We start from the raw sequence: 98,041 nt of genomic DNA on the forward strand, positions 1-98,041 counted from the left end.
CGAACGCGATGTTCCGCGTCGAGCTGAGCAACGGTCACAAGGTCCTGGCCACGATCTCCGGAAAGATGCGGCAGAACTACATCCGCATCATCCCCGAAGACCGTGTCGTCGTGGAGCTCTCGCCTTACGACCTCACGCGCGGTCGCATCGTCTACCGCTACCGCTGAGACCGGTCGAGAAGTAACGCCCCGCACACCCGTGTGCGTCGGCGAAGACAGCGAATCAGGAAAATCATGAAGGTCAACCCCTCCGTCAAGCCCATCTGCGACCACTGCAAGGTCATCCGCCGCCACGGTCGCGTCATGGTCATCTGCAAGTCGAACCCGCGTCACAAGCAGCGCCAGGGCTGATGGGATGCCGCGCCCCGGCGCGGCCTCGCAGGCTCACAACTGAACACATCTCGGCAGGATCAGAACCCGCTCAGCGGGGGACACCTCGGGTCGGAGGCCCGGGCACCGATCCTGCTCCACACCTCCACTTACTCCTAGGAGACATCGCATGGCACGTCTTGCCGGCGTTGACATCCCGCGCGACAAGCGCGTGGTGATCGCCCTCACCTACATCTACGGCATCGGCCGTACCCGCTCCGTCGAGATCCTCAGCTCGACCGGCATCGACGAGTCGATCCGCGTCAAGGACCTCACCGACGACCAGCTGGTCGCTCTCCGCGACCACATCGGAGGCACTTACAAGGTGGAGGGTGACCTGCGCCGCGAGGTCGCCGCAGACATCCGCCGCAAGGTCGAGATCGGCTCGTACGAGGGTATCCGCCACCGTCGCGGCCTGCCCGTGCGCGGCCAGCGCACGAAGACCAACGCGCGTACCCGCAAGGGTCCCAAGCGCACCGTCGCCGGCAAGAAGAAGGCGCGCTAAAGCGCGGCCGCCACAGGTTTAGGAGAACACTCACATGGCACAGGCCAAGTCCGCTGCGCGCAAGCCGCGCCGCAAGGAGAAGAAGAACATCGCGCTGGGCCAGGCCCACATCAAGTCGACGTTCAACAACACGATCGTTTCGATCACCGACCCCTCGGGTGCGGTCATCAGCTGGGCCTCCTCGGGTGGCGTCGGCTTCAAGGGCTCGCGCAAGTCGACCCCGTACGCCGCCGGCATGGCCGCCGAGTCCGCTGCGCGTCAGGCGCAGGAGCACGGCGTCAAGAAGGTCGACGTCTTCGTCAAGGGCCCCGGCTCGGGCCGCGAGACCGCGATCCGTTCGCTGACCGCCGCCGGCCTCGAGGTCGGTTCGATCCAGGACGTCACGCCTCAGGCCCACAACGGCTGCCGCCCCCCGAAGCGCCGCCGCGTCTGATCCTCGACGGATGCCGGGGGTGCGACGTGCGTCGCGCCCCGGCATCCCGGTCACAACTCAACACTTCACCAACTGCACGTGTCATATAGCGGTCACGTGACTGAAAGGAACACATAGTGCTCATTGCACAGCGTCCCACTCTGACCGAGGAGAAGGTCGGCGACTTCCGCAGCCGATTCGTCATCGAGCCCCTCGAGCCGGGCTTCGGCTACACGATCGGCAACGCGCTGCGTCGCAGCCTGCTGTCGTCGATCCCGGGTGCCGCGGTCACCAGCATCCGCATCGACGGCGTGCTGCACGAGTTCAGCACCGTCCCGGGTGTCAAGGAGGATGTCACCGAGATCATCCTCAACATCAAGCAGCTGGTGGTCTCCAGCGAGCGCGACGAGCCCATCACCGCGTACCTGCGCAAGACGGGCGCCGGCGAGGTCACGGCCGCCGACATCTCCGCTCCGGCGGGTGTCGAGGTCCACAACCCCGACCTGGTCATCGCGACGCTCAACGACTCGGCGAAGTTCGAGCTCGAGCTGACGATCGAGCGCGGCCGCGGCTACGTCTCGGCCACGCAGAACCGCAACGAGTACGCCGAGGCCGGTCAGATCCCGATCGACTCGATCTACTCGCCCGTCCTCAAGGTCAGCTACCGCGTCGACGCCACCCGTGCCGGTGAGCGCACCGACTTCGACAAGCTCGTCCTGGACGTCGAGACCAAGTCGTCGATCAGCCCCCGCGACGCCGTCGCGTCGGCCGGTCGCACGCTGGTCGAGCTGTTCGGTCTCGCCCGCGAGCTGAACGTCGAGGCCGAGGGCATCGAGATCGGCCCCGCGCCGGTCGCCGAGGTCCTGACCAACGAGCTCTCGATGCCGATCGAGGACCTCGACCTGTCGGTCCGCTCGTACAACTGCCTCAAGCGCGAGGGCATCAACACGGTGTCCGAGCTCGTCGCCCTCTCGGAGACGCAGCTCATGAACATCCGCAACTTCGGTCAGAAGTCGGTCGACGAGGTCAAGGACAAGCTTGTCTCGCTCGGCCTGTCGCTGAAGGACTCGGTGCCCGGGTTCGACGGTGCGCACTTCTACGGCGGCTACGACGACGAGACCGTCTGAGCGGACTCCGGTTCGCCCCGGTCCACTGACTGAATTTCTTTCCAGGAGTAATTGACATGCCCAAGCCCACGAAGGGTGCCCGCCTCGGTGGCGGCCCCGCCCACGAGCGTCTTCTGCTTGCGAACCTCGCTGCCGCGCTGTTCACGCACAAGTCGATCACCACGACCGAGACCAAGGCCAAGCGCCTGCGTCCGTTCGCCGAGCGCCTGGTGACGTTCGCCAAGCGCGGCGACCTGCACGCTCGCCGTCGCGTCCTGTCGGTCATCGGCGACAAGTCCGTCGTGCACGAGCTCTTCGCCGAGATCGCGCCGCTGGTCGCCGAGCGTGAGGGTGGCTACACCCGCATCACGAAGGTCGGCAACCGCAAGGGCGACAACGCGCCCATGGCCGTGATCGAGCTCGTCCTCGAGCCCGTCACCCCGAAGGCGAAGTCGTCGAAGAAGGCTGCTCCGGCCGCCGCTGCGCCGGCTGCCGAGGAGCCCGCTGCCGAGGAGACCGAGGCCGAGACGCCCGCTGAGGACGCCGCCGACGCCGGTGCCGAGTCGCCCGAGGAGGGCGCTGCTGCCGAAGCCACCGCCGAGGACGCCGTCGCGTCCGACGACGAGAAGGCCGACGAGGCCAAGTAAGGCTCCCTCCCCGGAGGGAATCCGAGGGCCCGCCCCCGTTTCGGGGCGGGCCCTTTCTCGTACCCGCGCGGGGGCGTGGGGCCGCTGCTTCCTGGCCACATCATGTGCTCGCAACGACATCACACCCTGTGCACGGTCCAGAACGTGTGCCCTCGTCCGGAGCACATGATGTGGATGCAGAGGGGGCGTCGCTCGGCGGGCGCGGTGGCGGGGGAGCGGTCCTGAGAGGGTCAGCGCGCGGCGTCGAAGGTCTGGGCGACGGCCCACTGGGCGAGCTCGACGCGGTAGCGCAGCTGCGCGCGGCTGTTCTCGACGCCGTCGATCGCGTCGGCTACGGCGTCGGCGTAGCGCTGTCCGCCGCGGGCGCCGGGGTGGATGCCGTCGCCCGCCAGCAGGTCTTCGTGACCGCTGATCGCCGCCGACCAGTCCGCGATCGCGACGCCGGGGGTGCGCTGCGCGAAGGACTCGAGCTCCTCGTTGACGCCTGGGATCCAGTCGCGGGGCGCGTGGGCGGTCACGAGCACGAGCGTGCGGTGAGGGCCGACATCCTTCTCCAGGCGCGCGAGGTCGTCGGGGTCCACCGGTCCGTTCGTGCCGAGACCCACGACGACGTAGTCGCGCAGCTGTCCGCGGGCGGCGAGGCGGTCGACGATCGCGACGCCGGCCCCCATCGAGCGCGACACCTTCGCGTCGACCTGGGCGCCCGGCATCCGGTCGAGGAGGCCGCCGGCGGACGCGAGCATCACCGAGTCGCCGACGAGGGTCACGCGCGCTCCGGCGACACGGACGGAGGCGGGCGGAGCGGGGCGCCCGTCCGGCGGGGTGCAGAGTCCCTCGTCGTCGCTGAGGTGCGCGGACGGGCACTCCGGGCGCAGCACGGCGTCGTCGCTGCGGAGGGCGGCGCCGGGCAGCGTCGCGTGATGCGAGCGGAAGGATGCCGCGTCGAGCGCCGCGCGTCCGTCGCGGACGGCCGCTTCGCTCGAGGCCATCGTCGGCGCGTCGGCGACCGCCGCGGTCGTGCCGGCGACGACGAGGAGCCCTGCGGCCATCGCGGCCGTGGCGGCGAGGCGTCGCACGGGGCCGCCGCGGAACGCGCGCCCGACGGACCGGAGCGACGCGCGGAACCCGAGCCGGCGTACCGGCTGCTCGATGAAGCGGAACGACACCTCGGCGGCGACCAGCGTGAGCGCCAGGGTGAGGAGCGCGACCTCGAACGGGACGGCGACGTCGGGGGAGGAGCGCGTGGTCGCGACCGTCAGGATGACGACGAGAGGCCAGTGCCAGAGGTAGATCCCGAAGGACCGCTCGCCGATCCAGCGCAGCGGCGCGACGTCCAGCGCCCGTCCGAGGCGCGAACCCGCGCGCACGGCTGCCGCGATCGCCACGACGGTCAGGACGGATGCCGCGACGAGAAGCCCGGGGAAGGTCTCGATCCCGTCGCCCGGCGTCACGAACGCGAGCCCGACGACCCCGGCGATCGCCGCGCCGCCGACCACGGCAGGCACGCCGCCGCGGCGCTCCGCCGGGCGCAGGAAAGCGAGGGCGACGCCGAGCAGCAGACCGAAGGCGTGGGTGTCGGTCCCGTAGTACACGCGGGTCGCGCCGCTGCCGGCGAGGAGCACCGCGGCCAGGACGGATGCCGCCGCCAACCCGACGGCGACGGGAACCCGCCCGCGTCGCAGCCGAAGGACGAGCGGCAGCAGCAGCGGCCAGAGCAGGTAGAACTGCTCCTCGACGGCGAGGGACCAGAGGTTCCGCAGCAGTTCGGGGGCGGAGGAGTCGAGCCCGCCGCCGAAATAGGACGACCCGTTCGCGACGGCGACCCAGTTGTACGAGAACGTCGTCGCCCCGAGCAGCTGACCGCCGAGGCCCACGAGGATGTCGCCGCCCACCATCCAGGCGAGCGACGCGGTCACGAGGACGACGACTCCGATCGCGGGCAGCAGCCGGCGGGCCCGCCGCCGCCAGAAGTCCAGCAGGCCGATCCGACCGTGCTCGTCGCGCTCGCGGAGGAGCAGGGTCGTGATGAGGAACCCGGAGATCACGAAGAAGACGTCGACACCGAGGAACCCGGCGGGCAGCGCCGGGAACAGGTGGTACACGACGACCAGCAGGACCGCGACGGCGCGGAGTCCGTCGAGGCCTGGCAGGCGCGCGGAAGAAGGTCGAGTCATGTCGAAGCGGGGGAGGGGTCTCGAGGCGAGCGGGCGATTCGCGGCATCCAGTCTAGGTCGGCATCCTGAACGGGCCCGCCCCTTCCCGCCTCGCCCGTGGCCGGGATAGGTTGGCATCACCGAGACACGGACGAGCGCCCGCAGACGTCACCGCGATCCGGCAGGCGCGTCGCCCCCAGAAGGGACGTGCAGCATGGCCGGAAAGATCATCGTCGGAGTCACGGGTGCCCCGGTGTCGCGCCGGGCCGTGGACTGGGCCGTGACTCGTGCCGCCCAGCGCCGGCAGGCGGTCGAGCTGGTCTCGGTCGTCGGCGGCGCGGTCGGGGCCGTCGGCGAGGCCGAGGTGCTCGGTGCGGCGCAGACCGCGACGCAGCGTCTGCTCGACGGCGAGGCGGCGCGGGTGACGGATGCCGGGGTCCCGGTCACGACCCGCGTCGAATCCGGCAACCCCGTCACCAAGCTCATCGAAGCCGCCGCGGACGCCACGCTCCTCGTCATCGGCAGCGACTACCGGGGACCGGGGACCGGCCCGGCACGCGGGGTGCACGGCATCCGGATCGCGGCGGGCGCGAAGTGCCCCGTCGTCGTCGTCCCCGACCGCGATCTCGGGGAGGGGATGGGGATCGTCGTCGGCATCGACGGGTCCGAGGTGTCCGAGCACGCGATCGAGTTCGCCGCCGCCGAGGCGGACCGGCTCGGCGAGCCGCTCATCGCGGTGAACGTCTGGACGCCGGTGCACACGCCGCGGAACGCGATGGAGGTCTACCCCGACCTCTACCTCGCGAACATGCAGTCGACGGCCGAGGAGGTGCTGGCGCTGTCCGTCGCCGGCCTGTCGTCGCGCTACCCCGACCTGCGCATCGTCCGCCGCGTCGAGCGCGGTCATCCGTCGCAGGTGCTGGCCGGGATCGCCGCCGACGCCCGCATGGTCGTCGTCGGCACCCATGGCCGGGGTGCGCTCGCCCGCTTCCTGCTCGGGTCGATCAGTCAGGAGCTCCTCTCGCACCTGCCGACCATCACCGCCGTCGTCCGCTGACATCGACGTGCGCGCCCGCGGGCGACGTGCGAAAGTGAGGGCATGACCTCTCGGCACGCCGTCCTCGTCCTCGGCGAAGCGCTCATCGACATCGTGGAACGGGACGGCGGTGACGCCGAGTTCGTCGGCGGCAGTCCCGCGAACGTGGCCGTCGGCATCGCGCGGCAGGACGTGCCGGCAACCCTGCTGACGCGCCTCGGCCGCGATGACCGCGGCCGCCGGATCGCCGAGCAGGTGACCGCGTCGGGTGCGGTCGTCCACGAGGCGTCCTGGACGGATGCCGCGACCTCCACCGCCCGTGCCCGGCTGCGCGCCGACGGCTCGGCCGAGTACGACTTCGACATCGTCTGGGCGCTCGAGGCGGACGCCGCGGCCGACGCGGCAGCGGCGGCATCCGTCGTCCACTCCGGATCGATCGCGCTGTTCCTGCAGCCCGGGGGAGAGGTCGCGCTCGCGACCCTCGAACGCGCACGGCAGGCGGGCCGTGTCGTGACGGTCGACCCGAACGTGCGGCCGGCGCTCGTCGGACCCGACCCGCGGCCGGTCGCCGAGCGGGCATTCGCGGCGGCGACGCTGGTGAAGCTGAGCGATGAGGATGCCGAGGCGCTCTACCCGGGTGTGCCCGCCGCGCGCGTGCTCGAGACCATCGCCGCCCGGGGGCCGCAGATCGTCGTGATGACGCGCGGCGGCGAGGGTGCCCTCGCGCTCGGGCCGTCGGGTCTCGTCGAGGTCGCGCCGCTCGTCGTCGACGTCGCCGACACGATCGGCGCGGGCGACGCGTTCATGGCGAGCCTCATCACGAGCCTCGTCGACGACCCCGGACTGCTCTCGGGCGACGCCGACGCTTTGCCGCGCGCGCTCCGCCGCGCCGTCGTGACGGCGGGGATCACGGTGTCGCGGCCCGGCGCCAACCCGCCCACGCGCGCGGAGGTCGACGCGGCAGTCTGACCGGCGCGGATAGGCTGACACCGTGCGCCTGCGGATCGATCTCGCCTACGACGGCACCGACTTCCGAGGCTGGGCGCGGCAGCCGGGCCTGCGGACCGTGCAGGGGACGCTCGAGGCGGCGATCGCCCGCATCCTGGGCGGGGATCCGCGGCTGGTCGTCGCCGGGCGGACGGATGCCGGGGTGCACGCGTCGGCGCAGGTGGCTCACCTCGACCTGACCGACGGGCAGGAGCGCCGGCTGCTGTCGGGACGGCGACCGGAGCCCGAGGCGCTCGCCGCGCGCATCAACGGTGTGCTCGGTCCGTACCCGGATGTGGCGGTGCACCGCGTGAGCGTGGCGCCCGAGGGTTTCGACGCGCGCTTCTCCGCCGTGTGGCGGCGGTACGCCTACCGCGTCGCCGACCGGGCGACCGGCTACGACCCGCTCGAGCGCGGACGCACGACCTGGGTCGCGGCGCACCTCGATGTGGCGTCGATGGATGCCGCAGCCCGCAGCCTGCGCGGACTGCACGACTTCGCGGCCTACTGCAAACCGCGCGAGGAGGCGACGACGATCCGCACGCTGCTCGAGTACGGGTGGCGCCGGGACGAGTCCGGTGCGCTGATCGCGTCGGTCAAGGCGGACGCGTTCTGCCACAGCATGGTGCGGGCGCTCGTGGGCGCGTGCGTCGCGGTCGGGGAGGGGCGGATCGGAATCGATCGGGTCGCGGAGATCCGCGACGAGCTCGTCCGCACGAACGAGGTGAAGGTGCTCGCCGCCCGCGGGCTGACGCTCACCGAGGTGGGCTACCCGGCCGACGATCTGCTCGCAGCGCGAGCCGAGCAGACGCGCGCCCGCCGGGAACTGGGCGCCGCCGACGACTGAGCGGGGATGACGCGAGAACAGGAGAACCCCCGGGCCATGGCCCGGGGGTTCTCCTGTTGCGATGGTTCGCGAGTGCCTTATGCCCGACGCGTGCGGCGGACCGAGGTCGCGACCGCGATGCTCGCACCGGCGAGGACGAGAACGCCGCCGCCGACCCAGAGGCCGAGGAGTGCGTCACCGTCGAAACCGGTGTTGCCGAGGGCCGGACCGCCGGCGCCGCCGTCGTCCGTGCCGCCGCCGTCGCCACCCGCGGCAGCGGCAACGCCGACTGCCGGGAACGCGAAGGATGCGCCGCTCTCGCTGACGGCCGTCAGCGCGTAGCTGCCGGTGGCGTCCTCGGGGAGGGTGACCGTGGCGACCGCGCCGCCGTCAGCCGTGGCCGTCTTGTCGACCGAAGCGGACGAGACGGCGAAGGCGACGAATGCGAGGTTGTCGGGGCCGACGCCCTCACCGGTGAGCGTGAACGTGACCGTCTCGCCGGGGACGAACGTGCCTGCCGGCACGGGGAACGGAGCCGGCACGCCGGGAACCAGGGCCGACGGAACCGGTGTGTCGGGAGTGTAGGCGCTCGCGACGGCCGGAGCCGCGAAGACCGCCGCGATGGCGACGGCGAGAGCCGCCGCAGCCTTGCTGATCTTGTGCTTCATGGTGCTTCTTTCGGTCGTCGTGAGTTCAGGGCGCAGACGGCAAAAGAAGATCCAACCGGCCGCCCCCCGTTGGTTGGACATTGCCAGTATTCAGGAATCGCTCAGGAACAGCAACTAGAGCGGGTTTCGAACAGGTAAACACTGTCGCACTCCGACACATGCGCGTCGGGCGGGCCGCGGCATCCGCACTTGTAGACTGACGGCACCGCAGGGAGGGGTCATGATGCGGATGAGAAGCATGCGTCTGGCCGCTGCGGCGGCGCTCGTCGGCAGCGCGGTCGTGCTGTCGGGATGCGGCCCGTCCCCGTGGGCCCTGCAGAGCCCGACCCCGACGGCCCCGGCCGCGGTGTCGAGCCCGCCGGTCGTGGTCGCGCCGCCCGTCGAGAACGACCTCTCGAGCGGGTCCACGCAGCGGGACCTCAAGGCGGGCGCCGTGAGCGTCGCCGTCAACTACTGGTCCGACCTGCGGATGGACCGATGGACGGCGAACGCGGTCAAGCCCGTCAGTCTGTCGCTCGTGACCACCATCACGCCCAACGACGGGCAGAAGGTGTACCTGCAGAAGGCCACGATGCTCGCGGTCCCCGCGAACGCCGAGGAGACCTTCCCCGCCCTCGATCCGCAGGTCGACGAGGCGAGCGTGAAGAACGGCTACCTCGTCCTGAAGCCCTACAGCTACTCGCAGACCTTCAACGTCGGGCAGGTTCCCGAGGGCGCGACGTACGTGACTCTGCAGTTCACCTACGACTTCCTCGTGCAGACCAAGCCCAAGGCCGACGAGTACGCGAAGCAGACCGCGACCGACACGGTGACCGTCGCCATCGCGCAGCAACCGGCATCCGGCTGAACCTCAAGAACCTCAAGGTCCGGTAAAGACCAGCGCGAGGCTTCGCGAAGTCACCGGTGAGCGAGGGTTTCCGCCCCTACGGTGAAGACGTGGCACTGGCGGCGGCGACCCGAACCCCGCCGCCGGTGCCCTCCATCCTTCACACCGAACGAGGTTCGCGCATGTCCATCCGTCCCATCGCCCGTCGCCGGCTCGGCGTCGTCGCCCTGGCCGCCGCGGCTGCGCTGTCGCTCTCGGGGTGCGCTCAGGTCGTCGAAGCCTTCAACTCCATCTCGGGGACGAGCGAGAACGTCGCCGCCACCCCCGCTCCGAACGCGACGCCCGCGACCGGGACGGTGGAGATGCCGTTCGACTCGCAGTTCACGTACGACGGCTCGGTGCAGATGACGTACGAGATCGCCGACGGTCTCGACATCATCCTCGACTTCTGGGCCGTCGACTCCAAGCGCACCCGCGAGTGGTACCCCGACAACGCGAAGACCTTCGGCTTCGCGGTCAACGTCAAGGACACCCGCGTCGACGAGAAGGCGGTGCTCAAGCAGAAGCGTCGCGTGTTCCTCTCGAACGTGTCGATCTCGTCGCAGACCGCGCAGTCCTCGAACCAGGTGAGCTCGCCGTTCCAGTTCAGCGCCGACCCCCGCACGCTCGTGCCCACCGACACGATCCGCTCGAGCAAGGGCCTGCTGATCAACAGCTACCAGGGCGGTCTGCTCGTCCCCGAGACGACGATCAACCAGCTGCCGCCGGACACCTACGGGATCACGCTGCAGTTCGCGCTCGACGTGTGGGTCGAGGGGGCGGCCAACGACGACAAGTCGTTCGTGCAGCAGACGGTCTACCCCGTCATCCCGATTGCGATCTATCCTCGTGAGACAGAGACCGACGGGTCCACGGGCGGCGCGACCGACGGCACGTCGAATGACGGCTCCCAGGGAACCACCGGCACCGACGGGTGGACCACCACCCCCGGTACCGGCGGTCCCACCACTCCGTGATCCAGTTCGAGGAACCGACGTGACGAGTCCGTACATCCCCGGCCCGCAGGGCTGGCAGCCCGCGCAGCCCCCGGTGGGCGCGCAGCCGGCGGCCGGCGCCTGGCCGGGCCAGGAGCCGCAGTGGGGCCAGCAGCCCGCGTGGCAGCCTCCGCAGGCGCAGCAGCAGCCGCAGTGGCAGCAGCCCGCCGCGCAGTGGCAGGAGCCGCAGGCGCAGTGGCAGGGCGTCGCCCCGCAGGGTTCCTGGCAGGCGGCCCCCGAAGCGGCCGGTTATGCCGCGTCGCCCGGCGGTCCCGGCGAGATCGTCCCGGTGGACGAGTTCGCCGACGACTTCGCCTCGGTGCTCGAGAACCACTCGGTGCACCGGTCGACGATCGGATGCATCATCCCGGCCTATAACGAGGCGGAGTCGATCGCCGACGTCATCCGGTCGCTCCTCGAGCAGAGCCGCGTGCCCGACGTCATCCACGTGGTCGTCAACAACACCTCGGATGACACGGTAAAGATCGCGTCGGAGTTTTCGGGACCGCACGAGGTCGAGACCGAGCTCGGACTGCAGTTCACCGAGGTGTTCGTCCACGACATCGGCAAGAACCCCGACAAGAAGGTCGGCGCGCTCAACTACGGCTACGCCCTCGTCGAGGGGTACGACTACCTGCTCGGTGTCGACGGCGACACGACCGCCGACCGCCGCGCCGTGGAGTACCTCGAGAACGAGGCCGTGTCGGACTCGCGTATCGGCGGCATCTCGGCGATCTACACGATCGACGACCGCCCCATCAAGGGCTTCATCGCCAAGTGGCTGATCGCCGGTCAGCGTACCCAGTTCGCGGCCTTCAACATGCAGAACCTGCTGCGAGGCCGCAACATGGCGGTGCTCGGCGGGCAGTTCTCGATCTTCTCGACGACCGCGCTCCGCGACATCATGAAGGAGAACCACCAGAACTCGCCGTGGGTCAAGGACTCAGAGGTCGAGGACTCGCTGCTCTCCCTGCAGATCAAATCGGCCGGGTACCTGACGAAGATCAGCCCGTTCGCCCGGGCGGATGTCGGTGGCATGACAACCCTCAAGGGGTACGACGCGCAGCAGGTGAAGTGGACCTACGGCGCCATCGAGCTCATGTGGCCCGGTCAGCGTGGAGACACGAAGGGGCAGCCGTTCCACCCGAACCTGCGTCTGCGCTGGTTCGAGCAGTTCTCGATGCTCACGAACTTCTTCGTCCGTGTCGCGTTCCTGACGCTGCTCGTCGCGTCGCTGTCGATCAACGCGTTCGTGTTCTCGCCGTGGTGGCTCATCCCGCCGCTCGTCGCCGCGGGGCTGAACCTGCGCATGGCGCGGGCGATGGAGAAGTCGAACTCGCGCGACATCGCGTTCGCCGTGCTGCTGTTCCCGGCCGAGATCTTCATGTGGATCCGCATCAGTCACTTCATCCGGTCGTGGACCCGCTTCCTCTCCAAGAAGAAGGTCGACAACTGGGCCCTGCAGGCGCGGGCCGAGAAGGGCGGCGTGAGCTTCGGACACTGGACGCCCTTCATCATCCTCGCCATCGTCGCCGTCGCGATCGCCGTCATCTGGAACCTGCTCGACCCGATCACCCAGTCCGCGATCCTGTGGGTCGGCTGGCCGATCGTCGGTGTCGTCACGGTCCTGCAGACCCTCACGATGGCCATCAAGCTGTTCCAGCGCCATCAGGGCTACAAGGTCTGACCTCGCCCGTCCCGAACGAAGCCCCCGGAGCCTGTCTCCGGGGGCTTCTTCCGTGCGCCCGGGACGTTCACGGATGAGGTCGACACGCCGGTGGGTGGGGATGGGATGCGGGGTGTCGTGCGGCATCCGTTGCATCGGTGAAACGGGTGCCCGGTGCGGTGGGCGGGGTGCCGGTGCGGTTGGCGGGGTGCGCGGGTGTTGGCGGCGTGCCGGGTGTTCACGGATGCAATGGATCTGAAGCGACACGCCGGTGAGTGGGGGTGGGATGCGGGGTGTCGCGCGGCATCCATTGCATCGGTGAACGGGCGCACGAGCGACGCACGCGCACGCGCGCGGCGGGGCGAGGGTCAGGCGCCGGCGACGGTTTCGGAGGTGAGGCGGTAGCCGACACCCCGGACGGTCTCGATGTACCGGGGGTTGTTCGGGTTGTCGCCGAGCTTGCGGCGCAGGTTCGTCATGTGCGCCTCGATTGCGCGCTTGTCGGCCTCGCCGACGAAGTAGCTCGTCACGTACGACTCGCCGCGCAGCACGAGCGTCAGGTCGGCCTTGCTGCGCACACGACGCTTGGATTCCATGAGGGTCGACAGCAGGTCGAACTCCGTGCGGGTGAGCGTCAGCTCGCGCCCCGCGACGAGGACGACCCGGTGCTCGGCGTGCACGGCGAGGTCGCGGTGCACGGTCCAACCGGGGCCGCCCACGGGCGGGACAGCGGATGCCGGGGCCACCGCGTTGCCGGGATGCGCGACCGGCGGCTGGCCGCCGAGATGCGGCATGCCCGGGTGGGGTGCGCCCTGCTGCGGCGCACCCTGCTGCGGGGCGCCCTGCGGCGGCAGGACCACCGCACCGCCCTGCGGCGGCTGCTCGCTGTAGACGGGCGTCATGATGCGCTCGTCGAAGACGGGGGAGGTGGGCACGGCGTCGTACTGCGGGACGGCGGGTCGCGCGCCCGGGAACGACGGACCGGTCGCCTCCTGCCGCGGCGCGGCGGCGACGGCCGTGCCGGTGGCGCGCGGGCGGCGCAGCAGCGACTCGACGCGCGCACGCAGTTCGCGCGGGCGGAACGGCTTCACGACGTACTCGTCGGCGCCGGCACCGAGGCCGAGGACGACGTCCGCCTCTTCTTCGAGGCCGGTGATCATGATGATGTAGGTGTCGCTCTGCGCACGGATGCGGCGCGCCGCCTCGAACCCGTCGATGCCGGGCATGTTCACGTCGAGGGTCGTGATGAGCGGCTGGTACGAGAGTACGGCGCGGACGCCGTCGATGCCGTTGCCGACCGAGACGGTCGAGAAGCCGGCGGCCTCAAGGACCTCGACGATGAGATGACGGATGTCGGGATCGTCCTCGACGATGACCGCCGTCTTATGCATCGACATCGAATCACTCATCGATGTAGCCCCCGATTCCGGTGTGAAAGTCGGTCCTCATGCTACACAGGCGGCAGGCACCGCCTCGCGCGGTCGCAGCCGCGCTCACCGGACGTCCCGCGTCAGCTCGACGCCGGCTTCGGGCCAGTAGACACCGGCCGCCGGTCCGCCGTTGCACTCGCCGTCGCTCTCGCCCGGCGGTTTGATCCAGAGGTTCGTGTCGACGACGGTGTCGTGGAAGGTGCCGCCCGGGTCTCCGACGAGCTGTCCCGGCGGGTTGCACCATTCGCCGCCCGAGGTCGCCGCGCCGCTGCGGGAGGTGTCGACGATGGCGTGCGCACCGTCGAGGAGCGACGACAGGGATGCCGCGTAGGTGAACTCGTCGGCGGGGGACTGGTAGTTCGAGACGTTCGTTACGAAGCCGCGCACCCGGTCGATGACACCGGTCTGCCGGATGAGGTCGGCCATCTTCTGCGGCGGCAGCCAGTTGCTGTGCCCGCCGTCGATGTAGATCCAGGTGTTCGGCGACGTGATCAGGTCGACCGCCGTGCTGAGCTGGCGCGCGCGATCGGAGATGTTGCCGCACTCCTCCGACAGGGCGATGCTGTCGGGCTCGAGCGCGACGATCTTCTGCACGTCGGGCGCGGTCTCGAGGGCCGAGCCGATCTCGCGCAGCCAGACCGGGTAGTCCTGCTCGGACAGGCCCCCGGCGGAGTGGTTGCCGCAGTCGCGCCCGGGCAGGCCGTAGACCACCAGTGCGACGGAGCGTCCCTGGTCACGCGCCTGGGAGATGAGGTCGAGCACGGTCCCGCCGGCGGTGCCGATGGGGTCCTGCTCGGGAGTCAGCCAGTAGGCGGTGGGCTGCGCGGCGAGGTAGTCGGCGGCATCCTTCTGCTCACCGGAGAGCTCGCGCGCGGCTGCGGCGGCCTTCGCCTGGGTCGGCGCGATGACCGTCGTCCCCATCTCGGGGGCACGCGCCGTGAGGGCGTGGAATCCGCGGGTCACGGCACCTCCGATGACGCCGACGAGAACGAGGACCACGACGAGTCCCAGCACGATGCCCAGGGGGACGAGTACGCGGGCCGGGGGCATCCGCAGCTTCTTCCTGGGAGCCACTCTTGAACTCTAGTCATAGGCTGATACCCCGATGATCACTGTCGTCTCGTACAACCTGCGCAAGCACGCCGCAGCGGGCGAACTCACCGAACTGGCGAGCCGCTACGACGTCGATGTGCTGTGTCTGCAAGAGGTGGACACGACCGACATGCCCGAGCGCATCGGCGGTCTCGTGCTCGCCGACGCGACCCGCTCGAACCGGCTGGGTCTGGCGATCTACTACCGCGAGAACGGGTTCCGCCCCGGTGCGAGCCGCACCTTCTCGCTCAAGAAGTCGTTGCACGACATCGTCCTCAAGCCGGCCGACGAGCGGATGCTGGGACTCCACCTGCGTGACATCGACAACGGCACCGACTTCATCGTCGCGTCCTTCCACGCAGCGCCCCTCACCGCGCTGAACTCGCTGCGGCGCCACCAGATCCGGGCGGCGCTGCGCGAGCTGTCGAGCCTCGGCAAGGGCGCGCCGATCCTCATGGTCGGCGACTTCAACTACCCGGTGTTCAAGGAGAACCTCGGGCAGGTCATCCGCGAGAGCGGATACGAGCTGAGTCTCAGCGATGCGCGCACGTACACGCGGTACAAGTTCTTCAAGGGTTACTACGACTTCGCGACCTCGAGCGGGTTCGAGATCCAGCAGGTGCGGACGCTGCCGCAGGGCGCGAGCGACCACCTGCCGATCCTGGTGACGGCTGAGCCGATCGCGCGGGCGAAGCCCGACGTCGCCTGACGTCAGTCGTCGATCCGGTCGCGTCGGCGACGCAGGCCCGCGGCGACGAGGATGACGGCACCCGCCGCGACGAGCGCGCCGGCGCCGATCCACAGGCCCGTGAGCTGGCTGCCGTCGAAGCCCGCGCGCACGAGCGGGTCGGTGCTCTGGCTGGTGTCGATCACGGCGCTGGCGGTGCCGCCTGCCGAGGTCGCCGAGACGGCGGCGATGTTGTACACCCCGCGGGCGTCGGAGGGCAGGGTGATGCGGACGGTGGGCAGCGCCCCGCTCGCGTCGGACTCGTACACGGCGCTCGCCGTCGAGACGGCCATGCGCACCATCGCGAAGGTCGCGCCGGCGCCGTTCTCGCCCGTGACGGTGACCGTGACGGTCTCGTTCGGGCCGAAGGTGGTGTCGTCGCACGAGAAGCTGACCGTGTCGCCCGGGCCGGCACCGGCGGCATCCGACTGGCAGGCGTCGACCGGCGGGTAGATCGTCGAGGCGTGAGCGGCGACGGGCGCGCCGACGGCCAGTGTCGCGAAGACGGTGGTCGTGAGGAGGGCGCGGGGGAGACGGCGCATGGATGCTGCTTTCAGGCCGGGTACTCACCTGAGTGTAACCGAGGCCGCCCGACCTGGGGTTTCCGTCGCGTGACGATTCGGGGTGCCGGCCGGGTCAGTCGAGGACCGCGCCGTCGGCGGGGTCGCACGATGTGCGCACGACCGGCGGGAGGTCGGCGTCGGCGGTGGGGGTGACCCATGCCTCGGCGTCGCGGATGTCGGTGTCGGCGGTGACCTCGATCGTCACCGTCTGCGTGTCGCCGGGTTTCAGGTCGACCGAGTACGACAGCACCTGGCGGCCGCCGACCATGCCGCCGCCGAACCCGCGCTCCGTCGTGATCTCGGAGGAGGCGACCTCGAAGCCCTCGGGCAGGTAGACCTCGCCGACGACGCGGGCGGTGCCGCCGGGAACGCCGAAGAAGTCATCTGCCACGACGTAGGCGGGGAGGGAGGTCGCTGCGTCTGCGGGCGCCGTGTTCGCGAGTGTCACGGATAGCTGCAACGTTCGGGGGCTGCGTCCAGCAGCACATCCGGTCCACTGCAGCTGGACGTCCGGTCGAACGTAGTAGTCCATCTTCGAGCCGCCGCCGTCGTTGAAGTAGACGCCCAGCCGTGCGGTGTCCGTCGAGTTGCGGGGTGGAGCGCCCGCGAGGGTGGTGCCGGCGAGGATCTTCTGTTCGGCGTCGTCAGCGCTCCATAGCGAGAGGCGGTGTTCGCTCCCCGCCCGTCCGAGTGCCGCGACGAGCTTCGCCGGATCCACGTCGCCTGCGGTGAGAGCCTCGAAGACGGAAGCCGCGGCGGCCGCGAAGAAGGCGTCTTGCTGGCGCGTGTCGTCGTAGCGGGCGTAGACGTCCGAGAGGAGGAGTTTCACCACATTCGTGCTGGTGAGCTCGTCGCCGGTGGGCAGGCGCACGGGGCCCGTGGCCTCCAGCAGGTAGGACAGCGCAACCGGATCGATGGCGATGACGCTCGAGACCTCGCGCCCTTCGCGGGCGGCGAACTCCTGCGCGAGACGAGCGCTGAGCGAGAAGTCCGGCACCTGGGTGACGTTCTGCAGATACCGACCGGGCTTGTCCTGGTAGATCGTCGCGTACTCGCCGAGGTCGAGCACCGACGTCCGGTAGTTGTCCGCGTCGCCCGAACTCAGCTGCCCTGTCAGCGTGATCCGACCATCGTCCGTCCGCAAGAAGGTGGTCGCACCGACGATCCCGCCGAGCGAGCGCCACTCGGCATTGTTCTGGACCAGCACCATGTGGTTGCGCGCACCCTCCGCGCCGAGCATCGACGGCAGGAGAGTGCTGGCACGCGCGAGGGCGTCGGTCCCCGCGGCGACCTGCGAGAGGGCGTCGCCCAGCTGGTCGACGGCGTCGGCGATGGGGGCGACGAGGGGGGTGCGGTCGATCGCGGCCACGTCGTCACGAGCGGATGCCGCGACCCCCGCGGCATCCGTGGCCGGATCCGCGAGCGCCGCGAACGCCGACGTGTCGATGCGTCCGTCGACGGGGACGAACGCCTCGGCACCGAACCCGACGGCGACGGAGGCGATGGGGCGGGCGGTGCCGGTGACGACGTCGTCGACCGCCGCGGCGACGTCGGCGACTGCGGCGAGCTGCGGGCCGATCCAGGCCACGCCCTCGGCGCCCTGCCAGAGGGGGTCGGAGGTCAACTCGCGCGCGGCGGAGGTGTGGCGCGCGATCTCGTCGATCGCCTCACCCGCGGCGCTCAGGTCGCCGAGGTCCGACGCGATCTCGGGCGCCCGCTTCTGCGCGCTCGAGAGGTGGTCGTAGGCGAGGTACCCGCGCACCGCGATCCACCCCAGGGCGAAGAGGACGAACAGGAGCGCGAGCCCGAGGACCCACACGACGACGCGCCCCGCGGTGCGGGCGGCAGGGGGCAGGAAGGTCTCGGGCATCGGCATGATCCTACGGGGGTCGGCCGACCGCGCCGGATCAGGGGGCGAAGACCGCGCGCTCCCAGCGGTCGCCGCCCGAGACCTGTGCGTGCGCGGCGGCGTCGCTTGCCGCCGCGCGCAGGCGGTCGAGGTCCCAGTCCGCGAGGGGCGCGGCAGCCACGCCGATGCTCGCCGACAGCCGGACGGGCACGGCCTGCTGGTCCGTAAACGTGCCGATCCGCTCGAGCAGCTGCGACATGAGTCCCCTCACGGCGGTGTCGGGACGCGGCAGCAGGACGAGGACCTGCGTTCGTGACACGGCGTGCAGGTCGGCCTCGGGCGGCATCACGTCGCGGATGTCGTTCGCGAAGCGAGTGGTCACGCGCTGGAAGGCCCGGCCGCTCGATGCCTCGAGCAGCTCACCCGGATCGTCGAGGCGGATGTCGAGAAGGGACCACCAGCGGTCGTCGGCGGCTCTCGCGCGGGCGAGGCGGTCGCGCGCGATCGTCGAGAAGTCCGGTGTCTGCTGCGGATCCGCGCTCTGCGAGCCGCGACGCGCGAGATAGAGAAGCGTGACCAGCGCGCACACGAGATACAGCAGGGCGACGAGCTCGTTGAGCGCGTAGAGCCCGGACATGTCCGCCTCGGTCTGTCCACCCTGTCTGTTCACCCACCGGATGATGCCGTCGATGCCCACGAGGAGCGCGAGCCCGACGAATCCGACCGACGCGACGAGCAGCGGAAGAGACATCTCCAGCTCCGGCCGGCGCAGGCGGACGAGTTCCGACACGGCCAGTCCCGATACGACGGCCCCCACAGCGAAGGCGACGCGGAAGACCAACCCGTAGACATCCGTCTCCGCGGTGAGGCCCAGCGCCACGGTCAACACGCTGAAGACGGTGATCGTGGGGATCAGCATGATCGGCTCGCGTCCACGGCGCGCGCGCAGGCCCACCCAGATGAAGCCGGATGCGCACAGGATCGGGCCGTGCGCCGCGGCCCGCACCAGACTCGAATCGATCTGGTCCGCGGCGACGAGCAGGTAGCAGCTCAGCATGGCGACCGCGAACCCGGAGGACCAGATGGCGGCCGCTCGTCCCGGAAAGGCCAGGAAGCCAAGGCCGATCATCATGATCGTGCACGCTGTCGAGAAGGCGACCAGCACGATGGTCACATCGACGTGAGTCATCGTTCACCCCCCTCCTCACGACCTGCGGCGGGGAGACGGACCGTGACGGTCGTCCCGCGTCCGAGAGCGCTCTCCACCGCGATGCTACCCCCGTGGGCCTCGACGATGTCGCGGGTGATCCCCATGCCGAGGCCCGTGCCCTGGGCGGACCCCTCCTGCGCGTTCTGGGCGCGGAAGTACGGCGTGAACACCCGCTCGACGTCCTCGGGGGTCATACCGATGCCCTCGTCGGCGACCGAGATCACCACGCACCCGTCATCGTCGAGCCCCGCGGTGACCCGCAGCGTGCCGCGATCGCTGTACTTGATGGCGTTGCTCATGATGTTGTCGACGACCTGCCGCAGGCGGAACTCGTCTCCGTCGACGGGGAGGGGGCCGGCGACGACCGGATCGATCGCGAGTGCCGAAGCGGATGCCGCCGGCTCGAATGCCGCGATGGAAGCCTCGACCAGGTGCGCGGCGTCGAACGTGGCGCGGTGGTCCTCGGCATCCGTCGACTGGGCGAGCAGCCCCTGGATCAGGGTGAGCATCCGCTCGCTCGCCGACTCGATGACGTCGAGGTGGTCGCGCTGGCCGGGCGTCAGGTTCGAACCTTCGAGCAGCAGATCGGCGTGGCCGAGGATCACGGTCAGCGGGTTGCGCAGCTCGTGCGCCACCACGCGCGTGACGTGCGGTCGTTCCCGCTGGGCTTCGGCGACGGCGGTGAGATCCGCCAGCTCGATCACGGCCGTGGGCTGGCCCAGCGAGTTCGGTGCCGCATCGCGGATGGACAGCCCGAGGGCGCGCCACGTGCCGGTGCGGTCGAAGAGCCAGAGGCGTTCGTTCTCGACCACCTCACCGCGGCCTGCGCGCGCGATGGCCGTCTCGCTGGGACTGAGCGCGCGGCCGCGGTAGTCGGAGTATTCGACGGCGCCGCCGAGCGGGAACCGCAGATCCTGCGTGTCGAGGGAGTAGAGCGCGCGGTACGCCGCGTTGGCGGAGACGATCTCGCCGCCGCGCGTGACACGCGCCAGAGCGACCGAGATCGAGTCGAAGAGGGAGTTGACCCGCTGCTCGGCCGACTGCACCCGGTCGACGGTCGCCGTCAGTCGTTGGGCCTGGTTTCGGGCGAGGATTCGGAAGGCCCGGGTGCGTCGTGCGCCGACGGCGATCGTGATGGCGAGGAACGTGAGGGCGAGCAGGATGATCAGGAGCTCGACGATGACCTCGGGGGAGAAGCCCCAGCGCGAGGGGTCGGCCAGGCTCATGACCCCGACGGCACTGATGGACAGCACGATCTCGGCCGTGCCGAAGTATGTCGCGACCCACGCGATCGGGAACAGCCACAGGTACCCGAGGCTGGGTTGTTCGAGGGTCAGGAAGCCGATGGCGACGATGTCGACGAGGGGGAGGACGAAAGCCGCGTGACGCGGCACCCTCGCCCACGGCGTGACCAGGGTCGCGATCGAACAGATGATGATGACGAAGACGCCGATGAGATAGCCGGTGCTCGCCAGCAGCGTCACATCGAGGATGCCGACGACCAGCGTGATCACGACGACGCTGAAGGTGAAGATGAGCTGCCACTGCCACACGGATCTCACACGCGTGCCGATGAGCTGACTGTCCGCCCAGCGGCTTTCGGTTGTCGGCATCAGTTGGCTCCGTCGCCAGTGTAACCACGCGCAGAGCGCGCGACGTCAGAAGGCGGTGTCGCCGGGAGCGAGCGCGGCTCGTGCGGTCTTGAAGAGGATGACGACGTCGCCGACGAGCGTCCAGTTCTCGACGTACGACAGGTCGAGCCGCACCGACTCCTCCCACGACAGCGAGGAACGGCCGCTGACCTGCCACAGTCCGGTGATGCCGGGCTTGACGAGGAATCGCCGGTGGACGTGATCGGCGTAGAGCTCCACCTCGCGCGGCAGCGGCGGGCGGGGGCCGACGAGCGACATCGATCCGCCGATGACGTTGAACAGCTGGGGCAGTTCGTCGAGGCTGAGCCGCCGCATGATGCGACCGATGGGGGTGACCCGGGGGTCGTTCCTCATCTTGAAGAGGACGGTGTTGCCGGCATCCCGCTCCTGCTCGAGGAGGGCGTCGAGGCGCTGCTCGGCGTCGACCACCATCGAGCGGAACTTCAGCATCGTGAACTCGCGGCCGCCGTGACCGACGCGCGTCTGGCGGAAGAGGATCGGGCCGGGGCTGGACAGCCGGATCGATGCGGCGAGGAACAACAGGACCGGGCTGATGAGCGCCACGCCGAGCGACGCCGCGCTCACGTCGAGGATGCGCTTGGCGACACGCTGACCGCCGCTGAAACGCGGCGTCTCGACGTGCAGCAGGGGCAGGCCGGCGACGGGGCGGCTGCTGATGCGGGGGCCGGCGATGTCGGCGATGCCGGGGGCGATCACGAGGTGCTGCCTGCCCGCCTCGAGGCTCCACGAGATCTGCTTCACCTTGTCGGCGGGCAGTTCGTCGGTGCTGGTCACGACGACGGTGTCGGCGTTCGTGACCTCCATCGCGCTGCGGAGGCCCGAGATCGACCCGATGATCGGGATGTCGGTGCCCTCGACCGTGTCGGCGACCGCCGCACCCGGGATGCAGGCGCCGACGACGAGGTACCCCGCGCTCGGGGTGCGGACGAGCTCGTTCGCGATGTCGACGACCGACTGTCGCGACCCGACCAGCAGGACGCGCGCCGAGAAGTCGCCCGTGCGGCGCTGGGCGATGAGCCACTGCCGCCAGAGCCACCGTTCGAAGAGAAGGACGAGGATGCCGAGGGGCAGGCTGATGAGCAGGAAGCCGCGCGCGACCTCGATCTGCGTCAGGAACGCGACGATCGCGATGACTCCGAAGAGGGTGACGCTCGACCGGGCGATCCGCGCGTACTCGGCCGAGCCGGCGCCGATCACCCGGTAATCGCGGGTGTCGGCGAGGCTGAGGGTCAGCATCCACACCAGGATGAGCCCGGTCGAGAAGGTCCAGTACGAGATCTCGCCCGCCACCCTGCCGTCGCGGATGGCGATCTCTGCGGCGCCGAGGCCGAACCAGGCGATCTGGGTGCCGTAGACCACCCAGATCAGAGCGAGGAGGTCGCTGACCCACAGGCGCCGGGCGTAGACGCGACGCCACGAGACCGAACGAGTTGCAGGCGCGGCGGCGTGCGGCATCCGCTCGGCCTGCTCACCCCCGGTGTCGGCGGTCATCGTGCTCGCCATCTTTCCCCCCACACGAGAGTGCTCTCACGCGCTCTCGGATGCACCGTACCAGGGGCCTGTAACACCCGTGTGTCGGAGATGTCATCGGTCTACGCCGACGGTAGCCGGAGTGTGGCGACGACACCCTCGCCCGGTGTCGAGGTCAGGGTGATGTCGCCGTCGTTGCGGCGGGCCAGGTCGCGGGCGGTCGCGAGGCCGAGACCGATCCCGCTCGCCGTGCGCCCCTCGGCTTCGGGGCCGCGGAAGAAGCGTTGGAAGGCGTTCGCGAGCGTGGTGGGGGACATCCCGGGACCGTCGTCGGACACGGCGATCGTGACGTCGTCGCCGGCGCGTCGGGCGGAGACCTCGACGGTTCCAGCTTCGGCGAAGGTGACGGCGTTGGCGACCAGGCTCCACAGCGCTCGCCGGGCGTCGGATTCGACCGCGGTCACGTGCAGGCCGGATCGCGTCGTCACGAGGTCCGTGCGGCGCGCGACGGCCTCGGCGTGGTGCGCCGCGCAGACGTCACCGATGAGGTCGTCGACGGACAGGCGGACCCGCTCGCCCCCGGCGGCTGCCTGCGTCAGTCCGTCCAGCAGGCCGGCAAGTCGCGCGGCACCTCGTCGCGTGGAGTCGACCCACGAGCGCTGCTCGGCCGTGAGCGGCGACTCGCCCAGCAGGTCGGCGTACCCGAGCACGGTGGTGACGGGGGTGCGCAACTCGTGACTGGCGGCCGTGACGAAGTCCTCGCGTTGACGCTCGAGATCGAGCTGGGTGGCCATGGCGGATGCGCGTGCGCGCTCTGCGGCGGCGATCTCCTCCGCGGCCTGCACCGCTACGGCGGCGTTGCGGCGCCCCTCGAACCGTGCGACGGAGACGAGGACGGTGAACAGGCCGATGGCGCTCATGAACACCACGAGGGTAACGGCGGCCTCGGGGGACCCGACGGTGCCGAGCTTCGCGGTTCCTCCGGAGGTGAGGGTGAGCAGGAGGACGGCGACTGAGGTGATGAGGGAGGACCAGATCGCGACGCGGAGCGGGAAGCGCAGGCATCCGGCTGCCAGAGCGGCGAAGGTCAGGAACGACAGCTGGGTGTACCCGAGCGGGCCGAAGGCGAGGACGACGGCGCCGCCGACGACCAGGACATGCGCGACGAGTTCGGCCAGGTGGGCGCGCGGGCCGCCGTCGCGGGGCAGGATCGCGAGGCTTCCGATCAGCATCATCGCCGAACTGTGCGAGGCGAAGATGACGACCGACGTGGGGAAGAAGCCGCCGCCGTCGACGACGACGTTCGCGGTGGTGATGCCGACGGCCGCGACGGCGGCGGAGGCGAGCACCGCGCCCACGAACCGCGTGGCGGCATTCAAGGAGTCGAGCCGGAACGTGCTGTCGCGTCGGCTCAGGAGGCCGACGACGAGCACGATCTCGACCGCGTTGAAGGCGCCGTACAGCAGACAGAGCTGCCAGGGGCGCCCGCCGATCGCGTTGGCGACGGCAGTGAGTCCGAAGATCAGGACGATCACGACCCATCGGCGCTCGCGTGCGACCCGCAGCGCGAAAGCGAGCGAGACACCGGCGGCGGGCCACCAGATCGCGATGGGCAGTCCACTCGCCTGCAAGCGGACGCCGATGAGCGCGAGGAGCAGGATGGAGAGCGCGGTGAGCGTCCACAGCGCGATCCGGCGAGACGCCGGCACACGGCCGGCGCGCTCACTCTGGATCCCGCTCACGCTCACACCGTATATGCGGTGTCTCTTCTGCGGTGACGAAGTGTAATCTCAGCACCATCGCCGATGTCCGGGTTCGGCGGGATGACGCGAGGTGACCGCGTGGCGCATGTGCTGGTCGTGGAGGACGACGTCGATGTCGCGTCGTTGCTGCAGCAGGTGCTCTCGCGCGTCGGTCACGAGGTGGACGTCGTCCACGACGGTGGTGCCGGGTTGGACGCCGCGCACGCCCGGCATCCGGACCTCGTCATCCTGGACTGGATGATGCCGATCAAGTCGGGCATCGAAGTGTGCTCGGAACTGCGGTCGGACCCGGGCTTCGCCGACACGCGCATCATGATGCTGACGGCCCGCTCGTCGCCGCAGGACGTCTCGCGCGCGAAGGCGGCGGGAGTCGACGACTACGTCACGAAGCCGTTCACGCCGCGGCAGCTGCGCGAGCGGATCGAGCTGCTTCTCGCCGGCTGAGCGGGCGGATCACTGCGGCGGGAGCTCGAACTCGCGCTCGAGTACGACGTGCTCTCCGACCTGACGGAGGGTCGTGCCGGCGGCGCGTGTCCCGATTCCCTGCGGCGCGGCGTTCGCGGATGCCCGTGGGGAGAGGATGCCGGGGCTCGAGACGCGCAGCCGCAGCCGGTCGCCGGTGCGTTCCAGCTCGACGGCTGCCTCGCGTGCGGCGGAGTGCTTCACGGCGTTGACGAGCGCCTCATTGATCAGCCGGCTCGCCTGCTCTCCGATGGCGGGGTCGTCGAAGGCCGCGCGTGCCTCGGGCTCGGCGCCGACGCGCACGTCCATCACGACGGACCATGCCTCGACGAGATCTTCGATCGTCTCCTCGATGACGAGGTTTGCGCCCGTGCGGAGTTCGTCGAGCACCTCGTCGGTCTGCGTGCGGAAGGTGTCGAGCGTCTCCGCGTCGGCGGGGGCCTCGTCCACGTGCGCGGCGAGAATCACACACCTGCTCTGCAGGCGGCCGTGGAGCAGGTCGCTCGCGCGGCGCAGCGGTGCACGCGCCGACTCGGCGGCGGACGCCAGGGCGCGTGCCGAGGCTCGCAGGACGGAGGTCGCTCGTACCTCTTCGGCTCGTGCTCGGCGGTAGGCGTCGACGGACATGCTGATGACGGAGGCCGTGAGCGGCAGCGCCAGCAGCGGCACCAGACCGAGAGCGCCGACGTTCGGAAGCAGGGCATAGGTGAGCGCCAACACTCCCACCCCCGCGAGGGCCCAGGCCGCCAGGAACACGAGACCGCGCAGCGTCACCCGCAGGCCTCGCGCACGGCGCGTGATGAGAGATGCGGCGAGGTCGAGGGCCGCGCAGGCAGTCACCGCCGCCACGGCGACCGAGGGACCGCCGTGGGACAGCCCGAAGGGGAGTGTCGCCGCGACGTAGGTCAGTCCGACGCTCAGCGGTGGCGTGGTGCTGAGGCGTGCGAGGACCGGCACACCCCGCGCATCGTCGAGATCGATGTCGACAGGGGTGTCGTCCGGCGGCCACTGCGTCAGCTCGTCGAGTCGATGGCTCGCTGCGCGCACGCGGGCGGAGTAATCGCGCACCGCGTCGTAGTCGACGGCGCCGTCGAGCAGAAGATCGCGATGCCGCCGCAGGTCGTCGGCGATCTGCGCGAGCACGGTCGGCACGGTGCTCTGCAGGTGGGCGGCTTCGGCCGTGCTGACGCGCATGAGCGCGCTCGCCGAGCGCAGGCGACGCGTGGTCGCCCGCAGGCGTCGGTGGTACGTGACCGCGATCGCGCAGACGGTGAACAGGATGACCGACGTGACGATGTTCGTGGTGATGCGCGTCGCCCAGTTGCCGCCGGTCGAGAGCCCGAAGAGGAACGCACTGACCGCATCGTTCACGAAGGGACGGATCACCGAGAATCCGACGAGGGCCGTCGCGATCACGGCGACCCGCTCGCCCGGGCTCGACGCGAGGCGTCGCTCGGCGTAGGCGGCGAACAGTCCGAGCGCGGCGAGCGGCATCCACCCGACGGCCGCGACGACGACGCCCCGCAGGTATCCGTCGAACGAGGGGGTGCCGACGCTCGGCACGCTCAGGAAGGTGCCGACGACGAACGACATGAGGAGCGACCACCGCGTGAAGTACTCGCCGCTGACGACCGGTGCGGACAGCACGGCGAGAGAGGCGCGGATGCGTCGTTGCAGCGCGGCGCGACGATCGTGACGCGTCACCGTCCCCCCTTCCTGCATGACGGCCATGGGAAGCGTAGCGCTCGGATCAGCGGGGCGCGGACGTCAGTTCGTCCGCGTTCCAGAGCCAGATCGCGTCGTCGGTGAGAGCCAGGGCCGTCGGTGCGGCGGCATCCGCGTCGACGCAGGCGATCTCCTGGCCGTCGCCCGACAGAGCGGTCAGCTGCAGGCCGTCGCAGTCCGGTGCCACCGATGCGGCGACGACGTCGCCGTCGTGGATGTCGAGCGCGACGACGCCGTCACCGATGCGTGAGGTCTGGCCGTCCGTCGTCTCGTACGCGGTCCCGCCGCACAGGAAAGCCGCGGTGTCGCCGGAGGCGCGCAGTCCCCACGGCTCGGCGCAGGGCGCGGCGAGTGCGGTCCCGTCGATCACGACGGCATCGCCTTCGAGGTAGGTCGATTGTGCGAGGACCTTCTCGTACGGCGACCAGAAGGCGCCGTCGGTGAAGGTCTGCAGCGCCTGGATCTCGCAGTCGCTACCGACGTCGGTGACGGCGGTGGCCTGCGTGTCGGCGAGGGGGGTCAGGGCGCGGACCTGTGCGATGTTGCGGTACGTGGGTGTCACGTCGTCCCAGGTCTCTCCGGCGTCGTCGGATCGCTCGACCACCGGGGCGGTTGTGCCGCAGCTGCCGGCGATCGCACGCCAGATCACGTCGTCGCCCGCGGCGAGGAAGCGCTCGGCGGCGCCGGGCGCGGCGATCGCCGTCGGTGCCGCGGAGGCCGACGGTGACGGTGAGGGAGTCGTCGCAGGAACGGGGTCGGCGCTGCGGTCGGCGACGGGGGTGCCCTGGCCGCGCTGGAGTGCGAGCGCGACGAGGCCGCCGACCGCCACCGTCAGCGCGACGACGAGGACGGCGACGACGACGGAGGGCAGGCCTCGGCGGACCGGCGACCGGCGTGCCATGGGTCAGCGGACGGCGGTGTCGCCGGCGCCTCGCGCGTCACGCCGCGAGTCGAAGCCGATCTCGCCGATGGCGGGGGCGGTGTCGGGCACGACGGCGACGGGAGCCTTGCGCTTGCGTCCGCGCGCGGCCTTGGGCTGCTCCTGCGTGTAGCCGTACCCGCCGTATCCGTAGCCATAGCCGTACCCGTAGCCGCTGTAGTACGAGTCGGGCCCGCGGGTCGGCACCATCGACATGACGAACCCGGCGACCTTCGCACCGACAGTGTGGAGCGCCTCGACGGCGCCCTCGAGCTGGTGGCGGGTGACCTTGCCGGCCGAGGCGACGAGGATCGCGCCGCTGGTGCTGCGGGCGAGGATGGCGGCATCCGTCACGGGCAGCAGCGGGGGAGCGTCGCAGAGGACGACGTCGAAGTCGCGCTCGAGCACGTCGAGGAGGGTGCCCATCTGCTTCGAGCCGAGCAGCTCGCTGGGGTTCGGGGGGATCTTGCCGGCAGGCAGGACGAACAGGCTGCGGCCGCCCCACGGGAGCATGACGTCGCCGACGCGGGCGCGCCCGATGAGCACGTCGGTGAGACCGACGCCGCCCTCGATGCCGAGGTATTCGGCGACCTTGGGCTTGCGCAGGTCGGTGTCGAGGAGGGCGACCTTCTTGCCGGCATCCGCCAGGGCGATCGCGAGGTTGATCGTCGTCGTGGACTTGCCCTCGCTGGGGACGGAGCTTGTGATGACGAAGCTCGACCGGCCGCCCATGTCGAGGAACTGCAGGTTGGTGCGCAGGGCGCGGAACGACTCGGCGCGGGGGCTGAGCGGGTCGGCGTGGACGATGAGCGGACGCTCCTTGGCCTTCGCGTCGTAGGCGATCGCGCCGAGCGAAGGTGAGGAGGTGATCTGCTCGGCGTCGCGCGGGGTGCGCACCTTGTTGTCGAGGACGGTGCGCAGCACGGCGATGCCGATGCCGAGCGCGAGGCCGACGAGGGCGCCGAGGGCGAGGTTCAGCGGGACGTTCGGGCTGGCCGGCGCGAGTGCCGGCTGGGCGTCGCTGACGCGAGTGAGGCGGATCGGACTGCCGCCCTCCTCGATCTGCGGCTCGATCTCGGGCACGACGGTCGACAGGCTCGCGGCGATCTGGTTCGCGAGGTCCGCCGCCGCGACGGCGTCGGGGTCGGAGACCGTGATCGTGATGATCGTGGTGTTGAGCGCCGACGAGGCGGCGACCTTCTCGGCGAGGGACTCGGCCGTGACGCCGAGGTCGAGCTCGGCGATGACCGGGTTGAGGACGATCGGGGTCTTCACCAGTCCGACGTACGTGTTGATGCGGGTCTGCGCGAAGTTGGCGCCCTGCTGGATGTCGGATGCCGTGCCGCCGGTCTGCGTCGAGACGGCGACGCTGCTCGACGACTCATATATAGGAGTGCGGGTCAGCGAGTACGCCGCCGCCGCCCCGAGTCCCACGAGCGTCAGCACGACGATGACGAGCCAGTTCTTGCGGAGGACGCGGATGTAGTCGCTGAGCTCCATGGTGCCTCTCGTGCCTCCGCCCGGTCGGGCGTCCGATCAATTCGGCTCAGTCTGCCACAGGGGTGTGTCGGGCAAATGACGCGAGGTGAAAGCTCGGTGGCCGGTGGGGTCAGGATGAGCGGATGCGGCGCCGCCCCGATCCGGTCCAGGCGAGCGCGACACCGGCCACGATCAGGACCGCGGCGGCCGCGGCAGCGCCGGCCGGAATCGAGGGTCCGCCCGAATCGGCGAGGCGCGGCCCGGTGGCCTCGTCGGGCTGCGGTGCGGGTTCGGGTTCGGCGGCCCCCACGAAGATCATGTTCTGGAAGAAGAAGATCGTCCCCTGCGCGTCGCGCACCACGAACCGGATCGCGCCGGCGGTGGGATCGAAGGGCGCCTCGAAGGTGAACCTCCCGTCACCATCGGGCTCGACGGTACCGAGGATGATCGGGTCGGGGTCGAGCGTCTGCAGCGACGAGGCTTCTTCGGGCGTGAGCGGGTCGTCGTGGAGCTCGACGGTGAGCGTGCCCACGTCGAGGAAGAACGTGCCCACCAGCCTGATCCCGAGCCCGTCGGGGAGGTTGATGACCTCCGCGTCGACCGTGGGCCCTGGAGCCTCGCCCACGGGCGACTCGCTGACCGCCGCCTCAGGCGTGGCTAGAGCGGATGCCGGGACTGCTCCGATCAGCATCATGCCGACTCCTGCGGCGCCGGCCAGGATCATGCTCCACGCATGACGAGCCATCTGTCTCCCCCTCGCCCGGCGACCACCCAGATCCGCCCCGGCACCCCTCAGTATGGATGCTCGGCCGACCGCGTCGCGGGCGAAGATGGGAATCGTGACTTTCCTGCCCGACGACGTCTACGCGCTCATCGAGCGTTCCGTCCCGATCGCCTGTGTCGATTTCGTGCCGGTGCGCATCGCGCCCGACGGTCGCCGAGAGATCGGACTGATCCTGCGCGACTCGCCCTTCGGCCGGGTGTGGTGCCATCTGGGCGGCCGCGTGCGGCACGGTGAGACCGTCGTCGGGGCCCTTCGTCGGCACGCCCGCGACACCCTGGACGTCGGCGTCATGGTGGAGCCGAACGCGCAGCCCGCGTACGTGTACGAGTGGTTCCCGCCCGAGGTGGCTCCGGCCGACGGCACGTCGCACGGCGTCGACCCGCGCAAGCACTCGATCGGCCTGTCGTTCGTCGTCGACATCGAGGGCGATCCGATGCCGCAGAACGAGGCCCTCGACTTCGGGTACTTCGACCCGGCCGCGCTCCCCGAACCGATGTGGCCGGGGTCGGCCGAGCTCGTCGGCGTGCGGCAGCGTCAGTCGACGGCGTTCAGCTGACGTAGTCGCCGATCCACCAGTCCGAGATCTCGGACATCCGGGCGGCGACGTCGCGGTGACGCGGGTCTTCGCGGAACGCCGCGAACGCGTCCTCATCGGCGAACGTCGCTTCTTCGATCAGGATGCGACCCTTCCGCTCATCGAGCGACCGGGCGATGCGCCAGTCCTCGACGCACGGCAGCTCGGCCAGCGATCGCAGAGCGTCGACCGCGCGCGTCACGTCGTGCTCTTCAACGTCGTCATGGATGCGGAAGAGCACGACGTGGCGGTAGGTCATGGGTTACTGGCGGATGGTGTCGGCGTGGTCGTGGTACCAGGCGACGGTGCGTTCGAGGCCTTCTTCCAGGCTGATCTTGGCGGTCCAGCCTGCCTCGGCGAGTTTGGAGACGTCGAGGAGTTTCTGGGGGGTGCCGTCGGGTTTGGTGGTGTCCCATTCGGTGTCGCCGGTGAACCCGGTGACGTGGGCGATGGTGTCGGCGATCTCGCGGATGGTGACGTCGGTGCCGGTGCCGACGTTGACCTGGTCGGGTCCGTCGTAGTGCTCGAGCAGGTGGAGGACGGCGTCGGCCATGTCGTCGGCGTGGAGGAACTCGCGTCGGGGGGTGCCGGTGCCCCAGTTGGTGACGGTGGGGGCGCCGGTCTTGGCGGCGTCGTCGTACCGGCGGATGAGGGCCGGGAGGACGTGGGAGCCCTTGGGGGAGAAGTTGTCGTTGGGGCCGTAGAGGTTGGTGGGCATGGCGCTGATCCACGGCAGCCCGTACTGGCGGCGCACGGCTTGGGTGTGGAGGATGCCGGCGATCTTCGCGATCGCGTACGCGTCGTTGGTGGGTTCGAGGTGCCCGGTGAGGAGGGAGTCCTCGCGGATGGGTTGTTCGGCGAACTTCGGGTAGATGCAGGACGACCCGAGGAATGCGACCCGTTCGACGTCGTTCGCGAGTGCCGCGTCGAGCACGTTGGTCTGGATCCGCATGTTGTCGGAGAGGAAGTCGACCGGGTAGGTGCTGTTGGCGAGGATCCCACCGACTTTCGCGGCGGCGAGCACGATGTAACGGGGTTTGATCTCGCCCATGTACGCGAACACGTCGTCCCGGTTCTTCAGGTCGAGTTCGGCGGAGCTTTTGCCGACGACGTGGGTGAAGCCTTCGGCTTCGAGCTTGCGGACGATCGCCGACCCGACGAGCCCCCGGTGCCCGGCGACGTAGAACGTCGCGTCGCGGTCGAGCGCGCCGGGCGTGTAGGTGACGCCGTCGACCGCGCCGGTCACGCGGTTCCCCACGACGCGAGGCTGACGGTGTCGATCCATTCGGGACCCTTTTCGAGTGCTTCCACGTCGGCGTCAACCATCAGCTTGGCGAGTTCCTTCCCGTCGATCGTGGGAACCCAGCCGAGCTTGTCGGCCGCCTTGGAGGCGTCGCCGATGAGCGCGTCGACCTCAGTGGGGCGCAGGTAGCGCTCGTCGAACTTGACGAACTCCTGCCAGTCGAGCCCGACGTGCCCGAACGAGGTCTCGAGGAAGTCTTTGATCGTGTACCCGACACCGGTGCCCAGGACGAAGTCCTCCGGCTCGTCGACCTGCAGCATCCGCCACATGCCCTCGACGTACTCCGCGGCGTACCCCCAGTCGCGGATCGAGTCGAGGTTGCCCAGGTACAGGTCCTTCTGCACGCCCGCCTTGATCCGGGCGACGGCGCGGGTGATCTTGCGGGTCACGAACGTCTCACCACGGCGCGGGGACTCGTGGTTGAACAGGATCCCATTGACGGCGAACATGTCGTACGCCTCGCGGTAGTTCTTCACGATCCAGTACGAGTACAGCTTCGCGACACCGTACGGGGAGCGCGGGTAGAACGGGGTGTCCTCACCCTGCGGGGGAGGGGTCGCCCCGAACAGCTCCGAGGTGGATGCCTGATAGAACCGCGTCTTGATGCCCGACAGCCGCACCGCCTCGAGCAGGCGGATCGTGCCGGTGCCGGTGGTGTCGGCGGTGTGCTCGGGCTCGTCGAACGAGACGCGCACGTGCGACTGCGCGGCGAGGTTGTACACCTCGTCGGGGTTGATCTCACTCATGAGCGTGACCATGCGCGCGCCGTCGCTGAGGTCGCCGTAGTGCAGGAACAGCTTCGCGGACGGGTCGTGGGGGTCGACGTAGAGGTGGTTGATGCGGTGCGTGTTGAAGGTCGACGCGCGACGGATCAGACCGTGCACCTCGTATCCCTTCGACAGCAGCAGTTCGGCGAGGTACGAACCATCCTGGCCGGTGATGCCGGTGATGAGAGCGCGCTTGGTCACAGTGTTTCCCCCTGGGCTAGGTGAGGTCGTCAACTCGCCGGCGCGAGGGTGCGCGGAGGCCGCGCACGGTCTCCGTCGATGAGCGTTTCGAGCAGAGTAGCGAACGAATGTTCCCGGCGTGTGTCACCTGAGACCACACGAAGCGAGCGTCATTCTTCTCCGACCCGGCGACACAGCGACGAAACGAACCACTGCTAGCATCAGCCGGGTTCGCGGCAAGGGCGCCTCAAAGAAGTTGGTTGGAGGGGTTGCGGTGGATACAGCGCAAACGATGCGAGTAGGCGAGATTCCCTTCGTCTTGACGAGCTTCGACGAAGCCGTGGCTTGGCTGCTTGAGCAGGCAGAAAACGGCTCGGCCGTTTCGGCCCGCTTCCTCAACGCGTGGTGTGTCGTCACCGCCTCGTCGTCGAGTGATTACGCGGAGTTGGTGCAGCGAGGCGGCTGGAACTTTGCCGACGGCTTTCCTGTTGCTGCGATTCTCAAGCGTCGGGCGCGCCTAGCTAAACCTCCGCACGTGAGGGGACCGAGCGTGTTTCGCGAGGCATTGGGTAGGTCTGCCGACATGCCGATTAGGCACTTCTTCCTCGGAGGATCCGAGGCGTCCGTGCGAAAGCTCGTGGTCGAGGTGCGGAGACTTTACCCCGGAGCACAGGTCGCCGGTTACTGGTCGCCGCCGTACGCACCCTTCGAGGGAGAAGTTGAAACGCGAGCGGTCGAGATGATTCGCGAGAGCGGCGCAAACCTCGTCTGGATTGGTCTCGGCTCGCCGAAACAGGACTTCGCTGGCGAGAGGATCGCTGAACTCACGGGCGTCGCGACGGCGGGAGTCGGGGCTGCGTTCGACTTCATGTCGGGGAAGGTCAGAGAAGCTCCGGTTTGGGTAAGAAGAATGGGAGTCGAGTGGTTGTTCCGCCTGTCAGCTGACCCGAAGAGGCTATGGCGCCGATACCTGGTCGGCAACTTTCAGTTTATGACTATCGTCGCCGCGCAGTCTTTGTCGAAGAGCCGGGGCACTTGATGCCCCGGAGCGTTGTGGCGGTTATAAGTCAGCTCCCGCCGCCAACTCACGGCTCTACGGTGATGACCGAGACACTCCTGCGAGTACTGAGGGAAAGCGGGTACAGCGTCGAACTGGCCAGTAGGCCGTTCAGCGTGGCTGCCAGTGAAGTAGGTCGCGCCTCAGTGTCGAAGGTTCTGCGCATTCCGATTTTCATTTCCCGGATCTACAGAGTCTGCCGAGCCGCGGATGACGGTGCGTTAATCTTCTTCGTCACTAACCGTCCCGCATCCTTCCTCGTCGATTGTGCGGCCGCAGCTCTCATTCGTCTGTTAGGAGTACGCAGGGTGGATTACGTGCACACTGTAGGCTTCGCAGATCTCGCTAAACGAGGACGCGTGTGGCGGAGTCTTGTTCGCTGGTTCATAGCTGGAGCGGACGAGACCGTTTGCCTTACGAACTCGCTCGCATCCGACCTTGAGGAGCTTTCTGCTTCGAAGATCACAATCATTCCGAATACAGTTCCCGACCGTGTCCCGCTATCGCGATTCGAGAACCGGGATCGTTCGCGAGTTCGGGTTGCGCTCTTCATGTCGAATCTGCTGCCCGAGAAGGGGGCGTCAACCTTCGTTCGGCTCGCAAGCGTACTCGCAGCGCGTTTACCCGACGTTGTTTTCCGGCTAGCAGGCTCATCAAACGACGACCGCATTCTCGCGCTGCTCAGGCACCAGATTGACGAAGCTCAGATGTCGGAGCGAATATTCTTGCTCGGTCATGTCGACGGCGAAAAAAAATGGGAGGAACTTGCTGCGGCGGACGTTCTGGTCTTCCCGTCCGAATACAGATTCGAGGCTCAACCATTGACCATCCTCGAAGCCGGGAGTGTCGGGACCGCCACAGTCGCATACGGTGTGGGGGGCATCCCTGAGACCCTCGCGGTGGGTCTAGGCGAGGCTGTCACGCCCGGGGCATTCGACGAGTTGGTTTCTTCGGTAGAGAGGACGTTGTCACGAGCACGAATCGATGACGATCGCCTCGACATCGCAGATTCCTATGCCGTCAACTTTGGCGAGGATGTTTTCCGGGACCGGTGGACGGCGCTACTGGGGAACCTGACATGACGGCGGGAAGGGCATCTGAACACTGGCTCGTCATTCTCAATGAGTACGCTGATTTGTCTACGTATACGGGAGGTGTGGGGCGTAGATACGCGGCCCTTGTGCCTCAGATTGCACGGCACGACATATCGGTAACCGTTCTCCTATTTGCTGAATCGGAAATTCAAGCACCGCCGCAGGTCGAAGGTGTCGAATTCAAGATCGAGAAGGTTTCGCGTCGCATCCCGAGGCCGCTGCGATTGGTCATTCGGCCGCTCCTAGCGCGCAAGCTCTACTCGAGATTGCAACCTGCCGTTGTGGTGTCGCCTGAGTGGCAGGGCATTAGCGCATTCTTGCCGCGTAGCGCGAATCTGGTCACGAATGTGGTGACTGGTATGCGGTTGATTAACTCTCTTACGCCTGGCCGGTCCCGGCGCATCGGAATCAGGCGAGTCGCTGACCTCATCCAGATCCGACTCGAGGAAATGCAGATCGCGAGGTCTCGCGGAGCTATCTCGGTTTCAAGCGCCATCGACAAGATGCTGAAAGCCAGGTTCGGCGATGCGCTGAAGAGTCGCGTCGTTCGGAACTGTATCGACGTGGCGGCGGTCAAAGATCTTGCGATGCGGAAGAACATCCCGAGTTCATGGCCGGCTGCAGAGGGTTCCCCGGGACCGCTTTTTCTGTTCGCTGGCCGCCTGGAAGCACGCAAAGGGGCGCCCGTAGCAGCGGCCGCGTTTGACATCGTCGCGAGGAGCGTCTCCGATGCGCGCTTTGTCTTCGCTGGAGGCCTCGGTGACACGACCAAGGAGCTGGGAGAGGAAGGCCTCAGAGCGCTCATGGCTTCCACCGACCAGAGGCGTGTGCATTTCCTCGGCGACCTACGTGGTGACTTCCTCTACGGTGCAATGGCGAGCGCAACAACTGTGCTTTGTCCATCTCGTTGGGAGGCCTTCGGAAATATTGCCCTGGAGGCGAAGGCCAGCGGTCGCCCCGTGATCGTGACTGCGGGGAGCGGCTTCGACGATTTCTGTACGGACGGTGTTGATGCATACAAGTGCCTGCCGGACGACGCTGCATCGCTTGCGGCCGCGTGCTTGAGAAGTATCGGTGACCCTGCGAAGTCTGATGCCATCGCGTCCAACGCGTTCACCCAGGTCGATTACTTTGCTGCTCCGATTGTCGCCCGGGACTTCATTGCTGCTGTTGAAGAACTGACGCGTTCGTGAGAGCGCGAGTCACTCGTTTTTACAGGCTGGCTATCCAGTCGCTGCGAGGAAACGCGCTCCAGGCCATGATCGAGCGAGTTGTGAATCGCGGTGCGAGCGCTGTGGTCGGTCTCGTGGTGGCCGTTTTTGTGAGCCCTTCCGAAGCTGGGCTTTTCGCGATGGCCTCCCTCGTGCTCACCTTTTTTCAAGCCATCGGCGACCAGACGATCAGACAGATCGGAGTGCGCGTTTCTCGCCATGTTGGCGGACCGATCTACATTCGCCGATTCTCAGCGCTGCTTGGCGGCCTGACGCTGCTTGCGGTGACTGGGTTCATTTTCCTGGCGGGCCTGGTCCAGATCGCGCAGTGGAATGAAGTCATCAAGCTAGCGCCGCTAGCGATAGTTCCGATCGCGATGGTTTGGTCGCTCCCGAATGTTGTTTCGGCTCAAGCGACGGGCGGGTGGCTCCGGCTCGCCCGCGCCCAATGGGTTGCATCCCTCGGATCACTCTGTGTAGCGCTCCCCCTGGCGCCACTAGTGGGAATCGCGGCTGCGGCGGCACAGAGCGCAGTGGCGGAGATACTCATTCTGGTCCTCCTTCGGAGGAAGAATGTTGATGGAGAGCTACCCAGAGTTCGATTCACGTCCCGGTTCTTGGTTCCGACGGCTCTTAGCGGAACACTGGGATGGGTTCAGGGTCAGGCGGACCGACTGGTTGTTTCCATCCTGGCCGGTACTAGCCTCCTGGGAGTGCTGTCTCTGGCTTCCTCGGTAGCGCGGGTTCCCGCAGATGCCGCGCTCGCGGGTTATGTGAACTTGATAAGGGCGGAACTCGGGGGGGCGGACGACCAAGTTGCTAAGCGGGTGCTTGTCCAATATCACCTGACCCGAGTGCTCACGGTCGCCGCGTCAATCCAAGTGACAATCATTCTTCTCTCGGTGTCGGTACTTTCGCGCTTCCTTAACGACGACTGGGATGCCGCGTTGAAATTGGTGCCATTGTTGACCGCATCCGTGATCCCGTCTGCAGTTGTATGGGTTCTGTCGGCGGTCCTAATCGACTCGGGACGTGCGGCTGTTTTGATACCTTGGCAATTTGTCGGTGTCGCCTTGAGTAGCGTTTCCGGGTTCGCATTTGCCGCGTCGCTCTTTTGGGGGGCTGTCATTGCGTGGGGCCGCGACATCATCGCGCTCGCTGCGCGCGGTTATCTCGCAAGGAGGGTGCTCAATGCAAGGTCCGTTGCCGCCCTCTGCGCTTTTGTAGTAGCTGGGGCGTTGCTAGCAATGCTCGGCTACTTGTGGGCCCTTTCAGCAATCTGAGGCCAAGGAAAACGAATGCCCAATCTAACCATCCTCATGCCGGTGTACAACGGGCGGGAGACCATCGCGCGTGCCGTGCGATCAACACTCCGCGCCATGCCCTGCGACGCCGAGCTCCTGATTATCGACGATGGTAGTTCTGATGGGACCGTCGGGGTGTTGGAGCGACTGCATCAACCGAGATTGCGAGTTCTCGAGAACGACGGCAATCTTGGGGTCGCCGCATCCCTCCAGCGTGGACTCAATTCAAGTTCCAGCCGCTATGTTGCTCGGATGGACGCGGACGACATCTGCTTGCCGTGGAGATTTGAGCTGTCTTTGCGGGCTCTGAAGGCTAAGTACGATGCCGTGTTCACAGGTGTCGTTCACTTCGGAACAGGGGTTGTCCGTCCGACCGAACCGACGACGCTTCGATCGCGCGCCTTCAATTTGACCTTGCTCATGGAGAATCCCTTTCCCCACCCGACCTTCACCGCGAAGCGGTCGCACGTTGAGAAATCAGGGGGCTACAGGCACGTTCTGGCTGAAGACTACGATCTGTGGTTGCGTATGGCCATCGCCGGCAGCCGCATGGCACGGCTTGCCGCTCCCACCGTCCTCTACAGGCATCACCCCTCTCAGGTCACGAGGATCGAGCACTGGCGGCAACGAGCTCTGACGGAGCCAGCATTTGTTGACGCCTATCGTGAATTCGTTCGCGAGCTATTCGATGTCGACCCGATTTGGTATGACGATCTAGTCGCGCAGCGAGACGGCGAGGGAATGTCTCGTCTAGAAGCTCTCATTGAGTGCGAGGCGGCGGTCGAAGGGTTGCGCGTCCGGCGAAATCTGCGCCGGCGCCTCGGGCACGTGTCAAAACGAAGGAGCTCCTCATGGCGCTGATCTCGCCGACCCGCAAGTTCTTTCTCCTCGCTCGCCTTATCGGCGGTACCCGGGCTGCTCGCAAACTAGGTGTCACCGTGGGCGAGCGCTGCCGGATATATTCGTGTCAGGTTGCCTCGGAGCATTGGTTGTTGCGCATCGGGGACGATGTCACCGTTAGCACGGACGTCCAATTCATTACACATGACGGGACCGGCTGGCTCTTCGCGGACAAACTTGGGCGCCGGTTCCGCTACGCGTCTATCGAGATCGGTTCGCGCTCCTTCATCGGGGCTCGCGTCACCATCCTCCCCGGGGTTCGGATAGGTGAGGACTGCGTCGTCGGGGCTGGAAGTGTCGTGAGCAAGTCGATCCCTGATGGTGTGGTTGTGGCCGGTAACCCAGCCAGATTCGTGGGAAAGACGGCGGAGCTGCGTAAGCGAGTGCTGGACACCTGGCCGAGCGAGAGGGATCGGACAGGCAGGGACTACCGCTCGCTCGTTGACTCGATTGCCACGGGCTCAGATCGACCGGAGATCAGGATCGACGGTCAGGTATGACATCCCCGCGGTCGCGATTCAGAGATGTCTTACCTCCAGTCATTGTTGTGCTCATAGGCGGGGCTGCCTATTTCACGGGAATCGTGCAACTTATCCCGATCGCGATCGCGCTCGCCCTGTTCTCGGTGGTCGTCTCGAGCCAGTCGTCAGCCTTGGCGGCGGCCTTCGCTTCCATTGTCCTCCCACTTTCCTATCTAGATCTCCCGGGGGCGCTCCGGGTCCTTCAGCCGTTCGTGGTCCTGCCGTTACTCGTTTTCGCGCTCCGAGGACGCCTTAGAATTCCTAACTGGCTGGGACTCGGGCCGATCGTAGTGGGTGCGGCTTTTGTGGCTTATAGCTCGATAGTGGCGGCCACCACGCCTTTCGGTCCCCCCGAGGCAGCCCTGGTCTGGGTGGTGTCGCTCGCTGTGGCATTTGTTGTAGTGCCGTCGTGCTCGGGAGTAGCATTCGACGTTCGCCCGATTCTTGCTGTGCTTGCCGTGCTCAGTTGCATTTATGGACTCGTGGCCATCCTCGAATTCACTACGCGATCCAATGCGCTTTCTGGATTCTTTGCTGCAAGTCCGGTGGGCCTGTCTCAAAAATGGGATGCGTACAGGTCCATGACCTCTATAGGTCACCCGCTTCTCAATGGAACAGTATTCGCAGTTTGCGCGTCAGGGGGCCTTTCGGCTCTCCTGCAAACCGGTCGGTTGCGGTGGCTGGTGGTAACCGGTATTCCACTTCTGGCGGTGTTCACGACTGGCTCGAGGAGTGCTGTGTTGGCTTGCGTTGCCGGGTCGTCGGTCGCGATTCTCTGCTTGCTGCTTTCGAGAGCAAGGGGGCCTAGAGGTCGAGCATTCGTGGCTGTGATAGCGGGTGCAGTCGTGTTGGCCGTGGCGGGCTCGGGGTTCTTAGTCGAGTCAGGCCGAGGGGTCGTTGAAGCTTCGGGCTCCGCGCAACTGAGATTCGACTATCTCCAGCTATTGGCGCCGCTAGTGGCAATATCGAATGGACTGGGCACCGGGGCTGGTCTCTCGCACTCGGCTCTTCTAGCTGTAGGCGGTGCATATGCTCAATACCCTCTGGAGAGCTCGGCGCTGCAGGCGCTCGTGTCCCTGGGTGTACCGGGCTTCAGCCTGCTTGTGATCGCCGTGGGCTGGATAATGATCGCCTCGGCTCGCAGGGGCGCGGTCATCGGCCCCGCCATGTTTGCCGCTTACGTCGTTGCAGCGTCCGGGTTCAATCTGCTCGAAGCCTTTCCCGCCGCGCTCGTCATACCGATGACCGCGTTGTCCCTCTCAATCATGGAGGCTCAGAGTTTTGGCCGCGAGCCTGACGCGACCCCGGGGCCACACTTAATTCCCGGTGCAACTAGACGTGGCGTTCGGCTCCGCGCTGGCCTGCCCGCACGACCAGAAGGTGAGATGTTGTGAACCTGACACCGGTAATGCCACTTCTGCGCCTCGTAGACCGGATCAGCCAAACTGCGTACCGAAAATCGACGAATGCGATACTTCGCGCGTCAGGCATCCGTTTAGAGGGCTCGCCCCTATGGGTGAGCTCCCAGACCTACTTTGATGTCGGTTTTCCGGGCGCCGTGACACTAGGTGACCGCTGCGTTATCAGTCACGGAGTTCGGCTTCTGACCCATGATTTCAGTCTCGATCGCACGGCGGAGCGCCGCAGCGGGCAGCTTGACAAGGAGCTCATGAGGGAGGCGCCGGTCCGCGTGGGCACGCAAGCATTCATCGGGATGGGTGTGATCATTCTTCCTGGAGTCACGGTCGGCGACGGCGCAATCGTGGGGAGCGGCGCCGTAGTGACGAAGGACGTGCCCAACGACTCTGTCGTGGCGGGGAACCCGGCCCGGGTGATCGCGACCACTAGCGAGTATTGGGATAAGCGTCGCAGCAGCTTCCGGGAGCAGGCGCGGCGGCGTTAGCGGGCGCGAAGACTTCGTGTAAGCTTGCACATTGGTGCCTGCGCCCTGCTGGCCTCGCACCGCGAACGTGAGCCCTCCACTGGCGTGTTCGACCGGTATCCCGAGCGAACCACCCCGGAGTGGGATTCACGAACTCCTCCGTTCGAATCAATGAAAGCAGCACTACTGTGACGCGCACGTACACCCCCAAGGCTGGTGAGATCACCCGTGAGTGGGTGGTCATCGACGCATCCGACGTCGTCCTCGGCCGCCTCGCCTCGCACGCTGCCACGCTCCTGCGCGGCAAGCACAAGCCCACCTTCGCGAACCACGTCGACACCGGCGACTTTGTGATCATCATCAACGCCGACAAGGTGGCCCTCACCGGCCAGAAGCTCGAGCAGAAGAAGGCTTACCGCCACTCGGGCTACCCGGGCGGCCTCAAGTCGGTCACCTACTCCGAGCTTCTCGAGAAGAACCCGGTGCGCGCCGTTGAGAAGGCCGTCCGCGGCATGCTCCCCAAGAACAGCCTGGGTCGCCAGCAGCTGTCCAAGCTCAAGGTCTACGCCGGTGCCGAGCACCCGCACGCGGCCCAGCAGCCCACCACGTACACCTTCGACCAGGTCGCCCAGTAAGCGCCGCAGAGAAGAACAAGGATTATCTGATGGCGAAGATCGCTGACTCCCTCGACCAGACTCCCGAGAACTACTCGACCGAGACGCCGGCTGCCGCTGAGGCCGCCCCGGCTCGCCCCGTCCTCTCCGTCCCCGGCGCCGCTGTGGGCCGTCGCAAGCAGGCCATCGCCCGCGTGCGCCTGGTTCCCGGCTCGGGCACCATCACGGTGAACGGCCGCACGATCGAGGACTACTTCCCCAACAAGCTGCACCAGCAGCTCATCAACGACCCGTTCACGGTCCTCGGCCTCGCCGGTGGCTACGACGTGATCGCCCGCATCTCGGGTGGTGGCCCCTCGGGCCAGGCCGGCGCCCTGCGCCTCGGCATCGCGCGCGCCCTCAACGAGATCGACGCCGAGAACAACCGCCCGACCCTCAAGAAGGCCGGCTTCCTGTCGCGTGACGCTCGCGTCAAGGAGCGCAAGAAGGCTGGTCTCAAGAAGGCGCGCAAGGCTCCCCAGTACTCGAAGCGTTAATCCTTCGATGGCACTGTTCGGGACGGACGGTGTGCGGGGCCTCGCAAACGGCCCCCTCACCGCCGATCTCGCGCTCACCCTGGCCCAGGCGACCGCAGTCGTCCTGGGCCAGGGTCGTATCGCCGAAGCCCGCCGCCGCAGCGGACGCCGCCTCACCGCCGTCGTCGCACGCGACCCGCGGGTCTCGGGTCACTTCCTCAGCGCAGCCGTCGCCGCAGGACTCGCCTCCTCCGGCGTCGACGTGCTCGATGCCGGCGTCCTGCCGACCCCGGCCGCCGCGTTCCTCGTCGGTGACATCGACGCCGACTTCGGCGTCATGATCTCGGCCTCGCACAACCCGGCGCCCGACAACGGCATCAAGATCTTCGCCCGTGGCGGCGTCAAGCTCCCCGACGTGGTCGAGCAGCGCATCGAAGAAGCCATGGCCGGCCCCAAGCTCGCCCCCACCGGGGGAGCCGTCGGCCGCATCAGCCGCTTCGCCGACGCCGAAGACCGCTACGTCGTGCACCTGCTCGCATCCCTGCGCACCAGCCTGCGTGGCCTGCACGTCGTGCTCGACTGTGCCAACGGTGCCGCATCCGGCGTCTCACCCGAGACGTTCCGGGATGCCGGAGCGAAAGTCACCGTCATCGGCGCCGACCCCGACGGCCTCAACATCAACGAAGGCGTCGGCTCGACGCATCTCGACGTCCTCACCGCCGAAGTCCTCCGCACCGGCGCCGACCTCGGCATCGCCCACGACGGCGATGCCGACCGCTGCCTCGCCGTCGACGCCGACGGCCGGGTCATCGACGGCGACCAGATCATGGCGATCCTCGCTGTCTCGATGAAGGAGCGCGGCCTGCTGCGCGACGACACCCTCGTCGCGACGGTGATGAGCAACCTCGGACTCCACCGCGCGATGGCGGCCCACGGCATCCACCTCGAAACGACCGCAGTCGGCGACCGCTACGTCCTAGAGCGCATGAACGAAGGCGGCTTCTCGCTCGGCGGCGAGCAGAGCGGCCACGTCATCATGAGCGACTACGCCACCACCGGCGACGGGCTGCTCACCGGTCTGCACCTCGCCGCAGAGGTCGCCCGTCAGCGCAAGCCGCTGTCAGAGCTCGCGAACGTCATGACCGTGTTCCCGCAGGTGCTCATCAACGTGAAGGGTGTCGAGCGGTCGCGGGCGACGGATGCCGATGTGCTGTCGGCCGTCGCCGAGGCTGAGGCGGAGCTCGGTGACTCGGGGCGCGTCCTGCTGCGTCCGTCGGGGACCGAGCCGCTCGTGCGGGTGATGGTCGAGGCGGCGTCTGAGGCGGACGCGAAGCGGGTTGCGGACCGGCTCGCGGGGGTCGTGCGGGACTGAGCCGCCTTCGGCGGCTGGTAGCGGGTGATTGTGTTGGTGCAGGTCAGCACCTCGGCCGTCAAGCCATCCTGACTAGAACAATGGCCGTCAGTTTGGTGACGACGAATGTTCCGGCGCCAGCATCACGTATTCCAACATCGTCGCAGGAGCGGTGCGTTGATAACACTTCACGGCGATCAGCTGACCGCAGGATGGTCCGCTCCGCGGTACCCATGCCCACGAATCACCTTGGCCGGAACGCCCGCGACGGTTACGTCACCAGGAACGTCGCGGTTGACGACAGAGTTCGCACCAATGGCCGCACCATCACCAACGTGGATGGGCCCAAATATCTGAGCACCCGGGCCGATCCAAACATTCTCGCCGAGTACCGGCGCTGCGCCCGCGACGCCGCCGATAGTGACGCCTTGGTGTATGCGACATCCGGATCCAATACGAGCGTCCGGGTTTACTACCACGGTGCCAACGTGGGCGATGCTCAGTCCAGGCCCGAAGGTGTTCAGCGGAACAGTGAACCCGAGTTTCTCCCCGAGGAGTGTGACGCGGAGTTGCATGACCTTCGCGATGCAGCGACTTAGTCCTCCGCGCCGGACATTTGTGGCGTACTCTGCGCGACGAAGAAGCCACTGAAAGTAGACGATGCGCCGCGTGAACCGATACCGCCACCTCCAGCTGCTCACGTTGTGCGTGGCGAGGTCTGCGGCGATGTATGTCGCGAGATCGGCGCGAGAATTGATCATCGGGCGGCCTCCATGAGCGCGATTCTATGGGAGAGAGCAGCATGTTCTCGTCCGTCGCGAGTCGCTGGATAGGCCGGTTATCGTTCGACGACTGCTGAACCTTCAGGCAGCTGATACACGGTGCCGGTCTTCTGAGCGCTCGTCAACGTAGGCATGGTTTACATCATCGAAGGGCGTTGAGCGGTCACGGGCCCTGGGCTCCGACCTGGTGTCGTCCGTTACCGCGGCGAAAGCGAAGCTCGGCAACGCTCCGCACGACCTCCGCGAGTCGCTTCGACCAATACACGCTCCTGCGGAGCGCAGCAGCGTCTGTCAACCCAACCCGCGGCTACACGCGGACCACATCGCACCTATGTAGGACGCGGCATCCGATGTAACCTCCGGAGGGTGAGGGGACCACACCGTTTTCGCACGCTTGGGGGCGTGTACGACCCGCGGATGAACGCGCTCAATTTCATCCGCCTGATGCTCGCGCTGTCTGTGATCATCTGGCATTCGTTCCCGCTCACCGGGAACACCGTGGAGTGGCATCCCGCGCAGCAGGCACTCGCCGAGCTCGGCGTCGACGGCTTCTTCGCGATCAGCGGCTTCCTCATCTACGGCAGCTGGAAGCGCAACCCGAACTGGTGGCAGTACCTCGCCGCCCGCGCCCTGCGCATCTTCCCCGCCTTCTGGGCATGCCTCATCGTCACCGCGTTCGTCATCGCCCCGATCACGACCGCGCTCGTCACGGGACGCAGCTACCTCGACGTCATCTCGTTCGAGAACGTGAAGTACGTGCTGCAGAACGCGGGGCTGCGGATCTTCGACCACAGCATCGCCGGCACGCCCCTGAACGTGCCGCATCCGGGCTACTGGAACGGATCGCTCTGGACGCTGTTCTGGGAGTTCCTCTGCTACCTCGGCGTCCTCGCCCTCGGACTGCTCGCGCTCTACCGCTTTCGCGCGACCGTGCCGATCATCTTCGGCCTCACGCTGCTCGGCCTGATCGCCACCGCCTACGGCCCCGTCGAGAACTACTGGGCCGTGCACGGATCCCGCTTCGGCATCATGTTCGCTGCCGGCATGCTGATCGAACAGTACGCACGCCGCATCCCGGTCAGCGGACTGCTGCTCGGTGCCGCCGCAGCCGTGACGGCGGTGAGCCTGTTCCTGCCGGACTACCGCGTCGTGGGTGCGCTGCCCTGGGCGTACCTCATGCTCGGGCTCGGCGCCCTTCTGAAGCACCCCCGCCTCAAGCTCGAGAACGACATCTCCTACGGGGTCTACATCTACGGGATGCCCGTGCAACAAGTCCTCGCCAGCTTCGGCCTCGCCGCCCTCGGCGTGCCGCTGTTCGGGGCGCTGTCGATCCTGCTGACCCTGCCGCTCGCGGCGGCCAGCTGGTTCCTGCTCGAACGACACGCGATGAGGCTGCGACCCAAGCGGCGCGTGCAGCGCAACGTGCAGACGGAGGCCGTGGCGGGGTAGCTGTCGCGAGCGGTGGTCTCACGAGAAAGCGAGACGCTCCGATCAGCGGATCGCCTCGCCGCAACCGCATCGGCCGTCGCCGTGCGCGGCGATGTCCCGGAGCGCGGCCAGCACCGCGGCGTGCAACTCCTCCGGCGTCCATTCGGCGAGAGGGCGCGTCTGCACCCGCGCACCGACGATCCCGCAGGCCGAGCGCGGGATGTTGCGCGTCTCATCGCCGATGTGCCCCACCCACCACGGGAAGACGGCGAGGTCGTTGCCGGACACCCGGAACCGCGCCACGCCCTCGACCCGCTCGTTGAACGTGACACCCTTGCCGCCCTGGTTCACGCGCACCGTGCGCAGATAGCCGCCGAGGCTCTGCTCCGGGCGCACCGTGGACACACCGTCGCGGGCGCTCCGCAGCGCCCTCCCTGTGAGGTACTCCGCGTAGGCGGAGAAGAACTCCGCCACGCCCGGCGCCTTTGCATGGTCCTGCGCGAGTATGCGCGGCGCGTGATCCAGCACGTAGGACAGCGTCCGCACCAGCTCCGAGGACGAGCGTGACCGTTCCTCGAACCGTGTCGTCAACCTGCCGAAGACATCGGATGCCGCCGGTGCCGGCGCCAAGCTCCTCAGCCCCGCCACGTACGCGGCGAGCCGCGCATGCGGCGCTCGTCTCTCGGCATCCGCAGGTTCGATCTCGTCGGCCACCGCCAGCACCAGGTCGGCGAACCGCACCTGCGCGGGCTTCGGCTCAGCGGCATCCGTGAAGAAGAGCCCCGCGATGCGCTCGTCCGCAGGTCCCGCGCCGCGTCGGTCGACATCGGCCACGAAGTCATCGATCACGGCGTCGACCCGCGGCGCCACCTTGCGAGTCTCCCGTGCTGCCGCGATCACGTCGACGAAGTCGCCGTACGTCAACGCGGTCCACCCCTCGTCGTCGGGTTGCTCGGCGACCTCGGTCAGGAACACGAACACGTGCTGCCACCCGGCATACGCCGATGTAATCCACTCGCGGTATCGGCGCAGCTGCTCATCGTGCGCGCTCGAGGCGAGCTTGCTCTCGATCGCGATCACGACCCGGTTCACATGATCGACGACCGTGATGTCGATGCGCCCCGCGAGCTCGGTGTCCGAGGCGCGGGGGACCGGCGTCTCGATGCCCGTCCGCACCCGGCGGACGCCGACCACGGGCTGCTCGCCCGGCCCACCCCACACGGCGGCGATCAGCGCGTTGACCACCGCGGCATCCAACCCGTGGTTCTCGGTCGGGTCGAGCAGCCAACGCACCACCCGGTTATACCGGTTCTCGTAACTCTGCTCGCCGTAGTGGACGATGCTCCAGAAGTTCGCCGGCGGCAGGGCGCGCCGCTCGATCGCCGGCTCGTCGAGCAGTGCGAGCAGGGCATCGGCGAGGTCATCGGCGCGGGGGTCGGGGTCGGTCATCAGAAGCCTTTCGGTGAGCGGGTCAGTGCACGGCGTCGTGCGCGGTGATGAGGTTGTCGGTGGCGGGCGTCGGTGCGGATGAGGTCGCCGGGGGCGTCACCCCGCGCTCGGACAGGGTCTTCTCGACCCCGTTCGCGGCGACCGCCACCATGGCGGCGACCGCCGTCATCCATTCCTCGAACGCGGGATCACTCAGCCACTCGCCGGCCGGGCGACGCAGTGCCCCCACGCCGCTGCCGCCGAACGTCGCGACCGCGGCCTCGCGAGCGAAGTGGTTCAGGAACTTGTCGTGTCCCGACAGTCCGGTGCGCACTTCGACGCCGTTCTTGTCGGTCACCCAGACCCCCGCAGGGAAGATGTCGCCACTGCCCATGAGTCGGACGGTGAGCGCATCCTCGCCGGCCAACTCGATCGCGAACGACTTGCGCTGTCGCCGCTCGCGGGTCACCATCGCGTTCGCAGGGAAGCCCTTCGCCACCACGCGCTGCGGGCCATCGAGGGCCGCGTCGAACGCCGCATCCGATCCGCACAGCGCGGCGACCGTGCGTCGCATGAGCTGCGCGGTCTCATCGCTGACCTCGGCGGTCGGCGTGACGACCTCTCGGTTCATCGCCGCGAACTCGTCGCGCCCGGCGCGTTCGACCTCGCTCAGCGGCCCGGCGACACGCAGCGTGCCGAACGCGTCGATCCGCCACGACCGGCCGAACAGACGGAACCGGACGCCGCTCAGCCGCCCGTACGTCGTCGAAGCGTCCGGACGCAGGTACGCCGTGCGGGCGTCGTCGTCGTGCCGACCGCGCAGCTGCACCGACATCGCGTCGAGATCAATGTTCACGGCTGCGCGCCAGTCGGGACCCGCCTCCGGCTCATCGCCCTGCAGCCGGTACGGAACGAACCATTCGCCCGGCGGAACGTGCGCCTCCCAAAGGACGAGGTCGCTCTGCCCCTCCTTCTTCGCCCCGAACCTCACGCCGACGTCATGGGCGATCGCGCCCGCGCCGTTCGTGATGACGACACCCTGGTCGTCGGCATCCGACCGGGCGAGCCACGCCGCCAGGGACTCGGCCTTCTGCCGTCGATCCCGCCGCGGCTGCCAGGCGACGGCCAACACCACCGTGACGCCGAGCACGAGGGCGTTGAGGAACGGGCCGAGGAGTCCGCCGAACGTGTCGCCGACCGGTCCCGTGCGCGCGCCCCAGTGGCCGTCGCCGGGAGCATTCGCGGCCTGGAACGCGGCGACGATCGACACCGCCATCGTCAGAAGCAGGGCCGTGCTGAGGGCGGCGATCAGAACCCAGAGAGCGATACGCCCGGTGAGCCACACCCACCGCCGGTCGCGCAGGCGGATGCGGTCTACGTCGATCATGCGAGTACTCCTCGGTCGTCGTGGGTGCGCGAGCGTGTCGTCGGGAGGCGAACGCGCGCGGGGCGGCAGGCGGGCGAACACCCGCCGTCGGTGCGACGTTAGGGTCCGGCGGGGGCGGGGACGGGTGGGAATGCGGAACCCGGACGATTCCGAACGCTCCTACACGACGGCGGGCCGGTCGGTTATCCACAGATTGGGGAACGCGCGTTCGAATATCGGAGGTGTGTGGCATCGTACAGATATGCCATTCGCGACGTCGCTTCGAGAGAGTGTCGAGGGCCTCACCGCCCTCGATGCGCTCGACGTGGATGCGTCTGACCTCGCGGCATCCGTCGGTCGGCTCGATGACGACACGGTCCGGACGCTCATCGCCCACGCGGGGCGGGTGGCGCGCGAGATCGGTGTGCTGCAGGCGGTGCTCGCCGGAGTGGCGGCGCAGCGATCGAGCCGCGAGCGGGGGAGCGGTGGGCTCAGTGCCGAGACCGGGCATCGCACCCCGGTCGAGATGATCCAGGCGACCACCGGCATCACACGCGCCGAGGCGACGCGCGCCGTGCGAGTGGGGGAGGCGCTGATGGGCTCGGGGGATGCCGGGTGGCACGGCGCGCTCGATCGGCTCCTCTACGACGGGGCGCTGTCGTCGGCGCAGTACGGGGCGATTCTGACCGGGCTCGGCGACCCGCCGACGCTCGGTTGTGCAGCGGCGTGGGCCAGGGGAGCCGAACGGCTCGCCGGCGAGGCCGACCAGTGGTCGGTGGAACAACTGACCGCGCAGGCGCGCACGCTGCGCGACATGCTCGACCCCGCCGGAGCCGAGGAGCGGTTCGCGCGGCGCTTCGAGCGCAGGTCGTTCCGGCTCTGGACCGACGGCGAGGGGTTCTCACGAGGCTCGATGGTCTTCGACGACGAGATGGGGCCGTGGATGCGGAGCGTCCTCGACGCCGCCCTCCGCCCCCGCCGCGGCGGGCCGAGGTTCATGACCGACGCCGAACGTGCCGAGGCCGCCGCCCTCGTCGACGACGCGAGATCGAACGAGCAACTCTCGTACGACGTGCTCGTCGACGTCCTCCGCGCGGGTGCGCTCGCCACCGCGAAAGACGTGTTCGGGGCACGTGAGCCCGGCGTGCGCGTCATCGTCACCGAGGCGCCCCGCGACGGCCTCGGGCGTCACGGAGCGACCGGGATCGTCGAGGACGGCGGCTCAGCCCTGCCCGGCTCGGTCGTCGACCGCGCCCACTGCACCGGCGGCCGCATCCGCATCGAGGTGGATGCCGCCGGCACACCCCTCGCCGTCGGACGCGACGAGCGACTGTTCACCCGCGCGCAGCGGGTCGCGCTCGCCGCCCGCGACGGGGGATGCCTCTGGCCCGGATGCGAACGACCGCCGTCGTACTGCGAAGCGCACCACAGCGTGCCGTGGTCCGAGGGTGGGAGGACCGACACCGACGAGGGCGTGCTCCTCTGCCGGTTCCATCACCTGCTCCTGCACAACAACGGGTGGCGCATCGAGCGGGTCGAGGCCGGGTTCGTGCTGCACGCTCCGCCCGGCAGCGGGCGGGAGCCCGTGCCGCTCCGATCGAAATCGCCGCTGCGGTGGCTGTGGGATCCGCCGCCCGATCGTGCCGGATGGCGGACCGCCGGGGTGCACGCGCGGGCGTCGTGACGGGGCGGCGCGGGTGCGGGGGCCCGGGATGCGGCGCGGGTACGGCTACGTGCGGGGTGCGGCTGCAGGGGGCGGCGTGGGTACGGCTACGTGCGGGGCGCGCGTGTGGCGCGGTGAAGGTATGGGGCGCGGGTGCGCGCGGGCTACATGCGGGCTGCGTCTGCCGGGTGCGACGCGGGTACGGCTACGTGCGAGGCGCGGCTGCAGGGGGCGGCGCGGGTCAGGACCAGGTGTGGACCGGCTCGTTCGTGTGCATCGCCTCGCGGTACTCCAGAAGGGTGGCGCGCAGGGCGTCGGCACGTTCCATGCCGGTGCGGGCCCGCATCCGCTTCGCGAACCACTCCGCACCGTTCGTCTTCGTCGCGCAGCGCCCCTCGATGATCCCGAGATACCGGTCGCGCTCCGCAGCCGACACGCCCCACGCGTCCAGGCCCTCGGCGGCGAGCGGCAGCAGCGTGTCGCGCACCAACTCGGTCGCCGGCACGTGGCCCACACCCGGCCACGACAGCCGCGCGTCGATGCCGTCTCGCGCCGCCGAGAGGAAGCTCTCGCGCGCCGTCGCGAACGGCATCCGCGACCACACCGGCCGCTCATCTTCCGCGAGCGAACGCACCAGACCGAAGTAGAACGCCGCGTTCGCGACCGTGTCCGCCACCGTCGGCCCCGCCGCGAGGATCCGATTCTCGACGCGAAGATGCGGCATCCCATCGGCCACGTCGTACACCGGACGGTTCCACCGATACACCGTCCCGTTGTGCAGCTTCAGCTCCGCCAGCGACGGCACACCGCCCGCCTCGAGCACCTCCAACGGATCCTCATCGTCGACGATCGGCAGCAGCGCCGGGAAATACCGCACGTTCTCCTCGAACAGGTCGAACACCGACGTGATCCAGCGCTCGCCGAACCACACCCGCGGACGCACCCCCTGCGCCTTCAACTCCTCGCTGCGCGTGTCGGTCGCCTGCTCGAACAGCGGGATGCGGGACTCCCGCCACAGCTCCCGCCCCAGCAGATACGGCGAGTTCGCCGCCACCGCCAGCTGCGCCCCCGCGATCGCCTGCGATGCGTTCCAATACGCCGCGAACTGCGCCGGCGACGTCTGCACATGGAACTGCGTGCTCGTGCATGCCGCCTCGGGCACGATGGAGTCGGCCGTCGTCTCGAGCCGATCCGGCCCCGCGATCGAGATCGCCAGATCCTCGCCGCGCGCATCGAGCACCTGCTCGTTCAATAGGTCGTACCGCGAATCCGCGCTCAACGTGCTCCGGCTCAGATGCCGCTCCGCGAGCGTCGGCAGGATGCCGATCATCACCAGATGCGCACCCAGGTCCTCCGACCGCGCCTCGGCCTCGTTCAGCCGCTCGCGCAGACCCTCCTCGAACGTCGTCAGCCCGCCCTCGCGCAGCTTCGCCGGCGGGACGTTGATCTCCACGTTGAAACGCCCCAGCTCCGTCACGAACGCCGGGTCCGCGATCGCCCGCAGCACCTGCTCGTTCCGCATCGCCGGGTCGCCGACGGCGTCAACGAGGTTCAACTCGAGTTCGAGACCCGTCATCGGGTCATCCGTGTCGAAGCGCGACTCGCGCAGCATCCGTTCGAAGACGTCGAGGTTGCGACGGATCTTCTCGCGATGAAGGGAGCGGTCGGCTCCCGTGATCTCCTGGTTCTCGACTTCTTCTCCCACCCCGCCACGATAGGTCGGGGCGCCGCCGACTCCCGGGGCGTTGACAAGCCGGGCCCGGTCGACCATGACGCGCCGACCCCCACGGCACCTCAGCGAATGCCGACGTAGAACCGAGACTCCTCGCTGCGGTGCAGGGCGTGATACAGCTCGAACGGCACACCGTCGGCATCCCACGCAACCGACTCGATCGCGAGCACCGGCTTGCCGGGAGCCAGCTCGAGCAGCTCAGCGTCTGCGCGGTCGGGGATCACCGCGGAGATCCAGCGATCTGCACCACTCGGCTCGACGCCGAACCGGCGGCGGAGGAGCGCATAGAGCGACGCGTTCTCAAGCTGGGTCGGCGAAAGGGTCGGGAATCGCTCCGCGGGCAGGACCGTCTGCACCAGCAGCCACGGCGTCTCGTCGACGCTGCGCAGCCGCCGCAGGCGCACGACCGGGTCCCCGACGTCGATCTTCAGGTGCTCTGCTTCGCGTTCGTCGGCCTCGCCCGTCGAGAAGTCCAGGACGCGGGTCGAGATATGGCGACCGGTCGGGGCGAGGTCGTCCGATGACCCCGTGACGGCGCCGACGAACTTGAGCTCCGGCCGCTGCGGCGACACGAAGGAGCCGCGTGCGCGGACCTTGTAGATCAGTCCGCCCCGCACCAGTTCGCCGAGGGCCTCCCGGACCACCGTGCGTGAGACACCGTATCGATCGATGAGTTCGGACTCCGAAGGCAAAGCCTGATCGGGGCGGAGAACGCCGTCGTCGATCTCGCTCCGCAGGCGGCGCGCGAGCTGTTGCCAGAGCGGCTCGTCCGCGTCGCGGTCGAGCGCGCCGTTCATCGAACGTGTCGGCATCTGTTCTCCTTCGCCCCGCGACTCGGCGTCGAGCGTATCAACCTCCCAATTGACATCGCGGGGGTGTGCTCCCTACCTTAGTCACTACCAACTTGTAATGACAGGTTGGTTGTGACATGTTCTGATCCGCGCACTCAATGAGCGAGTGCCCGACTCGCGAAGACGCGAACAGTGGAGGCAACAGATGAAGGTCCCGAAGATGCGGCGCACCCTGACCGCCGCGGCGGCCACCGCAGCTGCAGCAGTGATCCTCGCCGGCTGCGCGGCCCCGGCCGAACCCGCCGGCTCGGCCGGCGGCGGCGAGCCCAAGGGTCTGAAGATCGCCCTGTCGAACGGGTTCGTGAACGGGTGGCGACTGACCCTGATCGACAAGTTCGAAACCGAAGCCGACAAGCTGAAGGCGGACGGCGTCGTCTCGGACTACTCCGTCGTCAACGCGCCCGGTGAGAACAGTGCGACGGAGCAGGCATCCCAGATCCGCAGCCTCATGCTCCAGAACCCGGACGTGCTGATGGTCATCCCCGCCTCGTCCAGCGCGCTCCAGCCGGTGATCGAAGAGGCCTGCACCGCGGGCATCAACGTGATCATCCTCGACGCCGACATGGACACCAGCTGCGGCACCGTCGTGCGCAACGACTACGGCCAGTGGGGCGCCGACTCCCTGCAGCCCGCGCTCGATGCGATCGACGGCAAGGGCGACATCGTCATCAACCGCGGCGTCGTCGGCTCGCAGCCGGAAGAGGCCTTCCACGCCCGGCAGCTCGAGATCCTCGAGGACTACCCCGACGTGAAGGTCGCGGCCGAGGTCAACGGCTTCTGCGATTCCGCCACCGCGCAGAAGGAGATCGTCGGCGTTCTCGGCTCCCTGCCCGAGATCGCGGCCGTGCCCGGCTGCATCGGCGGCATGGGCGTCGTGCAGGCCTTCGAGTCCGCCGGGCGCGAGGCCCCGGTCGTCGTCTTCGACACCGACGGCAAGTCGCTCAAGTTCTGGCAGGAGAGCGGGCTCGACAACGGCTCCTTCGCCGCACTGACCGACCCCGGTCAGGTCGTCGCCGCGGTCTACGTCGCCCTTGCCAAGGAGCGCGGAGAAGACGTGCCGAACGAGGTCGTCCTGCCGCTCGTGCAGGTCGCGCAGGCGGATCTCGACTACTGGGTCGACGCGCTCGGCACCGACGAGTACGCCGCCAACGCGTGGGACGAGGCATCCATCACGGCTGCTCTCGAAGCGATCGCCGCCGGCGAGCCCGTCGAAGCCCCCGCGCTCAAGAAGTAACCCGTCCGGCCGACCGGTTCGAAGGAACACTCCCATGACCTCTGCGATGCACACGCCCGGACACAGCGCCGCCGCGCCGCCGCTGCTGACCGCCACCAACGTGTCGAAGCGATACGGCAAGACCGCCGCGTTGACGGGCATCGACATCACCGTCGGAGCAGGGGAGATCCTCGGACTGGTCGGCCACAACGGTGCCGGCAAGAGCACGCTCATGCGCGTGCTCGCCGGCCGCGAGGCCCCCGATCAGGGATCGGTGACCTGGCGCACCCCCGGCCCGTGGAATCAGCGCACCGCCGCTGCCGCGGGCGTCCGCATGGTCTACCAGGAGCTCGCGCTCTGCCCTGACCTCACGGTCGCCGAGAACATCGCACTGTCGGATGCCGCGGCGCGAGGCTGGCGGTGGCGGCGCGCCGCCGAGCGCCGGGTCGCGCAGACGCTCGACGACGTCTTCCCGGGGCACGGCATCGACATCGTCCGCCGGGTCGTCGACCTCAGCATGGCGCAGCGCCAGATGCTCGAGATCGCGCGCGCCCTCTGCACCGACGACCTGTCGGTGCTCATCCTCGACGAGCCGACCGAGTCGCTGAGCGTGGACGCGACCCGCCAGCTCTACGCCCACCTCCGCTCGCTCACCGCGCGGGGCGTGAGCATGGTGCTCATCTCGCACCGCATGCAGGAGGTCCTCGCCAACGCCGACCGGATCGCCGTCATGAAGGACGGTCGCATCGTCGAGGTGACCGGCGCGGCTGTCACGAGCGAGGACGCCCTGCTGGCGACGATGGGCGGCGACGTCCACGCCGACACGAGCACCGTCCGCCGGGTGACGAGCGCGCCGCGCCCCGACGTGCGCGCCGAAGGCACACTCGCCCGACTCGACGATCTGGGCGTCGAGCTGCACGTCCGCCCCGGTGAGGTCGTCGGTCTCGCGGGCCTGGCCGGCCACGGGCAGGATGCCGCGCTGCGACGACTGTGGGCTAACAGCCGGGGCGCGACGGTCGCCAAGCGCCGCGCCTACGTCCCCGGCGATCGGCAGACGAGCGGGATCTTCCCGCTGTGGAGCGTCGCGGAGAACCTCACGGTGGCATCCGCCCGACAGCTCTCCACCGCGGGTGTCGTGCGATCCGGTCGCAAGAGCGCGCTCGCGGGGGAGTGGGTGCAGCGGCTGAACATCAAGGGCGGGGCACGCTCGCCCATCACCGCCCTGTCCGGCGGCAACCAGCAGAAGGTCCTGGTCGCCCGCGCCTTCGCGACGGACGCCGCCCTCGTGCTGCTCGACGACCCGTTCCGCGGCGTCGACGTGACCACGAAGAACGAGCTCTACGCCCTCATGCGCGTGGAGGCGTCCCGCGGCCGCTCGGTCATCTGGTACTCGACCGAGAACAGCGAGATGGCCCACTGCGACCGCGTATACGTCTTCCGATCCGGCCGCATCGTCAGCGAGCTGCGCGGCGACGAGATCACCGAGGACCGCATCATCGCCGACTCGTTCGGCACCGACGACCGCATCGAGGAGATCGCGCGATGACCACGGCACCGGCAGGACAACGGTCCGCCTCGTTCCCGACGACGACCACCCGGCTGCGGGGGAGCGCGATCAACGGCTCGCCCGCGCTGCTCGCGCTGGTCACCCTCGCCGTGATCTTCGCGATCACCGCGAGCCTGCAGCCCGGCATCCTCAGCATCCCCGGACTCACCCTCATGCTGATGTCATCGGTGCCGCTGGTGCTCGCCGCGCAGGCGCAGATGATCATCATGAGCGTCGGCGACATCGACCTCAGCGTGGGGTACCTCGTCGGCCTCATCACCGTCATCGCCGCGACGCTGTTCATCGACGCCCCGCTGCTCGCCGTCGTCGCGATCGTCGGCATCATCGTCGTCTACGGTCTGCTGGCCCTGGTCGTCCAGCGGCGCGGGGTCCCGTCGATCATCGTGACCCTCGGGATGTCGTTCGTCTGGCTCGGCATCGGACTGCAGATCCGCCCCACGCCGGGCGGTCAGACGCCGGACTGGCTGTCGGTCATCTCGACCTGGCGACCGACCTGGTTCCCCGCGCCGGTCATCTTCATCGTCCTGGCGACGCTGGCCGGCTGGTACATCACCCGCCGCTCGCGCGCGGGCGCTCAGATGCGGGCACTCGGGTCGCAGGCCGCGACGCTCGAGAAGGCCGGTGTCTCGCTGACCCGCACCCGCATCATCGCCTACGCGCTCGCCGCCGTCCTCATGGTCGCCGCCGGTCTCCTGCTCGCCTCGCAGACGTGGTCGGGCGACGTGAACGCCGCGAGCGAGTACACCCTCATGACGATCGCCGCGGTCATCCTCGGGGGCGGGACGTTCTCGGGCGGGCGCGCTCTGCCCATCGGGACGACGCTCGGCGCCGTCACCCTCGGGCTCATCACCGTGCTGCTGAGCCTCATCAATCTCCCGTCCGCCCTGCAGTCGGCGGCGCAAGGCCTCATCGTCATCGCGGTGCTGGCCGGTCGCATCATCACCGAGAGGTTCGTCCGATGACCGCAGTCGACACCCGCACCCTCCCCGCGGCCCCCGCCGCGCGGCGCTTCAGCTGGCCGGCCTGGGGCTGGTCCCTGATCGGCGTCCTCGCCGTGTGGGCCGTCATCATCGCCGTCCGCCCCGGGTCGCCGTTCGACCCGATCACGCAGGCGCTGTCGCTCGCGCCGTTCCTGGTGCTCGTCGCCCTCGGCCAGATGCTCGTCATCACCCTGGGGCCCGGCAACATCGACGTGTCGGTGGGGACGATCATCTCGATGACGTCGTACGTGTCCGTCGCGATCGGCGTGACGCACGGCCCCGTCGTCGGACTGCTCGCCGCCGTCGCCGCCGGCGCCCTGGCCGGAGCCGTGTCGGTCGCCGCGATCCTGGTGCTCCGCGTGCCGCCCATCATCGCGACCCTCGCGACCAGCCTCATCGTCACGAGCGCGACGCTGCTGCTCGCCGATGCCGCCCGCGGCGGCGCCGACCCGGCGCTGCGCACCTTCGTCAACGCCAAGGTCGTCGGCATCCCGGTCATCGCGATCATCGTCGCGGCCGTCACGGTGCTCACCTGGTTCGTCCTCCGCCACACGCAGCTCGGACTGTCGATCATCGCGGTCGGCCAGAGTGCGCGAGCCGCGGAGCGCGCGGGCATCAAGGTCGCGCTGGTCACCGCGACGGCCTACCTCATCAGCGCCGGGTTCGCGGGACTCGTCGGCGGCCTGCTCGCCGCGTACATCTCGCCGAGCACCGTCCTCGGGACCAGCTACATGCTCGACTCCATCGCCGTCGTCGTCATCGGCGGAACCCTCATCTCGGGCGGGCGCCCGGTGCCCGTCGGGGCGTGGACCGGCGCTCTCTTCTTCGTCCTGCTGTCGGGCCTGCTGAACCTCGTCGGCTGGTCCGTCGGGGCGCAGAACGTCCTCAAGGGCGTGCTCGTCGTCCTCGTCGTGATCGTCGCGTCGGCGGCGACGGGAACCGGCCGCTCCAGCATCCGACGGCTGCGCGACAGCACGCGCAGCCGGACATCGACCCCCTCCACCCCCTCACAGAAGGAGCCCATCCATGGCTGACCTCGACGACCTCCGCGACGGCACCGACTTCGGCGGAAGCGCCGCACCCGCAGGCGGATTCCACCTCAAGGGCCAGGCCGGCCAGGACTGGGGCCTGCGCGCCCGCCTGTCGCGCGTGTTCGATCCCGCCGACGGCAAGACCGTCATGCTCGCCTTCGACCACGGCTACTTCCAGGGACCCACGTCGGGCCTCGAGCGACTCGACCGGTCGATCCTGCCGCTGGTCCCGCAGGCGGACGCCCTGATGTGCACCCGCGGTGCGCTGCGCACCACCATCCCGCCCGAGAACGGCAAGGGCATCGTCCTGCGCGCGTCGGGCGGCCCCAGCGTCCTCAAGGAGCTCTCCGACGAGGAGCTCGCGGTGTCCATCGATGACGCCGTGCGGCTGGATGCGGCGGCGCTCGCCGTGCAGGTGTTCGTCGGCGGTGAAAACGAGACGAAGTCGATCAAGAACCTCACGACCCTCGTCGACCAGGGTCAGGGCGCGGGGATCCCGGTGCTGGCCGTCACCGCGGTCGGACGCGACATGGTCCGCGACGCGCGCTACTTCCGTCTCGCCACCCGGATCAGCGCCGAGCTCGGCGCCGCCTTCGTGAAGACCTACTACGTCGAGGACGGCTTCGAGACGATCACGAGCGCCTGCCCCGTGCCGATCGTCATCGCCGGCGGCAAGAAGGTCGAGGAGCGCGAAGCGCTGCGCGTCGCCTACCAGGCGATCCAGGAGGGCGCCGCGGGTGTCGACATGGGGCGCAACGTCTTCCAGTCCGAGCACCCGGCCGCCATGCTCGCCGCCGTCCGCGGCGTCGTCCACGACGGGCTCAACCCCGCCGACGCGTTCGAGCTCTTCCAGACCCTGTCGCACTGACCCCGATGCGGGCGCCGACCCGGCGCCCGCATCCCTGCTCGGGCGTACCCGCCCGGTGAGGACACCCATGCCCACTCTGCACACCCACAGCGCACCACGCACCGCCGACGTCGTCGTCATCGGCGCCGGCATCAACGGACTCGCCATTACCCGCGAGATCGCGGCCCGTGGACTCGACGTCGTGATGATCGATCAGGACGACATCGCGGCGCGAACCTCCGCGATCTCGACACGGCTCATCCACGGCGGCCTGAAGTACCTGCCGCGATTCGAGATCCCGCTGGTGTTCGAGTCGATCCGCGAGCGCGACATCCTGCTGCAGAGTGCCCCGCACCTCGTCCGGCCGTACCCCATGCTCATTCCTTTCGCGAAGTGGAACAAGACGCCCGGGTGGCTGATGTCGTGCGGCCTCATCGTCCACGACGTCCTGGCCCTCGGCAAGAAGCTGCCGCTGAACCGCATCGTCTTCTCCCGTCGCCTCCGGCGCGAGTGGCCCTCGGTCGCCAAGGCAGGCGTCAAATGGGGCGGCCTGTTCCAGGACGCGCACGTCCCCGTGACGGAGCGGTTCGCCGTCGAGATCGCGATCGACGCGAGCGCCCGCGGTGCCACGATCCTCACGCACACGCCCGTGACAGGGCTCCTTCGAGACGCGAGGCGGGTCGTCGGGGTCACCTACCGCGACCGGCACACCCACGAGACGCGCGAGCTGCGTGCGCCCGTCGTCATCAACTCGGCCGGCCCCTGGGTCGACGCCGTGCTCGACCTCGCGGGAGACCACCCCCGGAAGATCGGGCCGACCAAGGGCAGCCATCTCGTCGTCGACGCCTTTCCCGGCGCGCCCGACACCTGCATCTTCTTCGACTCGCCCGAGGACGGGCGTCCGATGTTCGTGCTGCCCTGGTGGGACGGCAGGTTCATGATCGGCACCACCGACCTGCCCTACGACGGCTCCATCGACGACATCGCCATCGACGAGGTCGAGGTGGACTATCTGCTCCGCTCGGCGAACACGATCATCCCCGACGCATCCCTCACCCCGGACGACGTCCTCTGGTCGTACTCCGGCGTGAGGCCCCTGCCCTACGTCGCCGACCTCACCGACCCGTCGTCCGTGTCGCGCGACAGCGACATCATCGAGCACGAGGGCGACGAGCGCGGCCTCTTCACGATCATCGGCGGCAAGTACACGACGCACCGCGCCCTCGGCGAGCAGACCCTGCGCAAGGTCGAGGACGCGCTGGGCCTGCGGCACCAGCCGTCGCCCACCCGCACCTCGCGCTTCCCCGGCGCCCCGGCCACCGACATCGCGACCTTCACGAAGCGGTTCGCCGACCGCAGCACCCTTCCCGCCGCCGTCGCCACGCGGCTCGCCTCGGTGTACGGGACGCTCGCCAGGCCCATCGCGGAACTGGCCGCATCCGATCCGGCACTCGCCGAGGTGATCGACCCCGAGACCGGCGCGATCGCCGCCGAGGTCCTCTACGCCGTCCGCGAGGAGGGCGCGTTCACCCTCGAGGACGTCCTCGTCCGGCGCACGGTCATCGCTTTCGGGAGCGACGTCGGGCTCGCGGCGTCGTCGGCCGCCGCCGCCGTGCTGGTCGCCTACGCGGGGTGGAGCGAGGCGCACGCCGACGCCGAGGTGGCGCGCTACCGTGAAGCAGCTCGGCGTTTCATGCCGCGGGCCCTGCGAGGCGACGAAGCCGCAGACCAGGTCCCCGCCGGAACGCTCTGAACCCGGGAGAACGAGCATCATGAACAGCTGCGTGATCGGCATCGACGTCGGTCTCACTTCGGCCAAGGCGGCCGCCTTCGATCTGCAGGGCAACGAGATCAGGACGGTGTCGTCGCCCAACCCGCGCGTCGCGGTGTCGCGCGAGCGGCAGGAGATCGACATGGACGCGCTCTGGAGCGTCGTCGCCGACGTCTTGCGGGATCTCACCGAGCATCTGCAGCGCGAGGGATGGCGCGTCAGTGGTGTCGGAGCGACGGGCCACGGCAACGGCCTGTACCTCGTCGATGAGGACCTGCGGCCCGTGCGGACCGCCATCGCGTCGACCGACAGCCGGGCGGAGCAGATCGTCGCTGCGCTCTCGCCGGCCGAGGTGGAGCGCGTCCGTCTGCTGACCGGATCGCTCCCGTGGGCGGCGCAGCCCGCCGTGCTGCTGCGGTGGCTGCAGGACAACGAGCCCGAGACCCTCGGCCGGGCACGGTGGGCCCTCACCTGCAAGGACTGGTTGACCGCCTGCCTCACCGGATCGCCGAGTGCGGATCTGTCGGATGCCTCGGGGTGCGGTCTCGTGAACCTGCGGTCGCGCGAGTACGAGCCGGCCGCGGTCGAGATGCTCGGCCTGCCCCGCGGCATCCTCGACATCTTCCCCGCCCTGCACTCCTCCGACGCGGTCGTCGGCACCGTGACCGCCGCCGCCCGCTCGGTCACAGGGCTGCCCGAGGGCGTGCCCGTCGTCGCCGGCTGCATGGACTGCGTCGCCAGCCCGCTGGGTGCGGGATCGACGGCGAAGGGCGACGTCACCGTCATCGTCGGGACCTGGGCGATCAACAGCGTCGTGGTGCCCGCGGACGCCGTTCCGCCGCGAGTGACGATCAACGCGCTGCTGCCCGACAGCGAGCTCATGCTCGCCATGGAGGTCGCCCCGACGTCGGCGGCGAGCATCGAGTGGGCCTCGAGCATCCTCGGTGCGCGCGCGACGCTTCCGGTGACGCCCCGCGTTCTGCTGGATGCGTGCCCCGCGGCGCCGCCCCTCGCCGACGGCCTCCTCTTCCTGCCGTTCATCCACGGCGCCCCGGAGCACCTGGGCGCCTCGGGCACGTTCCTCGGGATCAAGGGGAGTCACACGTTCGCGCACGTGGCGCGTGCGGTCGCCGAGGGTGTCACGCAGTACCACCGGGTGCAGATCGAGAAGGTCGGCGCGTGCGGCGCCGAGGTGGCGAGCGGGCCGTGGACGCTGGCAGGCGGAGGCGCCAAGAACGCGCAATGGGCTCAGATGTTCGCGGACATCCTCGATCACCCCATGCGCCGTCAATTGGGAACCGAGCTCGGCGCGCGCGGAGTCGCATCCCTCGCGGCCCGGGGGATCGGTGTCGACATGTCGCCGTGGCAGGTGTCGCCAGACCCCGCGCTCGTGGTCTCGCCGGGCACGTGCCGCGACGCCTACCGTGAGCAGGCGGCTCGGTTCGACCGAGTGCTGTCGGCCATGGGCGCCGTGTGGGAGGTCTCGGCATGAGGGCGACCTCGGACGCTCACCGCCGCGACCTCGACGACATCGTCCGCGTGAGCCGCGAGCTGGGTGCGGACCCGTCGTTCGTGCTCCACGGCGGCGGGAACACCTCGATCAAGACCGTCGGACGCGACGTCACCGGCACGGACGTGGACCTCGTCCTCGTCAAGGGCAGTGGCTGGGACCTCGGCACGATCGAAGCCGCGGGCTTCGCGCCCCTGCGTCGCGCCCGGCTCGACGAGCTCCTGCGGCTCGACGAGCTCGACGACGTGACGATGGTCAACGAACTACGGCAGGCATCCCTCGACGCATCCGCTCCCACGGCCTCGATCGAGGCGTTGCTGCACGCGTACCTGCCCGGCACGGCGGTACTGCATTCGCACGCCGACGCCATCGTCGCGCTGACGAACCGCGACGTCGACGACGCCGAAATCGGCGAGATCCTGGGTGAGCGGGTTCTCGTGCTCCCGTACGTCATGCCCGGGTTCCCGCTGGCGCGGCGGATCGCCTCGACGGATGTCACGGGTGTCGACGCCGTCGTCCTCCGCAATCACGGACTGTTCACCTTCGCCGACGACGCGGATGCCGCTCTCCGCCGCCATCGCGAGCTCGTCGCCCGTGCCGCGTCGGCGACGGGAGTGGCGCAGTGGGGCGACCCGGGCGAGCTCCTCGACCGGGAAGGCGATGTCGTCGGGCTGGCGGAGCTGCGTCGCGCCGTGTCGGATGCGGCGGGGCGGCCGATGCTCCTGCGCCAGTCCGCCAGCGCACGAGGAGCCGAGGTCGCGACGCGGTCCGGTCTCGACGCGTCCACCGCGCGCGGGACGGCGACTCCCGAACACGTCCTCTACACGAAGCGGTCGCCGCTGCTGGGACGCGACGTCGAGGGCTACGCGGCCCGCTACCGCGCCTATGTCGACCGCCACCGGCACCACATCGAGGGGATGACGGAGCTGGACCCCGCCCCGCGGGTCGTCCTCGACAGGGAATGGGGGCTGCTCGTCGCCGGCGAGACCGTGCGCGACCTCCGCGTCGTCCACGACGTGACGCTGCACACATTCGACGTCGTGGACGCCGCCGACCGGCTCGGCGGATACAGCTCATTGAGCGAAGAACTCACCTTCGACATCGAGTACTGGTCGCTCGAACAGGCCAAGCTCACCGGTAAGAAGCGCTCGCCGCTCACCGGCGAGGTGGCCCTCGTCACCGGTGCCGCGTCGGGTATCGGCCGCGCCGTCGCCGCCCATCTCCTGCAGCGCGGCGCCGCCGTGGTCGGGGTCGACCTGAACCCGGGCGTGGTCGACGCCTTCGACGGCGACGCCTGGCGCGGTGTCGTCGGCGACGTGAGCGACGCCTACATCATCGATGCCGCCGTCGAGACGGCGGTCCGCGACTTCGGGGGAGTCGACATCGTCGTGGCCGCAGCGGGCATCTTCCCGGCCAGCGCGCCGGTCGCCGACCTGCGGGACGATGAGTGGGACCGCGCCCTGCGCATCAACGTCACGGCCGTCGCCCGTCTGGCGCGGAGCGTCCACGCGCTGCTGGCGCGATCGCCGCGAGGTGGTCGGCTGGTGCTGGTGTCGACGAAGAACGTCGCCGCGCCCGGGCCGGGTGTCGCGGCGTACTCCGCGAGCAAGGCCGCCGCCGCGCAGCTCGCACGCGTGCTGGCGCTGGAGTGGGCGTCCGACGGCATCCGCGTCAATCAGGTGGAGCCCGACGCCGTCTTCGACACGAGCATCTGGACGCCCGAGCTGCTCGCGGCCCGCGCCGCGGAGTACGGGCTGTCGGTCGAGGAGTACCGCACCCGCAATCTGCTCGGGGCGGAGGTCACGAGTGCGGCGGTCGCGGAGGCGGTGGGGGTGTTCTGCGAGATGCTCCCCGTCACCACCGGCGCCCACCTCAGTGTCGACGGCGGCAACGACCGCGTGATCTAGCCGACCCCGCGTAACCCATCTCGCGCGAAAGCGCCAGCGGGTCGCTCGAATCGGCGGCGGTTCGTACGCTGCTGATCTCGGGACGTACCGCTCTCGGGAAGATCGACGGAAGGACCAGATCATGGGACTCGACGACAAGATCAAGAACGCCGCACAGGACCTCACGGGCAAGGGCAAGGAAGCTGCCGGCAAGGCGAGCGACAACGAGCGCCTCGAAGCCGAAGGCCACCAGGACCAGACCGAGGCCAACCTCAAGAAGGCCGGCGAGAACGTGAAGGACGCGTTCAAGTAAGCCTCCCTCCACCGAACGCCCGGGCCCGCCACGGACCCGGGCGTTCGGCATCCCACCCCGCATCCGACGACTCACAGACGGATGCCGGGGCCCGCGACACCCGTTCACGTACACTTCACTCGACGTTCTCCCCGACGTGACGCGTGATCTCCCCCCTCCACGGCCGTCGGCGGGCGCCTCGGGAGATCCATGAAACGGCTGACATCGCTCGACGGTCTGCGCGGACTCGCCGCGCTCATCGTCCTCGTGCACCACATCATGCTGACGTTCCCCCGGTTCGCCGAGCCCTACCTCGAGGGCCGCGCCCAGAACGGCCTCCCCGAGCTCCTCGCTTACACGCCCCTCCACATCTTCTGGGACGGCGCGGGGGCGGTCTTCATCTTCTTCGTCCTGAGCGGCGTCGTGCTCACCCTGCCCGTCCTCAAGCAGGGGCGCGACTTCTCGTGGGTCGGCTACTACCCGCAACGACTGCTGCGTCTCTACCTTCCGGTGTGGGCGGCGATCATCGTCTACCTCGGGTGGGTGCTGATCATCCCGCGCGACCGCGGCATGGAAAGCGCCTGGCTCGACATCACGAGCAAGCCGGTTAGCCCCGAAGCGATCTGGGGCGACGCGACCCTGCTCTTCGGCACCGGCGACCTCGTCAGCCCGCTCTGGTCGCTGCAGTGGGAGATCGCGTTCTCGTTCCTGCTGCCCGTCTTCGTCTTCCTCGGCGTCCGGTTCGCCCGGTACAACTGGATCCTCGCGATCGCCGCCATCGTCGGCATCGGCGTCTCGGCATCCCTCGGCAACCGTGCGCTCGTGTACCTGCCGATGTTCCTCATCGGCGTCGTCATCGCCACGTGGCTGCCGACCATCCGCGCGTGGAAGCCGAGCCGCGGCACGCAGGCGCTGCTCCTCCTCGCCGCACCGATCCTGCTCGTCTCGCCGTGGCTCATCCGCCCGTTCGAGTCGCTCCGCTTCCTCGTGAAGCCGTTCGACGCGGTCACCACCATCGGCGCCGTCGTCGCCGTGATCGCCGCGATCGTCGTCCCGATCTTCCGCCGCTTCCTCGAGAGCCGCGTCATGCAGTGGTTCGGGCTCATCTCGTTCAGCCTCTACCTCGTGCACGAGCCCGTCGTGATCTCGATGGCGCACCTGTTCGGCGACCAGAACCTGCGCATCGCCGCCCTCGTCAGCGTCGTCCTGTCGATCCCGCTGTCGTGGGTGTTCTTCAAGATCGTCGAGGTCCCGAGCCACAAGCTGTCGCGTCGCGTCGGCGACTTCGTCCGCGCCCGCATCAAGAAGCGTCCGCAACCCCACGCCCCCATCGCCCCCGACGTCCACGCGCACCGCGCCTGACCCCTCGCTAGACTGACGCCCGGGCCGACCCGGGCCCGCTGGGGAAAGACGAAACATGGCCGGGGGAGATCCCGCACCCGTCGTTCGGCGACGCATCGGTCTCGGCGCTCACGTGTGGTGGGATGCCGTGACCAGCGGTGCCTTCTTCTCGCCCGCGGCGCTGTGGATCAGCATCCTCATCACGGTCACGGTCCTCGCCCCGTTCCAGCACATCGACGAGGGCGCCGGGGTGGCCCACGTCGTGTCCGTCGGATTCCTGGGGTGGGCGGCGCTCGCGGTGCTGCTCGTCCCGGTCGCCCTCGCCGAGCGGCGACTGCGCCGCGCGTCGCACCGCGGCATCCTCGTCCTCACCGCGGTCGCGGTGGCCGCCGGCATCCGCCCGTTCGTCAACGAAGCCATCTACGTCGGGCTGTACGACGGGGTGCCCGACTTCGACGGGATCGGAGCGCGCGTCGGGTCGAACGTGTTCGTCTGGCTCGCCGGCCTGTCGATCATCGCGATGACGGTGCGGTCGATCGAGCTCACCCGCGGTTCGCGCCGGCGACTCACCGAGGCGATCGCGGCGCTGACCGCCGGTCGCCGGCGTCTCGCCCGGTTCGAATCCGAGAACCGTGCCGAGCTCGCTCCGCTCGTCTCGCGACTGCGTCGCCGCCGCGACGAGATGCTCGCCGGGACGATCGACTTCGCCGCGGTCCGCGCGTACTCCGAGGAGGTGCGCACCGCGAGCCACCGTCTCGAGGAACGCGCCGGGCTCGACCTGCGCGCCGTCGAGGGCGGCACCGGCGAGCACGTCATCGAGCCGCCGTCCCGGTCGGCGCTGACCATGCTCCGCCCCGCGCCGTACCTGCTCACCGGCTTCGTCTTCCTCGTCGGCGCCGCGCCGTACGCTTATGAGTCGAACGGACCGTGGGCGGCGCTCGCCGCGATCCTCGCCGGTGCGCCGGTGACCCTCGCGGCCGACGCCGTCATCCGGTGGCTCGCCCGCGGCAAGGCCCCCGCGCGACGCGGACGGATCCTCGTCGGCGTGTGGCTCGCAGCCGGCGTCGCGATGACCGTGGTCGCGTGGGTCATCCTCGGACCGGCCGACCCGACCCGCTTCGTGCCCCTCATCTCGCTGCCGCTCGTCGCGCTCGCGCTCGCCGCGTGCACCGACGCGATCGCCCGCGCCGCCGACAGCGCCCATCGCCTCGAAGCGGTGCTGAGCCTCGTCGCCCGCACCCTGACCGCGAAGACCGCGTCGGCCCGCCGCCCGCTGCGGAACGCGGCGCACGTGCTGCACGGGCGGGTGCAGGGGCGGTGCGTGCTGCTCGCCGCGGCCGCCGACGAGTGGGAGCTCACGCCCGACGACATTGAGACGTTCCGGCGAGAGACGGATGCCGCCTTCGACTCGATCCTCGCGTTCATCGCCGAGACGGATTCGGCCGCGCTCGAGGGAACCCTGCAGGGAGCGCACGAGGACCTCTTCGAGCTCGTCGCGACGTGGCGGACGGTGCTCGGGGTGTCGAGCGAGATCTCGCCCGAGGCGGTCGACGCGCTGCAGGACCCGGCGCTGTCACGCCGCGTCGCGACCGTCGTGAACGAGGGGTTCGTCAACGCGATCAAGCACTCCGAGGCGAAGGAGGTGTGGCTGTCGATCGACGTCGTCGACGGTGCGCTGCTCGTCCGCACGTGGTCGCGCGGAGTGCTCGACCGCCGGCCCGCGGTGGGTCCCGAGCTGCGCGGCATCGACGTGCTCGGCGTCGGGTCGCGCATCTACCAGCGCGACGACGTCGTCGTGCTCGAGGTGCCGGTGCCGCTCAGCCCTGGGCTCGCCGTCGCGTCCGCGCCGGTTCGGCGGCCGTGGTGGACGACTCGGGCGTCGCGCGTCGGCTGAGGATCAGTACTCGGGGATCAGTACTCGAGCAGCGCCGCGACGACCAGCGCGAGCGCGCCGAGAGCGACCACGACGAGCACGGCATACGCCCACCGGGGCAGGCCCGGCGGCTTCGGAGCAGACCGTTTGCGACGGCGACGGGTCGACGAGCGAGCTGACATCAGGTTCCTCCCCCAGAGCGGTCATATTCGCACACATGCATTTCGTCGCCGTTAACGGGACCCTGCGGGTTGGGGGCTGGTGTCGCCGCGTTGCCGCGTTCGCGGATGCAATGGATGCCGGGCGACACGCGGCATCCTGCGGTCGGGGGTCGGCGTGTCGGGTCGGATCTGTTGCATCCGTGAACGCCGGTGGATCGGCGTCTGGGGAGGCCGCCGTTCGCGGATGCAATGGATGCCGGGCGACGCGCGGCATCCTGCGGTCGGGGGTCGGCGTGTCGGGTCGGATCTGTTGCATCCGTGAACGCCGGCGACCGGCCGACCTCAGCGCGCGGCGAGCATGAGGTCGGCGGTCCGCAGCGATAGGGCCATCTGCGTCAGTGCCGGGTTCGCGGTCAGCGCGCTCGGGAACGTCGAGTTGTCGCAGATCCAGAGGTTGTCGACCTCGTGGGAACGACCGGATGCGTCGACGACGCCGTCCTTGGGGTCGTCGCTCATGCGCGCGGTCCCGAGCGTGTGGCACGAGCGCTGCGTGACCCGCGTGCTGCGCGCCCCCGCCGCCCGCAGGATGCGCTCCATGACGGCCACGCCGTGCCGGTCGATGGCCCGCTCGTTCTCTCCCTGCGAGAACGAGATCTCGGCGCGCGGCATCCCGTCCTCGGCGAGTTCGTCGCTTAGCGTCAGCGCGTTGCGGTCGTCGGGCAGGCACTCGCCGTTCATGCCGACACCCGCGCTGTACGGGTACTCCTCGACCGCCGACATGAGCTCCTCGCCCCACAGCCCCGCGCCGCGCACGAGCTGCGTGCCAAAGTTCAGCGGCATGACGCCGAGGCTCTGCAGCAGGTATCCGCCCACGAAGTCGGCATCCGCGGGGCGCACGAAGTCCTCGCTGATGATCGACGACGGGTAGCCCCGGTATGCGCGGATCGGCTCGTCGAACCGGCCCCACACCTGTACGCCGCCGTGCGCCATGAACCCGCGCCCCACGACGCCGTTCGCGTTGCCGACCCCGGTGTGCAGCAGCAGCCGCGGCGTCTCCACGCCGCCCGCCGCCAGCACGAGCGCGGCGCACCGCTGCCGCCGCTCGACCCCGCCCGAGCGGTACACGACCGCGGTCACCCGGCCTGCGGCATCCCGTTCGATCCCGTGGACGAATGCGTCCGGGCGCACCTCAGCACCGGCCGCCACGGCGGCGGGGAGGTACGTGTTCGCGGTCGTCGCCTTCGCGCCGAACCGGTCACCCTGATGGATGTCGCCGTTGTCGAGCGTCGCCGACCGCACGCCGAAGTGCGGCTGATCGCGGTCGCGCGTGAGGATCGCGGCCGGGCCGTCGGTCGCGGTGATACCGAGTGCGTCGCAGCCGCGGATCATCACGTCGGACGACCCGTTGCGGCGCACCGGGGGATAGGCGTACCGGCGCGACGGATCCCACGGGTAGTGCGCGGGACCGCTCACCCCGATGTCGGACTCCACCCGCTCGATGTAGCGGATCAGCTCGGCGTGATCGATCGGCCAGTCCCGGCCCTCGCCGGTCTCCGAGCGCAGCCGCAGGTCGCGGGCATCGGGCCGCGGCGTGAACGCACCCCAGTGCAGCGTGCTGCCGCCGACCCCGTAGCCGCTGTTGTTCGGTCCGAACGCCGTCGGGTCGGCGCCGCCGCTCAGCCGGTCCGACATCCAATTGATCTTGGTGGACTCCAGCTCGTCGGGCGTGAACTCGGCGGGCGCGAAGTCCGGCCCCGCCTCGAGCGCCACGACCCGCAGCCCCGCCTGCGCCAGCCGTGCGAGCAGCGGAGCACCGCCGGCGCCCGTGCCCACCACGACCACGTCGACGACCTCGTCCAGTTCGAACCTCTGCATGCCCGGGTGATCGGTCACCCGGCGATGATCGCCGGTCACGCGGCATCCTCCACCACTGTCTGGCCGAGCTCGCTCGGCTCCCACGTCTCTCGTCCTCCGGCCGCGATGGTCGCCCATCCCGCCGGCTGTTGCGCCGTACCGCCCACCGCGAAGCCGTCGAACCCGATGCGCGCAAGGGATGCCGGGTGGGCGAGCCACATGCGCAGCAGATCGTTGCGGGCATCCTCGAACCACGAGCGGATGCCGTCGGCCCCGAGTCCGTCCGCGGCGATCCCGTCAGTGATCAGCCTCACGATCAGGTGGCGCTGCTCGGCGAGGCCCGTCGGCCACACCGCCGCGATCGCGTCGAGGCCGCGCGCGTACGCGATCGGGTCTGCGGGGGAGCCCAGCGGGCGCCAGCCGTCGGTGCCGCCCTCGGCGAGCATGTCGTCGATGCGCGTGGCAAGATCGATCGTCCCGCCCTCGCCCTGCGGCACCAGCAGCGACGCGAGCGCACGGAGCGTCTGAATCTGCGCGGGGTTCAGCGAGCGGGCAGCGCGGCCGCGGTCGTCCGCGATCGCGCGGCGCGCGAGGGTTCGACGCACGGCGACGTCGACCCGCGTCGACGCGATGACGCGCCCCCATTCCGCCGGCACCACCGGAGCCGCGGCGCGGATCGCATCCCACGTCTCGGCGAGCACAGCGGCGACCCGCTCGGGGGTCTCGTAGGGCAGCAGATGACCGACACCCGGCATCTGCTCGACACGGGCACGGGGGTAGACGTCGGCGATCAGATCGGGCTGCGCGTCGGCGCCGAGCGACTCGTCGGCATCGCCCGCCAGCACCACGACGGGCAGGTCGAGCACACCCACGAGCCCGGTCGCGTCCTCGAGGCTGCCCGCGGTGAGCCAGTCACGCCAGGCGGATGCCGGCTGTCGCACGACCGCGTCGACGGCGGCCTCGTGCACCTCGGTGGACAGCGGGGCGGTGACGTTCGCGGCGACGAAGGCCGCGGCATCCTCCCGCGACAGGTGGTCACCCTGCGCGGTCGCCAGCATTTCGGCGCGCTTGTCGTCGGGCATCGGTTCGGGCGTCGGGGGAGAGGGGGCGAGCAGCACGGCGCCCGCGAGCCCGAAGACCTGCTCGGTGCCGGCCAGCACGCGCGCCATGACACGGGCGGCGACCTTGCCTCCCAGGCTGTGCCCGCACACGAGGAACGGGCCGCCGTCAGCCTCGGCCGCGATCCGTTCGAGCGCGGTGTCGGCCAGGTCGTCGACGGATGCCGCGCGCCCTTGATCGAGCAGGTCGATGCCCACGACGCGGAGTCGCGGATCGGCCGCCGCCGCGATGGCGCCGGCGGATGCGGCATCCAATCCCAATCCCGGCAGGAAGAAGACGGTGCACTCGTGAGGGGGGTTCGCAGCGCTCGGCACGGGACAACCCTAGGAACGCGGCCGACCTTCCTCGCCTGCTTGCGCACCCGCCGGGGAGGTGCGATCATCCCCGCGGGGTGCGCCGGATTCGGAGATCTGCCTCGGATTCGGACCAGACACCGCTCGCCGATCCGTCTCCGGCCTCAACCTCCGAAGCCGACGCGGCCTCCTGTCACCGGAAGCCGCCGCTGGCAAGGGGCAGAACGGATGCCGCGCCTCGACCTACCGTGGCGAGCATGACCGACCAGTACACGTTCGACAACCCCGTCACCCGCTACGCCCGCGTCGAGCCGCCCGTGCAGCACCAGCCGGAGCCCGGCGTGCAGGCGCGGATGACGCCCGTCCCCGACCTGGGCGAGCACACGTACCGCGGCTCCGACCGGCTGCGGGGGCGCAAGGCGCTCGTCACGGGCGGCGACTCGGGCATCGGCGCGGCGGCGGCGATCGCGTTCGCGCGCGAGGGCGCCGACGTCGTCATCGTGCACCTGCCCGACGAGCAGGAGGATGCCGATCACGTCCTGCAGGTCATCGCCGACGCGGGCGTCCGCGGTCACGCGATCATCGCCGATATCAGTGACCGTGAGCAGTGCCGTGAACTCGTGGCCGAGGCCGCGGAGTTCCTCGGCGGCATCGACATCCTCGTCAGCAACGCGGGGAAGCAGGTCGCCGTCGACCGTGTCGAGGACCTCTCCGACGATCAGTTCCGCACCACGTTCGAGACCAACGTCTTCGCCTTCTTCTGGATCGTCAAGGCCGCCCTCGTGCACATGCCTCCCGGGGCATCCATCATCAGCACCGCCTCGCTCGAGGCCTACAAGCCCGCGCCCGACCGCCTCGACTACGCGGCGACCAAGGCGGCGATCAACAACCTCTCGAAAGGTCTCGCGCAGCAGCTGGCGCCCCGCGGCATCCGGGTCAACGTGGTCGCTCCCGGCCCGGTGTGGACGGCCCTGCAGGTGAGCGACGGGGTCTCGGACGAGCAGATGCGCGCGTTCGACGAGGAGAACGAGTACAAGCGCGCCGGACAGCCCGCCGAGATCGCGCCGGCATTCGTCTTCCTCGCCTCGGCGGAGTCGAGCTACGTCTCGGGCGAGACCCTCAACGTCAACGGCGGCATGGTCACGCCCTGACGGTCAGACGCCCGGCGCGTTCCAGCTGAGCGACTCGATGTAGCGCAGCAGCACGCCTTCGCGCAGCGCCCACGGCGACACCTCGAGCTCGTTGACTTGCAGCGCGGTCATCGCGGTGTGCAGCACGACCGCACCCGCGACGCGCGGCAGCACCATCCGCTCGGTGCCCGCCCACCCCGGCGGGGTAGCCGACGAGCTTCAGTGGGGACGGATGCCGCAACCTCCGCAGCTCGTCGCGCCCCGGCGGCGAGCTCCAGGGAGCCGCCGCCGATGTCTGCCCGGCCGACCAGCCGAACCAGCGGCGCACGGCGAGCGAGGTGAACCGGGCCCCGGCGCGGCCAGCGGGCGTCCCCGGGGTGGACATCGGCGACCAGCAGGTGGACGGTGTTCGAGCCGATGTCGAGGACTCCGAGGCGCACGATGTGAGGCTAGCGACTGGCAGAGAGCGACAGCTTCGGCTTTGTGGGCGGCTGCGGCGCGCTCAGGATGACGCCGACGTCGACGCGCGCCCCGTTGGTGAGGTTGGCGACACCCCACTCGGAACCGCGGCACGTGACGCGTGCCGACGACGAGCCGGCCCCTGCGACGGCGCACGACATGCCCCACGCGTTGTCGACCGCGCTCGCTCCCGGAGATGCCCAGGAGGCGGTCCACGACCGCACCTTGCCGGTGGACGGCGCGGTCAGCGAGAGGCCGACCTGGTACTTGCCCTGCCACGCACTCGTCACGGTGAGCGTGGCCGACACCCCGTTCGACGAGGCGCTCGATGTTCCACCGACCGCGGGGGGCTGGGACGGCTGAGGCTGCGATGGCTGCGGTTGTGGCTGCGAGGGTTGCGACGGCTGCGGCCGCGGCGACGGCGACGCCGGATACGGCACCTTCTTCGGCGTCAGGATCGGCTTCAGCGCCGCGAGCTTCGTCTTCTCGCGGGTGTACCAGTCGTCCTTCAGCAGGCCGCCGGTGTCACCGCTGTTCGGATTGAACGACCAGTACCCCCAGCTCATGCGCCGGTCCTTCAGGTAGGCGACGAGCTTCTTCATCCATGCCTTGTCGGACGCGCTCTGCAGCTTCGTCCCGAACTCGCCGACGAAGACGGGGGCGATGTTGTCCCGCGAGATGTAGCCCCACTGCTTGTGCCACACCGAGGTCAGGTTCGACGGATAGTTCTTCGCGGAGAACCAGGTCTGATTGAACACTGAGGCGGGGTACTCATGCGGCGAGTAGACGACGCGGTTCTTCACCTTCAGGGTGACGGGCTTCTTCTTCACACCGGTGAGGTTGCCGCCCCACCAGGAGTTGCTGCCGTCGGCGCCGTACTGGACGCCCTCGACGATCATGAGCAGCTTCGGGTTGACGGTGTGGATGGCATTGCCCGCCCGCATCGCCGCGGCGCGCCAGTCGCGCGAACGCACGCCGCACCCCCAGCACGCGGTCCCGCTCGGTTCGTTGTGCAGGTCGAAGCCGAAGACCGTCGGCTCGTTCTTGTACCGCTTAGCGAGCGCCTTCCAGTCCGAGATCCATTTCGCCTCGGAGTAGCGCGCGGTGTACCAGAGCGCGGACTGCGCGTCCGAGCCCGGGCGGTGCCGGTCGAGGATCACGCGCAGCTTGTATTTGCGCGCCGTCGCGACGACGGCATCCATCACCTTCAGCGTCGAGGCGCCCGCGAGCTTCGGGTTGAGGGCCGTGTTCACCGACCCGACGGACTTCTTCGCCAGGCACTCGTTCGAGAACGGCACGCGGACGGTGTTGAACCCCATACCCGCGATCTGCGCCATGCCCTGATCGAGCGAGATCGACCACAGTCCGTGGGGCGCGCAGGTCTCGGTCTCCATGCCGAACCACGATGTCGCGCGGATCGTGAACGTCTTGCCGGTCGAGACGTACTGGATCTTGTTGCCGTTGGTCTTCAGCCACGACAGCGGGGCCGTCGCGGCATCCGCCGTCGTCGGTGTCGCGGCGATGCCGAGGGATGCCGCGAGCACGAGCGCGGTCGCGACCGCCAGCACGCGTCGGAACATGGAAAACCCCCGTCGAGAGCGGCAGAATCGCCGCGTCGGAACACCGGATCTCAGGGTACGGCACGCGGACCCGCACGCGCGCGCGTAAGGGGCGACGGCGGCACGGCTAGAGTTGCCGCAATGTCCCCCGACGAGACGCCGACGACGAACGATTCGTTGTACCGCGAGATCCCCCGTGCCGAATGGGCGCGGATGGCCGCCGGCATGGAGCAGCCCCTGACCGAGACCGAGGTCGTGCAGCTGCGCGGCATCGGCGACCGCCTCGACATCACCGAGGTGCGCGAGGTCTACCTGCCGCTGAGCCGGCTGCTGTCCCTGTACGCCTCGGCGACCAAACGGCTCGGCGCCGACACGGCGGAGTTCGTCGGCGAGAACGACGCCACGACGCCGTTCATCGTCGCGGTGGCGGGATCGGTCGCGGTCGGCAAGTCGACGGTCGCCCGACTGCTCCGCGAGCTGATGAGCCGCTGGCCGGGTACCCCGCGGGTCGAGCTGGTGACGACCGACGGCTTCCTCTACCCCAACGCCGAGCTCGAACGCCGCGGGATCATGGACCGCAAAGGCTTCCCCGAGTCGTACGACCGCCGCGCGCTCGTCGAGTTCCTGCTCGCGGTGAAGTCCGGCGAGGCAGAGGTGAAGGCGCCCTACTACTCGCACATGCGGTACGACATCATCCCCGACGCCCAGGTCACTGTGCGCCGACCGGACGTCATCATCGTCGAGGGGCTGAACGTCCTCGCCTCGGCGCCCAACCCGCACGACATCGCCGTCAGCGAGCTGTTCGACTTCTCCATCTACGTCGATGCCGACCACGACCACATCGCGCAGTGGTACGTGAACCGCTTCCTCGCCCTCCGCGAAGCGGCGTTCTCGAACCCGAACTCGTTCTTCAAGGTCTTCGCCGACATCTCCGACGACGAGGCCGTCACACGCGCGCTCGGATACTGGAACGAGATCAACCTCCCCAACCTGGTCGAGAACGTCGAACCCACCCGTCACCGTGCGAGGCTCATCCTCCGCAAGGCCGCGGACCACACCGTCGAGACGGTGCGCCTGCGCAAGCTCTGACTCAGGCGCGCCGCATCCGGCGCCTCAGGGCGAGCACCAGCATCCCGATACTCGCTCCGGTCACGTTCGCGACGATGTCGAGCACGCTCGGCACCCGGTGGCTGAGCAGCAGCGCCTGCCCGCACTCGATCGTGACGGTCGCGACCAGGGCGATCGGCAGCACGAGTTCGGGCGAGCGGCGCAGGATCAGCGGCAGCAGCACTCCGAACGGCACGAACAGGGCGACGTTGGCCGCGAACTCGACGCGGGGTCGCGTGATCGCGGGCAGGCGCCGCGAGAGTGCGTCGATCAGCGGGGCGACATCGGCGTCGACGGGCGTCGGCCAGAACGCGATGACCGCGAGCAGGAGCAGGTACCCCGCCAGGACGAGCACGGGGACGGATGCCGGCGGTCGCCGCGCCCGCGCGGGAAGCGGCGGGCGGGGCGGCGTCCCCGGCGGCAGCGGGGGCGGGGTGTCGGGCATCGGTCCTCCTCGGGGGTGACGCGACGCTGCGACGTGAGCGCGAGTCTACGGGCCGCGCGGGCTCACATCGTGATGAAACACCACGGCCTCCCCCCGCTCTGCTAGGTTGCGGCCAGGGGTCGTGGGGATCCCTGGATTCTGGGGAGAACAATGAGCGTTTCAGCGCGCAAGATCAGGGGTTTCCGGGCCGCCGCGGTAGCGATCGCGACAGCCCTCGTCGCATCCGTGCTCACGTTGGGCGGCGGATCGGCAGCGACCGCAGCAACGGTGTCGGAGGTGGAGCCGAACAACGAGATGGCGGCCGCCAACCTCATCGCGTTGGGTGACACGGTGTCGGCTTCGTCGTTGACGGCGTCCTACTACGACGACGACTGGTACGCGGTCGACATCCCGCAGGCGGGGAGGGTGACGTTCGATGTGCGATTCCCGCGGAATCTCACGGGTCATGCGTACGACTTCGAGGTCTATGACGCAGCCGGCGATCAGAGATACGCGTTCGACCTCAACGCTCTCGACTACGACGGCAAGGCGCTTCGTGACTCCGCCACGTACCTGTCCGCGGGGCGCGCGTTCATCCACGTGTACGGCAGGAACAATCGTGACAGCTGGGGCGCGTCCTACTCCCTGTCGGTGACCTCGAAGGCGGGGTACGTCGAGACGGAGGGCAACGGCGAGCAGGCCGCGGCGGATCTGATCTCGCTCGGCAAGACCGTGTCGGGTTCCTCGTTGACGGCGTCCTACTACGACGACGACTGGTACGCGGTCGACATCCCGCAGACGGGGAGGGTGACGTTCGATGTGCGATTCCCGCGGAATCTCACGGGTCATGCGTACGACTTCGAGGTCTATGACGCAGCCGGCGATCAGAGATACGCGTTCGACCTCAACGCTCTCGACTACGACGGCAAGGCGCTTCGTGACTCCGCCACGTACCTGTCCGCGGGGCGCGCGTTCATCCACGTGTACGGCAGGAACAATCGTGACAGCTGGGGCGCGTCCTACTCCCTGTCGGTGACCTCGAAGGCGGGGTACGTCGAGACGGAGGGCAACGGCGAGCAGGCCGCGGCGGATCTGATCTCGCTCGGCAAGACCGTGTCGGGTTCCTCGTTGACGGCGTCCTACTACGACGACGACTGGTACGCCGTTCGGGTCCCCTCAGCCGGGCCCCTCGTCGTCGACTTGCGCGGTCCCCGCGGAACGAGCGGCAGCACGTACGACGTCGAACTGTACGACGCCATCGGGAACAGTCTCTTCAGCGCGGATCTGGACAGCGTCGTCAACACCGGATCCTGGCTCGCAGCGCAACGCGTGACGGCACCGAAGGGGTACGTCTACCTGCGGGTGTACAGCCGGAACAACCGCATGACGTGGGGCAAGACGTACACCCTCACCATCAGCCAGAAGCTCGCGAAGACGCCGACGCCGAGCATCTCCGGATCGCCCCGCGTCGGGAAGGCTCTGACGGCCGAAGCCGGCACGTGGGCACCGTCTGGCGTGAAGGTCTCGTACCAGTGGCTCCGCAACGGCAAGCCGATCGCGAAGGCGACGTCGTCCACGTACAAGGTCGTCGCTGCTGATGCGGGAACATCCCTCTCGGTCCGAACGACAGGCTCCAAGTCCGGCTACGTATCCGTGACGCGCACCAGCAAGGCCGTCAAGCCGCTGTACTCCTTCACGACAGCCCCCACCCCGACGATCTCCGGCTTGGCAACCGTGGGCAAGAAGCTCACGGCGAAGCCCGGTACGTGGGCCCCCGCGACGGTGACCCTCTCGTACCGATGGCTTCGCGACGGCAAGGCGATCAGTGGCGCGGTGAAGTCGACCTACACGCTCACGAAGGCCGACAGAGGAAAGAAGATCAGCGTCGAGGTGACGGCCACCAAGAAGCTGTATGCCACGACGAGCAAGACGAGCAAGCCGATCACGGTGCGGTGACGTCTGAGAACGGCCGGTGTCCCGCTCGAAACGCCGGCCGTTCTCCCGGCACCGCAGCGCGCGCCCGTCACCGCGCCGGGTAGTACCCGAACACCTGCGTGTAATAGGGGAGGCCCTTCGACGAGCACGCGACGCCGATCCCGATGCGGTTGTACGAACCCAGGATGTTGGCGCGGTGACCCGTCGATCCCATCCACGCGGCGGTCACCTTCTGCGGGGTGTACCCGAAGGCGACGTTCTCACCCGCGCGGGTCCATCCCTTCGGGATCTGCGATGCGTAGTACGGGTTGTGGCTCATCCGGTTGGCGGCGGCCTGCTTGCCGGACCAGTTCACCGCGACGGTCGACATCGCCGAGTTCAGCGACAGGGCGGACTTGCCCTTCGCCTTCCGGGCGGCGTTCACGTCGGCGAGGATCCGCTTCTGCACAGCGGACTGGGTCGTTCCGGTGCAGGACGTCGACACGGCCGCCGACGCCGTGCCGGCGGGCAGCACGGAGAGGGCGAGCGCGAGGGCTGCGGTGAGGGCGAGCGCCGACCGTCGTCGGACGCGAGGGGATGCGGACATGGGGACTCCATCGTGTGGGGGCACGGCCGCGCTGGGGACGCGGAAGTCCATAGGTACCAAACGCATGTTTCGGGCACCACCCCTTCGCCGTTGCCGACGGCGACGCGCCCGGCGCCCCGCCGAGGGGCGGAGTCCCAGCCGCCCGCACCTAGCATGGAGCGCATGTGTGGAATCGTCGGATACGTGGGGCCTCGGGACAGCCAGGCCATCCTCCTCTCGGGTCTCGCCCGTCTCGAGTACCGCGGCTACGACTCCGCCGGCATCGCCGTCATCGACCGCGAGGGCGACCTCGACATGCGCAAGCGCGCCGGCAAGCTCCAGGTGCTCCGCGACGACCTGACTGCGCACCCGATGGCCGACGGCACGACGGGCATCGGCCACACGCGGTGGGCCACGCACGGCGGACCGACCGACGTCAACGCGCACCCGCACCTCGCCGACGACGGCAAGCTCGCCGTCATCCACAACGGCATCATCGAGAACTTCGCCGAGCTCAAGGCCGAGCTCCTCGCCGAGGGTTACACGTTCCGCAGCGAGACCGACACCGAGGTCGCCGCCGTCCTGCTCGGGCGGGAGTTCGCGGCATCCCACGATCTGGTCGCCGCCTTCCGCGCCGTCGTCGCCCGCCTCGAGGGGGCGTTCACGCTGCTCGCGATGCACCAGGACCAGCCGGGCCTCGTCGTGGGCGCGCGTCGCAACTCGCCGCTGGTGATCGGGCTCGGCGAGGGGGAGAACTTCCTCGGCTCCGACGTCGCCGCCTTCGTCGAGCACACCCGCAACGCCCTCGCGATCGGGCAGGACCAGATCGTCGCCATCACGCCGCAGGGCGTCGAGGTCACCGACTTCGCCGGGGGCACCGTCGAGGTCGAGCCGTTCGAGGTCGTCTGGGACGCGTCCGCCGCCGAGAAGGGCGGCTGGTCGTCGTTCATGGCCAAGGAGGTCTCGGAGGAGCCCGAAGCCGTCGCGAACACGCTCCGCGGCCGACTGCACGAGGGTGCGGTCGTCATCCCCGAGCTCGACGGCCTCGACGACCTGTTCCTCGGCATCAACCGCGTCATCGTCGTCGCCTGCGGCACCGCCGCGTACGCCGGGATGGTCGGCAAGTACGCGCTCGAGCAGTGGACGCGCGTGCCCGTCGACGTCGAGCTCGCGCACGAGTTCCGCTACCGCGACCCCGTCATCGGCCCCGACACCCTCGTCGTCTCGATCTCGCAGTCGGGCGAGACGATGGACACCCTCATGGCCGTCAAGTACGCCCGCGAGCAGGGCGCCAAGACGCTGTCGATCTGCAACACGCAGGGCGCGACGATCCCGCGCGAGTCCGACGCGATCGTCTACACGCACGCCGGTCCTGAGGTCGCCGTCGCCTCGACGAAGGCGTTCGTCGCCCAGATCACCGCCCTTTACCTGCTGGCCCTGCACATCGGACGCGTCCGCGGGTCGCTGGCGACGGAGGTCGCCCGCGACGCGGTCGCCCAGCTCGAGGCCGTCCCGGCCGGCATCGCACGGGTCCTCGAGACCGAGCAGGAGCACATCGAGCAGTTCGCGCGGTGGATGGGCGACACCCAGTCGGTGCTCTTCCTCGGCCGTCACGTCGGGTACCCGATCGCCCTCGAGGGTGCACTGAAGCTCAAGGAGCTCGCCTACATCCACGCCGAGGGGTTCGCGGCCGGCGAGCTCAAGCACGGCCCGATCGCGCTCATCGAACCCGGTCAGGCGGTCTTCGTCATCGTCCCGTCGCCGCGGGCCTCGCGCGAGCTGCACAAGAAGGTCGTCTCGAACATCCAGGAGATCCGCGCCCGCGGCGCTCGTGTGATCGCCGTCGCCGAAGAGGGGGATGCCGCCGTCCTCCCGTTCGCCGACGAGGTGCTCCGCATCCCGCTCGCCGGTCCGCTCTTCGAGCCGCTGCTCGCGGTCGTGCCGCTCCATATCTTCGCGATGGGTCTCGCCACGGCGAAGGGCCTCGACGTCGATCAGCCGCGCAACCTCGCGAAGTCCGTCACGGTCGAGTGAGTCAGGCCGGGTTCCGTCCCGGCCCGAACGACGCGTTCCGCGCCTCGTCGACCCAGGCGCGCAGCTGCCACGGCGCGAACCGGAACAGCCGCGCGACGTCCGCCTGCGCATACCCCGCCTCGAGCACGGCCGCGACCGCGAACTCCTGCATCGACCCGAAGTCCCGACCGGCGAGCGGACCGGTGCGGAGGTCCCGGAAGCTCCGCGGCGTCGCCGGTCCCGCGGGAGCGCGCGGCGTCGCGGCCGGGGCCGGCGACCCCTCGTAGGGCACCGAGATGACGTAGCCCGGAACGGGACCGGCCGCCGGCGTCGGTTCCGGCGGCTGCTGCCGGGTCGGCGCATACGGCGCGTACGGCCACGGCTGCGGGGGCGCCGCCGGCGCGGCATCCGGCTCCCACACCTCCGGCATCTCGAGCGGCTCGTAGCCCGGCGGCGGCGCGGCCAGGAGGTGCGCGTCTGGCCAGAGGAGCGAATGATCCTCGGGGGCGACGCGGTCGTCGGGCGTGTACGCGGGCGCGTCGGTGTGCGCAGGCGGAGGTGATCCGGCCTGTGAGGCGCCTTCTGCGGAGGTGCTCATCGTGACGTCCTCTTCGGGTGAGGTGATGTCAGAACTCGGAAGTGATGGTGAGGTTGCGCTCACGATAGCGACAGGTGCCCTCGGCGTCACGTGTCGGACCCGGCCCGTCCACACGATCCGCACGCGCGACGACACGGCGGCGAAAAAACATCGTGACCGGAATCTGGTAGACACGACCGGGGCGTCGACGACACGGCGTTCGTTGTGGAGGGACTTTTTCAATGCGACTTTCTGTCATCGGATGCGGCTACCTCGGCGCCGTGCACGCCGCGGCCATGGCCTCGATCGGCCACGAGGTGGTCGGCATCGACGTGGATGAGCGCAAGATCGCGTCGCTCGCCGCGGGGGAGGCGCCGTTCTTCGAGCCCGGCCTGTCCGAGATCCTCTCCGAGGGCATCGCCTCCGGTCGACTGTCCTTCTCGACCGACTTCGCCGCCGCCGCGGGCGCGGCCGTCCACTTCGTCGGTGTCGGCACGCCCCAGGTCAAGGGCGGCTACGCGGCCGACCTGACCTACGTCAACGCGGCCGTCGACGCGCTCCTCCCGCACCTGTCCGAGGGCGACATCGTCGCGGGCAAGTCGACGGTTCCCGTCGGCACCGCCGCATCCCTCGCCCCCCGCGTCAGCGCGACGGGCGCGACCCTCGTCTGGAACCCCGAGTTCCTGCGCGAGGGGTTCGCCGTGCAGGACACGATCGACCCCGACCGCCTCGTCGCCGGTGTCCCCGCAGGTGACGAGGGCGAGCGCGCCACCCAGGTGCTCCGCGAGGTCTACCACCCGTCGATCGCGAAGGGCACGCCCTTCATCGTGACCGACTACGCGACCGCCGAGCTCGTGAAGGTGTCGGCGAACGCGTTCCTCGCGACGAAGATCAGCTTCATCAACGCGATGGCCGAGATCGCCGAGGTCGCCGGTGCCGACGTCACGATGCTGGCCGACGCGATCGGCCACGACGCCCGCATCGGTCGCCGCTTCCTCGGCGCCGGCATCGGGTTCGGCGGCGGCTGCCTGCCGAAGGACATCCGCGCCTTCTCCGCCCGCGCGGAGGAACTCGGCCGCGGTGAGTCGGTCGCGTTCCTGCGCGAGGTCGACGAGATCAACATGCGTCGCCGCGAGCGCGCCGTCCAGCTCGTCCAGGAGGGCCTCGGCGGCGAGGTCTACGGCAAGAAGGTCACCGTGCTCGGCGCCGCCTTCAAGCCGCACTCCGACGACATCCGCGACTCGCCGGGGCTCGACGTCGCCGTCCGGCTGCACGGGCTCGGCGCGAACGTCACTCTCACCGACCCCGAGGCCATCGAGAACGCCCGTCGCCAGCACCCGCAGCTCACCTACGTCGCCGACCGCGACGAGGCGCTGACGGGCGCGGACGCCGTCATCCTCGTCACCGAGTGGGACGAGTACCGTCGCGAGCTCGCCCCCGAGCATGCGGCATCCCTCGCCACCGGCCGCGTCGTCGTCGACGGCCGCAACGCCCTCGACCCCGCCGCGTGGCGCGCCGCCGGCTGGACGTACTACGGGATGGGCCGCCCCTGACCGACGCGCTGCGCTCCGGCGGGTGGTGTCACTGCCCGCCGGAGATCGCCGCGCCGGCCGCCATCAGGAGCAGCGCCGTCGCGTTGTAGACGATGTGCGCGAACACGGCCCCCCAGACGCGACCGGTCAGGATGACGAGGGTCGCGCAGACGAGGCCGACGGCGCCCACCGAGAGGGACTCGCCGAGCGGCAGCGAGCCGTCGACGACGTGGATGAGGATGAAGCTCGCCGTCGAGACGAGGACCGCCGCGACCGCCGCCGCCGCGCGACCCGCGGTGCGACGGAGGAGCCCGTACATCGCGACGAGGATGACGGTGCGGAAGAAGAACTCCTCGACCACCGGGCCGACGAGCCCCGACGGGATCGCCTCGGTCAGCAGCCACGACGAGGTGAGGTTCGCGGACGGGAACGGGCGGGCCGCGGCATCCGACACCCATCCCTCGATCACCCGCAGGCCGAGGCCCAGAGCGAGTCCGTGGATCAGGTCCGCGCCGCGCACGCGCAGCAGCCCGGCCGGGCGTCCTCGGCGGAACGCCACCACGACGGGGATCAGCATCCCGACCCACAGGATCGCCGTCGAGACCAGCGGCGCCGACGGGGACCGCCACAGCAGCTGCACGAGCGAGCCGGCGAAGATCGCCGCGCCCAGGCTGAGCAGCGCGATGACCAGCAGGCTGCCGTTCCAGGGGCGCACCCCGGTGCCGCCGAGGCGCCAGTCGGTGCGGCGCCGGCGACGGCCGCGGCGGCGCCGCTCGTCGCCGTCGGGGCGGTGCTCGGGCTCGGCGATCGGGGTCTCCGCCTCCGCCGCGGGGGACGAGGGGCCGTCGCTAAGCTGATCCTGCACGGGCCTACCGTATCGGGTGCCCGTCCGCGTCCCACCCCCGCGCCACCGTCCCGCCGAGCACTGAGGGGGAGACTCGGGCGAGGGCGAGTCGCGGCATCCGTCTCGAAGGGCCCCGCGTGATCCACATCCTCACCGTCTGCACGGGCAACATCTGCCGCTCGCCGCTCGCGGCGCTCGTCCTCGAGCAGCGCCTCGCGGACCTCGGCGTGGCGGCGACGAGCGCGGGCATCCGCGCACGTGAGGGAGTGCGGATGCCGGTCGAAGCCGCCGAGCTCGCGATCGCCCGCGGCGTGCCCGCCGACCGGATCGCGGCCCACGGATCGCGGTACCTGACCGAGCCGATCCTGCGAGGCCCCGACCTGGTGCTCGCCATGGACCGCGACCACCGGCGCGCGGTGGTCGAGCTCGCCCCGGGGCAGCTGCGGACCGCGTTCACGATCCGTGAGTTCGAGCGCCTCGCCGCAGCGACCCCCGACGAGGCGCTGCGGGCCGGTGCCGTCGGCGCGGAGCCGCGGGACCGCCTGCGCGGCGCGCTCGCCGTCCTGTCGGGGCAGCGCGGTCTCGTCCTCCCGCCCGCGGATCCCGCCGACGACGACGTGGTCGACCCCTACGGCCGCTCCCGCGAGACCTACGCACGCTCCGACGCGCAGCTCTCGCCCGGTCTCGACGCCGTCGAGCGCGTCGTCCGCCTCGCCGTCGGCTGACGCCACCCGCCGCCACTCCGCCGACGCGCAGCCGTCCCCGGATATCCTGATCTGATGCCGTAGAGCGCGGCGAGGGGGAGGCGGCATGATCATCGGCATCGGCGTCGACCTCGTCGACATCCCGCGCTTCGAGGCGTCGATCGCCCGCACCCCGAAACTCATGCAGCGCCTGTTCACGCCCGCCGAGCAGACCCTCAAGCCGCACTCGCTCGCCGCCCGCTACGCGGCGAAGGAGGCGCTCATCAAGGCGCTCGGCGGCTCGGACGGCGTGCACTGGACCGACATCGAGGTGGCCTCCGAACCTTCGGGTCGCCCCGTCTTCGCGCTGTCGGGCGAGACCGCCGTCACCGTCGCCGACCGCGGCATCACGACCGTGCATCTGTCGCTCTCGCACGACGCGGGACTCGCGACGGCCTACGTCGTCGCGGAGGCGGGATCGTGACCCGGATGCCGGAGGGCGTCGCGCGGGAAGCGGTCATCGACGTCGGCGCGATCGAGCACAACGTGCGACACCTCGCGCGGGTGACCGCGTCGGAGGTCATCGCCGTCGTGAAGGCCGACGGGTACGGTCACGGAGCCGTCCGCTCGGCGCGTGCGGCCCTCGCCGGCGGGGCAGCGCGCCTGGCGGTCGCCGATGTCGGCGAGGCGCTCGAGCTGCGCGCCGCGGGCATCGACGCCCCGGTGCTCGCCTGGTTGCACGCCCCGGGCGCGGATTTCGCCGAGGCCGCCGCCGCCCGCATCGAGCTCGGCGTGTCGAGCCTCGAGCAGGTCCGCGCCGCCGCGGCGGCCGGGTCGCGGGAGCGGCCCGTCACGGTGCAGCTCAAGGTCGAGACGGGCCTCGGCCGCAACGGCATCGCCCCCGCCGACTACGGCGCGGTGTTCGCCGAGGCGGCGGCCCTCGAGGAGGCCGGTGTCATCCGGGTCCTGGGCCTGTTCAGTCACCTCTCCAACACGTCCGCCGCCGACGACCGCACGGCGCTGTCGCGCTTCACGGTCGCCCAGGCGGCGGCCGAAGCGGCGGGTCTCCGTCCGCCGTTGCGTCACATCGCGGCATCCCACGCCGCTCTCGACCTGCCCGAGGCGCGCCTGGGTTGCGTCCGTCTCGGTGTCGCGATCTACGGGCTGTCGCCGTTCGCCGACCGGTCGTCCGCCGACCTCGGGCTGCGTCCTGCGATGACGCTCCGGGCGGCGGTCGCCGCTGTGCGCCGCGTGCCCGCGGGGCAGGGGGTCTCCTACGGCTACCTGCACCGCACGGCCAGCGAGTCGACGCTCGCGCTGATCTCGATGGGCTACGCCGACGGTGTTCCGCGCGCGGCCTCGGGAGCCGGCCCCGTCTCGATCGGCGGGCGCACGTTCCCCGTCGCCGGACGCATCGCGATGGACCAGTTCGTCGTCGACGTCGGCGACGCCCCGGTCGCGGTCGGCGACGAGGCCGTGCTCTTCGGCGACCCCGCGACGGGTGTGCCCGCGGCGACCGACTGGGCCGACGCCGCCGACACCATCAACTACGAGATCGTGACGCGCATCGGCCCGCGCGTGCCGCGACGGGAGGTGCGGTCGTGACCGGGATGGAGCACTTCGAGGGGCGCCGAGAGGTCGCCTCGCCCGAGGACATGGAGCGGCTCGGCCGCGAGCTGGGCGGCGTCCTGCGCGCCGGCGACCTGCTCGTCCTCACGGGTCCCCTCGGCGCCGGCAAGACGACCCTCACCCGCGGTATCGGCGCGGGCCTGGGGGTCCGCGGTCCCGTGCAGAGCCCCACGTTCGTGATCGCCCGCACCCACCCGTCCGAAGTCGGCGGTCCGGCGCTCGTGCACGTCGACGCCTACCGGCTCGGTTCCCCGGCCGAGCTCGACGACCTGGGCCTCGACCCCGACCGGTCGGTCACGATCGTCGAATGGGGGCGCGGCATGGTCGACGGCCTCGTCGACACGTGGTGGGAGCTCGAGATCGAGCGCGGCTGGAGCGGTACGGGCATCGACAACGCCTGCGGCACGACCGGCCCCTACGCGGCCGAGCTCGAAGACGCCGCGCCGCGCATCGTCACCGTCACGCGACGTCCCTGACCGCGGCGGCCGCGTCGCGGCATCCGTCCTCCCGATACCCTTGATCCTGTGATCCTCGGCATCGACACGTCCCTCGGCACGGCCGTCGCCGTCACCGATGTCGACGGTGCGGTGCGCGCCGAGGTCGCCAGTGCCGACCCGCTCGGGCACGCTGAGATCATCGGCTCCCTGCTGCAGCAGGTGATGACGGATGCCGCGCACGGCCCCATCGGCGCGACCGGCGCTCCGCAGCCCGTCGCCCTGACCCACGTGGCCGCGGGCATGGGTCCCGGGCCGTTCACGGGGCTGCGGGTCGGGATCGCGGCGGCGCGCGCGTTCGCGCTGGGCCGTGGCATCCCGGTCGTCCCCGTCCGCAGCCACGACGCCGCCGCCCTCGCGGTGCTGCTCGCCGACCCGTTCGCCGAGCTGCCGCGGTTCGCGGTCGTCACCGACGCCCGCCGCCGCGAGTTCGCGTACACCGTCTACGACGGCATCGACGACGACGGACTCCCGCGGCGCGTGATCGACGCCACCCTGACCCCGCGCGACGCCGTCGACGACGCGCTCGCCGCGCACGGCGCCGAGCGCCGGGACGTGACGGCGATCCCGGGCGCGATGGTCGCGCTCGTCGCGGCGCGCGCGGTCGCGGCGGGCCGGGTCGAGTCCCTCGGCGAGCCGCTCTACCTGCGCGCACCCGACGTCACCCTCCCCGGCGCTCGCAAGAAGGTCGGCTCGTGACCCTCCGCACCGCGACCGCCGCGGACCTCGACGACATCATGCGCCTCGAGCGCGCGTCCTTCCCGACCGACGCGTGGAGCGACGCCCTCATGGCGGGCGAGCTCGCCTCCCCCCACGGCCGGTACGTCGTCGACGTCGAGGCGGGCCGCCTCGTCGGGTACGGCGGTGTGCGCGCCGTGCAGGGCGCAGCGGATGCCGACATCCAGACGATCGCCATCGCCGCCGACGCGCGGGGTCACGGCCGGGGCCGCGCGCTGCTGCGCGAACTGCTCGCGACGGCCCGGTCCCGCGGCGCGCGCGAGGTGTTCCTCGAGGTGCGCGCCGACAATCCCGGAGCCGCCGCGCTCTACCTGTCCGAAGGGTTCGCCGAGGTGGGCCGCCGGCCGCGCTACTACCAGCCCGACGACGTCGACGCGATCGTCATGCAGCTGGACCTCGTCGCCTGGGACGCCCGTCGCACCGCCGCGCCGACCGCCGCCGAAGGATGGTGCTGAGATGACGCACGAACCCCTGGTGCTCGGTATCGAGACGAGCTGCGACGAGACCGGCATCGGCATCGTCCGGGGTCGCACCCTGCTCTCGAACACGATCGCGAGCTCGATGGACGAGCACGCCCGCTACGGCGGCGTCGTGCCCGAGGTCGCCGCGCGCGCCCACCTCGAGGCGCTGCAGCCGGCGATCGAGGCGGCGCTCGCCGAGGCGCAGGTGTCGCTGAGCGACCTCGATGCCGTCGCCGTCACGAGCGGGCCGGGTCTCGCCGGCGCGCTCATGGTCGGCGTGGGCGCCGCAAAGGCGCTCGCCGTCAGCCTCGACAAACCGCTGTACGCCGTGAACCACCTGGTGGGGCACATCGCCGCCGACATCCTCACCGGTGACGAGGTCGAGTACCCGACCGTCGCGCTCCTCGTCAGCGGCGGGCACACCTCGTTGCTCCTCGTCCGCGACCTCGTCTCCGACGTCGAGCTGCTCGGCGAGACGATGGACGACGCCGCCGGCGAGGCGTTCGACAAGATCGCCCGCATCCTCGGTCTGCCCTATCCCGGCGGCCCCGAGATCGACAAGGCCGCCGCGACGGGGGACCCGCAGACGATCCGGTTCCCGCGCGGCATGTCGCGTGCGTCCGACATGGCCGAGCACCGTTATGACTTCTCGTTCTCGGGGCTCAAGACCGCCGTCGCGCGCTGGGTCGAGCAGCGCGAGGCGGCCGGTGAGCCCGTCTCGGTGCCCGACGTGGCGGCATCCTTCCGCGAAGCGGTCGTCGACGTCCTCGTGACGAAGGCGCTCGACGCCTGCGCGCGTCACGACGTGCCTCGCCTGCTGCTGGGTGGCGGCGTGATCGCGAACAAGCGTCTGCGCGACGTCGCGCTCGAGCGTGCGCAGGCCGCGGGGGTGGCCGTCCGCATCCCGCCCCTCTCGCTCTGCACCGACAACGGGGCGATGATCGCGGCACTGGCGTCCGAGCTCATCATGAGCGGTCGCCCCGCCTCGACCCTCGCGTTCGGCGCCGACTCGACCCTGCCCGTCACGACGATCCAGGTGGAGCCCTCGTCATGAGCGACGAGCGGATGCCGCCGCCCGCCGTACCTGCCGCGGACGAGCCCCCCGCCGCCCCCGCCGTCGAGGCGGCATCGCCCGACGTGGTCCTCGCGCCGGCGGACACCGCGCTCCCCGGCGCGCACCGGGGCGGTTTCCGTCGGGAGCTCACGCAGCCGCTGCCCGTCGCGCCGCCGCTCGCGGTGCACCCGGATCCCGACGAGGCCGCTGCCCCGGACGTCCGCTGGATCCCCCCGGCGCCGGTGCTGCCGCGGAGCGCCGGCTGGTCGCTGCTGTTCGGGTCGCTCGCGCTCGTGCTGGCCTGCTTCGTCGGCTGGGGTTTCCCGGTGGGTGTGATCGGCGTCGTCCTCGCGGTCCTCGCGCTGCGACGCCCGTGGGAGAAGCGCGAGACCGCGTTCTGGGGCCTCGGCCTGAGCATCGCCTCGCTCGCCTACAGCGCCGGCTGGCTGTGGTGGGCGGCCTCGCAGGGCGCCCTGTCCGGCTGACTCAGACGCGCTCGGCGAGCACGGCGACCCGCTTCGCGTCCCGCCCCTCGCCGACCCTCGTGAGAATGAGCGTCGCCGAGGCGTCGCCGCGCAGCGTGAGCTTGCGTCGGAACTGCGCCGGGTCGACGTCGACGCCGCGCTTCTTGATCTCGACGGTGCCGACGCCCCTCTCGCGGAGCGCGGCGTTGATCGCGGGCACCTTCATCGGCAGGACCTCCCGCACGCGGAACGTCTGCACGAAGGGGTTCGTCAGGGCGGCATCCGAGGTCAGGTAGGCGATGCCCTCGGCCACCATCCCCGCCTGCAGCTCCCGGGCGACCTCGCCGATCAGGCGCGCGCGGATGACGGCGCCCTCGGGCTCGTGGAGGAAGGCGCCGAGCTCGCGCACCGGCTCGTCGGGCGCGTCGGCGGCCGCCGTCAGCTCTGCCGCGGCACCGCCCCTCATCACGAGCGCCGAGCGGGCCACGCCGTCGCGACGCAGGGCGCCCGACCACAGCACGAGCTCGACGGTCGAACCGTCGACGCTGATCCACTGCGCCTCGACGTCGTCGGGGAGCAGGCTGCGATCGAGGCCCGGTCCGAGTTTGATGCCCACCGGCATCCGTTCTGCGAGGGCGAACGCCCAGTCGAGCGAGGGTGACCAGTCCTCGGGCCGGGTGCGGCTGGTCTCGCTGTGACCCGCGGTCCGGCGGGCGGGGTCCAGCCACACCGCGTCCCAGCCGTCCAGGTCGGTCTCCTCGGCGAGGCCCTGCCGCACGGTGACGGCGTCGCCGAACGGCGCGAGGTTGTAGGCGGCGAGGGCGGCCGTCGTCTCGTCGGCGTCGACCGCGAGCACGTCGAGGCCGATGCCCGCGAGTCCCAGGGCGTCGCCGCCGAGGCCGCATCCGAGGTCGGCGACGCGGGTGATCCCCGCGGCCCGGAACCGTCCGGCGTGCCGGGCGGCGACCTCGAGGCGGGTCGCCTGCTCGAGTCCCGCGCGGGTGAACAGCATGCGCTCGGCGAACGGACCGAACTTGCCCTCTGCGCGCACCCGCAGGTGCGCCTGACCGACGACGGCCGACACGAGATCGGGGGAGTGGCCGGCGGCGCGCAGCCGCGAGACGGCGGCCGCGACCTCGGCGGTGGATGCCAGGGGTCCGACCTCGTCGATCATCCGTAGTCCCTGGGGGGTCAGGAGGGCGGTGAGCTCGGCCTTGTCCATCCGGCCAGCCTAGGTCTCCGCGGTCGGATGGCGCGTCGCGGCATCCGTCATCGTGTTGGCACTCGCGTTGCATGAGTGCCAACCGCGCTCTAGACTTTTGTTAGCACTCTCGGTAAGCGAGTGCTGATGAGTCTTGTAGCAGGACCCCACCAGCAAGAAAGAGGTAGACCGTGTCGGTTTCCATCAAGCCGCTCGAAGACCGCATCGTCATCAAGCAGGTCGAGGCCGAGCAGACCACCGCAAGTGGCCTGGTCATCCCTGACACCGCCAAGGAGAAGCCCCAGGAGGGCGAGGTCGTGGCCGTGGGCCCCGGCCGCATCGACGACAACGGCAACCGCGTTCCGCTCGACGTCGCCGTCGGCGACCGCGTCCTGTACAGCAAGTACGGCGGCACCGAGGTCAAGTTCGGCGCCGACGAGTTCCTCGTCCTGTCGGCTCGCGACGTCCTGGCGGTCGTCGTCCGCTGACACGCAGCGACCGCAGCGCAGGGCCCGGATGCTTCGGCATCCGGGCCCTGTCCCGTTGATGGCAGGATCCGGGCGATCGACGGCAGTGCGGATGACGCGCCCGCTGTCATGACCGTCGTAGGCTTGTGCTCATGACACCCGAGCAGGCCGCGCGCGAGAAGTCGCTCGGGGGCATCTTCGTCTTCTCGGCCTACGTGCTGTGGGGCTTCCTGCCGCTCTACTTCGTCAGCCTCGCCCCGACGACCCCGTGGGAGGTCGTCGGCTGGCGCATCCTGCTGAGCCTCGTCTTCTGCATCGCGCTGCTCGCGATCACCCGCGGCTGGGGGCGGATGCGGGTCATCCTGCGCGATCGTCGCCTCATGCTCTGGACGCTCCTGGCGGGCCTGCTCATCTACGTCAACTGGCAGGTCTTCCTCATCGGGACCCTGACCGGTCACGTCGTCGAGACGAGCCTCGGGTACTTCATCAACCCGATCGCGACCGTGCTCCTCGGCGTCATCGTGCTGAAGGAACGTCTGCGCACCGCGCAGTGGGTCGCGGTCGGCATCGCGGGCGTCGCGGTGGTCGTGATCATCGTCGCGGTCGGCCGCGTGCCCTGGATCGCGCTCGCCCTCGCGGCGAGCTTCGCGACGTACGGTCTCGTCAAGAAGAAGATCGGACCGTCGGTGGATGCCGTGAGCGGCCTCACCCTCGAGTCCTTCTGGCTCGTGCCGATCGCCGTCCTCCAGCTCGTCCTCGTCGGCGTCACCTCCGGACTGACGATGGGCCGCGAGGGGACCGGGCACACCGTCCTGCTCCTGCTGGCGGGGGCCGTCACCGCCGTTCCGCTCCTGTTCTTCTCCGCCGGCGCCCGCCGCACCACGCTGACCGTGGTCGGCATCCTGCAGTTCATCGCGCCGATCATGCAGTTCCTCACCGGGGTGCTCATCCTCGGCGAGCCGATGCCCTTCGAGCGCTGGATCGGATTCGGCCTCGTCTGGGTCGCCGTCGCGGTCTTCACGGTGGACTCGCTCCTGTCCTCCCGGCGCAACCGGACCCGCGCCGAAGCGGTGGTGCCCGACCCCGTCTGACCTCGCCCGATGCCGCTTTCCGCGACCGTTATGGGAGCGTGCCCACCTCGTTACACATCGTTAACGAACGGCAACATTGGGGAGACGAGCGCGCCACTAGGTTGAACACACCGGGCTGGTCCCGAACTGACCCGTGTCACCACAGCAAGGAGCACAATGAGCGTTCTCTCCCGTTCGCGTTCCGCAAAGGTCATGGGCGCCATCGCCCTGGTCGGCGCGAGCGCATTGGTCCTGGCCGGCTGCGCCGGATCCTCGACCCCCACAGCGTCCGGCGGCGCGTCCAACGAGCCGGCCGGTTTCAAGTTCCCGGTCAACTGCGACGAGGCCGAACCGGCCTCGTACACCCCGGAGTACAACTCCACGTCGGAGGGCCCCGCCACCGACCTCGAGTTCACCATCGGCACCGCGTTGCCTGTCACCGGAAACCTCGCCTTCCTCGGCCCGCCTGAGATCGCCGGCACTGAATTCGCTGCCGCTGAGGTCAACGAAGCGGCGAAGGGTGTGACCATCGACCTCGTCCAGGGCGACTCGGGCGACACCGACAACAAGGCCTACGAGACCGAGATCCCCCGTCTGCTGAACGCGGGCGCCACGGCGATCATCGGCGCGGCGTCCTCCGGCACGTCGCTGCAGTTCATCGATCAGGTCATCGCCGCCGACGCGATCCAATTCTCGCCCGCCAACACCTCGGCCGCCTTCACGGGTTACGAGGACAAGGGTCTCTACTGGCGCACCGCTCCTTCCGACGTCCTGCAGGGCGAGGTGCTCGGCAACCTCATCGCGGGCGATGGCGCCGAGACGCTCGGCATGATCATCCTCAACGACTCGTACGGAACGGGTCTCGCCTGCTTCACGAAGGCCGCCTTCGAGAACGCCGGCGGCAAGGTGGTCTCCGCGTCGCTGTACAACACGGGTGACACCAACTTCTCGGCTCAGGTCGAGGACGTCCTCGCGGCTGACCCCGACGCCATCGCGCTGATCACGTTCGAAGAGGTGAAGACGATCATCCCCGAGCTCGTGGGTGCCGACTTCCCGAAGGACAAGATGTACCTCGTGGACGGCAACCTCTCGAACTTCGGCGACGAATTCGAGGCCGGCACCCTGACGGGCGCCAAGGGAACCTACCCCGCCGTCGACCCCGACAGCATCGCCACGTTCCGCGAGGATCTCAACGCGTTCTGGACGGGCGAGGGCAACGAGGAGCTCAAGGACTACACCTACGGTCCCGAGTCCTACGACGCGGTCATCCTCCTCGCCCTCGCTGCCCTCGAGGCCGGCTCCAGCGAGGGTCCGGACGTCGCTGCGCACTTGCAGCAGGTGTCCGGCGGCTCGGGTGACGGCACGAAGTGCACCACCTATGCGGAGTGCGCCGACATCATCAACGCCGGTGAGGTCGCCGACTACGACGGTGTCTCGGGCCCCATCACCTTCAACGAGGTGGGCGACCCGACGGAGGCATCCATCGGTGTCTTCCAGTACGGCGAGGACAACAACTACTCGTTCCTCAACGTCGGCTGATTCGACGATCACAGAACGGCCCCGGTCCTCGGACCGGGGCCGTTCTCTGTGCGCCCGGCGCGCTGTCACCGGCAGCGATGGGCCGGCGCTCGGTGCATCGCGGCAGGGGAGCGGATGCCGCCGCCGAGGACGTCCGCCGGCGGCATTCCGTGCGCACATGACGACGCCCCCGACCGAAAGCCGGGGGCGTCGAAGGGTCCTTCTGGAGGTCAGGTGCCGAGCGTCCCCAGGTAGAGGCCGATGACCTTCGGATCGTTGAGCAGCTCGCGGCCGGTGCCCGTGTAGGCGTCACGGCCCTGATCGAGGACGTAGCCCCGGTCGCAGATCTGCAGGCACCGGCGCGCGTTCTGCTCGACCATGATGGTCGTCACGCCGGCTTTGTTGATCTCCGACACGCGGAGGAACGCCTCGTCCTGGCGGGACGGCGACAGACCGGCCGACGGCTCGTCCAGCAGGAGGACGTAGGGGTCCATCATCAGTGCGCGGCCCATGGCGACCATCTGCCGCTCTCCGCCCGAGAGCGAACCTGCCCGTTGCTGCAGACGCTTGGCGAGGTCGGGGAAGATCGACGTCACGAAGTCGATGCGTTCGTTGACAACCTTCGGCCGCTGGTACGCACCCATCTGCAGGTTCTCAGCGATCGACAGGCTCGGGAAGACGTTGTTCGTCTGCGGGACGAACCCGACACCCTTCGCCACCAGCTTGTTCGCTCGCAGGCCCGTGATCTCCTCGCCATTGAGCATGACGGCACCGGAGCGGACCTTCACCTGCCCGAAGATCGCCTTGAGCATCGTCGACTTACCGGCGCCGTTGGGGCCGATGATCCCGATGAGCTCGCCCTTCGCGGCCGTCAGATTGGCGCCGTTGAGGATGTTGACGCCCGGCAGATAGCCGGCGTGCACATCTCGCAGCTCGACGACGTTCTGAGCAGGTGCAGTCGCAGTCGCGCCCGCGGGGGATGCGGCGGTGTCGCTCACTTGGTCTCCTCCGTTCCGCGCGTCGAGCCCGGGGTGCCGGGTGCCGACGAATCCTCCGCGGCGTGCGTCGTGGCATCCGCCTCGACGGCGTCCTGCAGCTTGTGCTGCTCCTCGATCAGTTCCTGAGCTTCGGCGGTCAGCTCGCCCTCGTAGCGGCCCGTGACGACGCCGAGATCGACGTCCTGGTGGGCCCCGAGGTAGGCGTCGATGACGGCCTGCTCCTTCATGACGGTGTCGGGCGGCCCCTCGGCGACGACCTTCCCCTCGGCCATCACGACGACCCAGTCGGCGATGTGACGGACCATGTGCATGTCGTGCTCGACGAAGAGCACCGTCATCCCGAGGTCCTTGAGATCCAGGATGTGGTCGAGGAGGGACTGCGTGAGCGCCGGGTTGACGCCGGCCATCGGCTCGTCGAGCATGACCAGCGTCGGGTCGCTCATCAGGGCGCGCGCCATCTCGAGGAGTTTGCGCTGACCGCCAGAAAGCGATGCTGCGAAGTCCTTCTCCTTGGCGTCGAGCTTGAACCGGGCGAGCAGGCCGCGGGCCTTGTCCTCGATCGCTGCTTCCTGCTTGCGCCAGAGGAACGGCAGGATGCCGCGCCAGATGGTCTCGCCACCCTGACCGGGCGCCCCGAGCTTCATGTTCTCGAGCACCGTGAGCAGTCCCAGCGACTTCGTCAGCTGGAAGGTGCGCACCTGGCCCATCCGGGCGGCCTTGAACGCCGGGATGCCGGCGAGGTTTTGGCCGTCGAAGGACCAGGTGCCCTCGTTGGGCTTGTCGAACCCGGTCAGCAGGTTGAACAAGGTGGTCTTGCCGGCACCGTTCGGGCCGATGAGCGCGGTGATGGCATTCCGCGGGATCTCGAGGTGGTCGACGTCGACGGCGGTCAAGCCGCCGAAGACTCGCTTGACACCGTCGGCGACGATGATCGGGTCGACCTTCTCCACACCGGGGCGGATCTCGCCCTTGTGCAGGCCGGTGGCCTTGGGACGGGGAGCGGGGGGCGCGACGTCAGCGGACAAAGGTCAGCTCCTTCTTGCTTCCGAGGATGCCCTGCGGTCGGAAGATGACCAGCAGCATGAGGGCGACACCCACCAGGACGAACACGAGCATCTGGCTCTGCTCCGCGGTGAGGAAGGGCAGCCAGCCGATCTTCACGAGCGCGGGGAGGAGGTTGGACAGGAATGCGCGGACGACCCAGAAGAGCACCGCTCCGAGCACGGGGCCGAAGATCGTGGCGGCGCCGCCGAGCAGCAGGGCCGTCCAGACGTAGAACGTCTGCGACGTCACGTACACGTTCGGGTTCACGTTGGTACCCATCGCCGTCACGATTCCGCCGGCCGCGATGATCACGCCGCCCACGATGAGCGCCTGCATCTTGAAGGCGAACACGTTCTTCCCCAACGAGCGCACGGCGTCCTCGTCTTCGCGGATCCCGCGGATGACACGTCCCCAGGGACTCCGCATCAGCAGCCAGACGAAGGCGACGACGACCGCGATGACGACGATGCCGACGATGATGACCCACCACTGGTCGGACTGATACGTCCACGGTCCGAAGCCGTAGCGGCCCGGCGGCAGCGGGTTGCTCGCGCGGAAGTCGCGCTGGAAGCCCGAGAGGCCGTCCGCCGAACCCGTCACCTCGCGGTAGGAGGACGTCAGGAAGAGCAAACGCACCACCTCCGCCGCAGCGATCGTGACGATGGCCAGGTAGTCCCCTCGCAGACGCAGAGTCGGGATGCCCATGACCAGGGAGAACAGCACCGCGCCGACCAAGCCGATCAGGGCTGCCACCGCCCAGGGAAGGCCGAAGGTGAGTGTCGAGATCGCGAAGCCGTAAGCGCCGACGGCCATGAAGCCCGCGACGCCCATGTTGAGCAGGCCGGCGAAGCCGAAATGGACGGAGAGACCGATCGCCGCGAGAACGAAGCCGAGGGTGACCGGCGACAGGATCTGCGCCGCGGTGTTGCTGAGGATCTGGAGGAAGTCCATGAGGCGTTATCCGATTCGCTCTCGGCGCCCGAGGAGACCCTGCGGACGGAACAGAAGGATGACGATGAGCACGACGAGCGCGCCGACGTACTTCAAATCAGACGGGATCCACAGCGTCGAGACCTCGACGAGCAGGCCGACGATGATCGCGCCCACGAGCGCGCCGAAGGCGGTGCCGAGACCGCCCAGCGTGATGGCGGCGAAGACCAGGAGCAGGATGCTCGTGCCCATGTCCCACTTGATCCCCGGGCGGAAGTAAGCCCACAGGACGCCCGACAGTCCCGCGAGCGCAGCGGCCATGATCCAGACGATGCGGACGACGTTGTCGACGTCGATGCCGCTTGCCGCTGCCAAGGACGGGTTGTCGGAGACGGCGCGCGTCGCGCGACCGATGCGGGTGCGCATGAGCCAGAAGGCGAAGGCCACGATGACGACGATGGAGACGCCCATGCTGATCAGGTCGGTCACCGTCAGCCGGATCGGGCCGAGCCCCGGGATCGTTGCGGATGCTCCGCCCGGCAGATTGACCGTCCCACCGCCGACGAACATCTGGAAGACGTAACGCAGCGCCAGCGACAGGCCGATCGAGACGATCATGAGCTGGACCGTGCCGATGCCCTTTCGTCGCAATGGCCGCCACAGGCCGGCATCCATCCCGAATCCGAACAGCCCCGAGACGATCACCGCGAGCGGGATCGCGATCCAGATCGGCATGTCCACGGCTACGGAGAAGAAGAGCGCTGCCAGTGCGCCGAAGGTCACCATCTCGCCGTGCGCGAAGTTCGACAGACCGGTCGTGCCGAAGACGAGGGAGGCGCCGATCGCGGCGAGGGCGAGCATGAGACCGAAGTTCAGCCCGTTCACGGCTCGAGACAGGAACTGGTCGAAGAAGGACGTCGTCGTCCGTTCCGCCGCTCCCAGCGTGAAGTTGCGCGTCACGTTGCTCGTCGCGCCGAACTCCACCTCTTGCGTGAACTCGAAGCCGTCGGGCGCGCTCACGCCGTCCGGAAGCGAGTCCTCGACGAGCTCGACCGTATAGGGCACGTCCTTCGTGGGGACGGGCACGCGCCACGATCCGTTCGCTGCGGTCTCCGCCTCACCCGTGTATTCACCGCCCGTCACGACGACCGTGGCACCTTCGACGGGCTCACCAGCGGCCCGGACGTTGCCCTGGACGGCGAAAGGGAAATCCTCCGGATCTTGGGTGCCGGCCATCGCGGGATTCGCGAGGCCGAACAGCAGAGCGCCGGAGAAGACTCCGGCGATGAGGGCTACGAGTGCGCGTCGCCATCGATTGCGGGCGCGCACAGAGCGGGTGGTCGTCACCGACACCTCCTGGTTGAAGCATGGTCAGCGCGCAGAGGTACGGGTGCCCCCGGCGCCACACGACCGTATCCAGCGATTGTTGCCGCTGTGTTTCCCTGCCGCAACCATCGACACTCCGCCTCTTGCCCTCATCTCGGGCGGAGGGAATGAAAGGAGCGCCCCGCGCCTTAGAATTCAGACAAGCCGTTCGATGCAGGAGAGCACATGGAGCACAACGACCCGTTCGGATTCGTGGGACTGACGTACGACGACGTCCTGCTGCTGCCCGGTCACACGGACGTCATCCCGTCCGAGGCCGACACCTCCTCCCGGGTCACGCGACGCATCACCGTCGCGACTCCTCTCCTCTCCGCCGCGATGGACACCGTCACCGAGTCGCGCCTCGCGATCGCCATCGCGCGCGAGGGCGGCATCGGCATCATCCACCGCAACCTGTCGATCGCCGACCAGGCATCCATGGTCGACCGCGTGAAGCGCAGCGAGTCGGGCATGATCACCGACCCGATCACGACGACCCCCGACGCGACCATCGAAGAGGTGGACGCGCTCTGCGGGCAGTACCGCATCTCGGGTCTCCCCGTGGTGGATGACGAGGGGCATCTCGTCGGCATCGTCACCAACCGCGACATGCGTTTCGTCTCGGGCTTCGAGCGCCAGACGACGAAGGTGCGCGACGTCATGACGAGCGAGAACCTCGTCACCGGCAAGGTCGGCATCGGGGCGAACGAGGTCATCGCCCTCTTCGCCCATCACCGCGTCGAGAAGCTCCCCCTCATCGATGAGGAGGGAAAGCTCGCCGGGCTCATCACCATCAAGGACTTCGACAAGAGCGAGAAGTACCCGCTCGCCACGAAGGACGATCAGGGTCGGCTGCGCGTCGGCGCGGCGATCGGTTTCTTCGGCGACGCCTGGGAGCGCGCCGAGGCGCTGCGGGATGCCGGGGTCGACGTCATCGTGGTCGACACGGCCAACGGCCAGTCCGCGGGTGTCATCGACATGGTCAAGCGAATCAAGGCCGACGCCTCGTTCGCCCACATCGACGTGATCGGCGGCAACGTCGCGACCCGGGAAGGCGCGCAGGCGTTGATCGACGCCGGAGTGGATGCCGTCAAGGTCGGCGTCGGGCCGGGGTCGATCTGCACGACCCGCGTCGTCGCCGGCGTGGGTGTGCCTCAGGTGACCGCCATCTACGAGGCGTCGCTCGCGGCGCGCGAGGCCGGCGTGCCGATCATCGCTGACGGGGGTCTGCAGTACTCGGGAGACATCGCGAAGGCGCTCGTCGCCGGTGCCGACACCGTCATGCTCGGTTCCCTGCTGGCGGGTACCGACGAGTCCCCGGGGGAGGTCGTCTTCCAGGGCGGCAAGCAGTTCAAGCTCTACCGGGGGATGGGTTCGCTCGGTGCGCTGCAGACGCGCGGCAAGAAGACCTCCTACTCGAAGGACCGTTACTTCCAGGCGGACGTGCCGAGCGACGACAAGCTGATCCCCGAGGGCATCGAGGGGCAGGTCGCGTACCGCGGTCCGGTCTCGGCCGTCGCGTATCAGCTCGTCGGTGGGCTCCGCCAGTCGATGTTCTATGTGGGCGCCCGCACGATCGAGGAGCTGAAGGCGCGCGGCAAGTTCGTGCGCATCACCTCGGCCGGTCTGAAGGAGTCCCACCCGCACGACGTCCAGATCGTCGTCGAGGCGCCGAACTACAAGCGCTGAGCGGGTCTGCGAGCCCGACACGCCCGGGATGCGGGGCTGATTTGCCCAGTCCCCGAACCCCGCGTAACTTATTACTTGTTCGCCCCACAGGGAAGAGCGAGAGGCCGAAAGGCCCGCCGCCCTCAAGATGGCGAACCACCCCCTCCAAGAAGAAACAGTCGCTCTGCGATTGGGTCTGACCTCAGGTCTAGGACGGGGCATCGGGACGCTCCCGCAGTCGTCACCTCCCACACCCGCGATCTCTTGAGATCACCGGCGTGTCGGGTTTGACGGGTTCGCGGGTGTCATCCTAAGGTAGAGAAGTTGCCTCACTACGAAGCCCTTGCGGGGGTGGTGTGGGAGCATCCGATCCTTGAGAACTCAACAGCGTGCACTTGTCAAATGCCAAATAACCTCGATCTCGGCTTCGGCTGAGGTGAGATTCCTTTGGATCAAAGTCCGGCATTTCGG

92 protein-coding genes (1 of these 92 running past the window's edge) are annotated in these 98,041 nt (G+C 69.3%); 56 read left to right on the top strand and 36 right to left on the bottom strand.

The genetic code is table 11. The annotated features are described in order from the left end of the window. From infA to rplQ, 6 genes are all read left to right on the top strand, one after another. Positions 1–167: the 3' portion of a translation initiation factor IF-1 gene (gene infA, locus Q9S71_RS07600; protein WP_017201569.1), read on the top strand. Its footprint begins 55 nt before the window's first position; only the last 167 of its 222 coding nucleotides appear in the window; its start codon lies off the left edge, out of view; the stop codon is at positions 165–167. Between the two features lie 66 nt (positions 168–233). Beyond that, positions 234–350: a 50S ribosomal protein L36 gene (rpmJ, locus tag Q9S71_RS07605; RefSeq protein WP_005050492.1), complete on the top strand. Its 117-nt coding sequence runs from the start codon at positions 234–236 to the stop codon at positions 348–350. Between the two features lie 148 nt (positions 351–498). Further along, complete coding sequence (gene rpsM, locus Q9S71_RS07610; RefSeq protein WP_311861508.1) at positions 499–873, top strand: 30S ribosomal protein S13; 375 nt, start codon at positions 499–501, stop codon at positions 871–873. A 34-nt stretch (positions 874–907) separates the two neighbouring features. Beyond that, a complete protein-coding gene (gene rpsK, locus Q9S71_RS07615) occupies positions 908–1,306 on the top strand; it encodes a 30S ribosomal protein S11 (protein ID WP_018171470.1) in 399 nt (132 codons plus the stop codon). A gap of 116 nt (positions 1,307–1,422) precedes the next feature. Then, entirely contained in the window at positions 1,423–2,412 is a 990-nt protein-coding gene (locus tag Q9S71_RS07620) for a DNA-directed RNA polymerase subunit alpha (protein WP_217528388.1), read from the top strand. Between the two features lie 56 nt (positions 2,413–2,468). Next, entirely contained in the window at positions 2,469–3,038 is a 570-nt protein-coding gene (gene rplQ, locus Q9S71_RS07625; protein ID WP_311861510.1) for a 50S ribosomal protein L17, read from the top strand. A 230-nt stretch (positions 3,039–3,268) separates the two neighbouring features. Here the strand turns inward: rplQ and Q9S71_RS07630 are convergent, their stop codons facing one another. Beyond that, positions 3,269–5,212, bottom strand: a complete 1,944-nt coding sequence (locus tag Q9S71_RS07630; RefSeq protein WP_311861511.1) for an acyltransferase family protein — start codon at positions 5,210–5,212, stop codon at positions 3,269–3,271. 193 nt (positions 5,213–5,405) lie between these two features. Between Q9S71_RS07630 and Q9S71_RS07635 the strand changes: the two genes are divergently transcribed. Genes Q9S71_RS07635 through truA form a run of 3 tightly spaced genes read left to right on the top strand, consistent with a single transcriptional unit; the run spans position 5,406 to position 8,061 of the window. Next, positions 5,406–6,248 carry a universal stress protein gene (locus Q9S71_RS07635; protein ID WP_311861512.1) on the top strand — a complete coding sequence of 281 codons (843 nt, stop codon included), beginning with the start codon at positions 5,406–5,408 and terminating at the stop codon, positions 6,246–6,248. A gap of 42 nt (positions 6,249–6,290) precedes the next feature. Then, positions 6,291–7,196, top strand: coding sequence for a PfkB family carbohydrate kinase (locus Q9S71_RS07640; RefSeq protein ID WP_311861513.1), 906 nt, complete (start codon positions 6,291–6,293; stop codon positions 7,194–7,196). 22 nt (positions 7,197–7,218) lie between these two features. After that, a complete protein-coding gene (truA, locus tag Q9S71_RS07645; protein WP_311861515.1) occupies positions 7,219–8,061 on the top strand; it encodes a tRNA pseudouridine(38-40) synthase TruA in 843 nt (280 codons plus the stop codon). 77 nt (positions 8,062–8,138) lie between these two features. Here truA and Q9S71_RS07650 read toward each other — a convergent pair whose 3' ends face one another. Beyond that, positions 8,139–8,708, bottom strand: a complete 570-nt coding sequence (locus tag Q9S71_RS07650) for a hypothetical protein (RefSeq protein ID WP_311861517.1) — start codon at positions 8,706–8,708, stop codon at positions 8,139–8,141. Between the two features lie 229 nt (positions 8,709–8,937). Here Q9S71_RS07650 and Q9S71_RS07655 point away from each other — a divergent pair, with 229 nt between their 5' ends. The 3 genes from Q9S71_RS07655 (at position 8,938) to Q9S71_RS07665 (ending at position 12,255) form a co-directional block, all read left to right on the top strand. Then, positions 8,938–9,555, top strand: a complete 618-nt coding sequence (locus Q9S71_RS07655; protein ID WP_311861518.1) for a hypothetical protein — start codon at positions 8,938–8,940, stop codon at positions 9,553–9,555. 161 nt (positions 9,556–9,716) lie between these two features. Next, on the top strand, positions 9,717–10,550 hold the full coding sequence (locus Q9S71_RS07660; RefSeq protein WP_311861519.1) for a fructose 1,6-bisphosphatase: 834 nt from the start codon (positions 9,717–9,719) through the stop codon (positions 10,548–10,550). A gap of 19 nt (positions 10,551–10,569) precedes the next feature. Then, entirely contained in the window at positions 10,570–12,255 is a 1,686-nt protein-coding gene (locus Q9S71_RS07665) for a glycosyltransferase family 2 protein (protein WP_311861521.1), read from the top strand. Positions 12,256–12,602: 347 nt separating this feature from the next. On the opposite strand, the gene Q9S71_RS07670 is transcribed toward Q9S71_RS07665, so the two are convergent. Both Q9S71_RS07670 and Q9S71_RS07675 read right to left on the bottom strand, forming a co-directional pair. Further along, the gene (locus Q9S71_RS07670) at positions 12,603–13,643 is read right to left on the bottom strand and encodes a response regulator transcription factor (RefSeq protein ID WP_311861523.1); all 1,041 of its coding nucleotides are present in this window, start codon (positions 13,641–13,643) and stop codon (positions 12,603–12,605) included. Between the two features lie 84 nt (positions 13,644–13,727). Then, positions 13,728–14,738: a glycoside hydrolase family 6 protein gene (locus Q9S71_RS07675; protein ID WP_311861525.1), complete on the bottom strand. Its 1,011-nt coding sequence runs from the start codon at positions 14,736–14,738 to the stop codon at positions 13,728–13,730. Between the two features lie 31 nt (positions 14,739–14,769). Between Q9S71_RS07675 and Q9S71_RS07680 the strand changes: the two genes are divergently transcribed. Beyond that, a complete protein-coding gene (locus tag Q9S71_RS07680; RefSeq protein WP_311861526.1) occupies positions 14,770–15,465 on the top strand; it encodes an endonuclease/exonuclease/phosphatase family protein in 696 nt (231 codons plus the stop codon). Positions 15,466–15,467: 2 nt separating this feature from the next. On the opposite strand, the gene Q9S71_RS07685 is transcribed toward Q9S71_RS07680, so the two are convergent. The 6 genes from Q9S71_RS07685 to Q9S71_RS07710 all read right to left on the bottom strand — a co-directional run bounded on the left by Q9S71_RS07685 (position 15,468) and on the right by Q9S71_RS07710 (position 23,990). Continuing rightward, on the bottom strand, positions 15,468–16,025 hold the full coding sequence (locus tag Q9S71_RS07685; RefSeq protein ID WP_311861528.1) for a cell wall protein: 558 nt from the start codon (positions 16,023–16,025) through the stop codon (positions 15,468–15,470). Positions 16,026–16,119: 94 nt separating this feature from the next. Beyond that, entirely contained in the window at positions 16,120–17,916 is a 1,797-nt protein-coding gene (locus Q9S71_RS07690; RefSeq protein ID WP_311861530.1) for a DUF4012 domain-containing protein, read from the bottom strand. Between the two features lie 37 nt (positions 17,917–17,953). After that, entirely contained in the window at positions 17,954–19,084 is a 1,131-nt protein-coding gene (locus tag Q9S71_RS07695; RefSeq protein ID WP_311861532.1) for a nucleotidyl cyclase domain-containing protein, read from the bottom strand. Next, a complete protein-coding gene (locus Q9S71_RS07700; RefSeq protein WP_311861534.1) occupies positions 19,081–20,718 on the bottom strand; it encodes a sensor histidine kinase in 1,638 nt (545 codons plus the stop codon). Before Q9S71_RS07700 ends, Q9S71_RS07695 begins: the two co-directional genes overlap by 4 nt. Before the next feature lie 45 nt (positions 20,719–20,763). Then, complete coding sequence (locus Q9S71_RS07705) at positions 20,764–22,281, bottom strand: sugar transferase (RefSeq protein WP_311861535.1); 1,518 nt, start codon at positions 22,279–22,281, stop codon at positions 20,764–20,766. An 89-nt stretch (positions 22,282–22,370) separates the two neighbouring features. After that, positions 22,371–23,990, bottom strand: a complete 1,620-nt coding sequence (locus Q9S71_RS07710) for a sensor histidine kinase (RefSeq protein WP_311861536.1) — start codon at positions 23,988–23,990, stop codon at positions 22,371–22,373. A 99-nt stretch (positions 23,991–24,089) separates the two neighbouring features. Between Q9S71_RS07710 and Q9S71_RS07715 the strand changes: the two genes are divergently transcribed. After that, on the top strand, positions 24,090–24,455 hold the full coding sequence (locus Q9S71_RS07715) for a response regulator transcription factor (RefSeq protein WP_311861537.1): 366 nt from the start codon (positions 24,090–24,092) through the stop codon (positions 24,453–24,455). Between the two features lie 9 nt (positions 24,456–24,464). Here the strand turns inward: Q9S71_RS07715 and Q9S71_RS07720 are convergent, their stop codons facing one another. The 4 genes from Q9S71_RS07720 to Q9S71_RS07735 all read right to left on the bottom strand — a co-directional run bounded on the left by Q9S71_RS07720 (position 24,465) and on the right by Q9S71_RS07735 (position 29,341). Continuing rightward, positions 24,465–26,177 (bottom strand): sensor histidine kinase, encoded by a 1,713-nt coding sequence (locus tag Q9S71_RS07720; RefSeq protein WP_311861538.1) that lies wholly within the window; start codon positions 26,175–26,177, stop codon positions 24,465–24,467. Positions 26,178–26,223: 46 nt separating this feature from the next. Then, positions 26,224–27,099 (bottom strand): hypothetical protein, encoded by an 876-nt coding sequence (locus Q9S71_RS07725; RefSeq protein WP_311861539.1) that lies wholly within the window; start codon positions 27,097–27,099, stop codon positions 26,224–26,226. 3 nt (positions 27,100–27,102) lie between these two features. After that, positions 27,103–28,617 (bottom strand): tyrosine-protein kinase domain-containing protein, encoded by a 1,515-nt coding sequence (locus Q9S71_RS07730; RefSeq protein ID WP_311861540.1) that lies wholly within the window; start codon positions 28,615–28,617, stop codon positions 27,103–27,105. A gap of 109 nt (positions 28,618–28,726) precedes the next feature. Next, positions 28,727–29,341 carry a hypothetical protein gene (locus Q9S71_RS07735; protein ID WP_311861541.1) on the bottom strand — a complete coding sequence of 205 codons (615 nt, stop codon included), beginning with the start codon at positions 29,339–29,341 and terminating at the stop codon, positions 28,727–28,729. 94 nt (positions 29,342–29,435) lie between these two features. Here Q9S71_RS07735 and Q9S71_RS07740 point away from each other — a divergent pair, with 94 nt between their 5' ends. After that, positions 29,436–29,936 (top strand): DUF4916 domain-containing protein, encoded by a 501-nt coding sequence (locus Q9S71_RS07740; protein ID WP_311861542.1) that lies wholly within the window; start codon positions 29,436–29,438, stop codon positions 29,934–29,936. Here the strand turns inward: Q9S71_RS07740 and Q9S71_RS07745 are convergent. Genes Q9S71_RS07745 through gmd form a run of 3 tightly spaced genes read right to left on the bottom strand, consistent with a single transcriptional unit; the run spans position 29,929 to position 32,225 of the window. After that, positions 29,929–30,213, bottom strand: coding sequence for a Dabb family protein (locus Q9S71_RS07745; RefSeq protein WP_311861543.1), 285 nt, complete (start codon positions 30,211–30,213; stop codon positions 29,929–29,931). The genes Q9S71_RS07740 and Q9S71_RS07745 overlap by 8 nt on opposite strands. Before the next feature lie 3 nt (positions 30,214–30,216). After that, on the bottom strand, positions 30,217–31,239 hold the full coding sequence (locus Q9S71_RS07750) for a GDP-L-fucose synthase family protein (RefSeq protein WP_422880336.1): 1,023 nt from the start codon (positions 31,237–31,239) through the stop codon (positions 30,217–30,219). Next, positions 31,197–32,225: a GDP-mannose 4,6-dehydratase gene (gene gmd / locus Q9S71_RS07755; protein WP_311861546.1), complete on the bottom strand. Its 1,029-nt coding sequence runs from the start codon at positions 32,223–32,225 to the stop codon at positions 31,197–31,199. The genes Q9S71_RS07750 and gmd overlap by 43 nt, the downstream gene beginning before the upstream one ends. 298 nt (positions 32,226–32,523) lie before the next feature. Between gmd and Q9S71_RS07760 the strand changes: the two genes are divergently transcribed. The 11 genes from Q9S71_RS07760 to glmM all read left to right on the top strand — a co-directional run bounded on the left by Q9S71_RS07760 (position 32,524) and on the right by glmM (position 42,674). Next, a complete protein-coding gene (locus tag Q9S71_RS07760) occupies positions 32,524–33,243 on the top strand; it encodes a WecB/TagA/CpsF family glycosyltransferase (RefSeq protein WP_311861547.1) in 720 nt (239 codons plus the stop codon). A 62-nt stretch (positions 33,244–33,305) separates the two neighbouring features. After that, a complete protein-coding gene (locus Q9S71_RS07765) occupies positions 33,306–34,343 on the top strand; it encodes a glycosyltransferase family 4 protein (protein ID WP_311861548.1) in 1,038 nt (345 codons plus the stop codon). Then, on the top strand, positions 34,340–35,548 hold the full coding sequence (locus Q9S71_RS07770; RefSeq protein WP_311861549.1) for a glycosyltransferase family 4 protein: 1,209 nt from the start codon (positions 34,340–34,342) through the stop codon (positions 35,546–35,548). The genes Q9S71_RS07765 and Q9S71_RS07770 overlap by 4 nt, the downstream gene beginning before the upstream one ends. Before the next feature lie 65 nt (positions 35,549–35,613). Then, positions 35,614–36,849 (top strand): polysaccharide biosynthesis protein, encoded by a 1,236-nt coding sequence (locus Q9S71_RS07775; RefSeq protein WP_311861550.1) that lies wholly within the window; start codon positions 35,614–35,616, stop codon positions 36,847–36,849. Between the two features lie 15 nt (positions 36,850–36,864). After that, complete coding sequence (locus Q9S71_RS07780) at positions 36,865–37,731, top strand: glycosyltransferase family 2 protein (protein ID WP_311861551.1); 867 nt, start codon at positions 36,865–36,867, stop codon at positions 37,729–37,731. Next, the gene (locus Q9S71_RS07785) at positions 37,722–38,270 is read left to right on the top strand and encodes an acyltransferase (RefSeq protein WP_311861552.1); all 549 of its coding nucleotides are present in this window, start codon (positions 37,722–37,724) and stop codon (positions 38,268–38,270) included. The genes Q9S71_RS07780 and Q9S71_RS07785 overlap by 10 nt, the downstream gene beginning before the upstream one ends. Next, positions 38,267–39,685: an O-antigen ligase family protein gene (locus Q9S71_RS07790; RefSeq protein WP_311861553.1), complete on the top strand. Its 1,419-nt coding sequence runs from the start codon at positions 38,267–38,269 to the stop codon at positions 39,683–39,685. Before Q9S71_RS07785 ends, Q9S71_RS07790 begins: the two co-directional genes overlap by 4 nt. A gap of 122 nt (positions 39,686–39,807) precedes the next feature. Continuing rightward, positions 39,808–40,194: an acyltransferase gene (locus tag Q9S71_RS07795; RefSeq protein WP_311861554.1), complete on the top strand. Its 387-nt coding sequence runs from the start codon at positions 39,808–39,810 to the stop codon at positions 40,192–40,194. Positions 40,195–40,361: 167 nt separating this feature from the next. After that, on the top strand, positions 40,362–40,808 hold the full coding sequence (gene rplM / locus Q9S71_RS07800; protein ID WP_064003290.1) for a 50S ribosomal protein L13: 447 nt from the start codon (positions 40,362–40,364) through the stop codon (positions 40,806–40,808). 29 nt (positions 40,809–40,837) lie between these two features. Next, the gene (gene rpsI, locus Q9S71_RS07805; protein WP_064003289.1) at positions 40,838–41,323 is read left to right on the top strand and encodes a 30S ribosomal protein S9; all 486 of its coding nucleotides are present in this window, start codon (positions 40,838–40,840) and stop codon (positions 41,321–41,323) included. 7 nt (positions 41,324–41,330) lie between these two features. After that, positions 41,331–42,674, top strand: coding sequence for a phosphoglucosamine mutase (glmM, locus tag Q9S71_RS07810; RefSeq protein ID WP_311861556.1), 1,344 nt, complete (start codon positions 41,331–41,333; stop codon positions 42,672–42,674). Positions 42,675–42,850: 176 nt separating this feature from the next. Here the strand turns inward: glmM and Q9S71_RS15110 are convergent, their stop codons facing one another. Continuing rightward, entirely contained in the window at positions 42,851–43,414 is a 564-nt protein-coding gene (locus tag Q9S71_RS15110) for a serine O-acetyltransferase (RefSeq protein ID WP_422880337.1), read from the bottom strand. Between the two features lie 438 nt (positions 43,415–43,852). Between Q9S71_RS15110 and Q9S71_RS07815 the strand changes: the two genes are divergently transcribed. Next, positions 43,853–44,884, top strand: a complete 1,032-nt coding sequence (locus tag Q9S71_RS07815; protein WP_311861557.1) for an acyltransferase family protein — start codon at positions 43,853–43,855, stop codon at positions 44,882–44,884. Positions 44,885–44,926: 42 nt separating this feature from the next. Here the strand turns inward: Q9S71_RS07815 and Q9S71_RS07820 are convergent, their stop codons facing one another. Then, positions 44,927–46,312 carry a PD-(D/E)XK nuclease family protein gene (locus tag Q9S71_RS07820; RefSeq protein WP_311861559.1) on the bottom strand — a complete coding sequence of 462 codons (1,386 nt, stop codon included), beginning with the start codon at positions 46,310–46,312 and terminating at the stop codon, positions 44,927–44,929. A gap of 22 nt (positions 46,313–46,334) precedes the next feature. Then, the gene (locus tag Q9S71_RS07825; protein WP_311861560.1) at positions 46,335–47,678 is read right to left on the bottom strand and encodes a hypothetical protein; all 1,344 of its coding nucleotides are present in this window, start codon (positions 47,676–47,678) and stop codon (positions 46,335–46,337) included. A gap of 241 nt (positions 47,679–47,919) precedes the next feature. Here Q9S71_RS07825 and Q9S71_RS07830 point away from each other — a divergent pair, with 241 nt between their 5' ends. Then, the gene (locus tag Q9S71_RS07830) at positions 47,920–49,341 is read left to right on the top strand and encodes an HNH endonuclease signature motif containing protein (protein WP_311861561.1); all 1,422 of its coding nucleotides are present in this window, start codon (positions 47,920–47,922) and stop codon (positions 49,339–49,341) included. Positions 49,342–49,561: 220 nt separating this feature from the next. On the opposite strand, the gene Q9S71_RS07835 is transcribed toward Q9S71_RS07830, so the two are convergent. Together Q9S71_RS07835 and Q9S71_RS07840 are read right to left on the bottom strand one after the other, a co-directional pair. Then, on the bottom strand, positions 49,562–51,025 hold the full coding sequence (locus tag Q9S71_RS07835; RefSeq protein ID WP_311861562.1) for a glutamate-cysteine ligase family protein: 1,464 nt from the start codon (positions 51,023–51,025) through the stop codon (positions 49,562–49,564). A gap of 89 nt (positions 51,026–51,114) precedes the next feature. Next, positions 51,115–51,864 (bottom strand): GntR family transcriptional regulator, encoded by a 750-nt coding sequence (locus Q9S71_RS07840; protein WP_311861563.1) that lies wholly within the window; start codon positions 51,862–51,864, stop codon positions 51,115–51,117. A gap of 184 nt (positions 51,865–52,048) precedes the next feature. Here Q9S71_RS07840 and Q9S71_RS07845 point away from each other — a divergent pair, with 184 nt between their 5' ends. From Q9S71_RS07845 to Q9S71_RS07895, 11 genes are all read left to right on the top strand, one after another. Then, complete coding sequence (locus Q9S71_RS07845) at positions 52,049–53,137, top strand: substrate-binding domain-containing protein (protein ID WP_311861564.1); 1,089 nt, start codon at positions 52,049–52,051, stop codon at positions 53,135–53,137. A gap of 34 nt (positions 53,138–53,171) precedes the next feature. Continuing rightward, positions 53,172–54,662, top strand: a complete 1,491-nt coding sequence (locus Q9S71_RS07850) for a sugar ABC transporter ATP-binding protein (RefSeq protein ID WP_311861565.1) — start codon at positions 53,172–53,174, stop codon at positions 54,660–54,662. Continuing rightward, complete coding sequence (locus Q9S71_RS07855; protein WP_311861567.1) at positions 54,659–55,645, top strand: ABC transporter permease; 987 nt, start codon at positions 54,659–54,661, stop codon at positions 55,643–55,645. Before Q9S71_RS07850 ends, Q9S71_RS07855 begins: the two co-directional genes overlap by 4 nt. After that, a complete protein-coding gene (locus tag Q9S71_RS07860) occupies positions 55,642–56,697 on the top strand; it encodes an ABC transporter permease (RefSeq protein ID WP_311861568.1) in 1,056 nt (351 codons plus the stop codon). Before Q9S71_RS07855 ends, Q9S71_RS07860 begins: the two co-directional genes overlap by 4 nt. Beyond that, the gene (gene lsrF, locus Q9S71_RS07865; RefSeq protein WP_311861569.1) at positions 56,690–57,562 is read left to right on the top strand and encodes a 3-hydroxy-5-phosphonooxypentane-2,4-dione thiolase; all 873 of its coding nucleotides are present in this window, start codon (positions 56,690–56,692) and stop codon (positions 57,560–57,562) included. The genes Q9S71_RS07860 and lsrF overlap by 8 nt, the downstream gene beginning before the upstream one ends. A gap of 67 nt (positions 57,563–57,629) precedes the next feature. Then, the gene (locus Q9S71_RS07870; RefSeq protein ID WP_311861570.1) at positions 57,630–59,294 is read left to right on the top strand and encodes a glycerol-3-phosphate dehydrogenase/oxidase; all 1,665 of its coding nucleotides are present in this window, start codon (positions 57,630–57,632) and stop codon (positions 59,292–59,294) included. 19 nt (positions 59,295–59,313) lie between these two features. Next, a complete protein-coding gene (locus Q9S71_RS07875; RefSeq protein ID WP_311861573.1) occupies positions 59,314–60,804 on the top strand; it encodes an FGGY-family carbohydrate kinase in 1,491 nt (496 codons plus the stop codon). After that, complete coding sequence (locus Q9S71_RS07880) at positions 60,801–62,729, top strand: SDR family NAD(P)-dependent oxidoreductase (RefSeq protein ID WP_311861574.1); 1,929 nt, start codon at positions 60,801–60,803, stop codon at positions 62,727–62,729. The genes Q9S71_RS07875 and Q9S71_RS07880 overlap by 4 nt, the downstream gene beginning before the upstream one ends. A 121-nt stretch (positions 62,730–62,850) precedes the next feature. After that, on the top strand, positions 62,851–63,021 hold the full coding sequence (locus Q9S71_RS07885; RefSeq protein WP_064003284.1) for a CsbD family protein: 171 nt from the start codon (positions 62,851–62,853) through the stop codon (positions 63,019–63,021). 189 nt (positions 63,022–63,210) lie between these two features. Beyond that, a complete protein-coding gene (locus Q9S71_RS07890) occupies positions 63,211–64,362 on the top strand; it encodes an acyltransferase family protein (RefSeq protein ID WP_311861577.1) in 1,152 nt (383 codons plus the stop codon). Between the two features lie 55 nt (positions 64,363–64,417). Continuing rightward, on the top strand, positions 64,418–66,235 hold the full coding sequence (locus tag Q9S71_RS07895; RefSeq protein ID WP_311861579.1) for a sensor histidine kinase: 1,818 nt from the start codon (positions 64,418–64,420) through the stop codon (positions 66,233–66,235). A 17-nt stretch (positions 66,236–66,252) separates the two neighbouring features. On the opposite strand, the gene Q9S71_RS07900 is transcribed toward Q9S71_RS07895, so the two are convergent. From Q9S71_RS07900 to Q9S71_RS07910, 3 genes are all read right to left on the bottom strand, one after another. Then, complete coding sequence (locus Q9S71_RS07900) at positions 66,253–66,396, bottom strand: hypothetical protein (protein ID WP_197471646.1); 144 nt, start codon at positions 66,394–66,396, stop codon at positions 66,253–66,255. A gap of 321 nt (positions 66,397–66,717) precedes the next feature. After that, positions 66,718–68,268: a GMC family oxidoreductase gene (locus Q9S71_RS07905; RefSeq protein ID WP_311861581.1), complete on the bottom strand. Its 1,551-nt coding sequence runs from the start codon at positions 68,266–68,268 to the stop codon at positions 66,718–66,720. Positions 68,269–68,285: 17 nt separating this feature from the next. Further along, a complete protein-coding gene (locus Q9S71_RS07910; RefSeq protein WP_311861584.1) occupies positions 68,286–69,662 on the bottom strand; it encodes an alpha/beta fold hydrolase in 1,377 nt (458 codons plus the stop codon). A 236-nt stretch (positions 69,663–69,898) separates the two neighbouring features. Here Q9S71_RS07910 and Q9S71_RS07915 point away from each other — a divergent pair, with 236 nt between their 5' ends. Continuing rightward, positions 69,899–70,792 (top strand): SDR family oxidoreductase, encoded by an 894-nt coding sequence (locus Q9S71_RS07915; RefSeq protein WP_311861588.1) that lies wholly within the window; start codon positions 69,899–69,901, stop codon positions 70,790–70,792. Between the two features lie 3 nt (positions 70,793–70,795). Here the strand turns inward: Q9S71_RS07915 and Q9S71_RS15115 are convergent, their stop codons facing one another. Both Q9S71_RS15115 and Q9S71_RS07925 read right to left on the bottom strand, forming a co-directional pair. Next, a complete protein-coding gene (locus Q9S71_RS15115; protein ID WP_422880338.1) occupies positions 70,796–70,948 on the bottom strand; it encodes a Ppx/GppA phosphatase family protein in 153 nt (50 codons plus the stop codon). Between the two features lie 272 nt (positions 70,949–71,220). Then, the gene (locus Q9S71_RS07925; RefSeq protein WP_311861590.1) at positions 71,221–72,810 is read right to left on the bottom strand and encodes a cellulase family glycosylhydrolase; all 1,590 of its coding nucleotides are present in this window, start codon (positions 72,808–72,810) and stop codon (positions 71,221–71,223) included. 120 nt (positions 72,811–72,930) lie between these two features. Here Q9S71_RS07925 and coaA point away from each other — a divergent pair, with 120 nt between their 5' ends. Then, complete coding sequence (gene coaA / locus Q9S71_RS07930) at positions 72,931–73,878, top strand: type I pantothenate kinase (protein ID WP_064003280.1); 948 nt, start codon at positions 72,931–72,933, stop codon at positions 73,876–73,878. Between the two features lies 1 nt (position 73,879). Here the strand turns inward: coaA and Q9S71_RS07935 are convergent, their stop codons facing one another. Beyond that, complete coding sequence (locus tag Q9S71_RS07935) at positions 73,880–74,341, bottom strand: VanZ family protein (RefSeq protein WP_311861592.1); 462 nt, start codon at positions 74,339–74,341, stop codon at positions 73,880–73,882. A gap of 150 nt (positions 74,342–74,491) precedes the next feature. Here Q9S71_RS07935 and Q9S71_RS07940 point away from each other — a divergent pair, with 150 nt between their 5' ends. Next, positions 74,492–76,276 (top strand): hypothetical protein, encoded by a 1,785-nt coding sequence (locus Q9S71_RS07940; protein WP_311861594.1) that lies wholly within the window; start codon positions 74,492–74,494, stop codon positions 76,274–76,276. A gap of 67 nt (positions 76,277–76,343) precedes the next feature. On the opposite strand, the gene Q9S71_RS07945 is transcribed toward Q9S71_RS07940, so the two are convergent. Continuing rightward, positions 76,344–76,841: a CAP domain-containing protein gene (locus Q9S71_RS07945; protein ID WP_311861595.1), complete on the bottom strand. Its 498-nt coding sequence runs from the start codon at positions 76,839–76,841 to the stop codon at positions 76,344–76,346. Between the two features lie 162 nt (positions 76,842–77,003). On the opposite strand from Q9S71_RS07945, the gene glmS reads away from it, so the two are divergent. Then, on the top strand, positions 77,004–78,854 hold the full coding sequence (gene glmS / locus Q9S71_RS07950) for a glutamine--fructose-6-phosphate transaminase (isomerizing) (protein WP_311861597.1): 1,851 nt from the start codon (positions 77,004–77,006) through the stop codon (positions 78,852–78,854). Between the two features lies 1 nt (position 78,855). Here glmS and Q9S71_RS07955 read toward each other — a convergent pair whose 3' ends face one another. Continuing rightward, complete coding sequence (locus Q9S71_RS07955) at positions 78,856–79,431, bottom strand: hypothetical protein (RefSeq protein WP_311861599.1); 576 nt, start codon at positions 79,429–79,431, stop codon at positions 78,856–78,858. 221 nt (positions 79,432–79,652) lie between these two features. Here Q9S71_RS07955 and Q9S71_RS07960 point away from each other — a divergent pair, with 221 nt between their 5' ends. Next, entirely contained in the window at positions 79,653–80,963 is a 1,311-nt protein-coding gene (locus Q9S71_RS07960; RefSeq protein WP_311861601.1) for a UDP-glucose dehydrogenase family protein, read from the top strand. Positions 80,964–80,991: 28 nt separating this feature from the next. Here the strand turns inward: Q9S71_RS07960 and Q9S71_RS07965 are convergent, their stop codons facing one another. Next, positions 80,992–81,807: a CPBP family intramembrane glutamic endopeptidase gene (locus Q9S71_RS07965; RefSeq protein WP_311861603.1), complete on the bottom strand. Its 816-nt coding sequence runs from the start codon at positions 81,805–81,807 to the stop codon at positions 80,992–80,994. A gap of 116 nt (positions 81,808–81,923) precedes the next feature. On the opposite strand from Q9S71_RS07965, the gene Q9S71_RS07970 reads away from it, so the two are divergent. From Q9S71_RS07970 to Q9S71_RS08005, 8 genes are all read left to right on the top strand, one after another. After that, entirely contained in the window at positions 81,924–82,511 is a 588-nt protein-coding gene (locus Q9S71_RS07970) for an arsenate reductase/protein-tyrosine-phosphatase family protein (RefSeq protein ID WP_311861605.1), read from the top strand. Between the two features lie 85 nt (positions 82,512–82,596). Further along, complete coding sequence (locus Q9S71_RS07975) at positions 82,597–82,953, top strand: holo-ACP synthase (RefSeq protein WP_064003272.1); 357 nt, start codon at positions 82,597–82,599, stop codon at positions 82,951–82,953. A gap of 5 nt (positions 82,954–82,958) precedes the next feature. Further along, a complete protein-coding gene (alr, locus tag Q9S71_RS07980; protein ID WP_311861723.1) occupies positions 82,959–84,074 on the top strand; it encodes an alanine racemase in 1,116 nt (371 codons plus the stop codon). Further along, positions 84,071–84,574: a tRNA (adenosine(37)-N6)-threonylcarbamoyltransferase complex ATPase subunit type 1 TsaE gene (tsaE, locus tag Q9S71_RS07985; protein WP_422880339.1), complete on the top strand. Its 504-nt coding sequence runs from the start codon at positions 84,071–84,073 to the stop codon at positions 84,572–84,574. Before alr ends, tsaE begins: the two co-directional genes overlap by 4 nt. A gap of 48 nt (positions 84,575–84,622) precedes the next feature. Beyond that, positions 84,623–85,291 (top strand): tRNA (adenosine(37)-N6)-threonylcarbamoyltransferase complex dimerization subunit type 1 TsaB, encoded by a 669-nt coding sequence (tsaB, locus tag Q9S71_RS07990; protein ID WP_311861609.1) that lies wholly within the window; start codon positions 84,623–84,625, stop codon positions 85,289–85,291. Then, on the top strand, positions 85,288–85,785 hold the full coding sequence (gene rimI / locus Q9S71_RS07995; RefSeq protein WP_253035322.1) for a ribosomal protein S18-alanine N-acetyltransferase: 498 nt from the start codon (positions 85,288–85,290) through the stop codon (positions 85,783–85,785). The genes tsaB and rimI overlap by 4 nt, the downstream gene beginning before the upstream one ends. Before the next feature lies 1 nt (position 85,786). Then, positions 85,787–86,845 (top strand): tRNA (adenosine(37)-N6)-threonylcarbamoyltransferase complex transferase subunit TsaD, encoded by a 1,059-nt coding sequence (gene tsaD, locus Q9S71_RS08000; RefSeq protein ID WP_311861613.1) that lies wholly within the window; start codon positions 85,787–85,789, stop codon positions 86,843–86,845. Then, the gene (locus Q9S71_RS08005) at positions 86,842–87,330 is read left to right on the top strand and encodes a hypothetical protein (RefSeq protein WP_311861616.1); all 489 of its coding nucleotides are present in this window, start codon (positions 86,842–86,844) and stop codon (positions 87,328–87,330) included. Before tsaD ends, Q9S71_RS08005 begins: the two co-directional genes overlap by 4 nt. Before the next feature lies 1 nt (position 87,331). On the opposite strand, the gene Q9S71_RS08010 is transcribed toward Q9S71_RS08005, so the two are convergent. Beyond that, complete coding sequence (locus tag Q9S71_RS08010) at positions 87,332–88,531, bottom strand: THUMP-like domain-containing protein (RefSeq protein ID WP_311861619.1); 1,200 nt, start codon at positions 88,529–88,531, stop codon at positions 87,332–87,334. 170 nt (positions 88,532–88,701) lie between these two features. Here Q9S71_RS08010 and groES point away from each other — a divergent pair, with 170 nt between their 5' ends. The 3 genes from groES (at position 88,702) to Q9S71_RS08025 (ending at position 91,586) form a co-directional block, all read left to right on the top strand. Beyond that, a complete protein-coding gene (groES, locus tag Q9S71_RS08015) occupies positions 88,702–88,998 on the top strand; it encodes a co-chaperone GroES (protein ID WP_017203655.1) in 297 nt (98 codons plus the stop codon). 131 nt (positions 88,999–89,129) lie between these two features. Continuing rightward, positions 89,130–90,068, top strand: a complete 939-nt coding sequence (gene rarD, locus Q9S71_RS08020; protein ID WP_311861621.1) for an EamA family transporter RarD — start codon at positions 89,130–89,132, stop codon at positions 90,066–90,068. Positions 90,069–90,224: 156 nt separating this feature from the next. Continuing rightward, complete coding sequence (locus tag Q9S71_RS08025; RefSeq protein ID WP_311861624.1) at positions 90,225–91,586, top strand: ABC transporter substrate-binding protein; 1,362 nt, start codon at positions 90,225–90,227, stop codon at positions 91,584–91,586. Positions 91,587–91,795: 209 nt separating this feature from the next. Here Q9S71_RS08025 and Q9S71_RS08030 read toward each other — a convergent pair whose 3' ends face one another. Genes Q9S71_RS08030 through Q9S71_RS08045 form a run of 4 tightly spaced genes read right to left on the bottom strand, consistent with a single transcriptional unit; the run spans position 91,796 to position 95,884 of the window. Next, complete coding sequence (locus Q9S71_RS08030) at positions 91,796–92,563, bottom strand: ABC transporter ATP-binding protein (RefSeq protein WP_217528281.1); 768 nt, start codon at positions 92,561–92,563, stop codon at positions 91,796–91,798. Continuing rightward, entirely contained in the window at positions 92,560–93,588 is a 1,029-nt protein-coding gene (locus Q9S71_RS08035; protein ID WP_311861629.1) for an ABC transporter ATP-binding protein, read from the bottom strand. The genes Q9S71_RS08030 and Q9S71_RS08035 overlap by 4 nt, the downstream gene beginning before the upstream one ends. After that, entirely contained in the window at positions 93,578–94,558 is a 981-nt protein-coding gene (locus Q9S71_RS08040) for a branched-chain amino acid ABC transporter permease (protein ID WP_217528277.1), read from the bottom strand. Before Q9S71_RS08040 ends, Q9S71_RS08035 begins: the two co-directional genes overlap by 11 nt. A 6-nt stretch (positions 94,559–94,564) precedes the next feature. Beyond that, on the bottom strand, positions 94,565–95,884 hold the full coding sequence (locus Q9S71_RS08045; protein WP_311861631.1) for a branched-chain amino acid ABC transporter permease: 1,320 nt from the start codon (positions 95,882–95,884) through the stop codon (positions 94,565–94,567). A 204-nt stretch (positions 95,885–96,088) separates the two neighbouring features. Between Q9S71_RS08045 and guaB the strand changes: the two genes are divergently transcribed. Further along, entirely contained in the window at positions 96,089–97,591 is a 1,503-nt protein-coding gene (gene guaB, locus Q9S71_RS08050) for an IMP dehydrogenase (RefSeq protein WP_311861632.1), read from the top strand. Positions 97,592–98,041: the final 450 nt, after the last annotated feature.

Origin of the sequence: Microbacterium gawkjiense (assembly GCF_031932225.1) — a bacterium.
In the GTDB taxonomy this organism is placed as follows: Bacteria; Actinomycetota; Actinomycetes; order Actinomycetales; family Microbacteriaceae; genus Microbacterium; species Microbacterium gawkjiense.

Coding starts and splice junctions, on each gene's coding strand:
- rpmJ (WP_005050492.1), top strand. CDS start 234: ATGAAGGTCAACCCCTCCGTCAAGCCCATCTGCGACCACTGCAAGGTC.
- rpsM (WP_311861508.1), top strand. CDS start 499: ATGGCACGTCTTGCCGGCGTTGACATCCCGCGCGACAAGCGCGTGGTG.
- rpsK (WP_018171470.1), top strand. CDS start 908: ATGGCACAGGCCAAGTCCGCTGCGCGCAAGCCGCGCCGCAAGGAGAAG.
- rplQ (WP_311861510.1), top strand. CDS start 2,469: ATGCCCAAGCCCACGAAGGGTGCCCGCCTCGGTGGCGGCCCCGCCCAC.
- Q9S71_RS07630 (WP_311861511.1), bottom strand. CDS start 5,212: ATGACTCGACCTTCTTCCGCGCGCCTGCCAGGCCTCGACGGACTCCGC.
- Q9S71_RS07635 (WP_311861512.1), top strand. CDS start 5,406: ATGGCCGGAAAGATCATCGTCGGAGTCACGGGTGCCCCGGTGTCGCGC.
- Q9S71_RS07640 (WP_311861513.1), top strand. CDS start 6,291: ATGACCTCTCGGCACGCCGTCCTCGTCCTCGGCGAAGCGCTCATCGAC.
- Q9S71_RS07650 (WP_311861517.1), bottom strand. CDS start 8,708: ATGAAGCACAAGATCAGCAAGGCTGCGGCGGCTCTCGCCGTCGCCATC.
- Q9S71_RS07655 (WP_311861518.1), top strand. CDS start 8,938: ATGAGAAGCATGCGTCTGGCCGCTGCGGCGGCGCTCGTCGGCAGCGCG.
- Q9S71_RS07660 (WP_311861519.1), top strand. CDS start 9,717: ATGTCCATCCGTCCCATCGCCCGTCGCCGGCTCGGCGTCGTCGCCCTG.
- Q9S71_RS07670 (WP_311861523.1), bottom strand. CDS start 13,643: ATGAGTGATTCGATGTCGATGCATAAGACGGCGGTCATCGTCGAGGAC.
- Q9S71_RS07680 (WP_311861526.1), top strand. CDS start 14,770: ATGATCACTGTCGTCTCGTACAACCTGCGCAAGCACGCCGCAGCGGGC.
- Q9S71_RS07685 (WP_311861528.1), bottom strand. CDS start 16,025: ATGCGCCGTCTCCCCCGCGCCCTCCTCACGACCACCGTCTTCGCGACA.
- Q9S71_RS07690 (WP_311861530.1), bottom strand. CDS start 17,916: ATGCCCGAGACCTTCCTGCCCCCTGCCGCCCGCACCGCGGGGCGCGTC.
- Q9S71_RS07695 (WP_311861532.1), bottom strand. CDS start 19,084: ATGACTCACGTCGATGTGACCATCGTGCTGGTCGCCTTCTCGACAGCG.
- Q9S71_RS07700 (WP_311861534.1), bottom strand. CDS start 20,718: ATGCCGACAACCGAAAGCCGCTGGGCGGACAGTCAGCTCATCGGCACG.
- Q9S71_RS07705 (WP_311861535.1), bottom strand. CDS start 22,281: ATGGCGAGCACGATGACCGCCGACACCGGGGGTGAGCAGGCCGAGCGG.
- Q9S71_RS07725 (WP_311861539.1), bottom strand. CDS start 27,099: ATGGCACGCCGGTCGCCGGTCCGCCGAGGCCTGCCCTCCGTCGTCGTC.
- Q9S71_RS07730 (WP_311861540.1), bottom strand. CDS start 28,617: ATGGAGCTCAGCGACTACATCCGCGTCCTCCGCAAGAACTGGCTCGTC.
- Q9S71_RS07735 (WP_311861541.1), bottom strand. CDS start 29,341: ATGGCTCGTCATGCGTGGAGCATGATCCTGGCCGGCGCCGCAGGAGTC.
- Q9S71_RS07745 (WP_311861543.1), bottom strand. CDS start 30,213: ATGACCTACCGCCACGTCGTGCTCTTCCGCATCCATGACGACGTTGAA.
- Q9S71_RS07750 (WP_422880336.1), bottom strand. CDS start 31,239: ATGGATCGACACCGTCAGCCTCGCGTCGTGGGGAACCGCGTGACCGGC.
- Q9S71_RS07765 (WP_311861548.1), top strand. CDS start 33,306: ATGACCGAGACACTCCTGCGAGTACTGAGGGAAAGCGGGTACAGCGTC.
- Q9S71_RS07770 (WP_311861549.1), top strand. CDS start 34,340: ATGACGGCGGGAAGGGCATCTGAACACTGGCTCGTCATTCTCAATGAG.
- Q9S71_RS07775 (WP_311861550.1), top strand. CDS start 35,614: ATGATCGAGCGAGTTGTGAATCGCGGTGCGAGCGCTGTGGTCGGTCTC.
- Q9S71_RS07780 (WP_311861551.1), top strand. CDS start 36,865: ATGCCCAATCTAACCATCCTCATGCCGGTGTACAACGGGCGGGAGACC.
- Q9S71_RS07785 (WP_311861552.1), top strand. CDS start 37,722: ATGGCGCTGATCTCGCCGACCCGCAAGTTCTTTCTCCTCGCTCGCCTT.
- Q9S71_RS07790 (WP_311861553.1), top strand. CDS start 38,267: ATGACATCCCCGCGGTCGCGATTCAGAGATGTCTTACCTCCAGTCATT.
- rpsI (WP_064003289.1), top strand. CDS start 40,838: ATGGCGAAGATCGCTGACTCCCTCGACCAGACTCCCGAGAACTACTCG.
- glmM (WP_311861556.1), top strand. CDS start 41,331: ATGGCACTGTTCGGGACGGACGGTGTGCGGGGCCTCGCAAACGGCCCC.
- Q9S71_RS15110 (WP_422880337.1), bottom strand. CDS start 43,414: ATGATCAATTCTCGCGCCGATCTCGCGACATACATCGCCGCAGACCTC.
- Q9S71_RS07815 (WP_311861557.1), top strand. CDS start 43,853: ATGAACGCGCTCAATTTCATCCGCCTGATGCTCGCGCTGTCTGTGATC.
- Q9S71_RS07820 (WP_311861559.1), bottom strand. CDS start 46,312: ATGACCGACCCCGACCCCCGCGCCGATGACCTCGCCGATGCCCTGCTC.
- Q9S71_RS07825 (WP_311861560.1), bottom strand. CDS start 47,678: ATGATCGACGTAGACCGCATCCGCCTGCGCGACCGGCGGTGGGTGTGG.
- Q9S71_RS07830 (WP_311861561.1), top strand. CDS start 47,920: ATGCCATTCGCGACGTCGCTTCGAGAGAGTGTCGAGGGCCTCACCGCC.
- Q9S71_RS07840 (WP_311861563.1), bottom strand. CDS start 51,864: ATGCCGACACGTTCGATGAACGGCGCGCTCGACCGCGACGCGGACGAG.
- Q9S71_RS07845 (WP_311861564.1), top strand. CDS start 52,049: ATGAAGGTCCCGAAGATGCGGCGCACCCTGACCGCCGCGGCGGCCACC.
- Q9S71_RS07850 (WP_311861565.1), top strand. CDS start 53,172: ATGACCTCTGCGATGCACACGCCCGGACACAGCGCCGCCGCGCCGCCG.
- Q9S71_RS07855 (WP_311861567.1), top strand. CDS start 54,659: ATGACCACGGCACCGGCAGGACAACGGTCCGCCTCGTTCCCGACGACG.
- Q9S71_RS07860 (WP_311861568.1), top strand. CDS start 55,642: ATGACCGCAGTCGACACCCGCACCCTCCCCGCGGCCCCCGCCGCGCGG.
- lsrF (WP_311861569.1), top strand. CDS start 56,690: ATGGCTGACCTCGACGACCTCCGCGACGGCACCGACTTCGGCGGAAGC.
- Q9S71_RS07870 (WP_311861570.1), top strand. CDS start 57,630: ATGCCCACTCTGCACACCCACAGCGCACCACGCACCGCCGACGTCGTC.
- Q9S71_RS07875 (WP_311861573.1), top strand. CDS start 59,314: ATGAACAGCTGCGTGATCGGCATCGACGTCGGTCTCACTTCGGCCAAG.
- Q9S71_RS07880 (WP_311861574.1), top strand. CDS start 60,801: ATGAGGGCGACCTCGGACGCTCACCGCCGCGACCTCGACGACATCGTC.
- Q9S71_RS07885 (WP_064003284.1), top strand. CDS start 62,851: ATGGGACTCGACGACAAGATCAAGAACGCCGCACAGGACCTCACGGGC.
- Q9S71_RS07890 (WP_311861577.1), top strand. CDS start 63,211: ATGAAACGGCTGACATCGCTCGACGGTCTGCGCGGACTCGCCGCGCTC.
- Q9S71_RS07895 (WP_311861579.1), top strand. CDS start 64,418: ATGGCCGGGGGAGATCCCGCACCCGTCGTTCGGCGACGCATCGGTCTC.
- Q9S71_RS07900 (WP_197471646.1), bottom strand. CDS start 66,396: ATGTCAGCTCGCTCGTCGACCCGTCGCCGTCGCAAACGGTCTGCTCCG.
- Q9S71_RS07915 (WP_311861588.1), top strand. CDS start 69,899: ATGACCGACCAGTACACGTTCGACAACCCCGTCACCCGCTACGCCCGC.
- Q9S71_RS15115 (WP_422880338.1), bottom strand. CDS start 70,948: ATGGTGCTGCCGCGCGTCGCGGGTGCGGTCGTGCTGCACACCGCGATG.
- Q9S71_RS07925 (WP_311861590.1), bottom strand. CDS start 72,810: ATGTTCCGACGCGTGCTGGCGGTCGCGACCGCGCTCGTGCTCGCGGCA.
- coaA (WP_064003280.1), top strand. CDS start 72,931: ATGTCCCCCGACGAGACGCCGACGACGAACGATTCGTTGTACCGCGAG.
- Q9S71_RS07935 (WP_311861592.1), bottom strand. CDS start 74,341: ATGCCCGACACCCCGCCCCCGCTGCCGCCGGGGACGCCGCCCCGCCCG.
- Q9S71_RS07940 (WP_311861594.1), top strand. CDS start 74,492: ATGAGCGTTTCAGCGCGCAAGATCAGGGGTTTCCGGGCCGCCGCGGTA.
- Q9S71_RS07945 (WP_311861595.1), bottom strand. CDS start 76,841: ATGTCCGCATCCCCTCGCGTCCGACGACGGTCGGCGCTCGCCCTCACC.
- glmS (WP_311861597.1), top strand. CDS start 77,004: ATGTGTGGAATCGTCGGATACGTGGGGCCTCGGGACAGCCAGGCCATC.
- Q9S71_RS07955 (WP_311861599.1), bottom strand. CDS start 79,431: ATGAGCACCTCCGCAGAAGGCGCCTCACAGGCCGGATCACCTCCGCCT.
- Q9S71_RS07960 (WP_311861601.1), top strand. CDS start 79,653: ATGCGACTTTCTGTCATCGGATGCGGCTACCTCGGCGCCGTGCACGCC.
- Q9S71_RS07975 (WP_064003272.1), top strand. CDS start 82,597: ATGATCATCGGCATCGGCGTCGACCTCGTCGACATCCCGCGCTTCGAG.
- alr (WP_311861723.1), top strand. CDS start 82,959: ATGCCGGAGGGCGTCGCGCGGGAAGCGGTCATCGACGTCGGCGCGATC.
- tsaD (WP_311861613.1), top strand. CDS start 85,787: ATGACGCACGAACCCCTGGTGCTCGGTATCGAGACGAGCTGCGACGAG.
- Q9S71_RS08005 (WP_311861616.1), top strand. CDS start 86,842: ATGAGCGACGAGCGGATGCCGCCGCCCGCCGTACCTGCCGCGGACGAG.
- Q9S71_RS08010 (WP_311861619.1), bottom strand. CDS start 88,531: ATGGACAAGGCCGAGCTCACCGCCCTCCTGACCCCCCAGGGACTACGG.
- rarD (WP_311861621.1), top strand. CDS start 89,130: ATGACACCCGAGCAGGCCGCGCGCGAGAAGTCGCTCGGGGGCATCTTC.
- Q9S71_RS08025 (WP_311861624.1), top strand. CDS start 90,225: ATGAGCGTTCTCTCCCGTTCGCGTTCCGCAAAGGTCATGGGCGCCATC.
- Q9S71_RS08040 (WP_217528277.1), bottom strand. CDS start 94,558: ATGGACTTCCTCCAGATCCTCAGCAACACCGCGGCGCAGATCCTGTCG.
- guaB (WP_311861632.1), top strand. CDS start 96,089: ATGGAGCACAACGACCCGTTCGGATTCGTGGGACTGACGTACGACGAC.